The organism is Bradyrhizobium iriomotense, from assembly GCF_018129405.1.
In the GTDB taxonomy this organism is placed as follows: Bacteria; Pseudomonadota; Alphaproteobacteria; order Rhizobiales; family Xanthobacteraceae; genus Bradyrhizobium; species Bradyrhizobium iriomotense_B.
The window spans coordinates 171,503-283,473 of sequence record NZ_JAFCLP010000007.1; the positions used below are offsets into that span (position 1 = coordinate 171,503).

Annotated in this window: 108 protein-coding genes and 2 pseudogenes (2 of these 110 running past the window's edge); 54 read left to right on the forward strand and 56 right to left on the reverse strand. The window is 63.8% G+C overall.

Features of this window, described 5'->3' with window-relative positions; all coding sequences use genetic code 11:
* Both JQ592_RS17580 and JQ592_RS17585 read left to right on the forward strand, forming a co-directional pair.
* Positions 1 to 1,058, forward strand: partial view of an FAD-binding and (Fe-S)-binding domain-containing protein gene (locus JQ592_RS17580; protein WP_211404069.1) — the 3' portion only. Its footprint begins 1,918 nt before the window's first position; the window shows 1,058 of its 2,976 coding nt (coding positions 1,919–2,976); its start codon lies off the left edge, out of view; its stop codon occupies positions 1,056 to 1,058.
* Complete coding sequence (locus JQ592_RS17585) at positions 1,051 to 1,479, forward strand: GlcG/HbpS family heme-binding protein (protein WP_211404070.1); 429 nt, start codon at positions 1,051 to 1,053, stop codon at positions 1,477 to 1,479. Before JQ592_RS17580 ends, JQ592_RS17585 begins: the two co-directional genes overlap by 8 nt.
* Positions 1,480 to 1,593: 114 nt before the next feature.
* Here the strand turns inward: JQ592_RS17585 and JQ592_RS17590 are convergent, their stop codons facing one another.
* Together JQ592_RS17590 and JQ592_RS17595 are read right to left on the reverse strand one after the other, a co-directional pair.
* The gene (locus JQ592_RS17590; protein ID WP_211404071.1) at positions 1,594 to 2,376 is read right to left on the reverse strand and encodes an enoyl-CoA hydratase/isomerase family protein; all 783 of its coding nucleotides are present in this window, start codon (positions 2,374 to 2,376) and stop codon (positions 1,594 to 1,596) included.
* A gap of 129 nt (positions 2,377 to 2,505) precedes the next feature.
* Entirely contained in the window at positions 2,506 to 4,593 is a 2,088-nt protein-coding gene (locus JQ592_RS17595; protein ID WP_211404072.1) for a molybdopterin oxidoreductase family protein, read from the reverse strand.
* 235 nt (positions 4,594 to 4,828) lie between these two features.
* Between JQ592_RS17595 and JQ592_RS17600 the strand changes: the two genes are divergently transcribed.
* From JQ592_RS17600 to JQ592_RS17615, 4 genes are read left to right on the forward strand one after another with little or no spacing between them, the layout of a single operon-like run.
* On the forward strand, positions 4,829 to 5,803 hold the full coding sequence (locus tag JQ592_RS17600) for a Bug family tripartite tricarboxylate transporter substrate binding protein (protein WP_211404073.1): 975 nt from the start codon (positions 4,829 to 4,831) through the stop codon (positions 5,801 to 5,803).
* A gap of 13 nt (positions 5,804 to 5,816) precedes the next feature.
* Entirely contained in the window at positions 5,817 to 6,287 is a 471-nt protein-coding gene (locus tag JQ592_RS17605; protein WP_211404074.1) for a (2Fe-2S)-binding protein, read from the forward strand.
* Positions 6,284 to 8,407 carry a xanthine dehydrogenase family protein molybdopterin-binding subunit gene (locus tag JQ592_RS17610; protein ID WP_211404075.1) on the forward strand — a complete coding sequence of 708 codons (2,124 nt, stop codon included), beginning with the start codon at positions 6,284 to 6,286 and terminating at the stop codon, positions 8,405 to 8,407. Before JQ592_RS17605 ends, JQ592_RS17610 begins: the two co-directional genes overlap by 4 nt.
* Positions 8,404 to 9,102 (forward strand): molybdate ABC transporter substrate-binding protein, encoded by a 699-nt coding sequence (locus tag JQ592_RS17615; protein WP_211404076.1) that lies wholly within the window; start codon positions 8,404 to 8,406, stop codon positions 9,100 to 9,102. The genes JQ592_RS17610 and JQ592_RS17615 overlap by 4 nt, the downstream gene beginning before the upstream one ends.
* Positions 9,103 to 9,111: 9 nt before the next feature.
* Here JQ592_RS17615 and JQ592_RS17620 read toward each other — a convergent pair whose 3' ends face one another.
* The 4 genes from JQ592_RS17620 to JQ592_RS17635 all read right to left on the reverse strand — a co-directional run bounded on the left by JQ592_RS17620 (position 9,112) and on the right by JQ592_RS17635 (position 12,869).
* Complete coding sequence (locus JQ592_RS17620) at positions 9,112 to 9,918, reverse strand: SDR family NAD(P)-dependent oxidoreductase (protein WP_211404077.1); 807 nt, start codon at positions 9,916 to 9,918, stop codon at positions 9,112 to 9,114.
* Between the two features lie 78 nt (positions 9,919 to 9,996).
* Positions 9,997 to 11,289: a TRAP transporter large permease gene (locus tag JQ592_RS17625; RefSeq protein WP_080136263.1), complete on the reverse strand. Its 1,293-nt coding sequence runs from the start codon at positions 11,287 to 11,289 to the stop codon at positions 9,997 to 9,999.
* Positions 11,280 to 11,831: a TRAP transporter small permease gene (locus JQ592_RS17630; protein WP_211404078.1), complete on the reverse strand. Its 552-nt coding sequence runs from the start codon at positions 11,829 to 11,831 to the stop codon at positions 11,280 to 11,282. Before JQ592_RS17630 ends, JQ592_RS17625 begins: the two co-directional genes overlap by 10 nt.
* Before the next feature lie 66 nt (positions 11,832 to 11,897).
* Positions 11,898 to 12,869 (reverse strand): TRAP transporter substrate-binding protein, encoded by a 972-nt coding sequence (locus JQ592_RS17635; protein WP_211404079.1) that lies wholly within the window; start codon positions 12,867 to 12,869, stop codon positions 11,898 to 11,900.
* A gap of 294 nt (positions 12,870 to 13,163) precedes the next feature.
* Between JQ592_RS17635 and JQ592_RS17640 the strand changes: the two genes are divergently transcribed.
* Positions 13,164 to 13,940, forward strand: a complete 777-nt coding sequence (locus tag JQ592_RS17640) for a cyclase family protein (RefSeq protein WP_211404080.1) — start codon at positions 13,164 to 13,166, stop codon at positions 13,938 to 13,940.
* Between the two features lie 10 nt (positions 13,941 to 13,950).
* Here the strand turns inward: JQ592_RS17640 and JQ592_RS17645 are convergent, their stop codons facing one another.
* From JQ592_RS17645 to JQ592_RS17650, 3 genes are all read right to left on the reverse strand, one after another.
* The gene (locus JQ592_RS17645; RefSeq protein WP_183239786.1) at positions 13,951 to 14,679 is read right to left on the reverse strand and encodes a Crp/Fnr family transcriptional regulator; all 729 of its coding nucleotides are present in this window, start codon (positions 14,677 to 14,679) and stop codon (positions 13,951 to 13,953) included.
* Between the two features lie 280 nt (positions 14,680 to 14,959).
* On the reverse strand, positions 14,960 to 15,085 hold the full coding sequence (locus JQ592_RS38585; RefSeq protein ID WP_283816133.1) for a hypothetical protein: 126 nt from the start codon (positions 15,083 to 15,085) through the stop codon (positions 14,960 to 14,962).
* A 97-nt stretch (positions 15,086 to 15,182) separates the two neighbouring features.
* Positions 15,183 to 15,896: a Crp/Fnr family transcriptional regulator gene (locus tag JQ592_RS17650; protein ID WP_211404081.1), complete on the reverse strand. Its 714-nt coding sequence runs from the start codon at positions 15,894 to 15,896 to the stop codon at positions 15,183 to 15,185.
* A 158-nt stretch (positions 15,897 to 16,054) separates the two neighbouring features.
* Between JQ592_RS17650 and JQ592_RS17655 the strand changes: the two genes are divergently transcribed.
* On the forward strand, positions 16,055 to 16,372 hold the full coding sequence (locus tag JQ592_RS17655) for a c-type cytochrome (RefSeq protein ID WP_211404188.1): 318 nt from the start codon (positions 16,055 to 16,057) through the stop codon (positions 16,370 to 16,372).
* Positions 16,373 to 16,378: 6 nt separating this feature from the next.
* Here the strand turns inward: JQ592_RS17655 and JQ592_RS17660 are convergent, their stop codons facing one another.
* The 3 genes from JQ592_RS17660 to JQ592_RS17670 are packed head-to-tail and all read right to left on the reverse strand — an operon-like array spanning position 16,379 to position 19,391.
* Positions 16,379 to 17,482 (reverse strand): ABC-type transport auxiliary lipoprotein family protein, encoded by a 1,104-nt coding sequence (locus tag JQ592_RS17660; protein ID WP_211404082.1) that lies wholly within the window; start codon positions 17,480 to 17,482, stop codon positions 16,379 to 16,381.
* 2 nt (positions 17,483 to 17,484) lie between these two features.
* Positions 17,485 to 18,252, reverse strand: a complete 768-nt coding sequence (locus JQ592_RS17665; protein ID WP_211404083.1) for an ABC transporter ATP-binding protein — start codon at positions 18,250 to 18,252, stop codon at positions 17,485 to 17,487.
* A gap of 2 nt (positions 18,253 to 18,254) precedes the next feature.
* Positions 18,255 to 19,391, reverse strand: coding sequence for an ABC transporter permease (locus JQ592_RS17670; protein ID WP_211404084.1), 1,137 nt, complete (start codon positions 19,389 to 19,391; stop codon positions 18,255 to 18,257).
* 174 nt (positions 19,392 to 19,565) lie between these two features.
* On the opposite strand from JQ592_RS17670, the gene JQ592_RS17675 reads away from it, so the two are divergent.
* Both JQ592_RS17675 and JQ592_RS17680 read left to right on the forward strand, forming a co-directional pair.
* Positions 19,566 to 19,841 (forward strand): hypothetical protein, encoded by a 276-nt coding sequence (locus tag JQ592_RS17675; protein WP_211404085.1) that lies wholly within the window; start codon positions 19,566 to 19,568, stop codon positions 19,839 to 19,841.
* Positions 19,842 to 20,354 (forward strand): phage holin family protein, encoded by a 513-nt coding sequence (locus JQ592_RS17680; protein WP_211404086.1) that lies wholly within the window; start codon positions 19,842 to 19,844, stop codon positions 20,352 to 20,354.
* Positions 20,355 to 20,363: 9 nt separating this feature from the next.
* Here JQ592_RS17680 and JQ592_RS17685 read toward each other — a convergent pair whose 3' ends face one another.
* Both JQ592_RS17685 and JQ592_RS17690 read right to left on the reverse strand, forming a co-directional pair.
* Complete coding sequence (locus JQ592_RS17685; RefSeq protein WP_211404087.1) at positions 20,364 to 23,057, reverse strand: bifunctional acetate--CoA ligase family protein/GNAT family N-acetyltransferase; 2,694 nt, start codon at positions 23,055 to 23,057, stop codon at positions 20,364 to 20,366.
* A 66-nt stretch (positions 23,058 to 23,123) separates the two neighbouring features.
* Entirely contained in the window at positions 23,124 to 23,963 is an 840-nt protein-coding gene (locus JQ592_RS17690) for a universal stress protein (protein ID WP_211404088.1), read from the reverse strand.
* 174 nt (positions 23,964 to 24,137) lie between these two features.
* Here JQ592_RS17690 and JQ592_RS17695 point away from each other — a divergent pair, with 174 nt between their 5' ends.
* Genes JQ592_RS17695 through JQ592_RS17705 form a run of 3 tightly spaced genes read left to right on the forward strand, consistent with a single transcriptional unit; the run spans position 24,138 to position 27,666 of the window.
* Entirely contained in the window at positions 24,138 to 25,121 is a 984-nt protein-coding gene (locus tag JQ592_RS17695) for a zinc-dependent alcohol dehydrogenase family protein (protein ID WP_211404089.1), read from the forward strand.
* 23 nt (positions 25,122 to 25,144) lie between these two features.
* Positions 25,145 to 26,680 (forward strand): AAA family ATPase, encoded by a 1,536-nt coding sequence (locus JQ592_RS17700; RefSeq protein WP_211404090.1) that lies wholly within the window; start codon positions 25,145 to 25,147, stop codon positions 26,678 to 26,680.
* 11 nt (positions 26,681 to 26,691) lie between these two features.
* A complete protein-coding gene (locus JQ592_RS17705) occupies positions 26,692 to 27,666 on the forward strand; it encodes a CHAD domain-containing protein (protein ID WP_211404091.1) in 975 nt (324 codons plus the stop codon).
* Here JQ592_RS17705 and JQ592_RS17710 read toward each other — a convergent pair.
* Positions 27,663 to 29,501, reverse strand: a complete 1,839-nt coding sequence (locus tag JQ592_RS17710) for a PHA/PHB synthase family protein (protein WP_211404092.1) — start codon at positions 29,499 to 29,501, stop codon at positions 27,663 to 27,665. The genes JQ592_RS17705 and JQ592_RS17710 overlap by 4 nt on opposite strands.
* A gap of 209 nt (positions 29,502 to 29,710) precedes the next feature.
* Between JQ592_RS17710 and JQ592_RS17715 the strand changes: the two genes are divergently transcribed.
* Positions 29,711 to 30,439: a CBS domain-containing protein gene (locus JQ592_RS17715; RefSeq protein WP_211404093.1), complete on the forward strand. Its 729-nt coding sequence runs from the start codon at positions 29,711 to 29,713 to the stop codon at positions 30,437 to 30,439.
* A 16-nt stretch (positions 30,440 to 30,455) separates the two neighbouring features.
* On the opposite strand, the gene JQ592_RS17720 is transcribed toward JQ592_RS17715, so the two are convergent.
* The 3 genes from JQ592_RS17720 to JQ592_RS17730 all read right to left on the reverse strand — a co-directional run bounded on the left by JQ592_RS17720 (position 30,456) and on the right by JQ592_RS17730 (position 33,267).
* Complete coding sequence (locus JQ592_RS17720) at positions 30,456 to 30,914, reverse strand: RidA family protein (protein WP_433996423.1); 459 nt, start codon at positions 30,912 to 30,914, stop codon at positions 30,456 to 30,458.
* A 21-nt stretch (positions 30,915 to 30,935) separates the two neighbouring features.
* Complete coding sequence (locus JQ592_RS17725; RefSeq protein WP_211404095.1) at positions 30,936 to 32,627, reverse strand: benzoate-CoA ligase family protein; 1,692 nt, start codon at positions 32,625 to 32,627, stop codon at positions 30,936 to 30,938.
* A gap of 148 nt (positions 32,628 to 32,775) precedes the next feature.
* Entirely contained in the window at positions 32,776 to 33,267 is a 492-nt protein-coding gene (locus tag JQ592_RS17730; protein WP_211404096.1) for a MarR family winged helix-turn-helix transcriptional regulator, read from the reverse strand.
* Positions 33,268 to 33,545: 278 nt separating this feature from the next.
* Between JQ592_RS17730 and JQ592_RS17735 the strand changes: the two genes are divergently transcribed.
* Entirely contained in the window at positions 33,546 to 34,721 is a 1,176-nt protein-coding gene (locus tag JQ592_RS17735) for an ABC transporter substrate-binding protein (RefSeq protein WP_211404097.1), read from the forward strand.
* A 29-nt stretch (positions 34,722 to 34,750) separates the two neighbouring features.
* Positions 34,751 to 35,206, forward strand: coding sequence for a cupin domain-containing protein (locus tag JQ592_RS17740; RefSeq protein WP_018643141.1), 456 nt, complete (start codon positions 34,751 to 34,753; stop codon positions 35,204 to 35,206).
* Positions 35,207 to 35,215: 9 nt separating this feature from the next.
* Here the strand turns inward: JQ592_RS17740 and JQ592_RS17745 are convergent, their stop codons facing one another.
* From JQ592_RS17745 to JQ592_RS17760, 4 genes are all read right to left on the reverse strand, one after another.
* Positions 35,216 to 36,466, reverse strand: coding sequence for a flavin-dependent oxidoreductase (locus JQ592_RS17745; RefSeq protein ID WP_211404098.1), 1,251 nt, complete (start codon positions 36,464 to 36,466; stop codon positions 35,216 to 35,218).
* Between the two features lie 51 nt (positions 36,467 to 36,517).
* A complete protein-coding gene (locus tag JQ592_RS17750) occupies positions 36,518 to 38,869 on the reverse strand; it encodes a bifunctional salicylyl-CoA 5-hydroxylase/oxidoreductase (RefSeq protein WP_211404099.1) in 2,352 nt (783 codons plus the stop codon).
* A 102-nt stretch (positions 38,870 to 38,971) separates the two neighbouring features.
* A complete protein-coding gene (locus JQ592_RS17755) occupies positions 38,972 to 39,808 on the reverse strand; it encodes an enoyl-CoA hydratase family protein (RefSeq protein WP_211404100.1) in 837 nt (278 codons plus the stop codon).
* Between the two features lie 39 nt (positions 39,809 to 39,847).
* Entirely contained in the window at positions 39,848 to 40,609 is a 762-nt protein-coding gene (locus JQ592_RS17760) for an SDR family NAD(P)-dependent oxidoreductase (protein WP_211404101.1), read from the reverse strand.
* 196 nt (positions 40,610 to 40,805) lie between these two features.
* On the opposite strand from JQ592_RS17760, the gene JQ592_RS17765 reads away from it, so the two are divergent.
* From JQ592_RS17765 to JQ592_RS17785, 5 genes are read left to right on the forward strand one after another with little or no spacing between them, the layout of a single operon-like run.
* Entirely contained in the window at positions 40,806 to 41,621 is an 816-nt protein-coding gene (locus JQ592_RS17765; RefSeq protein WP_211404102.1) for an alpha/beta fold hydrolase, read from the forward strand.
* Between the two features lie 12 nt (positions 41,622 to 41,633).
* The gene (locus JQ592_RS17770) at positions 41,634 to 42,923 is read left to right on the forward strand and encodes an acyl-CoA dehydrogenase family protein (RefSeq protein WP_211404103.1); all 1,290 of its coding nucleotides are present in this window, start codon (positions 41,634 to 41,636) and stop codon (positions 42,921 to 42,923) included.
* A gap of 2 nt (positions 42,924 to 42,925) precedes the next feature.
* Positions 42,926 to 44,461: a class I adenylate-forming enzyme family protein gene (locus tag JQ592_RS17775; protein ID WP_211404104.1), complete on the forward strand. Its 1,536-nt coding sequence runs from the start codon at positions 42,926 to 42,928 to the stop codon at positions 44,459 to 44,461.
* The gene (locus tag JQ592_RS17780; protein ID WP_211404105.1) at positions 44,458 to 45,546 is read left to right on the forward strand and encodes an NAD/NADP-dependent octopine/nopaline dehydrogenase family protein; all 1,089 of its coding nucleotides are present in this window, start codon (positions 44,458 to 44,460) and stop codon (positions 45,544 to 45,546) included. The genes JQ592_RS17775 and JQ592_RS17780 overlap by 4 nt, the downstream gene beginning before the upstream one ends.
* A gap of 3 nt (positions 45,547 to 45,549) precedes the next feature.
* Positions 45,550 to 46,542, forward strand: coding sequence for a 3-hydroxybutyryl-CoA dehydrogenase (locus tag JQ592_RS17785; RefSeq protein ID WP_211404106.1), 993 nt, complete (start codon positions 45,550 to 45,552; stop codon positions 46,540 to 46,542).
* Here JQ592_RS17785 and JQ592_RS17790 read toward each other — a convergent pair.
* The 6 genes from JQ592_RS17790 to JQ592_RS17815 all read right to left on the reverse strand — a co-directional run bounded on the left by JQ592_RS17790 (position 46,539) and on the right by JQ592_RS17815 (position 52,888).
* Positions 46,539 to 47,585: a peptidase M29 gene (locus JQ592_RS17790; protein WP_211404107.1), complete on the reverse strand. Its 1,047-nt coding sequence runs from the start codon at positions 47,583 to 47,585 to the stop codon at positions 46,539 to 46,541. The genes JQ592_RS17785 and JQ592_RS17790 overlap by 4 nt on opposite strands.
* A gap of 33 nt (positions 47,586 to 47,618) precedes the next feature.
* Positions 47,619 to 48,386, reverse strand: a complete 768-nt coding sequence (locus tag JQ592_RS17795) for an ABC transporter permease (protein WP_211404189.1) — start codon at positions 48,384 to 48,386, stop codon at positions 47,619 to 47,621.
* On the reverse strand, positions 48,383 to 49,168 hold the full coding sequence (locus JQ592_RS17800) for an ABC transporter permease (protein WP_211404108.1): 786 nt from the start codon (positions 49,166 to 49,168) through the stop codon (positions 48,383 to 48,385). The genes JQ592_RS17795 and JQ592_RS17800 overlap by 4 nt, the downstream gene beginning before the upstream one ends.
* A complete protein-coding gene (locus tag JQ592_RS17805; RefSeq protein WP_211404109.1) occupies positions 49,165 to 50,010 on the reverse strand; it encodes an ABC transporter ATP-binding protein in 846 nt (281 codons plus the stop codon). Before JQ592_RS17805 ends, JQ592_RS17800 begins: the two co-directional genes overlap by 4 nt.
* A 122-nt stretch (positions 50,011 to 50,132) precedes the next feature.
* Complete coding sequence (gene ilvD, locus JQ592_RS17810) at positions 50,133 to 51,827, reverse strand: dihydroxy-acid dehydratase (protein WP_211404110.1); 1,695 nt, start codon at positions 51,825 to 51,827, stop codon at positions 50,133 to 50,135.
* 77 nt (positions 51,828 to 51,904) lie between these two features.
* Positions 51,905 to 52,888, reverse strand: a complete 984-nt coding sequence (locus JQ592_RS17815) for an ABC transporter substrate-binding protein (protein WP_211404190.1) — start codon at positions 52,886 to 52,888, stop codon at positions 51,905 to 51,907.
* A gap of 178 nt (positions 52,889 to 53,066) precedes the next feature.
* Here JQ592_RS17815 and JQ592_RS17820 point away from each other — a divergent pair, with 178 nt between their 5' ends.
* The gene (locus tag JQ592_RS17820; RefSeq protein WP_211404111.1) at positions 53,067 to 53,975 is read left to right on the forward strand and encodes an NAD(P)-dependent oxidoreductase; all 909 of its coding nucleotides are present in this window, start codon (positions 53,067 to 53,069) and stop codon (positions 53,973 to 53,975) included.
* Positions 53,976 to 54,000: 25 nt separating this feature from the next.
* Here the strand turns inward: JQ592_RS17820 and JQ592_RS17825 are convergent, their stop codons facing one another.
* The 4 genes and pseudogenes from JQ592_RS17825 to JQ592_RS38275 form a co-directional block, all read right to left on the reverse strand.
* The gene (locus tag JQ592_RS17825) at positions 54,001 to 54,564 is read right to left on the reverse strand and encodes a flavin reductase family protein (protein WP_211404112.1); all 564 of its coding nucleotides are present in this window, start codon (positions 54,562 to 54,564) and stop codon (positions 54,001 to 54,003) included.
* A gap of 9 nt (positions 54,565 to 54,573) precedes the next feature.
* Positions 54,574 to 55,803, reverse strand: coding sequence for an acyl-CoA dehydrogenase family protein (locus JQ592_RS17830; RefSeq protein ID WP_211404113.1), 1,230 nt, complete (start codon positions 55,801 to 55,803; stop codon positions 54,574 to 54,576).
* 166 nt (positions 55,804 to 55,969) lie between these two features.
* Complete coding sequence (locus JQ592_RS17835) at positions 55,970 to 57,232, reverse strand: CaiB/BaiF CoA transferase family protein (RefSeq protein WP_211404114.1); 1,263 nt, start codon at positions 57,230 to 57,232, stop codon at positions 55,970 to 55,972.
* 232 nt (positions 57,233 to 57,464) lie between these two features.
* Positions 57,465 to 57,584: pseudogene (locus tag JQ592_RS38275) on the reverse strand (GNAT family N-acetyltransferase); the annotation flags it as partial.
* 124 nt (positions 57,585 to 57,708) lie between these two features.
* On the opposite strand from JQ592_RS38275, the gene JQ592_RS17840 reads away from it, so the two are divergent.
* The gene (locus tag JQ592_RS17840; RefSeq protein WP_211404115.1) at positions 57,709 to 59,226 is read left to right on the forward strand and encodes an FAD-dependent monooxygenase; all 1,518 of its coding nucleotides are present in this window, start codon (positions 57,709 to 57,711) and stop codon (positions 59,224 to 59,226) included.
* A 158-nt stretch (positions 59,227 to 59,384) separates the two neighbouring features.
* On the opposite strand, the gene JQ592_RS17845 is transcribed toward JQ592_RS17840, so the two are convergent.
* The 3 genes from JQ592_RS17845 to JQ592_RS17855 form a co-directional block, all read right to left on the reverse strand.
* Positions 59,385 to 61,028 carry an AHH domain-containing protein gene (locus tag JQ592_RS17845; RefSeq protein ID WP_211404116.1) on the reverse strand — a complete coding sequence of 548 codons (1,644 nt, stop codon included), beginning with the start codon at positions 61,026 to 61,028 and terminating at the stop codon, positions 59,385 to 59,387.
* A gap of 419 nt (positions 61,029 to 61,447) precedes the next feature.
* A complete protein-coding gene (locus tag JQ592_RS17850) occupies positions 61,448 to 62,083 on the reverse strand; it encodes an imm11 family protein (RefSeq protein ID WP_211404117.1) in 636 nt (211 codons plus the stop codon).
* A 311-nt stretch (positions 62,084 to 62,394) separates the two neighbouring features.
* Positions 62,395 to 63,171, reverse strand: coding sequence for a DUF4261 domain-containing protein (locus tag JQ592_RS17855; RefSeq protein ID WP_211404118.1), 777 nt, complete (start codon positions 63,169 to 63,171; stop codon positions 62,395 to 62,397).
* A 442-nt stretch (positions 63,172 to 63,613) separates the two neighbouring features.
* Between JQ592_RS17855 and JQ592_RS17860 the strand changes: the two genes are divergently transcribed.
* Together JQ592_RS17860 and JQ592_RS17865 are read left to right on the forward strand one after the other, a co-directional pair.
* Positions 63,614 to 63,814 carry a hypothetical protein gene (locus tag JQ592_RS17860; RefSeq protein WP_211404119.1) on the forward strand — a complete coding sequence of 67 codons (201 nt, stop codon included), beginning with the start codon at positions 63,614 to 63,616 and terminating at the stop codon, positions 63,812 to 63,814.
* The gene (locus tag JQ592_RS17865; RefSeq protein ID WP_211404120.1) at positions 63,811 to 64,059 is read left to right on the forward strand and encodes a hypothetical protein; all 249 of its coding nucleotides are present in this window, start codon (positions 63,811 to 63,813) and stop codon (positions 64,057 to 64,059) included. The genes JQ592_RS17860 and JQ592_RS17865 overlap by 4 nt, the downstream gene beginning before the upstream one ends.
* On the opposite strand, the gene JQ592_RS17870 is transcribed toward JQ592_RS17865, so the two are convergent.
* Positions 64,029 to 64,277 (reverse strand): hypothetical protein, encoded by a 249-nt coding sequence (locus tag JQ592_RS17870; RefSeq protein ID WP_211404121.1) that lies wholly within the window; start codon positions 64,275 to 64,277, stop codon positions 64,029 to 64,031. The two genes, JQ592_RS17865 and JQ592_RS17870, sit on opposite strands and share 31 nt — an antisense overlap.
* A gap of 515 nt (positions 64,278 to 64,792) precedes the next feature.
* Between JQ592_RS17870 and JQ592_RS17875 the strand changes: the two genes are divergently transcribed.
* Both JQ592_RS17875 and JQ592_RS17880 read left to right on the forward strand, forming a co-directional pair.
* A complete protein-coding gene (locus JQ592_RS17875) occupies positions 64,793 to 65,008 on the forward strand; it encodes a hypothetical protein (RefSeq protein ID WP_211404122.1) in 216 nt (71 codons plus the stop codon).
* 169 nt (positions 65,009 to 65,177) lie between these two features.
* Positions 65,178 to 65,363 carry a hypothetical protein gene (locus JQ592_RS17880; RefSeq protein ID WP_211404123.1) on the forward strand — a complete coding sequence of 62 codons (186 nt, stop codon included), beginning with the start codon at positions 65,178 to 65,180 and terminating at the stop codon, positions 65,361 to 65,363.
* Here the strand turns inward: JQ592_RS17880 and JQ592_RS17885 are convergent.
* Positions 65,356 to 65,565 carry a DUF3606 domain-containing protein gene (locus JQ592_RS17885; RefSeq protein WP_211404124.1) on the reverse strand — a complete coding sequence of 70 codons (210 nt, stop codon included), beginning with the start codon at positions 65,563 to 65,565 and terminating at the stop codon, positions 65,356 to 65,358. The two genes, JQ592_RS17880 and JQ592_RS17885, sit on opposite strands and share 8 nt — an antisense overlap.
* Before the next feature lie 809 nt (positions 65,566 to 66,374).
* On the opposite strand from JQ592_RS17885, the gene JQ592_RS17890 reads away from it, so the two are divergent.
* Together JQ592_RS17890 and JQ592_RS17895 are read left to right on the forward strand one after the other, a co-directional pair.
* Positions 66,375 to 67,661 carry an NRAMP family divalent metal transporter gene (locus tag JQ592_RS17890; RefSeq protein ID WP_211404125.1) on the forward strand — a complete coding sequence of 429 codons (1,287 nt, stop codon included), beginning with the start codon at positions 66,375 to 66,377 and terminating at the stop codon, positions 67,659 to 67,661.
* A gap of 184 nt (positions 67,662 to 67,845) precedes the next feature.
* On the forward strand, positions 67,846 to 69,060 hold the full coding sequence (locus JQ592_RS17895; protein WP_211404126.1) for a mandelate racemase/muconate lactonizing enzyme family protein: 1,215 nt from the start codon (positions 67,846 to 67,848) through the stop codon (positions 69,058 to 69,060).
* A gap of 6 nt (positions 69,061 to 69,066) precedes the next feature.
* On the opposite strand, the gene JQ592_RS17900 is transcribed toward JQ592_RS17895, so the two are convergent.
* The 3 genes and pseudogenes from JQ592_RS17900 to rocF form a co-directional block, all read right to left on the reverse strand.
* Positions 69,067 to 69,351, reverse strand: a complete 285-nt coding sequence (locus tag JQ592_RS17900) for a hypothetical protein (RefSeq protein WP_130364392.1) — start codon at positions 69,349 to 69,351, stop codon at positions 69,067 to 69,069.
* 105 nt (positions 69,352 to 69,456) lie between these two features.
* Positions 69,457 to 69,546 (reverse strand): annotated as a pseudogene (locus JQ592_RS38280) (c-type cytochrome); the annotation flags it as partial.
* Positions 69,547 to 69,556: 10 nt separating this feature from the next.
* Complete coding sequence (gene rocF, locus JQ592_RS17905) at positions 69,557 to 70,534, reverse strand: arginase (RefSeq protein ID WP_211404127.1); 978 nt, start codon at positions 70,532 to 70,534, stop codon at positions 69,557 to 69,559.
* 258 nt (positions 70,535 to 70,792) lie between these two features.
* Here rocF and JQ592_RS17910 point away from each other — a divergent pair, with 258 nt between their 5' ends.
* Complete coding sequence (locus JQ592_RS17910; RefSeq protein WP_211404128.1) at positions 70,793 to 71,053, forward strand: hypothetical protein; 261 nt, start codon at positions 70,793 to 70,795, stop codon at positions 71,051 to 71,053.
* A gap of 24 nt (positions 71,054 to 71,077) precedes the next feature.
* Here the strand turns inward: JQ592_RS17910 and JQ592_RS17915 are convergent, their stop codons facing one another.
* Complete coding sequence (locus JQ592_RS17915; RefSeq protein WP_211404129.1) at positions 71,078 to 73,819, reverse strand: EAL domain-containing protein; 2,742 nt, start codon at positions 73,817 to 73,819, stop codon at positions 71,078 to 71,080.
* A 62-nt stretch (positions 73,820 to 73,881) separates the two neighbouring features.
* A complete protein-coding gene (locus JQ592_RS17920; protein ID WP_211404130.1) occupies positions 73,882 to 75,096 on the reverse strand; it encodes a FecR family protein in 1,215 nt (404 codons plus the stop codon).
* A gap of 130 nt (positions 75,097 to 75,226) precedes the next feature.
* Here JQ592_RS17920 and JQ592_RS17925 point away from each other — a divergent pair, with 130 nt between their 5' ends.
* The 4 genes from JQ592_RS17925 (at position 75,227) to JQ592_RS17940 (ending at position 78,593) form a co-directional block, all read left to right on the forward strand.
* Entirely contained in the window at positions 75,227 to 77,023 is a 1,797-nt protein-coding gene (locus tag JQ592_RS17925; RefSeq protein WP_211404131.1) for a ShlB/FhaC/HecB family hemolysin secretion/activation protein, read from the forward strand.
* A 151-nt stretch (positions 77,024 to 77,174) separates the two neighbouring features.
* Entirely contained in the window at positions 77,175 to 78,005 is an 831-nt protein-coding gene (locus JQ592_RS17930; protein ID WP_211404132.1) for an alpha/beta fold hydrolase, read from the forward strand.
* A 77-nt stretch (positions 78,006 to 78,082) separates the two neighbouring features.
* Positions 78,083 to 78,238, forward strand: coding sequence for a hypothetical protein (locus tag JQ592_RS17935; protein ID WP_211404133.1), 156 nt, complete (start codon positions 78,083 to 78,085; stop codon positions 78,236 to 78,238).
* Between the two features lie 34 nt (positions 78,239 to 78,272).
* Positions 78,273 to 78,593 carry a c-type cytochrome gene (locus tag JQ592_RS17940; RefSeq protein WP_211404134.1) on the forward strand — a complete coding sequence of 107 codons (321 nt, stop codon included), beginning with the start codon at positions 78,273 to 78,275 and terminating at the stop codon, positions 78,591 to 78,593.
* A gap of 192 nt (positions 78,594 to 78,785) precedes the next feature.
* On the opposite strand, the gene JQ592_RS17945 is transcribed toward JQ592_RS17940, so the two are convergent.
* From JQ592_RS17945 to JQ592_RS17955, 3 genes are all read right to left on the reverse strand, one after another.
* Positions 78,786 to 79,127: a phasin gene (locus JQ592_RS17945; protein WP_211404135.1), complete on the reverse strand. Its 342-nt coding sequence runs from the start codon at positions 79,125 to 79,127 to the stop codon at positions 78,786 to 78,788.
* Between the two features lie 139 nt (positions 79,128 to 79,266).
* Positions 79,267 to 79,452: a hypothetical protein gene (locus tag JQ592_RS17950; protein ID WP_007601490.1), complete on the reverse strand. Its 186-nt coding sequence runs from the start codon at positions 79,450 to 79,452 to the stop codon at positions 79,267 to 79,269.
* Between the two features lie 377 nt (positions 79,453 to 79,829).
* Positions 79,830 to 80,294: a hypothetical protein gene (locus JQ592_RS17955; protein ID WP_211404136.1), complete on the reverse strand. Its 465-nt coding sequence runs from the start codon at positions 80,292 to 80,294 to the stop codon at positions 79,830 to 79,832.
* Between the two features lie 195 nt (positions 80,295 to 80,489).
* On the opposite strand from JQ592_RS17955, the gene JQ592_RS17960 reads away from it, so the two are divergent.
* Positions 80,490 to 80,846, forward strand: coding sequence for a hypothetical protein (locus JQ592_RS17960; protein WP_211404191.1), 357 nt, complete (start codon positions 80,490 to 80,492; stop codon positions 80,844 to 80,846).
* Between the two features lie 46 nt (positions 80,847 to 80,892).
* Here the strand turns inward: JQ592_RS17960 and JQ592_RS17965 are convergent, their stop codons facing one another.
* Together JQ592_RS17965 and JQ592_RS17970 are read right to left on the reverse strand one after the other, a co-directional pair.
* A complete protein-coding gene (locus tag JQ592_RS17965; protein ID WP_211404137.1) occupies positions 80,893 to 81,468 on the reverse strand; it encodes a hypothetical protein in 576 nt (191 codons plus the stop codon).
* Between the two features lie 45 nt (positions 81,469 to 81,513).
* Positions 81,514 to 82,047, reverse strand: coding sequence for a GcrA family cell cycle regulator (locus tag JQ592_RS17970; protein WP_211404138.1), 534 nt, complete (start codon positions 82,045 to 82,047; stop codon positions 81,514 to 81,516).
* Positions 82,048 to 82,213: 166 nt separating this feature from the next.
* On the opposite strand from JQ592_RS17970, the gene JQ592_RS17975 reads away from it, so the two are divergent.
* Entirely contained in the window at positions 82,214 to 82,822 is a 609-nt protein-coding gene (locus JQ592_RS17975) for a S24 family peptidase (protein WP_211404139.1), read from the forward strand.
* Positions 82,823 to 82,925: 103 nt separating this feature from the next.
* Positions 82,926 to 83,201 (forward strand): hypothetical protein, encoded by a 276-nt coding sequence (locus tag JQ592_RS17980; protein WP_211404140.1) that lies wholly within the window; start codon positions 82,926 to 82,928, stop codon positions 83,199 to 83,201.
* Between the two features lie 39 nt (positions 83,202 to 83,240).
* Here JQ592_RS17980 and JQ592_RS17985 read toward each other — a convergent pair whose 3' ends face one another.
* Positions 83,241 to 84,215, reverse strand: a complete 975-nt coding sequence (locus tag JQ592_RS17985; protein WP_211404141.1) for a quinone oxidoreductase family protein — start codon at positions 84,213 to 84,215, stop codon at positions 83,241 to 83,243.
* Positions 84,216 to 84,441: 226 nt separating this feature from the next.
* On the opposite strand from JQ592_RS17985, the gene JQ592_RS17990 reads away from it, so the two are divergent.
* The 3 genes from JQ592_RS17990 to JQ592_RS18000 all read left to right on the forward strand — a co-directional run bounded on the left by JQ592_RS17990 (position 84,442) and on the right by JQ592_RS18000 (position 87,118).
* Positions 84,442 to 84,642 carry a hypothetical protein gene (locus JQ592_RS17990; protein WP_045006692.1) on the forward strand — a complete coding sequence of 67 codons (201 nt, stop codon included), beginning with the start codon at positions 84,442 to 84,444 and terminating at the stop codon, positions 84,640 to 84,642.
* Between the two features lie 146 nt (positions 84,643 to 84,788).
* The gene (locus tag JQ592_RS17995) at positions 84,789 to 85,736 is read left to right on the forward strand and encodes an AAA family ATPase (protein WP_211404142.1); all 948 of its coding nucleotides are present in this window, start codon (positions 84,789 to 84,791) and stop codon (positions 85,734 to 85,736) included.
* Positions 85,737 to 85,741: 5 nt separating this feature from the next.
* Positions 85,742 to 87,118 carry a vWA domain-containing protein gene (locus JQ592_RS18000; RefSeq protein ID WP_211404143.1) on the forward strand — a complete coding sequence of 459 codons (1,377 nt, stop codon included), beginning with the start codon at positions 85,742 to 85,744 and terminating at the stop codon, positions 87,116 to 87,118.
* 24 nt (positions 87,119 to 87,142) lie between these two features.
* On the opposite strand, the gene JQ592_RS18005 is transcribed toward JQ592_RS18000, so the two are convergent.
* Positions 87,143 to 87,325 carry a hypothetical protein gene (locus tag JQ592_RS18005; protein WP_211404144.1) on the reverse strand — a complete coding sequence of 61 codons (183 nt, stop codon included), beginning with the start codon at positions 87,323 to 87,325 and terminating at the stop codon, positions 87,143 to 87,145.
* A 352-nt stretch (positions 87,326 to 87,677) separates the two neighbouring features.
* On the opposite strand from JQ592_RS18005, the gene JQ592_RS18010 reads away from it, so the two are divergent.
* Positions 87,678 to 87,899, forward strand: coding sequence for a hypothetical protein (locus JQ592_RS18010; RefSeq protein WP_211404145.1), 222 nt, complete (start codon positions 87,678 to 87,680; stop codon positions 87,897 to 87,899).
* Between the two features lie 9 nt (positions 87,900 to 87,908).
* Here JQ592_RS18010 and JQ592_RS18015 read toward each other — a convergent pair whose 3' ends face one another.
* The 3 genes from JQ592_RS18015 to JQ592_RS18025 are packed head-to-tail and all read right to left on the reverse strand — an operon-like array spanning position 87,909 to position 91,853.
* A complete protein-coding gene (locus JQ592_RS18015) occupies positions 87,909 to 89,300 on the reverse strand; it encodes an NCS2 family permease (RefSeq protein WP_211404146.1) in 1,392 nt (463 codons plus the stop codon).
* Positions 89,301 to 89,311: 11 nt separating this feature from the next.
* A complete protein-coding gene (locus tag JQ592_RS18020) occupies positions 89,312 to 91,177 on the reverse strand; it encodes an adenine deaminase (RefSeq protein WP_211404147.1) in 1,866 nt (621 codons plus the stop codon).
* 7 nt (positions 91,178 to 91,184) lie between these two features.
* Entirely contained in the window at positions 91,185 to 91,853 is a 669-nt protein-coding gene (locus JQ592_RS18025) for a TetR/AcrR family transcriptional regulator (RefSeq protein ID WP_211404148.1), read from the reverse strand.
* Positions 91,854 to 92,074: 221 nt separating this feature from the next.
* Here JQ592_RS18025 and JQ592_RS18030 point away from each other — a divergent pair, with 221 nt between their 5' ends.
* Entirely contained in the window at positions 92,075 to 93,088 is a 1,014-nt protein-coding gene (locus JQ592_RS18030) for a formamidase (protein ID WP_211404149.1), read from the forward strand.
* Between the two features lie 84 nt (positions 93,089 to 93,172).
* Complete coding sequence (locus tag JQ592_RS18035) at positions 93,173 to 94,492, forward strand: dicarboxylate/amino acid:cation symporter (RefSeq protein ID WP_211404150.1); 1,320 nt, start codon at positions 93,173 to 93,175, stop codon at positions 94,490 to 94,492.
* A gap of 11 nt (positions 94,493 to 94,503) precedes the next feature.
* On the opposite strand, the gene JQ592_RS18040 is transcribed toward JQ592_RS18035, so the two are convergent.
* Both JQ592_RS18040 and JQ592_RS18045 read right to left on the reverse strand, forming a co-directional pair.
* Positions 94,504 to 95,877, reverse strand: coding sequence for a hypothetical protein (locus tag JQ592_RS18040; protein ID WP_211404151.1), 1,374 nt, complete (start codon positions 95,875 to 95,877; stop codon positions 94,504 to 94,506).
* Between the two features lie 114 nt (positions 95,878 to 95,991).
* Positions 95,992 to 97,251, reverse strand: a complete 1,260-nt coding sequence (locus JQ592_RS18045; protein WP_211404152.1) for an allantoate amidohydrolase — start codon at positions 97,249 to 97,251, stop codon at positions 95,992 to 95,994.
* A 396-nt stretch (positions 97,252 to 97,647) separates the two neighbouring features.
* On the opposite strand from JQ592_RS18045, the gene JQ592_RS18050 reads away from it, so the two are divergent.
* Genes JQ592_RS18050 through JQ592_RS18075 form a run of 6 tightly spaced genes read left to right on the forward strand, consistent with a single transcriptional unit; the run spans position 97,648 to position 103,524 of the window.
* Positions 97,648 to 98,760 (forward strand): BMP family ABC transporter substrate-binding protein, encoded by a 1,113-nt coding sequence (locus JQ592_RS18050; protein WP_211404153.1) that lies wholly within the window; start codon positions 97,648 to 97,650, stop codon positions 98,758 to 98,760.
* Positions 98,757 to 99,869, forward strand: coding sequence for an ABC transporter permease (locus JQ592_RS18055; protein WP_211404154.1), 1,113 nt, complete (start codon positions 98,757 to 98,759; stop codon positions 99,867 to 99,869). Before JQ592_RS18050 ends, JQ592_RS18055 begins: the two co-directional genes overlap by 4 nt.
* The gene (locus JQ592_RS18060) at positions 99,869 to 100,795 is read left to right on the forward strand and encodes an ABC transporter permease (protein ID WP_025037674.1); all 927 of its coding nucleotides are present in this window, start codon (positions 99,869 to 99,871) and stop codon (positions 100,793 to 100,795) included. Before JQ592_RS18055 ends, JQ592_RS18060 begins: the two co-directional genes overlap by 1 nt.
* Before the next feature lie 17 nt (positions 100,796 to 100,812).
* Positions 100,813 to 101,496, forward strand: coding sequence for a biuret amidohydrolase (gene biuH, locus JQ592_RS18065; RefSeq protein WP_211404155.1), 684 nt, complete (start codon positions 100,813 to 100,815; stop codon positions 101,494 to 101,496).
* Positions 101,493 to 103,025 (forward strand): ABC transporter ATP-binding protein, encoded by a 1,533-nt coding sequence (locus JQ592_RS18070; RefSeq protein ID WP_211404156.1) that lies wholly within the window; start codon positions 101,493 to 101,495, stop codon positions 103,023 to 103,025. The genes biuH and JQ592_RS18070 overlap by 4 nt, the downstream gene beginning before the upstream one ends.
* Positions 103,026 to 103,038: 13 nt before the next feature.
* Complete coding sequence (locus JQ592_RS18075; protein ID WP_211404157.1) at positions 103,039 to 103,524, forward strand: nucleoside deaminase; 486 nt, start codon at positions 103,039 to 103,041, stop codon at positions 103,522 to 103,524.
* A 121-nt stretch (positions 103,525 to 103,645) separates the two neighbouring features.
* Here the strand turns inward: JQ592_RS18075 and JQ592_RS18080 are convergent, their stop codons facing one another.
* A complete protein-coding gene (locus tag JQ592_RS18080) occupies positions 103,646 to 104,755 on the reverse strand; it encodes a hypothetical protein (protein ID WP_211404158.1) in 1,110 nt (369 codons plus the stop codon).
* Between the two features lie 582 nt (positions 104,756 to 105,337).
* Here JQ592_RS18080 and JQ592_RS18085 point away from each other — a divergent pair.
* From JQ592_RS18085 to JQ592_RS18100, 4 genes are all read left to right on the forward strand, one after another.
* Positions 105,338 to 106,909 carry an ABC transporter ATP-binding protein gene (locus tag JQ592_RS18085; RefSeq protein ID WP_211404159.1) on the forward strand — a complete coding sequence of 524 codons (1,572 nt, stop codon included), beginning with the start codon at positions 105,338 to 105,340 and terminating at the stop codon, positions 106,907 to 106,909.
* A complete protein-coding gene (locus tag JQ592_RS18090; RefSeq protein ID WP_211404160.1) occupies positions 106,893 to 107,984 on the forward strand; it encodes an ABC transporter permease in 1,092 nt (363 codons plus the stop codon). Before JQ592_RS18085 ends, JQ592_RS18090 begins: the two co-directional genes overlap by 17 nt.
* Positions 107,971 to 108,888, forward strand: coding sequence for an ABC transporter permease (locus tag JQ592_RS18095; RefSeq protein WP_211404161.1), 918 nt, complete (start codon positions 107,971 to 107,973; stop codon positions 108,886 to 108,888). The genes JQ592_RS18090 and JQ592_RS18095 overlap by 14 nt, the downstream gene beginning before the upstream one ends.
* 77 nt (positions 108,889 to 108,965) lie before the next feature.
* The gene (locus JQ592_RS18100) at positions 108,966 to 110,042 is read left to right on the forward strand and encodes a BMP family ABC transporter substrate-binding protein (protein ID WP_211404162.1); all 1,077 of its coding nucleotides are present in this window, start codon (positions 108,966 to 108,968) and stop codon (positions 110,040 to 110,042) included.
* Between the two features lie 110 nt (positions 110,043 to 110,152).
* Here JQ592_RS18100 and JQ592_RS18105 read toward each other — a convergent pair whose 3' ends face one another.
* Positions 110,153 to 111,502 carry an 8-oxoguanine deaminase gene (locus JQ592_RS18105; protein ID WP_211404163.1) on the reverse strand — a complete coding sequence of 450 codons (1,350 nt, stop codon included), beginning with the start codon at positions 111,500 to 111,502 and terminating at the stop codon, positions 110,153 to 110,155.
* Between the two features lie 154 nt (positions 111,503 to 111,656).
* On the opposite strand from JQ592_RS18105, the gene JQ592_RS18110 reads away from it, so the two are divergent.
* Positions 111,657 to 111,971 carry the 5' end (the start) of an FAD binding domain-containing protein gene (locus JQ592_RS18110; protein ID WP_211404164.1) on the forward strand. It continues 513 nt past the right edge of the window, so the window shows 315 of its 828 coding nt (coding positions 1–315); its start codon is at positions 111,657 to 111,659; its stop codon lies off the right edge, out of view.

Sequence of the window (111,971 nt, forward strand, 5' to 3'; positions counted from 1 at the left end):
CCGGCGTCGACATGGCCAAGATGAAGATCGAGGTGCTCGCCGCGCGCGCCGCCAGCCACGGCCTGAGCTTGCGCGACCGCCTCGTCGGCTACCTGCCGCGCTATGCCGGCCTTGCGTCGCGCTTCGCGCCGCTCGCGAACTTGCGCAACCGCAGCCCGCTGCTGCGAAAGCTGTTCGAACGCTTTGCCGGCATCAGCGCGCGCCGTGCGCTACCGGCCTTCCGCGGCGATGTGTTCGTGCCGCCCGCCGGCAGCATCGGGCCGGAGAGCGGCCGCGAGGTCGTGCTGTTCGCCGATACCTTCAACCGCATCTATGAGCGCGAGAATCTCGACGCCGCACTCCGCGTGCTCGCGGCCGGCGGCTATCGCGTGCATCTGCCGAAGCCTGTGAGCGGCAGCCGCCCGCTCTGCTGCGGACGCACATTTCTGTCAGCCGGTCTCGTCGACGAAGCCAAAGCCGAGCTCGACCGGCTGGTCTCCGCCTTCGCACCTTTCGCCGCGCGCGGCATGCCGATCGTTGGCCTCGAGCCGAGCTGCCTCCTGACGCTGCGCGACGAGCTCTCTTCGCTGCGCAAGGACAACGACGCCAAGGCCGTCGGCGCCCATGCGCTGACCTTCGAGGAGTTTCTGGTGCGCGAGGCCGAGGCCGGCCGGCTGCAACTGCCGCTCGGCACCGTGGCCGACGAGGCCGTGGTGCACGGCCATTGCCATCAAAAATCCTTCGGCGCCTTCAAGCCGGTCGAGCAGGTGCTGCGCCTCGTCCCCGGCCTTGAGGTCAAGACCATCGAGTCCAGCTGCTGCGGCATGGCCGGCGCCTTCGGCTATGGCGCGGACACGTACGATGCCTCGATCGAGATGGCCGAGCTGTCACTGCTGCCGGCCGTGCGGCGCGCGGATCCAAATACGCTGGTCGTCGCCGACGGCACCTCCTGCCGCCACCAGATCCACGACGGCACGAAGCGCGAGGCGCTTCACGTCGCTCGCGTGCTGGCCATGAGCCTCGATCGCGCCGCCCCTTCAATCGCCACTCCCGTTACAAAGGAACCAAGCCATGGCTGACCTCACGCTCGACACCGCCCGCAAGATCCTCGACGCCGCCTTCGCAAAATCCACCGAGCTGAAGCTCAAGCCTCTCGTCGTCACCATTCTGGATGCACGCGGCGTGCTCAAGATCGCAGCGGCGCAGGACGGCACCAGCCTGATGCGCGCCGAGATCGCCCATGGCAAAGCCTACGGCGCCCTCGCCATGGGCATGGGCTCGCGCGCCTTGTTCCAGCGCGCGCAGGAGCAGGCCTATTTCGTCGACGCCGTGAACACCATTGCCAAGGGCGCGCTGGTGCCGGTCCCCGGCGGCGTGCTGATCATGGACGGCGCGACCCTGCTCGGCGCTGTCGGCGTCTCCGGCGATACGTCGGACAACGACGAGGCCTGTGCGGTGGCGGGCATCCAGGCGGCGGGGTTGAAGGCCAACGCGGGGTAGATACTCTCCCGTAGCCCGGATGGAGCGCAGCGTAATCCGGGACCTTCGCGCCTCCAGCAAGATTCCCGGATTACGCTGCGCTCCATCCGGGCTACAAGATCGTTCGCTGCCTCTTCACCTCCCCGTCCAGACCGGCTTGCGCTTCTCGCTGAACGCCTTCAGCCCTTCCTTGGCGTCCTCGGTCATCGCGAGCAGCGCGATCTGGCTTTCGGTGTAGGCGATGCTCTCGTCGAACGACATCGCGGCGATGGCGCGCATGGCGTATTTGCCGCGGCGGATCGCGGTCGGGGATTTGTCGACAATGCGGCCGATCAGCCAATCGACCTTGGCGTCGAGTTCAGCCGTGGGCACGACGTAGTTGAGCAGGCCCGCATCTTGCGCGGCCTTGGCGTCAAACGGTTCGCCTGTCAGCGCCCATTCGTTGACGAGCCGCGGCGGCGCGATCCTCTGCAGCAGGCTCAGCACCTGCATCGGAAACACGCCGACCTTCACCTCGGGCAGGCCGAAGATGACGTGATCGGCCGCAATCGCCATGTCGGTCATGCAGAGCAGGCCCATGCCGCCGGCCATGCAGACGCCACTGAGGCGCGCGATCGCCGGCTTGGTCGCGTTCTGCGACAAGCGCAGCAGATCGGCATAGTCGACATTTGGCTTGGAATGATCCATCGCGAACGCCGCGCCGGAATTCTGCAGGTCTGCACCCGCGCAGAACGCCTTGTCGCCCGCGCCCGTCAGCACGATGACGCGGACGTCCTTGTCGTCATGCGCATCCCGATAGCCTTTCCTGATGCCGGCGATCACGTCGCCGTTCAGCGCGTTGCGTTTCTCCGGCCGGTTGATGGTGATCCAGAAGGCCTGCCCGCGCTTTTCGGTGATGACGGCTGTGGTGTCGGTCATGGCACGCTCGCTTCCTTGCTCCCGTTTGCCGCCATTTGCGGCAGCTCGGGCGAGAGGTGCAAGCGCAAACTGCGGCGCGGCGCCGCTTTAGCGCCTCGACACAAATCGCGCGGCGATCGCCGTGCGCGCTCAGGCGACCGCTTTCCTGATCCAGACCTTGTTGTCGTGGAACGCGGCTCCGCCGATCGGCGCGATCGTGTCCGCGCCCGTCAGCATGTTGATGCCGTGGCCGCCGATATGGTTCTTGTTCGGGTGAACGGACTCCGCGATCAGCACGCCGCGCCGCACGCCCTCGAACAGCGTTGCGACCAGCGTGGTCTCGCCGCGGCCGTTGCCGAGCGTCACGGCGTCACCGTCAGCGATGTCGAGCGCGGCCGCATCCAGTGGATGGATCATCACGCTCGCTTTGCCCTCGCGCGCCTGCGAGGACGGCGTCTCGTTGAAGGTGGTGTTGAGGAAGCTGCGCGCGGGGCTGGTGGCAAGCCGGAAGGGATGGGCCTGATCGGCGTGCTCGATCACCGCCCAATGGTCCGGCAGATCAGGCATCTTGTCGTAATCGCCCATCGTCACGCCGAACGGCGGGTGCGCCCAATCCGCCCGGAAGTGGAATTTCCCGTCGGCATGAGCGAAGCCGTCGAGGAAGTGCGAGGTGCGGAAATCCGGCTGCAGGTCGCGCCAGAGATCCGCTTCGAGAGCACCGATGTCGCCGTGACTGCTGAGCTTCAGCGTCGTGTCGATCAGTTCGCGCGGCGTCATCTCGAAGCCCCGATGTTTCGCGCCAAGCCGCGGCGCCAGCGCCTGCAACACCTCATGATTGGAGCGGCATTCGCCGGGCGGGTCGATCAGCTTTGGCCCGACCGAGATGTGCTGGTGCCCGCCGCCGTAATAGAGGTCGTCGTGCTCCATGAACATGGTCGCCGGCAGCACGATGTCGGCCATCTGCGCCGTCTCGGTCATGAACTGCTCGTGCACCGCGACGAACAGATCCTCGCGCGCAAAGCCCTCCCGGACCAGCGCCTGCTCGGGCGCCACCGTCATCGGGTTGGTATTCTGGATCAGCATTGCCTTGACCGGGCCCTTGCCGAGCAGGGCCTCGGCATCACCGGTGAGGATGCGGCCGATCTGCGATTGGTCGAGCGCGCGAACCGTCTTGTCGATCGCGTCATGACCTTCGATGACGGATTCGTTGAAGTGCCACAACGCGTAATTGTTGAAGAAGGCGCCGCCGCCTTCGTACTGCCAGGCGCCGGTCACCGCGGGAATGCAGTTCGCGGCATGCATCTGCGTCGCGCCATTGCGCGAACGGGTGAAGCCGTAGCCAAGGCGAAAGAAGGTCCGTTTGGTCTCGCCGACGGCCTTCGCAAAAGCCTCGATCTCCGCCACCGGCACGCCGCAAATCGCCGAGGCCCATTCCGGCGTGCGCGTCTTCAGATGCGCCTCGAGCTCGGTAGGGCAGTCGGTGTATTTGTCCATGTAGGCGCGGTCGGCATAGCCGTCGCGGAACAGGACATGCATGACGCCGCAGGCGAAGGCGCCGTCGGTGCCCGGACGCAGGATGATCTTGATGTCAGCCTGCTTCATCGTCTCGTTGTCGTAGATGTCGACCGCCGCGATTTTCGCGCCGCTCTCCTTGCGGGCACGCGAGGCGTGCGTCATCACGTTGACCTGGGTGTTGACCGGATTGGTGCCCCAGATCACGACGAGATCGGACAGCGCCATCTCGCGCGGATCGACGCCGGCGATCTTGCCGGTGCCGATTGCAAAGCCGATGCGCCCGACATTGGCGCAGATGGTCTGATAGAAACGCGAATACTTTTTCACATGCGTCAGACGGTTGAGCCCGTCGCGCATCACAAGGCCCATCGTGCCGGCGTAGTAATACGGCCAGACCGATTCCGCGCCGAATTCACGCTCCGCCTGGTTGAAGCGCTCCGCGATCTCGTCAAGCGCCTCGTCCCACGAAATCCGCGCAAACTGACCGGAGCCCTTCGGCCCAATGCGCCGTATCGGGAATGTCACCCGCTCAGGGTGATGGATGCGCTCGGCGTAGCGGGCGACCTTGGCGCAGACGACGCCGGCCGTATAGGTCTGCTTTTTCGAACCGCGGACGCGACCGATGCTGCGGCCCTCGACCACCTCGACATCGAGGGCACAGGCCGAGGGGCAATCATGCGGACAGGTCGAGTGGCGGATTTCGATCTTGGCGTGCTGGTTCATGTTCCAGTTCGTAACACCAAAATACCTGTCGGCCGAGGGCATTTATCCGGCAGTGCCCATGCGATTTGCTCAAACCGCGCGCGCCGGCAGTTCCTGCCGCAACCGCGAAATGGGGCGCGATTACACCGAAAAACGCCCGATATTCCCTGATAAGGCCGACTTTGTGAGGCGTCGACAGTCCGCCTTCCCTGCCGCTACAGTGGCCGCCAACAAGAACGATATCAGGGAGGTGGGCATGACAGCCCGAAGCTTCATGCTTGCGCTGGCCGCCGGCTTGCTCGCCGCATTCGCCGCAGCCCCCTCATCGGCACAGGATTATCCCACGCACGCGGTCCGGATCGTCGTCCCCTTCGGGGCGGGCGGGCCGGCCGATGTCGCGGCCCGGCTGATCGGCAACGTATTCCAGGAGAGCTTTGGTCAGCCCTTCGTGATCGAGAACCGCACCGGCGCGGGCGGCGTCATCGGCACCGTGGAAGCTGCGAAGTCGCCGGCCGACGGCTACACGCTGCTGATGATGTCCAACACCCAGACCGCGAATGAATCGTTGCTGACGCCGGACAAGCGCAAATACGAGCTGATGCGCGACCTCGCGCCGATCGCGCCGGTCAATTATTCCGATCTCGTCATCGTGGTGAACCCGCAAGTCCCAGTGAAGACGCTTGCCGAATTCATCGCGCTCGCCAAATCGCAGCCCGGAAAGCTGAACTACGCCTCCTCCGGTCAGGGCACGCCGTATCACATGGCCGGCGAGCTGTTCAAAGCCATGGCCGGTATCGACATTGTCCATGTCCCCTACCGCAATAGCGGCGAGGCGCGCAGCGGCGTGATCGGCGGACAGGTGCAGATGATGATCGACGCGGTGCCGGCGATGGCGCCGAACATTGCCGAAAACCAGGTTCGCGCGCTCGCCACCACAGGCAAGCAGCGCTCCGCGGTGCTGCCGAACGTGCCGACGGCGATCGGCGCCGGTGTTCCCGGCTATGAGGCCACGATCTGGCTCGGCCTGATGGCGCCCGCGGGCACACCCAAGCCCGTCATCGACAAGCTCAATGCTGCCGTGAACGCAATGGTGAAGCGGCCCGACATCGTCAAGCTCTGGACCGAGCAGGGTGCCGTCCCCATGTCCATGACGCCGGAGCAATTCGAAAAATTCCTGCGCGGCGACATCGAGAAATGGGCCGACGTCGTCAAGAAGTTCGACAAGTCCTGAGGCCGTCCTGCTCATGCCCACCCTTCAATTCCGGCTCAATGGCGCAGCAATCGCCGTGGACGCCGATCCGGACCAGATGCTGCTTGATGTGCTGCGCAGCCGGCTCGGCATCGCCGGTGCGCATTTCGGCTGTGGAGCCGGTGAGTGCGGCGCCTGTCATGTCATGGTCGACGGCCGCGCGATGGCCTCCTGCGACATGCCGATGTGGTCGGTCGCGGACAAAGACGTCGTCACGCTGGAGGGCCTTGGCACGGCGGCGCAGCCGCATCCACTGCAACGCGCCTTCATCTCCGAGCAGGCGATGCAATGCGGCTATTGCGTCTCGGGGATCCTGATCAGCGCGGCGGCGCTGCTGAAACGCAATCCGTCGCCGACGGAGGCTGAGGTGAGAGCGGCGCTCGATCGCAATCTGTGCCGTTGCGGATCGCATAACCGCATGGTCCGCGCCGTGTTGCGCGCGGCTTCGGAGATGGCTGCGTCATGAGCTCCCCTGCCCCGAAATTGCCGGTCAGCTTGGTGGCCAATCCAAGGCTGTCATCGTGGGTGAAGTTCTCCGGCGAAGGCCGTGTGGCGATCTCGCCCGGCAAGGTCGAGATCGGCCAAGGCATCGTCACGGCGCTGGCGCAGATCGCGGCGGACGAGCTCGACGTCGATATCTCCAGGATCGAGATGATCCGCGCTTCGACGGCGACGAGCCCGAACGAGGGCGTCACCTCGGGCAGCCTGTCGATCCAGCAGTCCGGCCGCGCACTGCGCCAGGTCTGTGCCGAGGTGCGCCAGCGCTTCCTGTTTGCGGCGTCCGAGCGTCTCGGTGTCGACGCAGCGTTGCTCGATGTCGATGACGGCACGATCTCGGGTCCCGGCAATGTCAGCACCAGCTATTGGGAGCTCGCGGGCGATGTCTCGCTCGACCACGATGCCACCGCGGGCGCGGCGGCGAAAAGCGCCGCCAGGCGCGCCGTCGCCGGACATTCCGTGCAGCGCGTGGACATTCCTGACAAGGTGTTCGCCCAGCCGCGCTTCATTCATGATCAGGCGCTGCCCGGACTGCTGCACGGACGCGTGCTGCGGCCGGACATCTCGGGCGCCAAGCTGATTGCGCTGGACGAAGCAGCCGCACGCGCCGTCCCGGGCCTTGTCGCGATCGCCCGCGACGGCGGCTTTGCCGGCGTGGTCGCCGACAGTGAGACAGCGGCGGAAGCTGCGCTGAAAGCTTTGCGCAAGGGCGCGACATGGTCGGCGGGCGAGCCGCTGCCCGACGAAGATGATCTGGCGGGCTTCCTGAAAAGCCAGCCAGTCGAGAGCACCGTTATCGACACCAGGACGGCGACGACGCGCGTGCACGCCCGTACCCTCCGCCGGCAATACACCCGTCCCTACATCGCACATGCGTCGATCGCACCCTCCTGCGCCATGGCGCAATGGGACGGTGATCGTGTCCACGTCTGGACGCACAGCCAGGGCGTCTACCTGCTGCGCGCCGATCTCGCCACCGTGCTCAAGCTGCCCGCCGAAAACATTGTCGTCGAGCACATGGAGGGCGCCGGCTGCTACGGGCACAATGCCGCGGACGACGTCGCGCTCGATGCCGTGTTGCTGGCGAAAGCGGCCGGCGGCCGTCCGGTCCGGGTGCAGTGGTCGCGCCACGACGAGATGAGCCACGCGCCGTTCGGCGCGGCGATGGCCATCGAGATCGAGGCCGATCTGGATGCGGACAATGAGATTGTTGGCTGGCGCCACGCGATCTGGAGCAACGGCCACGCCGCAAGGCCGGGACGCGCGGTGCAACCCGCGCTGCTCGCGGCAACCGAGATCGCGAACCCCTACCCGCGCATGATCTCGACCAATCCGCCCGCCGCCAATGGCGGTGGCGGCGATCGCAACTCCGTTCCGCTCTATGATTTCCCGACCTGGACGATCACGAGCCACCGGCTGCTGACAATGCCGGTCCGGACCTCGGCACTGCGGACGCTGGGCGGGCAAGGCAATGTGTTCGCCATCGAGTCACTGCTCGACGAGATCGCCGCGCTACGCGGCGAAGATCCGGTCGGGTTTCGCCTGCGCCATCTCCGCGACGAGCGGGCGCGCGATGTCATCCGCGCCGCGGCGCGACGTGCGCAATGGAAACCGCAGAAGCAGGCCGGCATCGGCCACGGCGTCGGCTTTGCCCGCTACAAGAACACGGGCGCCTATTGCGCCGCGATTGCTGAGATCGAAGGTGCCGACGACATCCGCGTGAAGCGGCTGACGCTTGCGGTCGATGTTGGCGAAGCCATCAATCCGGACGGCGTCATCAACCAGATCGAGGGCGGCGCCATCCAGGCGACGAGCTGGGTCTTGAAGGAGCGTGTCCGGTTCGACCGCACCCGCATCACCACGACCTCCTGGACCGACTATCCGATCCTGACCTTCAGCGAGGTGCCGGCGGTCGATGTCGCGATCATCCAGCGGCCGGAGATTGAGCCGGTCGGCGCCGGCGAAGCCGCCCACGGCCCGGTGACGGCGGCGATCGCGAATGCGGTGTTCGATTGCCTCGGCGTGCGCGTACGCGACCTGCCGATCACACGCGACAAGATCATCGCAGCCATGGAGCTTGCATCGTGACGACAGTAACCATTTTGAGCGGCGGCGCGGCGCAAGGCCTGGTGCGCGGCCTCATCGAGGCCTTCAAGGCGCAGACCGGCCTCGGTATCGATGGCGAATTCGGTGCCGTTGGTATCATGGCCGACAAGCTGCGCGCGGGAACGTCGGCCGATCTCGTCATCCTGACGCAGGCCCTCCTTGCGAAGCTTGCCACGGAGAAGCTCGTCGATCCCTCCTCGATCGCGGATGTCGGCCGGGTCGAGACCGCGCTGGCGGTCCGCAGCCGCGATCCCAGGGTGACGGTGAAGACCGAAGCCGATTTGCGCGATGTGCTGCGTTCCGCAGACGCCATCTACGTCCCGGACACGAAGGCGTCGACCGCGGGACAGCACGTCGCAAAGGTGCTGGATCAACTCGGCATCGCCTACGAGGCCGCTTCGCGCCTCAAGATATTTCCGAACGGCGCGACCGCGATGCGGGAGCTTGCAGCCTCCACTGCACAAAGGCCGATCGGCTGCACCCAGGCCACCGAGATCATCGCCACCGACGGCATCGCGCTGTCGGGGGCGCTACCGCCGGGCTGCGAGCTCGTGACGATGTACACGACGGGCGTCACCGCGCGGGCTGCACATCCGAATGAAGCGGCCGCGCTGGTCGCGTTGCTGACCGGCACAGACCGGAAGGAGCTGCGCCAGCGCGTGGGTTTTGCCGGCTAGACGGCCGCCCTATTTATTCAACTGGGTGAGACCGGTCGGCGGACCGTCGACCGCGGTCCAGCCGCCATCGACGAACAGCGTGCTGCCACTGACATAACTCGCGGCGTCCGAGGCGAGATAAGCCACCGCGGTGGCGACCTCGTCGGCACTGCTCCAACGATTGAACACCGTGTGGCCGGCATAGAGATTGTAGATATCGGGCCGCTGCTTGAACGGGCCGGTCAGTGCGGTCTCGGCAATGCTCGGCGCGATCGCGTTGACGCGCACGCCGGCATGGCCGACCTCGGAGGCAAATCCCTTCACCAGCAGACCGATCGCCGCCTTGGTCGATCCGTAGACGCCAAGGCCCGGCTCAATGGTCACCGCACGCACCGAGGAGCAGGCGATGATGCTGCCGCCCTTTTGTTCGACCATGATGCGTCCGAAGGCCTGGAAGAACCAGACCGTGCCCTTGACGTTGAGGTTGAGGACGCGGTCGAGGTCCTCCTCGGTGTAGTCGAGGATGGTCTTGCGGATGTTGAGCCCGGGGGTCGTCACCGCGATGTCGAGCCGCGGAAATTCCTGCATCACGGTTTTGGCGAGCGCGTTGACGTCCGCAGCACTCGCGGCGTCACACGCAGCCGCCTCGGCCCAGCCGCCCTTGCCGCGGATGCCGGCTGCGGTCGCCTCCGCTGCGTCAAGCGCACGATCCGCGCAGACGATACGGGCGCCGAGCCCGGCCAGCGCCTCGGCCGACGATTTGCCGATCCCCGAGGCGGCACCGAGCACCACGGCCGTCTTGCCGGTGAGATCGAAGAGCTTGCGATAGTCGGTCACGGACAGATTCTCCCTGTTGTCGTGGCGCAAACTACGCAAGGCGAGCGCGCCGGCCAAGGGCCGGCGCACGCACGGCAGCTATCCCTTGTATCCCATCAAGAGGCGCGGCAGCCACAGCGAGAAGGCGGGAACGTAGGTCACGAACATCAGTGCTGCGATCAGCGCGGCATAGAACGGCAGGATGGTGCGCATCACCGCGCCGACCGAAATGCCGCCGATGGCACAGCCCACGAATTGCGTCGTTCCGACCGGCGGGGTGTTCAGCCCCAGCGCGCAGTTGATCAGCATCAGCATGCCGAACTGCACCGGATCCATGCCGGCCTTCATCGCGATCGGCAGAAAGATCGGGGTACAGATCAGGATGGTCGCCGCCATGTCCATGAACGTGCCGAGCACGAACAGGATCACGTTGATGAGCAGGAAGATCATCCAGGGCTGCGTCGAGACCTTGCTCATCAGGTCACCGGCGAAGTCGGCCACCTCGTAGAGACCCATCAGGTACTGGAACATGGTGGAGACGCCGATCAGCAGCAGCACCACGCCTGTCGTCTTCACCGCCTTGGCCGCGGCCCGCAGGAAGTTCTGCAAGGTCATGGTGCGGTAGATGAAGAAGGTCAGCAGGATCGTGTAGGTGACCGCAACGGCTGCGGATTCGGTGGCCGTGAAGACGCCGGAGAGGATGCCGGCCAGGATAATGCCGACGATCAGCAGGCCGGGCAGCGCGGCGGCGAGCGAACGGAACACTTCGGCCCAGCCCGGGAACTTGCCGGCGGGATAACCGCGCTTCACCGCGACTGCGTAAGCAGCGACCAGCATGCACACCATCAGCACCAGCGCCGGCAGCAGACCGGCGGCGATCAGCGCGCCGATCGAGACCTTGCCGCCGGCGGCCAGCGCATAGATGATCATGTTGTGGCTGGTCGGCATCAGCGCGCCCACCAGCGAGGCATGGGTGGTGACGTTGACGGCGTAGTCGGTGTCGAACCCTTCCTTTTTCATCATCGGGATCATCACCGCACCCATCGCCGACACGTCGGCAACCGGCGAGCCGGAGACGCCGCCGAACAGCGTGCAGGCGACCACGTTCGACATGCCGAGGCCGCCGCGGATGTGCCCGACGAGATTCTTGGCGAGCTTCACGATCTTGTCGGCGACGCCGCCATGCAGCATCAGCTCACCGCTGAAGACGAAGAACGGGATAGCCAGGAAGGAGAAGATGTTCATCCCCGACATCATCTGCTGGAAGATGACGGCGACCGGCAGGCCTTCATAGAGGATGGTGCAGATCGCCGAGAGGCCGATCGCGAAGGCGACCGGGACGCCGAGGATCAGGAAGCCGAAGAAGGTGGCGCCGAGGATGATCAGTTCCATGACGGGACGACCTCTTCGCCGCGCAGGAGAGCGATGATGTGCTCGATGGAAAAGGAGACGATCAGGATGCCCGAGGCGATCAGCGGCACGTAGCGGATGACCTCGGGCAGGCCGAGATTGGGGATTTTCACGGTGCCGACCGACGCCCCGAGGATCCAGCCGTTATAGGCCATCGCGATGCCGAACACAGCCACCAGAACGTGGATCACGATCTCGATCTTCTCTCGCGCATGATCCGGAAGCATGACCAGCAGACTGTCCATGCCGATGTGGCCGGCATCGCGCACGCCGACGGCGGCACCAATCAGTGTGACGTACAGAATGAGGACCAGCGCGAGATTCTCGGTCCAGGTCGGGCTGGAATTGAGCACGTAACGTCCGAACACCTGGTAGAACACGATGGTGACGATGACGAGCAGTCCCATCACCGACAGATACATGCCGAGGCGCGCGATAGGTGCATTGATCCGCGAGAGCAGGCCGGTGGACGGGCGTCCGGTGACCGCTTCCTGCTCGTGATCTGCGACGTGTGGGTCTGTCATCCCGCGCCTCCCCCGCGAGGGCCCGGTGTCACCTTGCGGCGACGCCGGACCCAATCCGCCGTGCTCTTACTTCGTGTCCTGGATGCGCTTGACGAGGCTCTGGAGCTTCTCGTCACCGGCGAACTTCTGGTACACCGGCTTCATCGCGTCGACGAACTCCTGCTTGTTGCCGACGGTCACGACCTGAACGCCGGCCGCCTCGACGGTCTTGCGGGAGGCCTGCTCGCGCTCGTCCCAGAGCTTGCGCATGACCGGGACCGATTCCTTCGCCGCCTTGCGGACCATCGCCTGATCCTCCTTGCTCAGCGTGTCCCAGACCTTTTTCGACATCACGAGAACTTCGGGCGCCAGCGAGTGCTCGGTGATATTATAGAACTTGGCTGCCTCGAAATGGCGCGAGGACTCGTAGGAAGGCCAGTTGTTCTCGGCCGCGTCGACGAGGCCGGTCTTGAGGGCGGTGTAGACCTCGCCATAGGGCATCGGCGTCGGATTGGCACCGAGGCTCTGGATCATGCCGACCCAGAGGTCGGATTGCTGGACGCGGATCTTCAGGCCCTTGAGATCTGCGAGCGACTTGACCGGTGCCTTGACGGTGTAGATGGAGCGGGCGCCGCTGTCGTAATAGGCGAGGCCGACCAGGCCCGCGGGCTCCATGGCTGCCAGGATCTCGTCGCCGACCGGCCCGTCGAGCACGGTGCGCATGTGCTGCGTGTCCCGGAAGACGAAGGGCAGGCACAGGGCAACGGTCTCGGGCACGAAGTTGTTCAGCGGCGATGCGTTGATCCGCATCATGTCGAGCGCGCCGATCTTGAGTTGCTCGATCGTGTCCTTCTCGGAGCCCAAGGCACCGTTCGGAAACACCTTCACGCCGAGCTTGCCGCCGCTCGCCGCCGCGAGCTGCTTGCCCATGAACTTGACGGCCTCGACGGTCGGATAGTCGGCGGGATGGACGTCGGCGGAGCGGAAATCGCGTGCAGTCGCCAGCGGCGCTGACACCGCCAGCACGGCGGCTGCAATGATACCGGTGAGTGTCTTCATCTGGGCTTCCTCCTGAGGTGATTATGTCGTTGTCGGGCAGGCTGCAGGCCGTCTTGGGTCGCTCCACTTCAGGCGTGAAGTCAAGCGCCAATGTCGTCCCTAGGGCGGGCGGCATTCTCTGTCCAAGCCAAATCCAGCATCGATCAATGCAAGAGTTGCATCGATCAATTTCTGGCGCAATTCGCACTATGGTGGGTATGGCGGCTGGCTCGACGTCGCCGGAGCGTGACTTGACGCCTCCAATGGAGGCCCCTCAAGATATCCCAAACGCTGGACTGCCTCGAGGGAATGCCCATGCCGCGGAAGCTGATCGATATTTCCGTGCCACTCCGAAACGACGTGACGTCAGATCCGCCAGGCAACCATCCGACGATCCAATACATCGACCACCAGCAGGGCCTGCCGCGCATGCTGCAGTTCTTCGACGGCCTCAAGGCGGAGGACCTGCCGGATGGCCAGGGCTGGGCCGTGGAGCAGGTGTCGCTGTCGACACATAACGGCACGCATCTCGACGCGCCCTGGCACTTCCATCCGACCATGAACCGCGGCGAGCGGTCATGGACCATCGATGAGGTGCCGCTGGAGTGGTGCTTTCAGCCCGGCGTGAAGCTCGACTTCCGGCATCTGCCTGATGGCTATGTCGTGACCGCCGGCGACGTCGAGGCGGAGCTCAAGCGCATCGGGCACACGCTATCGCCGCTCGAGATCGTGGTCGTCAACACCAGCGCCGGCGCCAAATTCGGCGAGGCCAGTTACGTCAACTCCGGTTGCGGCATGGGCTATGAGGCGACCATGTATCTGCTCGAACGCGGCGTGCGACTGACTGGCACCGATGGCTGGAGCTGGGACGCGCCGTTCGTCTACACCGCGAAGAAGTATGCCGAAACCAAGGACGCCGGCCTGATCTGGGAAGGCCACAAGGCGGGCCGGCACATCGGCTATTGCCATCTCGAGAAGCTGCACAATCTCGATCAATTGCCTTCGACCGGATTCACGGTCTCGTGCTTTCCGGTGAAGATCGAACGCGCTTCCGCCGGCTGGACCCGCGCCGTCGCCATCATCGACAATTAGGTGCGACGCATCACTCGCCGTCGAGACCGCTCTCGGCGAGTTCGCGCAATGCATCGGTGTCGAGCACCACGATGGCACCATGCTCGAGACGAACCCAACCGCGACCGGCCCAGGCGCGCAATTGCTTGTTGATGCTCTCGCGTGTCATCCCCACCATCTCGCTGATCTCCTGCTGGGTGATGGCGAGCGTACCGCTGCCGGAGTCGAGCTTGCGCTCCTCGGTGAGGCCGAGCAGCGCGCTTGCCAGCCGCCCAGGGAGATTTTGCAGGATCACCTGCTCGACCTGCTGGCTGGTCCAGCGCAGGCGCGCGCAGAGCAGTTCGATGAACTTCATCGCCAGCGCCGGCTGGCTCTTCACGAACGGCAGGAAGTCGCGGCGGTCGATGATGTAGAGCTCGCAATTGGTGTTGGCGGTCGCGTCCGCCGACCGCGGCGCACCATCGAGAACCGCGATCTCGCCAAAGATTTCTCCGGGCCCGATGAGATTGAGAATGGCGTTCCGCCCGTCGGGCGACGAGGAGGATATCTTCACTGTTCCGGTGATCACCGCGAACAGGTTGTTGCCGGGATCGCCCTTGGCGGCGATCGTCGCGCCGCGCTTCACGGTGGTGTGCTTGGCGTAGCGGCAAAGCTGATCGAGCGCCTCCGGCTCCAGATCCGCGAAGATCGGGTGCTTGCGCAGGACCGATAATTTGTTGCCCGCCGATTGTCGGGGGTCGCCGGTCTTGTCCTGAGGCACGCCGCTGGGCTCCTAAGGCTGCGAGGCACTGGAGTTCCTGCGTAGTCAGTGTTGCCCGGCTTTTCAACCGGAAAGCATGCGCGCGGTTTTAGGCAAATGCGGCGAAATTGGCTAGGCCCGGCTCGAAGTCGGCATCCGAAGGATGCGCCAACGCGCCCCGGTCGACGCAGAGTTGCAGAGACCGCAAGTCGCGATTGCGTCAAGGCGCTGCCGAAAGCCCCGACGCCGGCTGGCGGGAGCCGACAGCTGGCGCATCAGACGGAAGCTATGATCCGGAGCATCAACGCTTGGAATCGGGATCGATCCGGCCTGCGCTGGTTTGCCGGTCCGCCCACGCCAGAGCTCCCCCAAAAGCAACGAAGATCGCCACGACGACAATGGTCATCAGCAACGCGTCAGCAGGCATCATGCTCCTCCCGGATTTGTTTGAGGGCATTATTTGCGGCAGCTGCCTGGCGTCATTGATCGGGATCAAAGAGGCCGAGAGCACTGTGGGAAGCCCGTCAGGCTGCGGCGAGGGCCTCGACGCGCGCCGGGTCGAGCAGGCTGATTCCGCCGTGGATGATCTCGATCGCACCATGGCGTTCGAGCTTGGTGAAGGTGCGACTGACGGTTTCGATGGTCAGGCCGAGATAGTCGGCGATGTCCTGGCGGCTCATCGGAAGCGGAACCGTGTCGGACGGTCCTTTGTGCGCCAATTGCCGTTCGCGCCAACCAAGCAGGAAAGCCGCGACCTTCTCGTCGGCCGAGCGGCGGCCGAGCAGAACCATATGGTCGCGTGCCTGGCTCAACTCCCGAATGGCCAGCTCGTTGATCCGCCTGAGCAGCTGCGGACGGTCCTCGATGAAGCGGCCGAAAGGTGCCTTTGCGAACTGGCAGACGGTCACCGCCCCGATTGCATCGGCCGAAAAATTGTGACGGCCGGAAAGATTCATGCCCAGGAAATCGCCGGGCAAGGCAAATCCGACGATCTGCCGCCGGCCGTCGGGCAGCAGCTTGTACAGCCGCATGACGCCGTCAAGGACGTTGTAGAACGAGGTCGTGATGTCCTCCTCGGAGAACACGGTCTCGCCCGAGGAAAAGTGAACGCGGCGTCCGAGATGCTCGAACTCCCTGAGTTCGGCCGGCTCCAACGACGAACAGACCGCTGATCCACGTACGCCGCAATCGCTGCAGAAATGCCCGTTCGGCTCAATCGTGACCACGGAAGGCTTCATCCACCGCTCCTAGCGTCGGTCCAGCTCCGCCCCCCGGCCGAGTCCGCCACGCACGGCTGCATTCTACTGCGCTGCCGCAAACGCGATTGACCCAGATCAATTTTGGCCTCCCTCCCCCCTCTATTCTGCGTCGAGAGTTCGACGGGATCTCGCTTTCCATGTTTCAGCACGCGCTCCGCCAGGGCCTGATTGGCCTGCTTCTGATCACGCCTGCGCTCGCAGCCCCTACCGCCGAACAACGCGGCAAAGCCTTTGCACGAGCCAATTGCGCGCGCTGCCACGCGATCGACCGCGTCTCCGAGAGCCCGCTCAAGATCGCACCCCCGCTACGCACCTTGCACCGGCGCTATCCGATCGAGACCCTTGGCGAGGCGCTGGCGGAAGGCATCTACACCGGCCACGCCGACATGCCCGCCTTCGAGCTCAATCCGGACCAGATCCACGATCTGCTGTCCTACCTGAAAACGCTCGAATAGCCGGCCTCAGACCGCCTGCACCGTCCAGCCGATCAGCTCCTTGGCGATGCGGGCGAAAGCCGCATCGAACGCCGCAACGGCGGCCGCCGGCTCGACCTTGTCGAGCTTCTCGCTGGCCTCGACCAGGCGGGACGCGACCACCTTGCCGTTCTTGTCGACGATGCGCGCCGACAGGGCGATCTCGACCCTGGTCTCGCCCTCCGTGGCAATCCGGAAGCGTCTGATGTCGATCAGAAGCTGGTAGTCCGCCTGTCCGAGATCGCTCGTGCGCAGCGGCGCATGAGCGATGTCGTAGTTTTCGAAACTGTCGATCAGCCGCGCCTGCACCAGTTTCGGGATGCTGTCGGCCCACAGGAAATCGGCAAAGCCCGGGTTGTCACCCACGGGAGAGAACAGCATGCGCTGGGTCTGGAGCATCGCGACCGCGGTCGGCTCGGGAATAGCCAGTGATGCAGAGAACGTCTTGCCGGCGGGGCCAACGTTCTGCGGCGCGCGCAGGTCGTAGGTGATCTTCTGCGCGGGCGTCCCGCCACCGGTCACCTTCTCGAGGCCCGCCAAAATGCCGTCGATCTTGCCGGTGTTGCGCGCGAGCCCGTCGGAGAATGTCTTGAGATTGGCGATGGTGTCCTTCAGCGGACCGGAATTATCCTCCAGCACGGTGTCGACCCGCCGCAGCGCGTCGCGCGCGGCCTGCGTCATGCTCTGACCTGCGCCGGCGTCGGCGATCAAGGTCAGGGGCTCGCCGGATTTGGCGACGATCATGCCACCCTCCAGCGTCACCACGGGCACGCCGGTCAAGCCCTGGAAATCGAGCCCGACCCTGGTGTCGGCGCGCACCGGCGTTGCCGAAGCAACCGAGATCGTCGCGTTGACGAAGCGCGGATTATCCGGCGCTAACCCGAGCTGCGTCACCTCGCCGACGCGGATGCCGTTGAACAGCACGCCGGCGCCGACCAAGAGACCCGGCACCGGTCCCTGGAACTGCACGTGATAGTTCGTACGTGGCCCGATGCCGCCGGTGTTGTTCAGCCAATAGACGAAGCCGAACACAGCGACAATCGCGGCCAGCACGAAGCTGCCGATCAGCACGTAGGGAGCGCGGGTTTCCATGTCTATCTCATCTCGTGTTGCAGCATCTGCGAGCGCTTGCCGTGGAAATAGGCGCGCACCCAGGGATGCTCGGATTGCAGCAGTTCGCGCATCGGCCCGATTGCGACGATCTTGCCGTCGGCGAGCGCGGCGACCCGGTCGCAGACCGTGGTGAGGCTGGCAAGATCGTGGGTGACCATGAACACGGTCAGCCCCAGGGTCCCTTGCAGGGTCCTGATCAGCGCGTCGAAATCGCCGGCGGCGATCGGATCGAGGCCGGACGTCGGCTCGTCCAGGAACAGGATCGGCGGATCGAGCGCGAGCGCGCGCGCCAGCGCCACGCGCTTGGTCATGCCGCCCGACAGCTCCGCCGGATATTTGTCGGCATCCTGCGCCCGCAATCCCACCATCTCGAGCTTGGCGATCGCGATCTCGTCCATCAGCTCCTGCGACAGGACGAGATTTTCGCGCAGCGGAAACTGGACGTTTTGGCGGACCGTCAGCGAGGAGAACAGCGCGCCCTGCTGGAACAGAATGCCCCAAGCCGTGGCCGCGCCTTGCGTGCGGCCGCCGATCGGCTGTCCCATGACCTCGATGGTCCCGCCCCGGCGCGGGATGAGGCCGATGATGGTCCGCATCAGCACCGACTTGCCGCCACCGGACGCGCCCACCAGTCCGAGGATCTCGCCCCGGCGCACATCGAGCGACAGATGGTCGAGCACGGTCTGGCGGCCGAAACCGACCACGAGGTCGCGAACCCGGATCGCAAACTCTTCCTGCTGTTCGCCCATCGTCACATTCCGATCGAGGCAAAGAAGATCGCGAACAGGCCGTCAAGCACGATCACCAGGAAGATCGACTTCACCACCGACGTCGTCGTCTGCCGTCCGAGCGACTCGGCGCTGCCCTTGACGCGCAGGCCCTCGCTGCAGGCGACGATCCCGATCACCAGCGCCATGAACGGCGCCTTCAGGATGCCGACCTCGAAATGGGTGACGGAAATAGCCTCATGCAGCCGTGCGATGTAGATCGCCGGCCCCATGTCGCCATAGAACTGCGCGACGAGACCGCCGCCGTAGAGCGCGGCAATCGATCCGATGAAGGCCAGGATCGGCAGCGCGATCACCAAAGCCGCAACGCGGGGCAGGATCAGGACGTCGACGGGATCGAGCCCCATGGTCGAGAGCGCATCGATCTCCTCCCGCATCTTCATCGAGCCAAGCTCGGCGGTGTAGGCGCTTCCCGAGCGTCCCGCGACCATGATGGCGACGATCAGAACGCCGAGCTCGCGCAGCACCAGGATGCCGACCATGTCGACGGTGTAGGATTCAGCGCCGAACCTGCGGAAATGAAAGAAACCCTGCTGGGCGATGATGGCGCCGATCAGGAACGTGATCAGAACGACGATGGGGATCGCCTGCCATCCGATTCGGTAGAGCTGGTAGACCAGCGACGTCAGCCGCAGCGTTCGCGGCCGGCGCAGCACGCCGACGACGGCCATGAACAAGGCGCCGAGCATTTGAAGAAAGATCGTGATGTCTTCGCGCGCGCCGACGGTGGACTTGCCGAGATCGCCGAGCCTGAGCAGAACCGGGTTTGGCGCAGCTGCAGGCGGCGGCGTGTGGCGGTTGACCTGACGCACCTCGTCCATCAGACCGCTGAAATGGTCGGCGACACCGACGAATTCCGCCGGTCTGCCGGATGAGGCGGCTCTACGCGACAGCTTCTCGAGGACCCAGGCGCCGAGCGTATCCAGCGCGCTGACCCCCGACATGTCGAGCGTCACGACTCTCGACCGATCGACCTCGGCTCCAACCGACCGGGACAGAGTTTCGAGCGTCGCCACATTCGCTGCGGTCCAGGGCCCTTCCGGGCGCAATTTCAGCGCATCGCCAGACGGCGTCGCCAGCAACAGCGGTTGGGAGTTCACGCTTCCACCTCATCGGGACAATTGGTCCCCATTCAGCCGCCACTTCTAGGCCAGCGTGTGGCGGGCGGTTTGACCTGTCTCAAGAGCATGATCTGCCCACGTCTTGACGCAGGTCAAGCGCGCTCGTGCCGGCGGGCCCTAGGGTTCGCTTCATTCAATGGAGACATCAAATCCATGTTCGACAGCGACAGGATGAGCGAAGAACTGCGGACGTTGAAAGTGGACGTCACGCGCCTCTTGAGGACGGCCGGCGAGCAGATGTTCGACAGTTCGAAGGACCGCGCCGAGGCTCTGGCCGATCAGATCAAGGCCGCGCTTGCCGAACTCGGCGAAACCGTCAGCGACGAGCAGGAGCAGCTTCAAGGCCTCCTTGCGGAGCGCCCAATGACATCGCTCGCCTCGGCCTTCGCGCTCGGCGTGGTCGTCGGATTCATGCTGAGGAGACACTAGGTGAATAGCGAGAATGTCGTCAAACATCTGCGCCTGCTGTGGCGCACCGACAGGATCATCGCGGACATCAGGCTGCGCCACCTCTTGATGGGCCTCGGCTTGCGCGCCTTTGCGGCGCTGATCGCGGCGTTCGGGCTGCTGATGCTGGAGCTGTCGGCCTATTTCGCGCTGGTCCAGATCTGGAGCGCCATTGCCGCGGCCGCCATTCTCGGCGCCGTCAATTTTGCCATCGCGGCGGTCCTCTTCGTCATTGCCGGCCGCGCTCCCTCTGGCCGCGACATCGAGCTCGCCAATGAAATTCACGGCGCGTCCATCGAGGCCCTTCAGCTCGAGGCGCGCGCGCTCCAGGCTCAGGTGTCGGGCGCGGTGCATCATCCGCTGAGCACGATCGTGCCGGTGCTGGTGCCCCTGATCGCGATTATCGTCAAGTCTTTGCGAACCACTGCCAAGACCGCTGCCAAGACATCTGCAAAGACATCCGCCGCCGCAAATTCGGCTGAAGCGTCCTCCTAGCGAGGGCGCTCAAAGCTTCAGTCGGACATCGCAGATATCAGGCTCGGTCGGATCCGGCTTGACCTCGAAACCGAGCTGTCGGCACATTTCGAGCATCACGGTGTTCTCCTGGAGCACATCGCCCGAGATCGCCTTAAGCCCTTCCGACCTCGCGTAGTTGATGATCAGCTGCATCAGGGCCCATCCGAGCCCCCTGCCCTTGAGATCGGACCGCAGCAGGATCGCATATTCGCCGCTCTCGTAGATCGAGTCCGAATGGAGCCGGACGACGCCGACCATCTCGCCGGTCGCCGCGTCGAACGCGATGAAGGCCATCGCGCGCGCATAGTCGAGCTGGGTCAGCCGCGCGATGAATTCGTGGGTGAACTCCTTCATCGGCGCGAAGAAGCGCAGGCGAAGGTCGTGAGGCGTCACGTGACGCAGGAACTCGTGGATCGTCGGCTCGTCCTCGGGACGCAACGGCCGCACGAAGATCCGCCAGCCGTCCTTCAGCTCGAGCCGGCGCTCCCACTGCGACGGATAGGCGCGAACGGCGAAATTGGCGGGGCCAGAGCCTGCGAATTTTCGCTGCGACGGCCCCACCGCGACACGGGCGTCGACCGCCGTCACGCCGGTCTCGTCCGCAAGCAGCGGGTTGATGTCGAACTCGCGAATCTCCGGAATATCGGCCGCCATCTGCGCAAGCTTGACCAGCACCATGGCGACGGCGTCCTGCTTAACGGCAGGCACGTCCCGATAGGCGCGCAGCAGCCGCGAGACCCGGGTGCGATCGATCAAATCACGGGCGAGTTGCAGATCGAGCGGCGGCAGCGCCAGCGCCTTGTCGTTGATGATCTCCACCGCCGTCCCGCCCCGGCCGAACACCACGACGGTGCCGAAGGTGGGATCGTCGGCCAGACCGAGGATCAGTTCGCGCGCCTTCGCCTTGACGACCATCGCCTGGACGATGACGCCGCCGATGCGGGCCTCGGGCCGCAGCTTCCTCGCCCGGGCGAGAATATCGGTAGCGGCCGCGCGCACCGCCTCCGGCGTCGTCAGATTGAGCACGACACCGCCGACATCCGATTTGTGCACGATGTCGCGCGACATGATCTTCAGCACGACGGTCCCGCCTTGTGCAAATATCTCGTTCGCGCAGACCACCGCCTGCTCGACGTCACCAGCGGCATAGGTCGGCACCATCGCGATGTCGTAGGCTTCGAGCAGGTGCTTGATCTCGACAGGCTCGAGCCATTTGCGGCCATCGGCGATGGCTGCGGCGACGATCTGGCGGGCAGCGCGAGCATCAGGCACAAACGTGTCGGGCATCGCTGGAGGAACCTGGCTCAGCTCCTCGACCACTTCGCGATGCCGGACCAGATGCATGAATCCGCGCACTGCATCGTCCTCGGTCGGGTAGTTCGGAATGCCCGCGCCGGAGAGCGTCTGAATGATCGACTGGTCGGCCCCGACCCATGCGGCAAGCACGGGCTTTGCCCAACTGCGGTGCCGCTCGCGATATTTGGCGACGAGATCCGTTACGGTCGTCGCAATGTCGGCAGCCGAGGCGATTGCCGTCTGCACATTGAGGACGAGAACTGCGTCATTGTCGGAATCGGCCAGCAGCGCCTCGAGTGCAGCCGCATAGCGCGATGCATCGGCATCGCCCACGATGTCGACGGGATTTGCGCCGGACCAGGTCGACGGTAGTACGCCGTCGAGCTTCTTGCCGGCGTCCGCCGAGATCGACGCCGGAATTCCGCCAAGCTCGACCAATCGATCGACGGCGAGGACGCCGATGCCGCCGCCATTGGTGAGGATGGCGAGGCGCTTTCCGGTCGGCGATTCGACGCGGCCGAGCGTCTCGGCGCAATCGAACAGCTCGCGCAGATCGGAGACCCGCAGCACACCCGCACGGCGGAACGCCGCGTCATAGACGGCGTCGGCGCCCGCGAGTGCGCCCGTATGGGTCGCGGCCGCCGTCGCTCCTTGCGCCATGCGGCCGGACTTCACCACGACGACCGGCTTGACGCGCGCCGCGGTGCGGGCCGCCGACATGAACTTGCGCGCGTCCTTGATGGACTCGATATAGAGTAGGATCGCGCGGGTCTTGTGATCCATCGCGAAATAGTCGAGCAGATCGGCAATGTCGACGTCGATCTGGTCTCCGATCGAGACGATGCCGGAGAAGCCGACGCCGCGCTGCGCGGCCCAATCGACCATGCCGGCGGCAATCGCGCCGGATTGCGAAATCAGCGCAAGATTTCCCGCTCCCGGCATGTGCGCAGCAAAACTGGCATTGAGGCTTACGCCAGGCATCATGATGCCAAGGCAGTTCGGCCCGATCAGCCGCATGCCGTATTTGCGAGCCGCCGCGATTGCGGCCTCCTGCAGCGATCCCGGCCCATGGCCCAATCCGGCCGAGACGATCAACGCACCTGCCGAGCCGCGCTGCCCGGCCTGGTCGATGATGCCCGGAACCTCTCGCGCCGGCGCGGTGATGACCACGAGCTCGGGCACGAATTCCAGCCTGTCCAGGCTCTTGACCGAGGCAACGCCGGCGATCTCCGCATGGCGCGGATTCACCAGGCCGAACTGCCCTTTGAATTCGGCCTTGCGGATGTTCTCCAGGACGGCGCGCCCCACGGAGACCGAACGGGCGCTCGCCCCGACGAGTGCGACCGAACGCGGCGACAGCAGGTTCTTCAGGCGATAGGTTGACATGAAAGCAAATGCGCCCGGTCGGCGGCGCTTCCGATGGTTGGCGATCAGGCGGAAATGGCGGCAGGCCTAGTGCGAGATCATAACCCAGCACGGTGGCTGGCCAATGACAGTCTTTGTCACACCGCCCCAAACGATCTCATTCAGGCGTGAATGATGGTAGGCTCCCATCACGATCGCATCAATGGCATTGGAATTCGCCCAGCTTCCGAGCACCTTGCCGATCGAGCTGCCGCCGCCCTTCGTCGTTTCGAACGAAGCGTAGACACCGTGTTCCCTCAGATGCTCGACGAGCGAGGTTCCGGATTGCACGATCTCGTCGGTCTTGTCGTCGGCCACAGTCACGACGCGGACCGAGGCCGCAGCCTGAAGAATAGGCATCGCGTCGCCGACTGCGCGCGCCGCGCGTGCGGAGTGATCCCAGGCGATCATGACGTTCTCGAATTCCGGTCGCAGCACCTCCACATGCTCTTCCGGGCACAGCAATAGTGGCCGCCCGGATTCGAACAGAAACGTCTCGATGATGTGCTCCGTTCGGCTGTCATGCGGCTTCACAGGGACCAGGGTGAGATCGCTGAAGCGCGCATGTTCGGCCAGGATCGGCGCGATCTGGTCCGCCGGCACCTTGCCGGACCGGCTTTGGGCCCGAATGTTGGCGCGAGACGCCGCACCGGTGAAGGCATCCAGCAGGCGTTGCATATCGCCCGCCCCAGCAGCCCCCTTTGCCTCGGCGGCATCGGGATCGTCGGGGAGCAGCACCTTCGGTCGCACAAAGAGCTCTTCCTCGAGCGCAAGTGCGGTGATCCTGGCACCGAGATCGGCGGCGACAGAAACGCATTTCTCGATCGCTGCGAGGGCCGGTCCACGCGGCTGGCCGACAAGCGGCAGAAAGACGTCCTTGATGGGCATCGGAATTCTCCTTAGCTGCCAGAATAGGCCGGCTTTCGTCAGGAGGCTTGATCCTCGTCAAGCTTCGGGAACTGCCCGCCCCGGCAAGAACGGGCATTGACGGAAGTCAAGGACTGGCCGCGCGCTGCCATTCTATGGATAGTTCGGTCGGTGCGGTCCGCCCCGGAGAGACTGATGCGTGCGATGGTGTTGGCGGCCCCGCGAGCGCGGCTCCAGATGGAGGAGCGCGCCGATCCAATCCCCGGCGAAGGCCAGATCAGGGTCAGGGTCAGCGCATGCGGCGTCTGCCGGACCGATCTCCATGTGGTCGATGCCGAACTGCCCGACATCCGCTATCCCATCGTGCCCGGCCATGAAATCGTCGGCCGCGTCGATCTCATCGGCCCCAATGTCGCAATGCATGCGCTGGGCGATCGGGTCGGCATTCCCTGGCTCGGATTCACCTGCGGAAACTGCCGGTTTTGCCGGGAGGGCATGGAGAACCTCTGCGACCGCCCGCTCTTCACCGGCTATACAAGGGACGGTGGCTATGCAACGCACGTCGTCGCCGACGCGCGCTACGCCTTTCCGCTCGGCGAGGCCGGCGACGACGTTGCCCTCGCCCCTCTGCTGTGTGCGGGCCTGATCGGCTGGCGTTCTCTGGTCCTGGCCGGCGAGGCCGAGCGGCTCGGCATCTACGGCTTCGGCGCCGCGGGCCACATCGTCGCACAAGTCGCGGTCTGGCAGGGACGATCGGTCCATGCGTTTACCCGGCGCGGAGATGCGGCCGCACAGGACCTCGCGCGCCGGCTCGGCGCCGTCTGGGCCGGCGCTTCGGACGAGATCCCGGACACGCCGCTCGACGCGGCCATCATCTACGCCCCGGCCGGCGAGCTCGTGCCGGCCGCATTGCGCGCCGTTCGCAAGGGCGGCCGCGTCGTGTGCGCCGGCATCCATATGAGCGACATTCCGAGCTTCCCGTATCAACTGCTCTGGCAGGAACGCCAGTTGATCTCCGTTGCCAATCTCACCAGACAGGACGGTCTCGATTTTCTAAGCATCGCCCCGCAAGCCGGCGTACACACGGAGACGACCGCATTTCCCCTCGATCGGGCCAATGAAGTCCTGGACATGCTGCGGAATGGACAAATTCTTGGCGCGGCCGTGCTGAAGCCCTGACGCATCTTGGGACACCAGCTTCGATGACAGACGAAACGGCTGCCCAGGAACGAATCTTCGCGGCGCTCTGCGCCCATCCCGGCGTAAGGCGGATCGATACGCACGCCGCGTCGGTCTTTCTCGACGGGCCGCGGGCGCTCAAGATCAAGCGGGCCGTGCGGTTTCCATTCCTCGACTATTCGACGCTCGAGAAGCGCAAGACGGCCTGTGAGGAAGAGATCCGGATCAACCGACCGCTGGCGCCGCAGATCTATCATCGCGTCGTGGCGATCACCGAGGAGACCGATGGATCGCTGAAGGTCGACGGCAGCGGCCGGCCGGTCGAGTATGCGGTCGACATGTCCCGCTTCGACGAAAGCCGGACGCTGGATCATCTGGCGAAGGCCGGCCCGCTCGATGCAAACCTCGCCTCGGCAACCGCTGACGCCATCGCGGCTTCGCATGCGGCGGCGTCCCGCGCCGACGGCAAGACATGGGTCGCCTCCATCCCCGGCCTCATCGATGCAAACAGCAACGGCCTGCGGAAGGGCAACCATCTCGAAGCCGAGGCGATCGAGCAGCTCGGCAAGGCCTCGCACGCGATGTTCCTGCGCCTGCGGCCGCAGCTTGAAGAACGCGGCCGACAGGGCTTCGTGCGCCGTTGCCACGGCGACCTGCATCTTGCGAACATCGTCTTGATCGGCGAACAGCCCGTCCTGTTCGATGCCATCGAGTTCGATGCGCAGATAGCAACCGTCGACGTGCTCTACGATCTCGCATTCGCTCTGATGGACCTGCTAAGCCATGACCAGGCTGCCGCAGCCAACATCGTGCTGAACCAGTATCTGACCACGTCGCCCGTCGAAACTCTCGACGCGCTGGCCGCCCTGCCACTGTTCATGTCCATTCGCGCGGCGATCCGTGCGCAGGTGGCACTGGCGCGGCTGACGCGGCTCGATGCCGACCGGAGCGGAATTCTCGGCGAAGCACGCCGTTATTTCGACCTCGCCCGGGCGCTGATCGCTCCCCCCGCCCCGCGCCTGATTGCGGTCGGCGGATTATCCGGCACCGGCAAGTCCGTCCTCGCCCGCGCGCTGGCGCCCCACGTCGCGCCGCAGCCGGGAGCCGTCGTGCTGCGCAGCGACGTCATTCGCAAGCAGCTGTTTCAGGTGGGACACACCGACCGACTGCCACCGTCCACGTACCGGCCCGACGTCACGGCACGTGTCTACGAGGTACTGGCGCAGCGTGCCCGACAGGCGGTGGTACAAGGCCATTCCGTCATCGTCGATGCCGTCTTTGCGCGCGAATCCGAACGGGACGAATTGGCCGCTCTAGCTAGCGAATGCAACGTGCCGTTGAGCGGACTATTCCTCGTCGCCGACCTTGCGACCCGTCAGGCGCGCATCGGCGGCCGCCACGGCGATGCCTCCGACGCCACGCAGGAGGTTGCTGCGCAGCAGGAGCACTATAATATCGGTCACGTCGGTTGGGCGACCATCGATGCATCCGGCACACGGGAGCAGACGCTCCAGAGCTGCCGGGACGCGATCGTAAGGCAAGCAAGGCAATCTGATTGACGCGGGCAAGGATGTCGCGACCCACCACGAGTTCGACGGCAGCCGCGCCCGCCAAGCCGGCGACGCGGCGCAATGTCCTGCCCGGCCGCCTCAGCCCCGGCATGGCCTGCGACACGGCATTCCGGATCATCGCCCGCCGCCATTTCGATGCCGTGCTCGCGCAGCATGACGGCACGTGCCGTGGCGACCCGGAGGCACTGCATCAGATCCGGATCGCGCTGACGCATCTGCGCACCGCCATCCGCTTCTTTTCGCCCATGGTCGACGACGGGTTGCGGCCAAACGTCTGGGCCGAGCTGAAATGGCTGAATAGCCAGCTGGGCATGGTGCGCGACCTCGACGTCGCGATCGACCGGGTCATAGCCGAGAGCGGCGGCGAGCTTGACGTGATTGCCGAACTCCAGCACTGGGACGAGAAACGCGCCGAAAGCCACCGCCTGCTGGCGCGCGCGCTGCAATCCGCGCGCTTTCGGCGCTTGGTCGAGCAGACCTCGGGCTGGATCGAGAGCGGCCCCTGGTCGACCCGGCGCAGCAAGGAGGCGGTCAGGTTGCGCCGATGCCCGCTGGCCGACCACGCGACGGCCCGCCTGACCGAGTGGGAAGAGACGTTGCTCAGGAAGGCCCGTAAGCTGCGCAAGCTCGACGTCGAGAAGCGTCACAAGCTGCGGCTTCTCAACAAGCGGATGACCTATTCGGTTGAGTCGCTCGCGGACCTGTTCGCCGACGAATCCTTGACCAAGCAGAAATCGATCCTCAAGCAATTGAGGAAGGCGCAGAGATCGCTTGGACAATTGAACGACGATGCGCGTGGGCAGGCGCTGGCCGCCTCGTTGAACGGCGCCGGCCCCGAGGCCGGCATTCGCTTCCTCGACCGCAAGCGGGAAAAGAAGCTATTGCGGACTGCCTCGAAAGCGTACCGGAAACTCGACAAGGCCAAGCCGTTCCGCTCGTCGGACCTTGCGCCGAACGCGCAGCCTGAAGACTAGGTGTGGACGTAATCGCCCGGCGCGTCGGGCAGGCCGTCAATGTCTCCGCTCCCGATCGACGGCGGATCGCAGGGCGCGCTTGAGCGCGCCGCCAGCCATTGGGTCCATTCAGGCCACCACGAGCCCTCGACGTGAGGCGCCAGCTTCAGCCACTCCTCCGGACCGACATAAGGCGCGTCCGCGGGCTTGGTCTTGATCTGGTAGTTGTGCCAGGACTCGTCAGGAGGCGCGACAACGCCGGCGTTATGACCGCCGCTAGTCAACACGAACGTCACGTCGGCGTCGACCTGATAGTGAATCTTGTAGACGGATCGCCACGGCGCGACATGGTCGGCAAGCGTGCCGACCACGAACATCGGCGTGTGAATGTCGGACAGCGAGACGCTCCTGCATTCGACGCGATAGCGACCTTCGGCCAGATCGTTGTCGAGGAACAGCTTGCGCAGATACTCCGAGTGCATGCGATAGGGCAGCCGTGTCGCGTCGGCATTCCACGCCATCAGGTCGCTCAGCGGCGAGCCCTCGCCCATCAGATAGTCACGCGACAGCCGCGACCAGATCAGCTCATTGGAGCGCAGCAGCTGGAACGCGCCGGCCATCTGTGTCGTGTCGAGATAGCCGCGCTGCCACATCATGTCTTCGAGGAAGGCGACCTGGCTCTCGTTGATGAAAAGCGTCAGTTCGCCGGCCTCCGTGAAATCGGTTTGGGCAGCGAGAAGCGTGATGGTGCCGAGACGGCTATCGCCGTCGCGTCCCATGGCGGCAGCGGCGATCGACAGCAAAGTGCCTCCCAGACAGTAGCCGAGCGCATGGATCTTCCGGCCCGGCACGATCCGACCGATCATGTCCAATGCGGCCATCACGCCCAGCTTGCGATAGTCGTCGAAGGCCACATCCCGGTCGTTCGCATCCGGATTGCGCCAGGAGATCGCGAAGACGGTGAAGCCCTGACCGGTCAGATACTTGACCAGGGAATTCTGCGGCGACAGATCGAGGATGTAGTACTTCATGATCCAGGCCGGCACGATCAGGATCGGCTCCGGCCGCACCTGCGCGGTCGTCGGATGGTACTGGATCAGCTCGATCAGGCCGTTGCGGTAGACGACCTTGCCGGGCGAGGCAGCCACCGTCTTGCCGACGACAAACTGATCGTCGGCCGCCGGCTTCGAGCCGGAGAGCAGGCGCATAACGTCGCTGCACCAGTTTTGCCAGCCGAACACGAAATTTTCTCCGCCGCTCTGGAACGTTTTTTCCAGAACCTGCGGATTGGTGGCCGCGAAGTTGGACGGCGCCAGCATGTCGAGCATCTGACGCATCGAGAACTCGACGATGGCTTCATTTGCGTGGGATACGCCGCGTATGCCGGTCGTGGCATCGTGCCACCAGCGCTCGGTGAGCAGAAACGCCTGCGCAAGCAGGTTGAACGGCGCGGCTTCCCATTGCCGGTCCTTGAAGCGGCGATCCCGTTCCTGCGGTCGAATGACGGACCACGGCTCCTGCGATGTCGCGTGCGCGGCAGCTTCCAGCAATCGCCCGGTATCGCGAAAAATATTGCGGGAAAGCTCCATCTGGTGCTGCGGCGCCGCCGCAAGATGCGCGCCCCAATCGAGCCAGGCGAGCGACAAGGCCACGGGCGAAATCCCGCCCGTGAACCGCGCCAGCACGGCATGAAACGCGCGGTCGAGCGGATACGAATCTGGTTCGGGCGGGCAATTGCAGGCAACCGGTGTCGCTGCGGCCCTTTCGGGAATCGTGGCAGAGACCTCGGCAACCGGCTTGGCGGAGGGAGCCTGCAGCGGCGCTTCGGCCCGTGGCAATATCTTCACGACGCTCATGGCTGATTGTTCCTGCGGGCTTCAGTTCTACGCCTGCAGCAGGATATGGCGACGCTTCCGCTGCGCGTTGAGCTGCATCAAATCCCGGAAGGGATCACGATTGCTCAATCAGGAAAAACGGCCTGGTCCGCTTGACCTGGGTCAAACCGCACCCCGACGCTCGGGCTAGGTTTTGCGCATTGAAATTCGACATGCCAGCGGAGTCTTCCATGCGCGCCCATCAGATCATGACCCGGTCGGTCATTTCGGTCACCCCCGACACCAGCATCGTGGAGGCGGCGAACATCATGCTGAAACGGCACGTCAGCGGTCTCACGGTGGTCGACGAGGCCGGCAAGCTCGTCGGCGTCGTCTCGGAAGGCGATTTCATCCGCCGCAGCGAAATCGGCACCGGGCGCAAGCGGGGTCGCTGGTTGCGGTTCATCCTGGGTCCGGGACAGTCGGCCAGCGACTTCGTCCAGGAACACGGCCGCAAGGTCTCGGAGGTGATGACCGCCTCGCCCGTGACCATCACCGAAGATACCGCACTTGCGGAGATCGTCGATCTCATGGAGCGGAACAACGTGAAGCGCCTGCCGGTGGTGCGCGGCGACATAGTCGTCGGCATCGTGTCCCGCGCCAATTTGCTGCAGGCGGTTGCGGGGCTCGCCCGGGACGTGCCGGATCCGACGGCGGATGACGATCACATTCGCAGCCGCATCATCGATGCCATGGAGAAGAACGACTGGTGTCCGTTCGGCCTCAACGTCATCGTCCGTGACGGCATCGTTCACCTCAGCGGCGTCATCACCGAAGAACGCGCGCGGCAGGCCGCGGTCGTCGCGGCGGAGAACGTCGAAGGCGTGAAGAAGGTGCACGACCATTTGTGCTGGGTCGACACCATGTCCGGCGTCTATCTGAACTCACCCGAAGACGACGATCTCGCCAAGGCAAGCTGACAAGGCGGACTGAAGCTCAGCGCGGAATGACGGCGGTCGCCTCGATCTCGACGCGAGCCGCCTTCTCGACCAGCCGCACGACCTGGACCAGCGCCATCGCCGGATAGTGCGCACCAAAGACGGCGCGATAGACCCTGCCGAGTTCCTTCAGGTTCGCCAGATATTCGTCCATGTCGACGACGTACCAGGTCAGGCGCACGAGATGTTCGGGGCGTGCGCCGGCCTCACTCAGGATCGCGGCGATGTTGCTCAGCGTCTGGTGGACCTGCGCGACGAATCCGTCGGCGAGCCGCTCGTCGGCATCCCAGCCGATCACGCCACCGGTGACGACGATCCGCCCTTCGGCAGCCATGCCGTTGGCATAGCCTTTGGGCACCGGCCAACCGGACGGCTGGAGGACCTGCGCCACCGAACCCGTGTCACTCTCATCGGCGGTTGGCAGCACCGCAAGCTGCGGGCCTTTCGGCGTCGTCACGGACAATTCTTTATCCTTCTCTCATTCTGCCGCGACGCCCGAGGACGTCGCTGCGGCCTGCGCGAGCTGTCGCAGGGCAAAGCGCTTCAACTTGCCGGTCTCGGTCTTCGGAAGTTGCGTCACAAACTCGATCGCGCGCGGATATTTGTAAGGCGCGATCTCGCGTTTGACATGCTCCTGCAATTCGGCCGCGAGCTGAGCGTCCTGCGTCACACCAGGTGCGGCGATGACATAGGCCTTGACGATCATCCCGCGTGCCTCGTCCGGCGCACCGACCACTCCACACTCGACGACGGCCGGATGCGTGAGCAGCGCCGCCTCGACGTCGGTGCCCGCGATGTTGTAGCCGGCCGACACGATCATGTCGTCGGAGCGCGACTGGTACCAGAAGTAACCGTCGCTATCCATCAGATAGGTGTCGCCGGTGATGTTCCAGCCGTTCTGGACATATTTGCGCTGCCGCTCGTCGGCAAGATAGCGGCAACCGGTCGGCCCGCGCACAGCGAGCTTCCCCATCGTGCCCGGCGGCACGTCATTGCCAGCATCATCGACGATCTTGGCTTCATAGCCCGGAACCGGCTTGCCTGTCGCGCCCGGACGGATCTCATCCTCGGTCGCGCTGATGAAGATGTGCAGCATCTCGGTCGAGCCGATGCCGTCCATCAACTTGATGCCGGTTGCCTTGAGCCAGGCATCGAATGTCGGCTTTGGCAGTGTCTCACCGGCCGAGACGCACTTCCGAAGCGAGGAAATGTCGCGTCCCGCAAGCTTGCCGATCATGGCGCGATAAGCGGTGGGCGCGGTGAAGCAGACTGTGGTCTTGTACTGCTCGATCGCCGTCAGCATGTCGTCCGGCGTCGTCTTCTCCAGCACCACGAAAGAGGCGCCGATATGCATCGGAAACAACACGCCGCCGAAGCCGAAGGTGAAGGCGAGCGGCGCCGAGCCGACGAAGCGATCCTTCTGCTCGGCCCGCAGGATGTTGCGCGCGTAGCCATCACAGACGGCCAGCATGTCGCGGTGGAAGTGCATGGTGCCCTTGGGATCGCCGGTCGTGCCCGACGTGAAGGCGATCAGGCAGATATCGTCGGACGCGGTGTCGACGGCCGTGAACTCGGGACTGGCATCGGCGATCAGCGCCTCGAGCGAGTCGGGCGCGCCATTGCCCCAATAGACGACCCGCTTGAGACCGGGCGCAGCTAGCTTCGCCTTCTCCATCTCGTCGGCGAGCTTTCCGTCGCAGAGCGCCAGCGTGATCTCCGCCTTCTGGATCGGATAGGATAGCTCCTTGGCGCGCAACAGCGGCATCGTCGCCACGCAAATTCCGCCGGCCTTGATCACAGCGAGATAGGTTGCGACCATCATCGGATTGTTGGCCGAGCGCAACAGCACGCGCCCGCCGGTGACGAGACCGAGCTTGCCGACCAGCACATTGGCGATGCGGTTCACGAGCGCCTGCAGCTCGCGATAGGTGTAGCTCACGGCGGGACTGATGACGCAAGGCGCATCGCCATGGCCCTGCTCGACCCAGCGATCGAGAAAATAGCTGACGCAGTTCAATCGCGGCGGATAGTGCAGCTCCGGCCGCGTGAAGATGAATTCGGGCCAGCACTCGCGCGGCGGCAGATGCTGTCGCGCGAATGTATCGACATGGGCCGTCGCGGCGTTGCCGTCACACGAGCCCGACGCTTGAACCTTGGCGGCGTTGGCCATCGCACGCTCCTTTGCGCATGGAAAGCACCCGGCAGCACTATCTGGGAAACATTTTAGGCTTAAAACAATTTGGCGCAATAGCGGATTTTGGGCATCCCGTGCATTTTGCTGCGGCAAAGTGGGATTGGCAGACCGGTCGACAGTGGTCCTAAGGCCGCCTGCGCGCGGCCGATTTCTGCGCCGACGCCTTGGTCTTGGCGAGGAGGCGCATCAGCTCGCGCACGTCCTTCGGCGTCAGGTCGGCGAAGAGATCGGCGATCCAGGTCTCGTGTTCCGCTGCCATCCTGCGAAACTCGGCGCGGCCGAGCTTTGTGAGGCGGATCACCTGGACGCGGCGGTCGGTCTCCGAGGTGCGTCGGTCGAGATGGCCTGATTCCACCAGACGCTCGACGAGACCAGTGACGTTGCCGTTGGAGACCATCATGCGCTTGGAGACGTCGGACAGCGTCATGCCGTCGGCCGCCTTGTCGAGCTGCGCCATCAGGTCGAACCGGGGCAGCGTGACGTCGAAGCGCTGCCGCAGCCGGCCGCGCACCTCACCCTCGATCAGGGTGGTGCAGGTCAACAAGCGCAGCCACAGCCGGAGCTCCTCGGCATGGTCCTCCGGTGTCTCGACGGCCTTGGTCTCGGAATCAAGCATCTGATGCAGTCATTGACGGCAGGCATTGGCGCCGGCACGGATTCCCCAACGTTTTGAGCTTCAAATAAATTGAAGCCGGCCGCAAGTCCAAAGCTGCAGCAATCGACCGCACGTCGATTTCTTTAGGCTTCAAATAATTGGCGCGCCGCTTGCATGCGCGCTGTGCCGCGGGATGGCGACGTCTTGAGCCTTGCTTGCCGCGGCAGCCATCATCGGCATAAGCTTGGATTGAAGTGCACGGCTTGCTGCGCAGGCCCTGATGTCACGAGGGACAGACAATGAAAATGCAATTGACCTTGGCCGCAGCCACCGTGCTGCTCGGCACCGCAATGAGCCCCGCCCTCGCCCAGGAGAAGATCAAGCTCGGTGTGATCGTGACCCTGTCGGGGCCCGCCGCCGCGCTCGGCCAGCAGGTTCGCGACGGCTTTGCGCTCGCGGTGAAGGACCTCGGCAGCAAGATGGGCGGCCGCGATGTCGAGGTCGTGGTGGTCGACGACGAGCTCAAGCCCGACGCGGCGGTGACCAAGGTCAAGGGCCTGCTGGAGCGCGAGAAGGTCGATTTCGTGGTCGGCCCGATCTTTTCCAACATCCTCCAGGCGATCCACCGGCCCGTGACGGAATCGAAAGTGTTCCTGATCAGCCCCAATGCCGGGCCGTCGACCTTTGCCGGCAAGGACTGCAACCCGTTCTTCTACGTGACGTCGTATCAGAACGACCAGGTCCACGAGATCCTCGGCAAGGTCGCGCAGGATCGCGGCTACAAGCGCATGTACCTGATGGTGCCGAACTATCAGGCCGGCAAGGACTCGGTCGCCGGCTTCAAGCTCGACTACAAGGGCGAGATCGTCGAAGAATCCTACATGCCTCTGAACACGCTGGATTTCCAGCCGGAGCTGTCCAAGATCTCCTCGCAGAAGCCCGACGCACTGTTCACGTTCATGCCGGGCGGCCTCGGCGTCAATCTCGTCAAGCAGTACCGCCAGGCGGGCCTCGCCGACAACATTCCGGTGCTCTCGGCGTTCACGGTCGACGAGTCGACGCTGCCGGCGCAGCAGGACGCGGCCGTCGGCATGTTCGGTGGCGCGAACTGGGCGCCCAATCTCGACAATCCCCAGAACAAGAAGTTCGTCGCGGCCTATGAAGCGGCCTACAACGTCGTGCCCGGCACTTACGCCTTCCAGGCCTATGACGCCGCGATGCTGATCGACAGCGCCATCAAGGGCGTGAAAGGCGACCTCTCGAACAAGGACGCTGTCGGAGCCGCGCTGAAGAAGGCGGATTTCACCTCGCTGCGTGGCGCTTTCAAGTTCAACACCAACGGCTATCCGATCCAGGATTTCTACCTGACCAAGGTCACCAAGCGTCCGGACGGCAAGTTCCAGACCGAGATCGCCCAAAAGGTCTTTGAAAATTACGGCGACCGCTATGCCAAGGACTGCAAGGCGGCAAACTGAGGCCGCACGTCGCGTTAAGGAGGACTGCAATGAAGAGCGAAATCACCGGCATCACGCGGGCCAATGAGGGAATTCAGGGCATTTCCTGGAACATCCTCGGCCAGACCTACGTGCCGAAGAGCTATGCCGAGAACAGCTTCTCCTGGCATGCGACGCTGCCGCCGGGCACGTTCGTGCCGCCGCACATTCATCCCGACCAGGATGAGTATCTCTACATGCTGGAGGGCAAGCTCGACTTCGTGCTCGGCAATTCGGAGGCGCAGGCGACTGCGGGCGATCTGATCCGTCTCGGCATGGGCGTGCCGCACGGCATCTTCAACAAATCGGAGCAGACCGCAAAGGTGCTGTTCTGGGTCTCGCCGAGCCGCAAGCTATTCGACCTGTTCTGGGGCCTTCACAACATGAAGGAGCAGAAGCCGGAGGACGTGGTGGCGATGGCAGCCGAGTTCAACATCCACTTCCTGCCGCCGCCTCCCGGCGGCTAGCGGCGTGCGTCAGGCGCGCACCGCCGCAAGTCCTGGCACTGCGGCGAAGCCTGCCTTTGTGGCATAGCCGCGCACGATCGCCTCGCGCTGGGAATAGCTCAGCACGTTGTCGACATTGTCGAAGCCGTCGGGCGCGAGCTGCTCGACGGCATCGATGACGCCCTCGGGGCCGCCGCGGCGGTTGGAGCGGACGATGTCGGCGGTCATCGGCAGGCGCTTCTTCTCATATTCGACCAGCGCCTGGCGCGGATGCTCGGCGCGCACGAGCGCATCCGCGAGGCAGCGCGCATCGAGAATCGCCTGTGAGGCCCCATTAGAGCCGACCGGGTACATGGGATGCGCGGCGTCGCCGAGCAGCGTGACGCGCCCGGTCGACCAGTAAGGCAAGGGATCGCGGTCGCAGGTCGGATATTCGTAGAATTCCGGCGTTGCCGAGATCAGGCTCTTCACGTCGATATAGGGCACCGAGAAGCGCGCCACGTGCGGCATCAGCTCCTCGCGGCGGCCTGGCCGCGACCAGTCCTCCTTGCGTGGCGGCGGGGCATTGCCCTCGCCGACCTTCACCAGCACCGCCCAATTGGTCAGTCGGCTTGCAGGGCTCGATCCCTCCGCGATCGGATAGATCACCACCTTGGCATTGAGGCCGCCGGCCACGATCATCGATTTGCCGGTGAGGAACAACGGCCAGTCGCGCGCACCGCGCCACAACATCAGGCCGTTCCAGCACGGCGGCCCCTCGTTCGGGAACAATGTCTCGCGGACGCGGGAATGAATGCCGTCGGCGCCGATCAGGATATCGCCACGCGCAGTGTAGATGTGCGCGCCGGCACGATCGAAGAAATAGGCGGTGACGCCGCCTTCGTCCTGCGTGAAGGCACCGAGCCGACATCCGGTGTGGATCGCGTTCGCACCGAGCCGCTCCTCGACGGCACGATGAATGACGCCCTGAAGGCGACCGCGATGGATCGAGAATTGCGGTACGTCGTGGCCGGCGTCGATGCCGCGCGCCTCGCGCCACACCTCCTGGCCGTGCCGGTTGAGGTAGTAGAGCTGATCGGTGCGGATCGCGACGTCGTCGAGCTTCTGGAGCAGGCCGAGGCCGGCGAGCTCTCGCATGGCGTGTGGCAGCGTGTTGATGCCGACACCGAGCTCGCGAATGGTCTCGGCCTGTTCGAAGACCTCGCAATCCAGGCCGCGCGAGCGGAACATCAATGCCGTCGTGAGACCACCGATACCGCCACCGACGATAATCGCCTTCATCGCCCAAACTCCACTCGAAACACAGGCAATGGGTTAACGTCGCACGGGCGGTCACTCCGCCGCAAGCGGCTTTGTCGCCTCCGCCTTCAGCTCGGCCCGGGTCTTGGGCTTAGCCTTAATTCTCAGCTCCTCGAGATCCTGCCGGTCGCGCACGCTGTTGCGGAAAATCTGATCTTTTCCGGGCAGATATTGCGGGGGACAGAAGGCGTCGTTTGCCCCGTACCAGGCCGCCGCCTTCATGGTGAAGAAGGGGTCGACCAGATGGGGGCGCCCGAGCGCGACGAGATCCGCCCGGCCGGCCGCCAGGATGGTGTTGGCTTGATCTGCGGTCGTAATATTGCCGACGCACATGGTGGCGACCCGCGCCTCGTTGCGGACCTGGTCGGAGAACGGCGTCTGGAACATGCGCCCATAGACCGGCTGCGCGTCACGTACCGTCTGGCCGGTCGAGACGTCGACGAGATCAACGCCGGCCTCGGCGAAGGCGCGCGCAACCGCAACCGCATCGTCGCCGTTTATCCCGCCGTCCGCCCAATCGGTTGCGGAAATGCGCACCGACATCGGCTTGTGCGACGGCCAGACCGCCCGTAGGGCCTCGAAGATCTCAAGCGGGAAACGGAGGCGATTTTCGAGCGAGCCGCCATACTCGTCCGTCCGGGTGTTCGTCAGCGGCGAGATGAAACTCGCGAGCAGATAGCCGTGGGCGCAGTGCAGCTCCAGCATGTCGAAGCCGCAGCGTTCGCCCCGTTCGGCCGCTGCAACGAAAGAATCCCTCACCGCATTCATGCCGGCGCGATCAAGCTCGCGCGGCACCTGGCTATCCGGGAAATAAGGTAGCGGCGATGCCGAGAACACCTCCCAGCCGCCCTGCTCCAGGGGGCGGTCCATGCCGTCCCACATCAGCTTGGTCGCGCCCTTTCGGCCGGCATGGCCGAGTTGCAGGCAGAACTTTGCGGCCGAGTTGCCGTGGACGAAATCCACGATACGGCGCCACGCCGCCTCCTGCTCGTCATTCCACAGGCCGGCGCAGCCGGGCGTGATCCGGGCATCGCGACTGACACAGGCCATCTCGGTGAAGATCAACCCGGCGCCGCCGATCGCGCGCGAGCCGTAATGCACGAGGTGGAAGTCGGTCGGCACACCTTCCTTCGCCGAATACATGCACATCGGCGACATCACCGCGCGGTTGGCGATCTCCATCTCGCGCAAGCGGAACGGCTGGAACAGCGGCACCATCGGTTTATTGGTGTCGACGTCAAATCCGCCGTCGCGAACGCGCCTGGCAAACGATTTATCAACCTCCGCGACGAAGTCCGGGGCGCGCAGTTTCAAATTGTCATAAGTAATCGCCTTCGAGCGCGTCATCACGCCGAAGGCGAACTGCACGGGGTCGAAATCCCAGAAGCGATCGACGTGTTCGAACCAGACCAGCGAGACGTCGGCGGCATGCTGCGTCTTTTCGACCTCCTCACGGCGGCCGTGCTCGTAAACCTCCAGCGCAGCCTTGATGCTGGGCGCCCTCTCCATCGCTTCTGCCAGTGCGATCGCATCTTCCATCGCGAGCTTGGTGCCCGAGCCGATCGAGAAATGCGCGCTCGCCTTGGCGTCGCCGAGCAGCACCATGTTGTCCTTGACCCAGCGCTTGCTGCGGATCATCGGGAAATTGCGCCACATCGAGCGGTTGGTAAGCAGCTTGTGGCCATCGAGGAACCAGCCGAAGATGTCGGCCATCCGCGCGGCGGACTCTTGCTCGTTCAGCCCGGTCAGCCCTGCCCGCTCGAAGGTCTGCGGATCGGTCTCAAAGATCCAGGTCGAGTGCCCGGCTTCATACTGATAAGCGTGGGCGATGAACGGCCCCCACTCCGTTTCCTGGAAGATGAAGGTGAAGGCATCAAGCGGCCTGGTCGAGCCCATCCAGGCGAACTTGTTGGCACGGACGTCGACCTCCGGCTGGAAATAGTCGACGTATTTTTCGCGGAAGCGACTGTTGATGCCATCGGCGAGCAGGATGAGATCGGCATCGGCGAAGCGGGATTCGTCGTCGATATCCACCTCGAACTGCAGCGCGACGCCAAGCTCGCGCGCGCGCTCCTGGAGGATCAGGAGCAGCTTCTGCCGCGAGCAGCCGCAAAAGCCGTTGCCGCCGACCCGATGCACCGTACCGCGGAAATGCACGGCGATGTCATCCCAATAGGCGAATTCCTGGGTGATGCGGCGGTAGCTCGGAAGGTCGTGCTTCTCGAAATTGTCGAGCGTGGCATCGGAGAACACCACACCGAAGCCGAAGGTGTCGTCGGGCCGATTACGCTCGTACACGGTGATGTCGGCCCCCGGACGCTGCTTCTTGAGCAGGATCGCAGCGTAGAGACCTGCAGGTCCGCCACCGATGATCGCGACTTTCATGGGAGCCTCGCCAATTCAACCGGCCATGAAAACTATTTTAAGCCTAAAATAATTTCACGCAAGTCCCCTTCGCCGGCTTGGCTGCGGATAATAGCAGCCGGCTCAGTCGCCCCTGAAGACCGGCTTGACCTTGTTGGCAAATGCCTCGAACGCGCGCTCGAAATCCGCCGTCGTCATGCACAGCGCTTGGGCAACGGCTTCCGCCTCGATCGCCTCCTCCACCGACATCGCCCATTCCATCGCCAGCATCCGCTTGGTCATGGTGTTAGCGAAGGTCGGCCCTTCCGCGACCTGCTTGGCAAGGATTTGCGCCTGCGGCAGCACTTGTTCCGGGGTGACGATGCGGCTGAAGAAGCCCCAGCGCTCGCCTTCCTCCGCGGTCATAAACCGGCCGGTATAGAGCAGCTCGGAGGCGCGGGACTGCCCGATGATGCGCGGCAGGATCGCGCAGGCGCCCATGTCACAGCCGGCAAGGCCTACCTTGTTGAACAGGAAGGCGACCTTGGTACCGCTGGCCGCGAGGCGCATGTCCGAGGCCATGGCGACGATCGCGCCGGCGCCGGCGCAGATGCCTTCGACCGCAGCCACGATCGGCTGCGGACAGGCTCGCATCGCCTTGACGAGGTCGCCGGTCATCCGCGTGAAGGCGGTAAGCCCCTTGGTGTCCATCTTCACGAGCGGGCCGATGATCTCGAAGACATCGCCGCCGGACGAGAAATTGCCGCCGGCGCCGGTGACGACGATGGATTTGACTGCATCGTCAAACGCGCAGGCGCGGAAGAAATCCGTCAGCTCCCGGTAGCTTTCGAACGTCAGGGGATTCTTTCGCTCGGGACGGTTGAGCGTCACCATCGCGACGCCATCGACCACGGCTAGCAGGAAGTGCTGCGGCGAATAATCCGCGAGCGGTACGGTCACGGGATTGGCTGGTCTGCTCATATGTTCTCCTTGGCCGTCCTGTTCTGAACCCACGTCACGCTAGATCTCACCACCGGCAATCGCGATCGCCTGCCCGGTGACCGCTCCGGCGCCCTCGCCGCACAACCAGAGCACGGCGTCAGCCACCTCCTGCGGTGTGATCAGCCGCCCTTGCGGATTGTGCCTAGCGAGGTTCGCAATCGCCTGCTCCCGACTCCGGCCCGTCTTCTTCATGATATTTTCGATGCTGCCGGCGACGAGATCCGTGTCGGTGAAGCCGGGGCACACGGCATTCACCGTCACATTGCTGCCGGCCATCTCGAGGGCGAGCGAACGCACGAGCCCGACCACAGCGTGCTTGGCCGCAGTGTACGCGCTGACATAGGCATAACCCTTGAGGCCGGCTGTCGACGCGACCGCCACGATGCGTCCATAGGAGCGATCCTTCATCCCGGGCAATACCGCGCGGATAGCATGGACCACGCCCATGAAATTGACGTCCATCATGCGCGAAAACAGGGCACTGTCCGATTTCACGAACGGCGCGGATTCGGCGCTGCCCGCGTTGGCGATCAGGATATCGATCGGCTGCCGCACACTCGCCTCCATGATGGCAGCGTTCAGCGCCACCTCGTCCGAAACATCAGCGACGACCGCGAAATGCGCGGCTCCCGCCTTGATCGCCTCTTCGAGAGTTGCGGCGTTCCGACCGAGCACCGTTACCGTTGCGCCGGCCTCAACGAGAGCGGCTGCGATCGCGCGGCCGATGCCGCGGCCGCCACCGGTCACCAGCGCGTGCGGCGATTGCGGCAATGCGGACATGCGCGGGCTCCTCGGGATCTGCTGATCGCTCTTTCGGATATATTTTAAACTTCAAATTTTTGCAACGAAAGCGCCGATTGGCGCCGTGAACAGCTGCGCGCCACGGACGGCCCGGAAATTGCTTTAAGTATAAAATTATCTCTTTCCATCCCCCACAGGCCTGTTAGCATCACGGGGCCAAGCAAAAGGATGTCGCGTGTCGCAGCCTGCGCCAATGATAACAAAGGACGAACGCTTCGCCTATGAAGCTGCGGGCGCTTCCGATGCGATACCCTTGATCTTTCTGCATGGCATCGGCGGCGCGGCGCGCGCCTGGCGGCACCAGCTAGCTACATTCGGCAACCGCTTCCGCGCGATCGCCTGGGACATGCCCGGGTATGGCGGCTCGGCGCCGCTTGCCAGCGTCAGTATCGCCGCCCTGGCAGATGCGCTCCAGCAATTCATCGAGCAGCTTGGTGCGACCAAGCCTATTCTGGTCGGCCATTCCATCGGCGGCATGATCGTTCAGAAATGGCTGGTGCAAGCGCCGAAACTGGCGCGTGCAGTCGTCCTGGCGCAGACCAGCCCGGCGTTCGGTAAGGCCGATGGCGACTGGCAGAGATCGTTCATCGCGGCACGGCTCGGGCCGCTCGACCGCGGCGAGACGATGAAGTCGCTGGCGCCTTCACTGGTGAAGGAACTTGTCGGCGACGATCCTGATCCCAAGGGAATGGAGCTTGCGCGCGAGTGCATGGCAAGCGTGCCGGAGGCAAGCTATCGCGCCATGATGCTGGCCCTGATCGGATTCGATCAGCGCAGCACGCTCAAGGATATTTCCGTTCCGACGCTGCTGCTGTCCGGCTCCAAGGACAATAATGCGCCGGCGCCAATGATGGCGAAGACGGCGACCTATATCCCTTCCGCCGAATATATCGAACTCGCCGGCGTGGGCCATCTCGCCAACCTCGAGCGGCCTGGCGCCTTTGATGAGGCGCTCGGCCGGTTCCTGAATTCCGTCGCGACCAAAGCGTAAGGTGACTACGCAATGACCATGCAAGTCAGCAAGACTATCGGCGCGAGCGACAAGGTCGCGCTGGATGCGCCGATCTTCGACCCCGTCGCATTCCGCCTGAGCGACGAACAAGCTGGTATCATCACGCGCGCGCGAGAGATCGGTCAGAGCGTGTTCGCCGGCCGCGCGGCGACCTACGATCGCGAGGCGATCTTCCCGACGGAGAATTATCGCGATCTGCACCGCGTCGGCCTGCTCGGTATCGCCGTCCCCAAGAAGCATGGCGGGCTTGGTGCGAACTACCAGACCTATGCGCTCGCAGCCGCCGAGATCGGCCGCTATTGCGGCGCGACGGCACTGACCTGGAACATGCATGTCTGCTCGACCCTGTGGTCGGGGCCCCTCGCCGACGATCTCGACATGGATACGGAAACCCGCGCCGAGCACGAGCGGCGGCGCGCGGTCCATTACAAGCGCATCGTCGAGGACGGCGCGATCTATTCGCAGCCCTTCTCCGAGGGCGGCGCGGCGGCCGCAGGCGGCGTTGCCTTCGGCACGGAGGCCAGGCCGGTGGAGGGCGGCTGGATCGTCAATGGCAAGAAGATCTTTGCATCGCTCTCCGGCCACGCCGACTACTACGGCGTGCTTTGCACCGAGATTGAGGAAGGCGAGAAGGCCTCGCGCCGCAATACGCTTTACCTCGCGATCTCCGCAAAATCGGAAGGCGTTTCCGTTGTCGGCGACTGGGATCCGCTCGGCATGCGCGGCACCGTCTCGCGCACGCTGCTGTTCAAGGACGTATTCGTCCCGGAGGACGCGGCGCTGATGCCGCGCGGCGTCTATTTCCAGGCTGCGATGCGCTGGCCGCACATGTTCCTGACGCTGTCGCCGACCTATATGGGCCTTGCGCAAGCAGCCTATGATTTTACGTTGCGCTATCTGCGCGGCGAGGTGCCGGGCATGCCGCCGGTCAAGCGCCGGATGTACCCGACCAAGCAGATCGCGGTCGCGCAGATGCAGATCAAGCTCGAGCAGATCAAGTCGGTCTGGTTCCAGGCAGTCACCGAAGCACGCGCCAATCCGAGCAAGGAGCAGGTGTTGCGGGCTTATGCCGCGCAATATTCGGTGATGGAAGGCGCCAATGAGCTCGCGGCGCTTGCGATCCGCACTTGCGGCGGCCAGGCCATGCTCCGGTCACTGCCGCTGGAGCGCATTTACCGCGATAGCCGGTGCGGCTCCCTGATGCTGCCCTGGACGGCCGAGCTTTGCCTCGACCGGATCGGGCGCGAGGCGCTGTACGAGGCCGGCGAGACGGACGACTGACGGTGGACCTCTGTAGTCTGATCGACCGCAACGCGGCGTTCGCGCCAGACAAGACGGCGATTGCCTTCGAAGGCGAACGGCTGAGCTATGCGGCATTCGCCGCGCGCATCGAGCAGACGGCTACGGCCTTGAAGCAGGAGCTCGGCGTCGGTCGCGGCGACCGCGTCGCGATCCTCAGCCTGAACCGGCCGGACTATCTGGTCCTGCTTTATGCCTGCGCGCGGCTCGGCGCGATGCTGGTGCCCTTGAACTGGCGGCTGGCGGTCGCCGAGCAGCTCTTCATCCTCAACGATGCGGGTGCCAAGGTGCTGGTGCTCGAGCAGGCATTCGAGGGAGTTCTGCCGGAGCTTGCGCAGACTGCGCCGGGCGCCGCAGTCATCGGCTTCGATTTCACGCCTCCTCGCGGCACGACGTTCGAAAGCCTGCTGGCCCATGGCGAAGGCAACGGCCGCAACCCGCACACCGATCTCTCCTGCCCGCTCCTGATCGTCTACACGTCGGGAACGACCGGACGGCCGAAAGGCGCCGTGCTGCGCCAGGAGGCGCTGTTCTGGAATGGCGTCATGAGCCAGCACATGCACAACATGACGTCTGACGATCATGTGCTGACGGTGCTGCCATTCTTCCACGTCGGCGGCCTCAACATCCAGACCACGCCGGCGCTCCAGCTGGGCGCAACCGTCACGATCCATACGCGATTTACGCCGGATACGGCGCTCGCCGCTATCGAAAACGAGCGGCCGACACTGACCGTGATGGTGCCGGCGATCATCCAGGCCGTGAGCGAGCATCCGGATTGGCCTACGACCGATCTGTCTTCACTCAAGGCCGTCGCCACCGGGTCGACCATCGCGCCACCGCACCTGATCGAGCGTTTCGTCGCTCGCGGCGTCCCGGTGCTTCAGGTCTACGGCTCGACGGAAACTTGCCCCATCGCGGTCTACACGCGGCTTGGCGGCGATCTCTCGCGTGCAGGATCGACTGGACTTGCCGGCTTGTGCTGCGAAGCGAAGGTGATCGACCAAGCCGGCACTGAAGTGCCGGCGGGCACGCCGGGCGAAATCGCGGTGCGCGGCCCCAATGTGTTTTTCGAGTATTGGGGCAACGCGGAGGCCACACGCGATGCGCTGCACGACGGCTGGTATCGCACCGGCGATATCGGCCTGTGCGACGCCGACGGCTATTTCTGGGTGCGCGACCGCAAGAAGAACATGATCATTTCCGGCGGCGAGAACGTCTATCCGGCCGAGATCGAACGCGTTCTGCTCGAACATCCCGATGTCAGCGAATGCGCCGTGATCGGCCGACCCGACCCGCGCTGGGACGAGGTGCCGATCGCCTATGTCATCCGGCGGTCAGGCTGCCGGCTCGAAGCGGACGAACTGAGAGTGCATCTTCAGGCCCAGCTCGCGCGTTACAAGGTTCCGCGTGAGATCGTCTTCGTCACTGACCTGCCGCGTACGGCGCTGGGTAAGGTCCAGCATTTCCTGCTGAAACAGCTTGATGCGCGCTCGCGCGCGCAAGGAGAAGCATCTTGAAGATTGCGGTTTTGGGTGGGGGAAACGGCTCTTTCGCGGCCGCTGGCGATTTTGCGCTGTCAGGGCACGAGGTCCGGCTCTGGCGCCGGAACGCAGATCAAGTCGCGGCACATCGCGCCGCCGGCTCGCGCGTCCTGGTGAAGGATCACAACGGCCGCCACGACGTAGAGCTGGCATTGGTCACGACCGACATCGCCGAAGCCGTCAACGGCGCCGAACTGATCCTGTGCCCTGCCCCGGCTTTTGCTCAGCCGGATATTGCCCGGCTCCTCGGGCCGCATCTGCGGGACGGACAAGTCGTGTTCCTGCCGCCGGCGACATTCGGCTCGATGGTCTTCGCACAGGCCGCACGCGAGGCCGGCAACCACGCCCAGGTGAGCTTTGCCGAGACCGGCACGCTGCCTTGGCTCACCCGCAAGCATGGGTCGTTCGAAGTCGCGATCACCATCCGCGCCAAGCGGCTTCCGGTCGGGGTGTTCCCGCTGGACCAGGCTCCACATGCGCTCGAACTGATCGGACGCGCCTTCCCCGATGCGATCGAACCATGCGGCGATGCGCTGTCTGGCGCGCTGATGAATGCGGGTCCCATCATCCATCCACCACTGATCGTGATGAACGCCGGCCCGATCGAGCATTTCGAGCGATGGGACATCCACAAGGAAGGAACGCAAGCCGCGATCCGCCAGGTAACCGACGCACTCGACGCGGAGCGGATCGCGGTGCGCGAGGCGCTCGGCTACGGCGCACCGCATTTTCCCCTCGCGCATCACTACGCGAAGGAAGGCGAGATCTGGATGTACGGCCGCGGCTCGCATGACCGGCTGACCGATTCCGGCGACTGGCGCGAACGCATCGTGCTGACCGAGCACCGCTACATGCGTGAGGATTTGCGGCTTGGGCTATCGCTGCTGGTTTCCGTCGCCGGCCTGGCGGGCGTGGCCACGCCGCTGGCCAAGGCTTTCCTGGCGATCGGTGGCGCGATCTGCGGCGAGGATTTCGCGCAAGGCGGCCGAACGCTCGACACGCTTGGCCTTGGCAACCTGAGCAAGTCCGAATTGCAGACGCTGCTTCGCAACGGATTCTGATCGATGACCCGTCGCGCCAATATCGCCTGTCTCGGAGCCGGCCGCATGGGGCGCGGTATCGCCGTCGCGTTCGCCTATGCGGGGCATACGGTTACGATGGTCGACGTCAAGGCCCGTTCAGCGGAAGATTTTGCCAAGTTGGAGGCGGACGCGCTCGGCGAAGTCAGGAAGACTTTTTCAAGCCTATCAAGCTTGGGGCTGCTCACCGAGGCAGATGTCGATCCCCTCATCGCTCGTGTGTCGGTGGTGCCGACCAGCCAAGGCGGCGCAGCGCTCGCCGAAGCCGGAATGGTTTTCGAAGGTGTTCCAGAAGTCGTTGAGCTCAAGCGAGAGGTGCTGGGCGCAGCCTCGAGGCAGGTCGGTCCGGACACGATCATCGCCTCGACGACGTCGACGATTCTCGTCGACGATCTCTCCGGCGCGATCATGAACCCTCGTCGCTTTCTCAACGTGCACTGGCTCAATCCGGCCTATCTGATCCCGCTGGTCGAGATTTCGCCCGGCGAAGCCACCGATCCCGCCATCGTCGACGAGGTCAAGGCACTGCTTGAAGGCATTGGGAAGGTACCGGTGGTCTGCGCGGCGACGCCCGGCTTCATTGTCCCGCGCATCCAGGCGTTGGCGATGAACGAGGCCGCGCGCATGGTCGAGGAAGGCGTCGCCAGCGCCGAGGAGATCGACAAGGCGATCCGCTACGGCTTCGGCTTTCGCTACGCTGTGCTCGGGCTGCTCGAATTCATCGACTGGGGCGGCGGCGACATTTTGTACTACGCCAGCCGCTATCTCGAGGGCGCACTGGGCAGCGACCGCTATCGGGCGCCCGAGGTGATTTCGAAGAACATGCACGAGGGCCGGATCGGTCTCCGCACGGGCGCCGGCTTCCTCGATTATTCAGGCATGGACGTCGATGCCTATCGCGTCAAACGTCTTCAGGCCATGGTGGACCTGCTCCGGCACTTCGACCTGGCCCGCCCGCCCGTGATCGACCGCGGCTAGCCGAAGACGTCCTGCAGGACGCCCTCCCGGACCACCGCGACGCCATCGAGCTCGATGGTCGTTCCCATCATCGGCAGATCGAAATGCCCTGCCGTGTAGCGGCCGGCAAATTCGTTCGCTCCTGTCGAGAACAGGAAATTGCCGGAGACGGCGCGGATCTCCGTGCCGTTGGTATCGCGCTGGTCATACATCGACAGCGCCTCGTAACGCGCGCCCGGATTCATGCCGAAGCCGACATGCGACACGGCGTAGGCCTCGCGATCGCCCCAAGCGGCGAGATAGGCGCGCATCATCGCGGCATCGGTGCCCTCGCCTTCCAGCTCAACGACATAGTCATCCTTCAAGGTCATCCTCACAGGCGAGGTCAGGTAACGCTTGAAGGTCAGATTGATGTCACCGGGTGCCATCACCAGCGTGCCGTTGATCGTCCCGCTCTTGGGGAAGCTGACGACGATGCCACCCGGCCAATGCGCCAGCGTGCCGGGCTTGTCGGTCCAGCCCCACACACCGACCGTTGAAGCACCGACCATATCAACGTCGAGCGCCGTGCCGGCCTTCGAGGTTACCCGCATGCGCTTGGTTCCGCGCAGCATCTTCGCCGCGGCGCGGACGCGCTTCTCCAACGCCGGATCCGGCACCATGCGTTCCAGCGCCTCGGGATGCTCGTTCGAGATCACCAGGATCCGCGCGCCGGCTTTGAGGATTTCAGGCGTCTCCACCGCGTGCATCAGGCCCTCGATGGTGCAATCCACGACAAAGCCGGCCTGTTGAAGTGCGGTAATGACCGGACCAAGCTTTTGGATCGCCTCACTCGCCCCGGTCGAGCGAACCGGAACGATGTTCCGATTACGGGGCGTCGGCATCACCACGTGGAACGGCCGTGCGCCCATGCGCAGCAGCGCGAGTTCTGCCAGATGAACATTCAATGCGCGCGATTGGGTCTCCGAGAGGATCGCCGCGGTGTCACCTGCCTTGACGGCGCATCGCTCAAAAATCTCGCAAAATGCGTCGATCCATTTTGCCTCGATGCGATCGGCCAGCATGATTCACTCCCGGTGGTTTCTTGTTAAGTCAGATCACGCTTCGGGGAAGCCCCGCAAGAGGTATGACCGCACGGCGCCCAACAGGCCGTTCAAGATCAACCCCAGCAGCGAGATCGTGATCAGCGGTACGAACATGTCGACGGCCTGGAACGTCCGGGCCGCCGTGACCAGGGCGTGGCCCAGCCCGTCCGTCGACGTGATCATCTCGGCCAGAAACACCACGATGCAGGAAATGACAAGGCCGATCCGGCAGCCGGTCAGGATTGAAGGCATCGCCGCAGGCAATACCACCTTGAACAGGATTTCGTAGCGCCGCGTTCCCGCCGCCATAGCCGACCAGATCAACTTCTGCTCGACAGTCGATGCGCCGTAATAGGTCGACAAAAGAATAGGGAAAAGTGCGTCCGCAGTCACCAATGTGATCTTCGATCCGTGACCGAAACCGAGCAGCAGGAGGAGTGCAGGATAGAGCGCAACCTTGGGCAACGGCGCCAATACCCGTACGATCGGCCGGACCACAGCGTTGATTGGCGGACTGGCGGCAGCGGCGATGCCGATACTGACACCGAGCACGACCGCGATCGCAAAACCGGCAAACAGCCGGATCAGGGTCGCCGCGATCTCCTGCTGAAACGTCCATGTCACGAGCTGTCGCAGGAGGCGGCCAAAGACGTAGCCCGGAGGCGGCAGCAAGGCCGCGGGTGCAAAGCCGAGCGAGACGAGGCCCTGCCAAACGGCGATCACCAGCGCGATCGGCGCGAGCCCAAGGAGGAGGTTTGCTGAGACAGGGCGCGATGTCATGAGAAGCTCAGCGGCATGTCGAACTGAGGCTCGGACCAACGCACCAGCCTGGCGCGGATCCGCTCGAAGATCGCATCGAGGCAGATGCCCATCGCTCCCACGATGATGATCATCGCGAAGACTGTGTCGTATTGCCCCATGTCGAGCGCATTGAACAGGATGTTCCCGGCGCCAGATTGGCGGGCGATCATCTCGCTGGTGATCATCGTAATCAGTGCCAGCACCAATCCCGTGCGGCATCCGGTCAGGATCTCCGGCAGCGCGGCAGGCAGCACGATCCGGACCAGGCGTTGCAGGGAAGAGAGTCCCATCGCAGCGCCTGACCACAACATCTTCTCTTCGACGGCCTTGGCGCCTTCGAAGCTGTGATAGATCACAGGCAGACTGACGCCAAGGAAGATCACCAGCGTCTTTGTGATGTCGCCGACGCCCAGCCACAGCATGATGATGGGCATCAAAGCGGCCTTCGGGACCGGATAGATCACCATCAGAAGCGGATTGAAGAAGGCTGCGACGGCCCGGCTGCGCCCCATCAACAGGCCAAGAGGAATCGAAAAGAGCACGGCTACACCGAACCCCATCGCCATGCGACGAAGCGAGGCCAGGATGTTGATCAGCGCCTCCTTGTCGCCAAGGATATCCGGGATCGCGCGGATCGCCTCGACCGCCGTTGGAAAGCTGTCGTTCTTCAGCACCAGCGCAGCGGCCTGCCACACTGCCAATAGCCCGATGCAGGCAAGCACCGGGGCGGCACGCTTGAGCACAGCGGCCGGCGACATCATGAGGATGTTCCGACTTCGTCGCTTTCATCGAACATGCGCTCGATGTCCACAACGTATTTCTGGTAGCGCGGGTCGAGCAGCAGCTCGTTGCGGCGGCGCGGTCGCGGCAGATCGATATCGATGACCTGCCGGATACGGCCGGGAGATTTCGACATCATCACGACCTTGTCCGAGAGAAAGACGGCTTCGTCGACCGAATGGGTGACGAACAACACCGTCTTGCGATCACGTTCCCAGATGTTCAGGAGATCGTTCTGCAGACGCGTCCGGGTATGCGCATCGAGCGCGCCGAACGGCTCGTCCATCAACAGGACTTCGGGATGGTAGGCGAGAGTCCGGGCGAGCGCGACGCGCTGCTTCATGCCGCCAGACAGCTCCTTGGGATAGAAGTTCTCGTAACCCTTCAGCCCGACCATCTCGACCAGCGCCCGGCTCTGCGCTTCGGCCTCGCTCGCTCGCACACCCTGCTGGCGCGGCCCGTACATCACATTGCCCAGCACCGTCTTCCAGGGAAACAGCGCAAACTCCTGGAAGACCGGTCCGCGATCCGGACCGGGTCCTGTGATCGCTTGCCCCTTGATCTTCGCCACGCCACTGGTTGGGCTTACGAAGCCTCCGACGATATAGAGCAGTGTCGATTTGCCACAGCCTGACGGCCCGAGAATGGAGACGAAAGCTCCTTCGTCGATCGTCAGCGAGATGTTCGACAGCGCCAAATGGTCCTTCCGCGCCGAGGTCTGGAAAACCTGCGAGACGCGATCGATCTCGATGATCGCAGAAGCCGGCTTTTGTGACGTCACCGGACTCACCCATTCGCTCGATCTCGAAGGCACTACCTTCATCCCGCTCTCACTTCACGCATTCGCGAACGTCACGCAATCGACCTGCTGAATGTCCTCCATCAGCAGCACGAGCTTAGCAAGAAGCCTGCCAGACGGACGATTGCCTTCAACGCCGTGGCTCGTCACTCGAACCAGGGCCATTCCGCCGGGCCCTCGTGCGTGACCGCTCCACCCGGCGCTTGGCCAACCAATCGCGCATATTTCGCCAGCGCCCCGGCTCGATGCCGTGGCGGTCGCGGCCTCCAGTCGCGTCGGCGCGCGGCGAATTCCTGCTCGTCGATCAGCACATCCATGCGACGGCCAGCCGCATCAATCCGGATCTTGTCGCCATCCCGCACGAGCGCAAGCGGGCCGCCAACAAATGCTTCGGGGGAGACATAGCCGATGCACATGCCGCGCGTGGCGCCGGAGAACCTCCCGTCGGTGATCAGGGCCACTTTTTCACCCATGCCCTGCCCGTAGATCAGCGCGGTGACGCCAAGCATCTCGCGCATGCCAGGGCCGCCGACCGGCCCTTCATTACGGATCACAAGGACCTCGCCGGCCTTGTAGCTGCGGTCACGCACAGCCGCGACACAGCCTTCCTCGTCTTCGAAAACGCGTGCGATTCCCTCGAAAAACTGGCTCTTCAGACCTGCGACCTTGATGACTGCGCCGTCCGGACAAAGATTGCCCTTCAGCACCGCTACACCGCCATCCGGCATGATCGGCGCGCGCGCGGCGTAAACGATCTCCCCATCGGGCGCGTTGGCCGTGCCGTATTCTTCGGCAAGCGTGCGGCCCGTGATGGTGATGCAGCTGCCATCCATGTGGCCGCTCTGGATCAGTTCGCGGATGACGACGGCCGCACCGCCGATGTCATAGACATCTTTCGCCGTGTACTTACCCCCTGGGCGCAGATTTCCGATCAGCGGTGTCCTGGCGAAGACCTCACCAACATCATCGATCGTGAATGCGATGCCAGCTTCATTCGCAATCGCGGGCAGATGCAGCGCGGCGTTGGTCGAGCCACCTGTCGCGGCCACGATGGCCGCGCCATTCTCGAGGGATTTCCGCGTCACGATGTCGCGCGGGAGCGGCCCGCCGCGTTCCAGCATCTCCATGATCAGGCGTCCGGCACGGCGTGAGATCTGCGCACGCTCGGCGTAGATACCAGGCACCATCGACACGTTGGGGATAGTAAGACCCATTGCCTCCGACACCATCCCCATGGTGTTCGCCGTGAACTGGCCGGCGCACGCACCGATAGTGGGCAGGCAGGCACGCTCGATTCGCTCGAGCGTCTCTCCGTCGATGTCGCCCGTCATGAAACTACCGACAGCCTCATAGGAGTCGAGCACTGTGAGAGTCCGCCCGTCGACGCGCCCCGGCAGCGAACTGCCGCCATAGATGAAAATGGACGGCACGTTGCAACGAACCATCCCCATCATCACGCCGGGCAGCGTCTTGTCGCATCCGCCGTATCCGATCAGCGCATCGTAGGCGAGGCCATGGACGACCGCTTCGATCGAGTCGGCAATCAGCTCGCGCGAGAACAGGGAAAACTTCATTCCCTCATGATTCATGCTGATGCCGTCGGAGACCGACACGGTCGAGAATTCGCGCGGCGTCCCGCCCGCCTCCTCGATTCCCGTCTTGGCGGCGGCCACCTGGAAATCATGGGTCATGTTGCAGGGCGTCTGCTCGCCCTTCATGCTGACGACGCCGACCATCGGCCTGGCAATCGCGGTGTCGTCGAGGCCCATCGCGCGCATGAAAGCGCGGTGCGGAGCCCGGTCGAGCCCGCCCGTCGTCACCCGTGATCGCAACTTCTTCATGCGTGCATCTTCTTCATGCAACGTCCTGGCTGGCCGGGACGTTGCGATCGCGTCGTCCGGATAGTTCGTTCTACCACCTATTGCAGCGGTGCAACGATCGTCGGATGCTTGAACTGAGCGACGTCGAGCTTTGGCAACATTCCCGTCTCTGCGTAGATATCGAGCATCTTCTGAATGGCGGGGAAGTTCGGCGCAGCTCCCGGGTCACGGCCGAAGTCGTTCTCCTTGAGCAGGTACGTCTCGAGCACCGGAACGGGAGCCTTCAGCACCTCGGACACGACCTTCAAGGTCTCTTCGCGGTTCGCCAGAGCCTTCTTCATGCCCGACGTGATGTCACGGACATATGCTTTGACCAGTTCCGGGTTCTTGTCGACGAAATCGGCACGGCAGGCTTCCAGAATGTGCACGATGTTCGGCATGGCCTGCGACAGCGAGAACAGTTTGCGGGTGCCACCCTTTGCTTCCGCGCGCGCAGCAAACGGCTGGTTCATGTTGACTGCATCGACGCGGCCCTGGCGCAACGCATCTTCCGAGACCGCAAAGCCGACCTCGACCAGCTTGATATCCTTGGCCGGATCGACACCATTCTGCTTCAGGAGCAGGTTGAACGGTCCCTGCGTGCCGCCGCCGATCACGGAAATGCCGACAGTCTTGCCCTTGAGGTCGGCAATGGTCTTGATCGGCGAGTCATCCATCACCGCCCAATAGACTGAAAAGCCGCCGGGCTTCTCGAAGACATGCTGCGCGACGATATAGGCCTTGAGATTGCCGCCAACGACGCCGTTGGAGAGCGACAGCGGGGCCTGGGTCGCGCAATCCAGAGCGCCCGCCGCCAATGCCTGCGTCATCGGCGCGGTGCCCTGAAACTGGGTCCATTCGATGTTGTAGGACTTGCCGATATTGGGGAATTCAGCCGGGCGACGCATCATCCAGTACTTGGACTCCTCGGCCGGGATCGTCCAACCGACGCGGATCGTCTGTTGCGCCTGTGAGGGACCTGCGGCCGCAATCACCGCCGCCGCCGCCCCCATTGCCAGCATCAACCTCGAAACCGTTCGCATCGCGCCCACTCCGTTGCTCCGGCGCCGACCGGCGCCACCCAACCCGACCAGCCCAAATGTTTCATGGTTCAAACAATCAGGCAAGCCATGCAAGCCGGCCCGGTTTCGCCGGAGCGCGCGCAATGTATGGTATGGCGGCGGTCATGCGCCATTGCGCTGCGACAGGAGGAGGCAACCTATGGCTGATACGAGCAAGACAAACCCGCAGGGCGCCGAGCGGCTCGGCTATGTCGGGCTCGGACTGATGGGAACACCCATGACCCGCCGCCTGCTCAAGGCTGGCTATCAGGTCACCGTCTGGAACCGTTCGGAGGGCAAGGTCGCTCCCCTCGTCGAAGCTGGTGCACGGCGCGCAATGACCCCCCGCGACGTTATGACGGACGCGGATATCGTCTTCATGTGCGTGACGGACGCCGCAGCGGTTGAAGAGGTGTTATTCGGAGCTGAAGGTCTTTCGGCCGCGACCGGCGCGGGCAAGCTCGTCGTCGACTTCTCGTCGATCCATCCTGACGCTGCGCGCGACCTCGCGAGCCGATTGAATGATACCAATGGCGCAGGCTGGATCGATGCACCCGTGTCCGGCGGCACCAAGGGCGCCGAGGAAGGCACGCTTGCGATCATGGCCGGCGGAGACATTGCCGACGTCGAGAGGGTGCGCACCTACGTCCTCGCCATGGCACGCAGGTTCACCCATATGGGGCCTACCGGCGCAGGTCAGACGACAAAGCTGTGCAATCAGGTGATCGTCGGATGCGCGATGGCCGTCCTCGCCGAAGCAACTCGCCTTGCCGTGAACGCAGGAATTGATGCCAATCGATTGCCCGAAGCGCTCGCCGGTGGCTTTGCGGACTCCATTCCGCTTCAGCTTTTCGTGCCGCGGATGGTCCAGGGCATCCACTCCCCGCCGCTCGGTCATATTTCTACGATGCTCAAGGATCTCGATACTGTCGCCGATGTCGCGCAGACGACGTCGACGCCGGTGCCGATGGCATCGCTTGCCAGACAACTTTTCAGGCTGGCCAAGGCCGCGCGCGGCGCAGATGCGGACGCGCTGGAGATCTACAAGCTTTCGGCCGCAGAGCATTGAGCTGCCGAATACGACCAGAAGCGCCTTACGGCGACTTCTTGCGCTCATCGTCGGCCAGGAACCGGCCATATGCTCCCCGCGCAAACAGCAGAGGTTCCTTGGCGTTGTAGGCATAGGCCTCGACTGCTCCGAGAAAGATCACGTGATCGCCGCCATAATAGCGGTTGACGGAGCGGCATTGAAAACTGGCCACGCTCTCGGCGAGCACCGGAGCGTTGCCGAGACCTGGCGCCCAATCGACACCAGCGAACTTGTCATCGGACGATTTCGCGAACTTGTTGGCAAGCACCTGCTGCGACGTGCCGAGGATATGGACGGCGAAGTGGCTGGCGTTCTGAAACACAGGCAGGCTTGAGGAATAGACCCCGAGGCTCCAGAGGACCAGAGGAGGATTCAAGGAGACCGATGCAAATGAATTGCAGGTGATGCCATAAGGCTTTCCGTCCGCCGCCGTGGCGGTGATGATCGTTACGCCCGTTCCGTATGTGCCGAGTGCGTTTCGAAAATCGCGAGGATCGATCGGCGAGCTGTCGCTCGCAAGTTCGTTGGCTGGATCTGGAACGGCCGGCTGCTTCGGCAGATCATTCATCGGCCGGCCTCACAGCGTAAGATTCTCGGACGGCAGGCCCAGCGCCACGCGTCCATAATTGGTTCCGGCCGCATCGAAGTTGAACGCGAGATGCGAGTTGATCGCGTGTGCATCGCGGAATTGCCGCTGCAAAACCCCCGTCGTGAACAAGCCGCGCGCTCCGCTCGCCGCAAACAGCATCGAGACCGCATCCGTACACAAGTTCACTGAAAAGGCCCCGTCACGCCGATATCGGGTCTTGGCTGACATATCGGGAATATGACCACGCCTTGCATTCTCCATGGCATCGATACAAGCCGAACGCATGATCAGACGCGCAGCGTCGATCTTGGCGGAGGCCTCCGCAATCTTGATCTGAGTGCTCTGAAAGTCGCTCAGCTTGGCACGGTTGTAGGTGGAAATGCGATGACGCACGACCTCGATATAATCGTTCAGGCACGCCTGGGCATTTCCTAGCGCGACACCGGACAAGACGTAAGGAAATAGCGAGAACACAGGTAACGTATACAATGGATTGGGATTGACTTTGCTTCCTGGCGGCCGGCCGCCGGTGAGCTCGCCAACGGCCACCGTCATATCATCGGCCACAAAGGCGTCCCGGACTTCCACGTCGCAAGAACCGGTGCCGCGCAGCCCGGCGACATTCCAGGTGTCGAGGACTTTATAGTCGCCCTTCGGAAGCAGAAATATCCGGTACTCGATGCCATCTGCCTCGTCTTCAGAGGAGACCACGCTTGCAAGCATGTTCCATTCGCACGACGCGACGCCGGAAGAAAATGGCCAACTTCCGCGCAGCTGGTATCCGCCCTTGACCCTCGTGGCGCGGCCCGCAGGAAAGATGAACGAGGAGGCAATCAGCGTATCCGGATCATGGCCCCAGACCAGATCCTGCGCCCGTTGCTCGAACATGCCGAGCATCCAGTGATGGCTCGCCAGATTGGCGAGATTCCAGGCCACTGACGCGTCCGCCTGTCCCAGCAGATCGGCGCAGTCAATCAGGGCGACATAATCGAGCTCAGCACCGCCAAAGCGCTTGGGCTGGAGCATCCGGAACAGGCCGGCGTCGTGCAGATCCCGTTCGGTCTCGGCCGGAAGGTATCGCAGCTCCTCGGTTCGGGCAGCTCGCTCCCGCAGTCGTGGCAGGAGCGCCCGAGCGTTCGCGATCATTGCTGCGTAAGCGCGCTCGCCGGATCCCGGCCCCTCAGGCTGGCCCACGCTCGGCTCTTGACCAGGCGCCATTCCGCATCCCTCGCTTTCCTATACTTATGCGGCGGGAAGATCGGCAAATCAAGCCGATCGCTCTGAACCCTGCTGTTCGGAAAGGAGGCAACATCGCGAACCGGCATCGTGGAGCAGCGATCCGAAAGCCGCGCGATGCCAGCCCACCAGGTCAACGGCTCGGGGCTCAAACCGGGGGCTTACCTGATCCGAAGACTCCCCTTTGGACGAATTCCGCGATCCGGCGCTGGTCATAACCAAGCGTGTCACGCAAGACGTCCACGGTATGTTCGCCCAACAGAGGTGCGGCGACGGGATTAATTGCGCCGGTTAGACTCATGGTAATCGGCGTCTCGATGTTGGGGACCCAGTCTGCGGTAGGATGCGGAATCCGGCTCAAGCGATGGCGCTCGCGGGCTTCAGGTGCGTTAAAGCCCTCTTCGACGGTGCGGAGATAGCCGACCGGGATATTGGCCAGCTTCATCTTCGCCATCCAGTTCTCGAGGGTATCGCTTGCAAAGACTTCCGCGATGGCTGCCCGCAACAGTTCCTTGTTCTCAGAACGCGCTTTGCGCGTCGCGAATTGCGGATCGGTGATGAGATCTGGCCGGTTCAACACCTCGACGACCAACCGGCGATAGAGCCGGTCGTTGGCGCAGGCCATATAGAGCGGTCCATCGGAAGCTTCATAGACGCCGACGGTGGGAGACCCGCTCGGTGAATTTCCAAACCGGCCGGGATTTTGGCCATTGATCAGATAGGCCATGCCGTAGAAGCCCGTCATCGCCATTGCAATGTCGAACAAGGCAACCTCGACGTGCTGGCCGCGGCCGAGCCGATCCCGCGCCAGCAGAGCGAGAAGAATGGCGTTACAGGCCGTCATTCCCGTCGCAATGTCCACGATGGGTGGGCCGGTGCGAACTGGGGGACCATCGGCAAATCCGTTGAGCGACATGAAGCCGCTTTCCGCCTGGGTGATGGGATCGAAGCCGGGACGCGAGGCGAACGGCCCGGAGCGCCCATAGGCCGAGATCGAACAATAGACCAACCGCGGATTGAGCGGCGCGACGGCATCGTAGTCGAGGCCGAATTTCTTCATGACCCCGCTCGAAAAATTCTCGACGACCACGTCGGCCTTGCGGATCAGATCCAGCGCGATCTCGCGGGCTTCAGGCACGGCGAGGTCGAGTACGATGCCACGCTTGTTGCGGTTTAGGCTGAGATAAGCAGCACTCTCGCCGCCGATCTCGGCGTGTTCATACGCGCGTGTATCGTCGCCGCCGTCCGGGTTCTCGATCTTGATGACGCGCGCACCGAAATCGGCCAGCGTCTGCGTGCAGGCCGGGCCGGCAACCACGCGCGTAAAATCGACGACCAGCAGACCATCGAGCGCCGCAGGCCCCTTCGTTGCTCGCGAGGGACGTTCCGGCAATTGAGGCTTGGTGGACATCGATGATGCTCCCTTACATCGGCTTGTGATCGCCGAATTTCCTGCAAGTGCAAACTTAAAGCCCGCCGCAGCCGACTTCGCAAGTGCTTCAACGACATTCCTGAAAACGCAAAAAGGCCCGGCAGCCGTCAAGCTGCCGGGCCTCTCGACACATTGGGCATACAAGGCTGCGTCGCACTTTGTGCAAGTCGTTCTTCGAAGGCCACGTTCCGTATCACGGGAAACCCCGCCCTTAGCGCAGCCGCTTTCGCCAGTACAGCGTATGCGACCAGGCCCAGGGCACCTCGGGCACGTAGAGCCGATAGCCAGCCTGGATGAAATTGTTGGCGGAGACCGGATTGCCCGACGTGTCAATCGAAGCGCAAAAAAGGAAGCCTCTCCTCCCAGCTCAATATGTGGTGCGCAAGGGGCTTGCTTCAAGCCCCCGATGATCGTGTAGAAGCCGCGACCCAACCAACGAGTCGAGGGGTCACGACATGCCTGTACTGCTTCCGACATCCCACTCACGGACGAGCGCAACGCGCGCGGCGGCGAGCGACCATGCGGTCGTCATCGCCGGCGGCGGCCCGACCGGGCTGATGCTCGCGGCGGAGCTCGCGCTCGCACAGGTCGACGTCGCAATCGTCGAGCGGCGCGCGGGCCAGGATCTCGTCGGCACGCGCGCCGGCGGATTGCACGCACGCAGCATCGAGATCCTCGATCAGCGCGGCGTCGCGGACCGCTTCCTGCGCGAAGGACAGATTGTCCAGCTCGCCGGCTTCGCCTGGACCAGGCTCGACATCAGCGACCTCCCGACCCGCCACGCTTACGGGCTCGCACTGCGCCAGAGCCACATCGAGCGCATCCTGGCCGACTGGGTCAGGGAGTTCGCGGTGCCGGTCTATCGGAGCTGCGAGGTCACGGGCTTCGCGCAGGACGAGGCGGGCATCGATGTCCTGCTGTCCGGAGGCAGGACGCTGCGGGCAAATTATCTCGTTGGCTGCGACGGCGGCCGCAGCCTGGTGCGGAAGACCGCCGGCATCGACTTTGCCGGCTCCGATCCGACGCTGAGCAACCTCATGGCCGAGGTCGAGATGCGCGAGGAGCCCGCGTGGGGCCTGCGTCACGACGCGCTCGGCTTCCACGGCCTCAGCAAGGTGGAAAGCGGACGCGTGCTGGTCGTCGTGACCGAAGCGACACGTGAGCGCAGCGGCGAGCCCGGCTTGCGCGATCTCCGCGACGCGCTCGTCGCCGTGTACGGCACTGACTTCGGCGTGCACAGTCCCGCCTGGATCTCCCGCTTCACCGATGCGGCGCGGCAAGCCGCCTCCTATCGCAACGGACGCGTGCTGCTCGCCGGCGATGCTGCGCATATCCACCACTCCGTTGGCGGCCAAGGCCTCAACACCGGCCTGCAGGACGCGGTCAATCTCGGCTGGAAGCTGGCGCAGGTGGCCAAGGGCATCTCGCCCCAAAACCTGCTCGACACCTACCACACTGAGCGTCATCCCGTGGCCACGCGCGTGCTGCGCAACACCAGGGCGCAGATCGCCCTGCTCCGCCGCGCCGACGACGGCCTCATCGCCGCGCGCGAGGTCATGTCCGACCTGCTCGCCATGGACGAGCCGCGCAGGCGTTTCGGCGCCATGATGAGCGGGCTCGACATCCGCTACGATCTCGGCGAAGGCCACGCACTGCTCGGACGCCGCATGTCCGATCTCGACCTGACGATCGAAGGCCGGCCGCTGAGATTGTTCACGCTGCTGCACAGTGCGCGCGGCCTGCTGCTCAATCTCGGCAAGCCGGATACCATCGACATCACGCCGTGGGCGGATCGCACCGATGTCGTCGACGCCGATTACGGCGATGGATGGGAGCTTCCAGCTATCGGACATGTCCACGCTCCCAAAGCCGTACTGGTGCGGCCCGACGGGCACGTTGCCTGGGTCGGAGACGAGAGCCAATTCGGACTTGCGGAGGCGTTGACGAGGTGGTTCGGACCAGCTGCGGCGTAGCGTACGCGTGTCTCACTCACCGTCGAAACAAGCAAGCCCGCGGCATCCCGCGGGCTTGTTCTGAATTCTTTTCGATGGTGCCATTCTGCCAGTGTTTTGCCCGACGTGTCGAACGATCGACCTTGCGCGGCATACGAAGAACTCCATGAATCCCAACTTCACTCCGGCCGAAGCATCGGCCGTATCCAGCGCGAGAACCACTCCTCAGCTTCATTGCGCGGATTGCCTGGACCATCTACTCCGAAGATCGGTGGCGGAATAAGATAGCTCGGCTCATCCGCGAACACACCGTTCGGCCTGCTGGTCTGCGCCGGCCGGCCGTCCGCGGTCGGTACGGTCCAGCTTCCAAACCGATCGATGAATTCAGTGGAAGGCAGATACGGGACCGGTGCGCTGCCCGATGTGAACACGCTGCCCGCGTTCGCCTCGTTCACACGGGTGAGACGCCGGACATCTTCGGGCGCGACTGATCGTGCGGCAGGCGTGGGCGCGGCTTCTGGCAGATCTTTCGCAGGCATGGTGCCGGCTGGCGTGGTGGCCCACTCGCCGAATCGACCCGCAAAGGTGCCGGCGGTCGCGTCCGAGTCAAGCGAGGAAGCTCCGCCTAGCTGCGGCGCGAACGCCGATGAAGCCGAAGAGCCGCTGCGATTGGCCGTGTTGTCTACGTTAAGCCCAACGCCGTTGGTGTTGTGCGCAGGCGCTCCTGTCGAGAACACTCCTCCGCCGGAAGTGGAAGGACCCAGCATCGCACCGTCTGGGCTAACCTGCGCGCTGGCAGCGCGCGTAAACGCTAAGATGCCTCCAATGCCAAGCAGCCAGGCGGGAATGAAGGGAGCCGCTGCACCGACCGCAGCCGCTCCTGCCAACCAAGGGAGAAGAGCACTATCCGCCGGAGATGTCCCGCCGGCCAACGAATTGTCGTAGAATGGGAGCGGCGTTCCGGTCGTCGGATCGGATCGGAGGACAAGCGGGTCTGTCGGGGCGGCCGTAGTGGGCGGCAATTGTCCCAGCCGCTGCTCATTCGGACTTGGAGCTGGAAAGACTGGTAGCGCGCTCGTGAGACGCGGATCAGTTCGCGTGAGCTTTTCCTGTTCGTTCAGACCGGCAAGCGAAGGTGGGCTGTAGCCCGGCAGTGGCGGAAAGTCGCTCGGGTTAGCCGGTGCCGAGCCGGGTGTGCGAAAAATGTTCGCTGAGGGATCGAACACTTCGAACTTGGACCAATGCGTTCCGCCCAGGTTGCGATTGCCGGCGGTCAGGTAGACGTCAGGATTGCGGGCAATCTCCTCATCCAACACTCTTCGCCTCTCTGGGTTATCCAGGTAGAGCAACCATTTGATCAGGTGGTCCAGACCGGCACTCGCTCCTCTTTGCTCGAGATCTCTGATGGCCCTGAGTTGATCCGGGTACTGAGCGAGGTAGGCTTTATGATCTCCGAGAACCTTCGCATTTGAGAGGTTGACCTCCTCTTGGGTTTTCCCGATGGGCACATTTGTATAGAGATGACCGTTGATGAAGCCGACGCGCATTGCATCGATGAGAGTCCTTATCTCCGCCGCTCGTTCGCTTGGACTTTCGATCTCGGCAATCTTATCGAGTTTTTTACCGACGGTGCGAGCGTACGAATTAACATGATCACTCGGATGAGGGGATACTTTGAGTTTCGCGGCAATCTTCGGATCAGCCGGCAAATAGATGCGGTTTGCCGGCGAGTCTATATCGAAGGTTTTCTTGTCAATATCGCGAAACGCGTAGTGGCCTCTAAAGCGCTTGAGAATAATGTGGTGGTCAAATAGAATAGACATGCACCCTCTCAGATGGCTCTCTCTAGAGCGTGGGCCGACGAAGTATGTGGATGAGGCGTGCGAGCACGGGCGCAGCAACAAGTGCCGCCCGCCTGTCAAACGGATCGCAATGCTTCTGAAATGCTAGGACGTACTGGGGAGCGCTCGATCAGATCGCCATGGATGCGACACATGAAGCGCGAAACTATCCGCCGGCCCAAAAGGCACGGCCTTGTCAGTTCTTTTTCTAATCGTTCGGAGAGATGCCGGCGTGCCAAGCGCCATCTATCTTGCGCGCCGACCCGTCCTGTCTGCTAACAGAAATCACTCCGTCTCAACTCTTATTGCTAAAGCGAAGCGGTGCGGACCTCTTTGCCTGCCGATGGAATGCAACGTTGTACGCGAGCGAACCGACTTAATTCTCGAAGGAGCAAGTCCGGTCAGCCTCTTGAGCAGTCTTTAAACCAAATTCTCTTGAGGCCCGCGGACTTGCATGCATCCTTGAGTTCCTGATCGCATATGACAGTCGCTTCCATGTAAGCCATGCGGAAAATGCGCGCGTTGCCGATCGCGGCTTCCCTGAAGACCAGTTTGCCAAAGGGAACGTGCTCATAGTACTTCTTGCCGTGGTCGATATAGCGGACATCGTCCCGGATTCCGATGATCAAGCGTGATTGCGATTCATCCAGCGCGTCGAGGACGCGGACGACATCGCAGAGCCAATAGTTTGGCCCATCAAAGCGACCACCATGCGGTAATCGCACGTCGCACGGCACAAATACAAAAGCCTCCGGGTCGAGCCTCTCGAACACAGCCTTGGTTTGGTCCGAAATCAGCCACCAATTGTAACAGAGCTCCAGGTCATATGGCCGACTGCCGCGTGATTTATCAAACACGTAAGGCACACACGGGGTAGAAGCCGGCAGACGAGATACGGCGTATGGAGGCAGAATGCTCTCGTCCTTCACCCAAAAGCCGGGCCCGCCTCCTATTCTGAAATCGGGGCCCATGTCATAGAAGCGGCGCTTTCGTGCTCTGGGGCGCCTCGCAGCAGAGACCGCCTTCTCATCATTCATGACTGAGCCTCGTTGAACATCATTCCCATGATGACACCAGGTGGAGAATCAAGATCACCGCAAAACAAAGAAACGCCCGCGGCATGGCGCGGGCGTCAACTCTCGATGGTGCCATTCTGCCAGTGTTTTGCCCGACGTGTCAAACGAGCGATCTCGAGCGGCTTCCACCCGGCTCCGCAATCAGTCTCCACTCCCATCCTCTATCAACGATAAGGGTTCAAGATCGACAGCAGCGGCGCATCAGCTCAGTACTTGGTCGCATCGGCAGCTCCTGGCGCGCGTCATCACGTCATCACACTCTATCATGCCGCCTAATGCACCGAACCGTCGCTGCAGAAGAACACGGGCAAGCCACCGAACTGATCGGAGTTCTTGTATCTGACCGCGAAGCGCTCGCGCTCATCGCGGCCAAACGTATCGCCGTCTTTGACCACGGGCCCGTGCTCAACCAGATAGACGGCTAGACCGTCCACCTTGGACATCAAGGTTGCAAGCGTCAGCTTGTGGGTCTCGAACTGAATCTCACGCTCGGCAAATGCCGACAGACCCATTGTCACGGCGCCGATGCCGGTCTTTGACCGGAACGGCAGTATGTCGATCCACAGCGAGGACGGATAGTCGGGGTAAGGCGCGAACGATTGCATGGATATATCCAGCCATAGATCGGCCGATCGTGCGACCTTACCGTTCCAGACCACGCCACAGCATTGCGGCATGATCGCAATCAACGCGCCGATGACGGCGGTCGTCAGACGAGCAGCGGACAATGGTTGCTGGTTCTGGCCGAGTACCGAAACGATCACATGGCCTCGGTGCCGCGCCGCAACTGCCTTGCCCTCCGGCCATGCTGTGGCAGCGCGCGACCACAGGCCTGAATCGTCTGGAATGGGCGCGGGCATCGACATAACTGCAACGAATTCGTTGCCACAGCGTAGCAGCGGAGAGTCCTGGCGCATGCCGCTCTCACCGCCTCCGTCTACCTCCATCGGCAGTTCGGGATGTCGCGCACGGACAGCTTCAGCAAGCGCAATCATGTCCGGCGTCGCAGGTGTTTCCAGCATGACCAGGGCAAGAAAAGACTTACTCATCGGCCGCCTCACGGAAGCTTTGCGGCGTGAGGTGGTACCATCACGGCTCGCTTACAGGTTGAATTTTCACTCAATAGAACAAAACAGGAACAATGTCAACCTGTACGGTGCTGCATAGCACTCAGCGGTTTGCAGGATCTGCGCAAGTCCCACACCGCCAAACCCCCGAACCACACCATATTCGAAAGCCCCCTCCACCAACCGACGCGCCACGTCCCAGCTCAGCGACGGCAGCGGCGAGGCGCAGAATGAGTAATCGGCTCAAACAGCGCAAACCACGCCTCGAGAGACGCTCAAATTCGACTTCGCAGCACTTATCAAATGATGGCGACGCCTCGTCGAAAGGGGCCTAGCCTCACCCCATCATCGCAAGGCCCGTGGCAACGATCGGTGATGAGAACGCCAATTGCGCTCCCGCCCCACTCCAGCAAGGGAGCAGAGCATGCTGACGCGGCGGCGTTTCAAGCAGACCAGAACTCTCGACCAGCGGCTTGCCGAAGAGGCGATACGCCTGCGCGACGAGGCGCGCGCGCTGCCGCCCGGACGCCAGCGCGAGATGCTGCTGCGCAGGGCGCGGCAGGACGAGACGGCGATGCAGATCGAAGCCTGGCTTCGTTCGCCCGGCCTGCGGGCACCGACATGACGCAGCAATACCGTGCCTATCTCGTCGGGGAGAACGGGATATTTCAGTCCGCCGAGGCTTTCGAGGCGGCGTCCGATGCGTCCGCGCTTGAGTTCGCGCAGCGTTTCACGCGCCGGGGCGACGTCGAGGTCTGGCAGCTCGGCCGCAGGATCGGCCTGCTGAAAAAGCTCCCCGCGGCCTCGCCCGAAGACGCGGGCCCAGGCAACCGGCCGCCTCACTCCTCCGCGAGCTTCCGCTCGATGTAGACGTCCACTGTTTCGGCAAAGGAGCGCTGCACGCCGACCGCGCCAACATGCAGGTCGAGCGCGTCGCGCTGCAGCACGCGCAGGCCGCGCCCGCGGGCGCTGACCGGCGCCGTGTTCAGATATTCGTCGATGGCGCCCTTGGCTTGCGGGATCGCCTTCGGATCGCCCCTTGCGATCAGAAGACGCAAGAGGCTCTGGCACTCGGCCAAGCCCGGCATGGGTGCGCCCTCAGCCTTGCCGCGACTTCGGCTTCGGCCGCTTGACCGGCTGGGTGTGGGTGCCGAACAGCATCAGCAGAAACGCGACTTCTTCCTTCGTACCGACCTGGATCATGATGATCTCCTTTTCGCTTGGTTGGTCGGGGCGAGCGGAAAAGGCGTTCAGGACAATCGGGTTTCAGGATTGTTTCGGGCGTGTTTCGTCGGGCGCTATGAGCCAGCAGCAGACGAAAAATCTGCTCTGTGACGGCTCACTGTCAGTCAAGGATCACACTCCAATCGCCTGCTTGATCAGCGACAAATCGAGCCGACCGATTGTTCGGCTGCATTTGCTTATGTGAATCCAATCGGGAAAAATAGGCAGCATCTCTGTTCAAAAGTGAACATAAAAAGAATCCGGGAATACTCTAAGCTTGATCCGCCTGGTGCATTTCGCCGGGCAACCTCCAACGGCCCCAGCATTTAGGGTTGTGCTGGGGCCGTTTCGAACTGTGCTACCGCGCGGCGTTTGATCGATGTTCAACGATGCCATCTTGGACCAGTTGAGGCAGCTGGAACGTGAGGTGATTGAAGGGGAGCGGCGGCTGGCCCAGCAGGAGGCGATGATCGTTGACCTGAAACGGCAACATCAAGATCCGAGCAACGCCGAGGCCGAGCTTGAAATCATGCGCGAGAACCAGCGACAGCGTCAGCAAGATCGGCAACGGCTTCTCTCATTGATGCAGCGCTAGAACAATCAATCCAGCCAGTTGCACGTGTATACTGTCCCTGTTTTGCCGGACCGGCGCAAATTTACTCAAATCCGGCAAATCAGATTCGGCGAAACAAAATCTCTTCGCGCCAAGCTGAGACATGTCGCCCGCGAGGGGCGAGGATCGAAGCGCTTCGGAGAGACCGTCGATGTACTACGTCGCCGCCGCATTGCTGGGGCTGTCGGGACTGTTCTACTCCGCGGGCCACCACGAGCTCGGCCAGTTCGGCGCGAACGTGTGCAGCTATGGCCGCCCGTTCTGCGACAACCCCGTGGTCGTCTTCACCGGCGCGGCGCTGGCCGCCGCCTGGGGCATGTTCGTCAGCGTCAAGTAAAGGGCCGCGTCTCGGCGTCGCGCCCGTTGGTCACCCCCAGCTCCTTGCGAACGGCGGCGGCGGAATTGCCGACCTTGTCGACGGCCCTTTGCAGCTCCTCCTTCGACACGCCGAGCGCGTGGGTCCAGTACTTGACCTCGAAGGCCTCGTGCATGTTGATCTTGCTGCGGTCCGGCTGCGCGCGCTTCGTCAGGCTGTCCATGCGCTGATCCTCCTTGCCGCGGGAAAACGCGGCAACGGAGCTGCTGTTCCTGAGCGGGGCTGTCCGGCAGCCGTCGCCCTGCAGCAGCCGCTCCTTACACGCTCAGCCAGAGCATGGAGGCAAGCACCGCAGAGAACAGAAACAGCGAGATGATGGCGACTCTAAAAATCAGGTCGGCTGCCAAGTGCGTCCCCTTTTCACGTCCAACGTCCACGCCCGCACGGGCGCATGGTCGTGATCCCTGTCTTGACTCCCGGAAAGCCGGACTGAGGCATGACATCCTCGCAGCACGGCGTTGGGAGCGGGCCGCGAAGTGGCAGCGCAACGGGGCAGCCGTCGTTTGGTTCCTATTTCGGAAATGCAACCCGGGTAGGTTAACGGCGCAATGCGCGGCTCCGCGCCAGCCAACTTAACATTTGTTGTGAATTTGGACGCAGCCATCTCCCGGGAATGGATCGTCAACGTCGGCCAGCGCTCGACCGGTTAGGCCATCTGATCGTCGAACTGCGCGAGCGGCTTCGCCTAGTCGGCCGCGTCATCGACAACACCTTTGCCATACGGCTACCGATCGCTCAGGGCGCGAACCTTAAAGGGAGAGCGTGGCAAAGAGCGGTGGCCGGCGCCGCCTGACTGCTCTTGCGATGATGCACTTATACAGCTGTTTTGCCCGACGGGTCAAATCCGACTTCGCTTAATCGGAATCGTCCCGCCGACCGCTTTCTCCTGGTCCAGGAACCATTGTTCCGCCGCGGCATTTCTTCCGGACTTCCCCTTCGCAAGCCGCACGCCGGAAAGACCGAGACCCCTTCATGAACGACAGCGCCCTCGCCCCGACGAAATCCACGTCGACGCTGCTGAAAAGGCTGGGGCCGGGTCTCATCACCGGGGCGGCCGACGACGATCCTTCCGGCATCGCCACCTATTCGCAGGCCGGCGCGCAATTCGGTTACGGGCTGTTGTGGACGGTGTTTTTGACCACGCCGTTCATGATCGCCATTCAGCTCGTCAGCGCGCGGATCGGCCGGGTCACCGGCAAGGGGCTGGCCGCCAACGTGATGCGGGTCGCGCCGCGCTGGGCGGTGCTGGCGCTCGTCTTCATGCTCGTCGCCGCGAACACCTTCAACATCGCCGCCGACATCGCCGCGATGGCCGAGGCGCTCTCCCTCGTCATCGGCGGCCTCAACCACGAGCACGCCCTGATCTTCGCGGCCGGTTCGACCCTGCTCCAGGTGTTCGTGCCCTATCGCCGCTATTCACCGGTGCTGAAGTTTCTCACTTTGGCGCTGTTTGCCTATGTCGCCACCGCCTTCACCGTGAAGATCCCCTGGAGCACGGCGCTGCTCGCCGCGGTGTGGCCGGAGCCGAACGTCAGTGCCGGCTATTTCATGATGGTGGTGGCCGTGCTCGGCACCACCATCAGCCCCTATCTGTTCTTCTGGCAGGCCTCGCAGGAGGTCGAGGAGATGAACCAGGGCAAGCGCGACAGACCGCTTCGCGAACTGAAGCACGGCGGCAGTCCGGAGCTCGCGCGCATCAGGGCCGACACCATCGCCGGGATGCTGCTCTCCAATGGCATCGCCTTCTTCATCATCCTCACCACGGCGTCGGTGCTGCACGCCAACGGCGTCACCAACGTCAATTCGGCGACCGACGCCGCCGAGGCGCTGCGGCCGCTCGCCGGCGATTTCACCTTTGCCCTGTTCGCGCTCGGCATCATCGGCACGGGCCTGCTCGCGATCCCGGTGCTGGCGGGCTCGGCTGCTTACGGCGTTGCGGAGATTTTCCGCTGGCACGCCACGCTCGAGGCGAAGCCCGACGAGGCCATCGGCTTCTACACCATCATCGCGGCCGCGACTGCGATCGGCTTCGGGCTGGGATTCACCGGCATCGATTCCATACACATGCTGGTCTGGAGCGCCGTGCTCAACGGCATCGTCGCCGTGCCGATCATGGCGATGATGATGCTCATCGTCTCGAGCCGCACGATCATGGGCCGTTTCAGGGCCCGGTCGTGGCTGATCGCGCTGGGCTGGCTCGGCACCGCGCTGATGGCGCTGGCCGTTCTCGCGCTGCTCGCCTCGTCAGCGATCGGCTGACTAACCTTGCGACAGCGCCGCCATCTAGAGGCCTCCCCGCCGAGGTGGGGGCGTAAGGCGCCTCCCGGCGCGTTGCAGCGGGCTTCACGCCGGTCCGTTGTTGGCCTAACAGTTGCAACCAGGGCGCGGCCCTTTCGACCTCGCCACCACAAAAATAAAGCCCGACCGGGCAGCAGGGAGCAACATGACCAGATCGTCAAAAGCAACGAGCCTCGAAATCCTCGCCTGCGATGCCGGCTGGAGAAATTACCATTTCGTGAAGCTGACGACCGAGGATGGCATCGTTGGCTGGAGCGAGTTCGACGAGGGCTTTGGCTCGCCCGGGGTCGGCGCCGCGATCCAGCGCCTGTCCGCCCGCGTCATCGGGCAGAACGTCTTCCAGCACGAGCGCATTTACGCCGAGCTGTTTGCAGCCACCCGTCCTGCCGCGGGCGGCGTGGTGGCGCAGGCGCTCGGGGCGATCGAGAACGCGCTGCTCGATGCCAAGGCGAAGTGTCTCGGCGTGCCCTGCTACGAGCTGCTCGGCGGCAAGATCCGCGATCGTGTCCGGGTGTACTGGTCGCATTGCGCGACGTGGCGGATCAATCATCCCTCCTGGTACAAGCCGCCGATTGAGAGCCTCGATGGCGTCAAGGCGATGGGCCGCGAGGTGCGCGAGAAGAAGTTCACCGCGCTCAAGACCAACATCTTCTCCTACGATGATGGCAAGCCGACCGGATGGCGTCCCGGCTTCGGCTCACCCTTCGCACCCGAGATCAATGTCGACAGGAAAATCCTGCGCGACCTGCGCATGCACCTCGAAGCCATCCGCGAAGGCGCCGGCCCCGACGTCGACATCCTGCTCGATTGCAACTTCAACGCCAAGACCGAGGGCTACCTGAAGATCCTGCGTGCCATCGCGGACCTCGACATGTTCTGGATCGAGATTGACAGCTTCAATCCGCAAGCGCTCGGCTATATCCGCAGGCAAAGTCCGCATCCGATCTCGTCGTGCGAGACGCTGCTGGGTTTGCGTGAATTCCTGCCCTATTTGCACGAGCAGGCGATGGATGTCGCGATCATCGACACGCCCTGGAACGGCGTGTGGCAATCGATGAAGATCGCGACGGCGGCCGAAGCATTCGAAGTCAACGTCGCCCCGCACAATTTCTACGGCCATCTCTGCTCGATGATGAACGCGCATTTCTGCGCCGCCGTTCCGAACCTGCGCATCATGGAGATCGACATCGATCGTCTCTCCTGGGACCGCGAGCTCTTCACGCACGAGCCCGAGATCCAGAACGGCCATCTTCTCGTCCCGGACCGGCCCGGCTGGGGCACCGAGCCGAACGAGGAAGCATTGCGTGCCCATCCGCCCAGGACGAGCGGCGGGCTCCTCAACTACGGTCGCAAGAGCTGACGGGGATTACGGCGTCACCGGATTGACGGTCGGGGATGTCTTCGGCCCCGGCCGTGCCGGCTCGATCGGCGACTTTGGTTCGGTCGGAAGCACTGCAGCGCCTGCGGCGCGTGCAGCTTCCCCCGTCGTCGCGTACATCGCGACATGGGCCGGCTGAGTCTTGGCGCGGCTCCACGGTCCATGGTCGACGATCAGCATGGCTGCAATCGTCAAACCAGCCACGATCAGCGCGATCACGCCGGGATGACGGAGCGCCGTGGAGATGGAGTTCGCGAAACGATCAGTCGTCATCGAGGGATCCGCTATTTTCCTATCGCAGGTTAATTCGCTTGCGCCCCTCAGAGTTCCCCGCCCGACTAATGCAAGTTCCGCGCCAAACTTCGGAACTTGATCCGCTCACCGTTTCACATCCGGGCGAGCATCACCGACAAATCTGTCGCGGTTCGGCATCTTCACGACGGCCAGGGATTTCGCGTCGAGCGTCGCCGGCAGCAATTCACTCGCCCGGAGCGATCGCGTTGCTCGGCGTGGGCCGATCCGTGATCTGCTGACCGAACAGGCTGCCGATCAGCTCGACCGCAGTGCGCGCGGTCCGGCCACGTTCGTCGAGGAAGGGATTGAGCTCGACGATATCGACCGATACCACCACGCCGGAATCGTGCAGCAACTCCATGATCAGATGCGCCTCACGATAGGTCGCCCCGCCCGGCACTGTCGTGCCGACGCCCGGCGCTACGCAGGGGTCGAGGAAGTCGACGTCGAAGCTGACATGCAGCACGCCGTTGCACGCCTTGACGCGTTCGATGACGCGCCGGATCAGCACGGCGACACCGAATTCATCGATCTGACGCATGTCGACGACCCTGATCCGACGCGAACGCATCAGCTCCTTTTCGAGCTTGTCGATCGAGCGCGCGCCGAACAGGTCGAGTCTGTCAGGGTCGATCGACGCACGTGGGTCATCGCCGAGCAGGCCGTCGAGGCCCGGTTCGCCACACAGAAACGCCGCCGACATGCCGTGCATGTTCGCCGTGATCGTCGTCTCCGGCGTATTGTAGTCGGCATGCGCGTCCAGCCAGAGCACGAACAACTCCCGTCCGCGCTCCTGCCAGTGGCGCGCCATGGCATTGACCGAACCCATCGACAGCGTGTGATCTCCGCCGAGGAAGATCGGCAGCGCACCGGTTTTCGCGATATCATAGCCTCTGCGGCTCAGCAGGCGCGTCCAGCGCTGGATTTCGCGGTAGTGGTTGGCCTTTTCAGGCGGTTTATCGCTGAGATCCCCGACCTCGGCCACGGAGAGATCGCCGTAGTCGACGACTTCAAGATCCAGGCTCTCGAGCACTGTCGCAAGGCCCGCGGTGCGCAGCGCAGCGGGGCCCATCAGGGTGCCGCGCTGCGAAGCTCCCATGTCGATGGGAGCACCGAGCAAGGCGATGTGCCGGGCTCGATCCGTCATGGTCCGATCGGTCACGGCGATCTCCTGTGATCAGCAAGGCTGCCGTCAGCCTAACAGAGATTCGCATCCGTCGTTTCACGGGGATCGTCCGTCTCCCGGCCGGAACAAAACCCCGCGCGCCGAATTGCCAATCCAAGGCCGGTGCCCGCCGTCAATTACGGCGCCTGTCGCGGATAGCCAAAGGTCGTGAGACCCGCTGTTCAGAACGAGCGCTCGCGCGGATAGCCAAAGGTACCGGCCTCCATCGCTTCGTCGGGTTTGGAGGACGCAAGCTTGAGCACGGAGATACCGCAGCCCAATCCCCAGCCCGGCGTGGCTGAGCGCGCCATCGATGCCGCGACCGACGTATCCCGTACGATCGGCGAAGTCGCCGGAGGCCTGCATGCGGCCGTCGACCGCCTCACCCTGGCGATCGAAGAGGCGCGCAAGCCCGGCCGGCCGCTCGCGACCGTCGCCGCCATCACACGTGAAGCGCCTTTGGCCAGTCTCTTTGTGGCTTTCCTGTTCGGCGTGGCGGTGGCGCGCCGGCGTTAGCGAGCTTAACCGGATATGCGCCGACTAGGCGGCGCTGATCGCAACCTGTTCGGTCGCCAGGAACTGCCGATCAAATGCTTCCGCCGGCATTGGGCGGCCGAAGAAATACCCCTGTCCTTCCGCGCACCCCATGCTGACGAGGAAATCGGCCGTGGCCCGGTTCTCGATGCCTTCGGCAACGACCGTGAGCCCGAGTTGCTTGCTGAGGCCGATGGTCGAGCCGACGATCGCGGCGTCGTCGGAATCGCTGAGCAGATCGAGCACAAATGAGCGGTCGATCTTGAGCCCGTCGAGCGGAAACTTCTTCAGATAGCTCAGGCTCGCGTAACCGGTGCCGAAATCGTCGAACAGGACGCGGACGCCGAGCTCCTGGATCCGCTTGAACATGTCGAGCACGCGGCCTTCGTCATGCAGCAGGATATCTTCGGTGACCTCGAGCTCGAGCAGCGACGGCGTCAATCCCGTCGTCTCGAGCAGTGCCGCAACCGAATGCGCGAGATCGCCGGAGTCGAGCTGAGAGGGCGAAAGATTGATCGCAACGCGTACGCTGTTGCCGGACAATTCCCACGCACGCGCCTGCCGACAGGCGGTTTCCATCACCCAGTTCGCGATGCGCTCGGACAGCGCCGATGTATTGACCACCGGCATGAACTCGCCGGGCGAGACGTAGCCGCGCACGGGATGGCGCCAACGGATGAGAGCTTCGGCTCCGATCAGGCTGCCGTCGATCAGGCGGACCTGAGGCTGGTAGAACAGTTCGAACTCGCCGCGATCCGCGGCAAGCGCCAACTCGCTCTCCAGCGTCAGCCGGTTCTCCAACTCCTGCCTGATCGCACTCTCGAAGATCACATGGCTGCCGCGCCGCGTCGCCTTCGCGCGGCTCAGCGCCAGATGTCCGTTGCTCAGGAGGTCGTCCGCGGTGTGTCCACCGTCGGGATAGACGGCAACGCCGATGCTGATCCGAACGCGATGCTGTCGTGTGCCTGTTGCAAGCGGCGCTTCGAACGCGCGTGCGATCCGGCCGGCGAATTCTGCAATCGGCTCGCCGGCTTCCGCACAGTCGAGCGCGAGGGCGAATTCGTCACCACTGAGCCGGGCAATGATGACCTTGCCATCGACTTTGGTACGAAGTCGCTCGGCAACAGCCCGCAGCACGAGGTCGCCGGCCGAATGTCCGAGCATGTCGTTGATCTGCTGGAAGCCGTCGAGCCCGAGCACGAGCAGTGCGACGTCGGTAGACCGCCGTTCCGCCGCGGTGATCAGACCGGTGAGGCCCGCGTGCAGCATGTTGCGGTTGGCAAGACCCGTCAGCGCATCATGTTCGGCCAGATACCTGACCCGTTCGGCCTCGCGCTTGCGGACCGAGATGTCGCGCAGGATCGCGCCGTACTGGAAGCCGTCCGTTCCCTGCCAGCCGGAGAAGCTCGCCTCGACCGGGAAGGTCTCACCATTCTTGCGCCGGCCTTCGAACTCGACGACAACGGCCCCGCCGGGGACCAGCAGCGCCTGGCGGGCGGCATCGCTCATGGACGGCCTCGCGCCGCCGTCCGCCGGTACAGCACAAAGCGTTTCGAACGGGCGGCCGATAATCTCGGCCGGCATGTAGCCGAAGATCGCGCTCGCGCCGGGATTCCAGACCGTGATGCGGTGGTCCGCATCGGTGCAGACGAGACCGTCGCCGAGCGACATCGCAATGCGATGGAAGCGGCTCTCGGCGATGCGTCCCAGGAGACTACGGAAGTCGATCTCGTCCAGTGCGATCGCCGTCAGGTAAGCGATAATCGCGATGTGGAACAGCGACGTGTCGATGACGAGGGGCCATCTTGCCTGCACGAAGACTGCGGTGAGCTCGACAGCCGCCCCGGCTGCGATGAGGACTGCGACGCGCAATCCCGGCGCGAAGCGGCGCCATGAATACATCATCAGCAGGCCGATCGCACTCAGCCCCAGGATCATGCCGACGTCCGACGTCCAGCGCAGCATCCGGTTCTGGAGGATCGATTCCGTCGCCAGCGCCTGGAGGACCGGCCCCGAGACGATGCCGCCATTCGGAACGCTGAACCGGTCGCCGAGCTCGAGCGCCGTGGCGCCGATGATGATCTTCTTGTCTCTCAGCTTGTCGAGAGTTGCAGCATCGCCGCGGATCACGTCGACATAGGAGACGCGCGGAATGGAGGCCGCCTGAATACTGAAGTCGATCAGGAAAGGCGGCCGCCGGTTGGCGTCCTGCCCTGCCAGCACGACGGCCATGGACGGCATCAAGGCGTCGCCGAATTTCTCACCAAACGGATAACGACGAACCAGTCCGTCGGATTCGACCGCGACATTGACGAGGGCCGGCCACGACTGGTTGCTGAACGGCTTGAGTGGGCGATTGAGGTGAACCGCGCCACCATTTGCCGTCGGTTGCCTGAAGGACGGCAGGATCGTCGAGCCGCCGACGTCCCGGAGCGCCTTGACGAAGGCCTCGTCGGAGACCGGATCCGACGGCGTGCTGAAATCGACGTCGAAGGCGACGTCCTGCGCACCCGCCGCCTCGAGCCTGTGCAACAGTTCGGCGTGGAGCCGGCGCGGCCAGGGCCACACCCCGATCTGGTCGATCGAGGGCGTGTCGATGGCGACCACGACGACATTGCCGCTGGCCGCACGCGATTGCCAGGCGAACCGTACATCGGTGAGCGCATTACGAAGCGCACCGTGCCACCCCGTGGACAGCACAACCGCCAGCGCGATCACGACAAGGATATGCGGCCGATAACGTTTCACTTTGCTCCCCTGCACCGGCGGTGCTTGCCGCCGAGTGCTCCCCCTATGCCGACTGTACGGTTCTAATGATGGCCTCTGCCCCAGTACCAGCCGTAATGGTGGCCGTTGTGGCCATTTCCGTTGTTGCCATTGTTGCCGGTGCCGCCGCTTCCGTTGCCGGTCGCACCGGTCCCACTGCTTCCGGTTCCGGAAGTTCCGGTGGACACATCGCTGCTCGACCCGGCGGTGGTCGCAACAGTCGTCGTCGCACCCGACGACGTCGAGGCGGCGCTGGCCGTTGATGCGCTGCTGCTCGCGACGACCGCTGTCACGGTGGAGCTGTTGGAGGCTGTGGTGGTGGTGTTCGTCGAGCTTTCGCTCCACACCGTAGCTGTGCTGATACCGGTGCTGGCGTTCGCATTGCGCACGCGCCCCGTTGCCACCGCGCCATGGGCGAGGCCATTCGTGACCTTGTGGACATTCAGCTTGACCTCGCCGAGCGAGCTCGAGATGCGCACGACGCCGGTCTTCGGTGCCTGACCTCCGCCCGCCTGATGCGATTGCATCGACGTGCCGGCTGCCTTGGTCCCCTTGTCGATCGGACCGAGCGCATGGATGGCATGACCATTCGCCGCGTTGCGCAGCGCCGACAATCCCGATTTTGGGACTGGAATTCGCTCGATCGTCGAGGCGCGCGGCTTGCCATGCTCGATCGGATTGAAGGTGCCGGTGCCGCTCAGGCTGAGGCCGGGCTTACCATGCTCGAAGGCGGTGGCCGCTTGTCCCGGCATGACTTGCGCGATCTGTCCGGTCTTGAAGTCGGAAACCTCGACCTGGCCGCGCAGCACGCCGACCTTGGTGCTGCCCGCCCCGACCGTGACGCTGAACTGCGTTCCCTTGACCACGGCGGCGAGATAGGGCGTCTCGACCTCGAAATGCTTGACGTTGCGCTTCTCGACTTCGAGCAGGATCGAACCCGCCTGCTGGATGATGGTGGTCGAAAGCCCGTCCTTCTTCTCGGCAGGCAAGCCGACAACGGAATTGGGCGAGATCAGGATCGTCTCCTCACCGCGGACGAGCAGCACCCGGCCATTGCGTCCGGTGCGAATGGTATTGCCGGGCTTGAGGGTCTCTTCCTGGTTCAGTGAGACCTGTTGCGCACCATCGGTCGCGACCCAGACCTCGCCGGTGGCCTTGCTGACCGACCAGACGCCATCGTCCGCGGCGAACGCGCCGGAAGCCGTTGCCAGGGTCAGTGCCGCCATGATGGCGCACCGCATTCCAATTCTGCCGAGCATGACGATCCTCAGTCCCCGTGACAGCCGGACCTGAGGCGTATCCGAAATCACTCAAGAGAGGATTAGCAGGAAGAGGTCAGTGGAGTTGCCGCATTAACCAATCATTGACCATAAAAACCTATGAAAAATCATGCGGCTAACGATCCCTTACCGCCCCGTGGCAACCGCTCCGTTAAACTACGGAGACAGGTTTGTTGCGTGCGCTGAGAAGCGGCATCTCATTGCCGCATTGGCGTTGCTGGTACCGATTTTTGCGGGAGTGCCGCAAGGATTCGCACAACAGGCGAACCAGCCGGGTTTTGATCCTCGCCAGCCCGAGAAATACTTTGAAAACCAAACCGAGCGGGAAACTCTGAACCGTCCCCCGGTCAAGCTCCCGACCATCGGCCAAACCAACACCGGCGGCGACACCAAGCCCCAATTCGTCCTGCGCGACATCAGCGTCACCGGTGCTCATGCCGTCCCTCGCGATCGTATCATCGCGGTCTATCGACCCTATCTCGGCAAGAAGGTCTCACAGGCGGATCTCGCCGCGATCGCCGGCGCGATCGGCGACCTCTACCGCGCCGATGGTTTCCATCTGAGCAGGGCCATCGTGCCGCCGCAAGACATTGCCGATGGGCGCGTCCGGATTCAGGTGATCGAAGGCGCCATCGTGCAGGCCGAGCTGAAGGGCGACGGCGCCGGGCAGTTCGGCGTGAGGCCGATGCTCGAACCGGTTCTGGCCGAGCAACCGTCGCGGCTGGCAACGCTCGAACGCCAGCTCTTCCTCATCAACGGCAGACCGGGCGTCCGGATCACCGATACCGCGCTGGAGGAGGTCGGTGGCGCGACCGGCCGCTTCCGCCTCACCGTCCATCTGAAGACCTGGCACGTCTTCACATCGTTCGGTCTGGACAATCTGGGCTCGTCCTCCGTCGGTCCGTGGCAGACCTACGCGACGGGCGCATTCAACTCCTACCTCACGCCCGGCGATACGCTGGCGGTCAACCTGTCGACCATCGCCAACGACCCGCGCGAGCTCGGCTTCGCCCGGCTGTCCTATGACGCGCCCGTTGGCGTCGACGGTGTGCGGCTCGGCGCGTCCGTCCTGTACAGTGCGGTCCGGCCGGGCGACGCCCGCCGCCTCGACAGCGACATCACCACGACCGAAGCTTTCGAGGTGCGGGCAAGCACGGTGCCCTTCATGTCGCAATCCTCAGCACTGACGCTCACCCTGGCCGGGACCTTCAGCAACGTGTCGGAGCATGACCTGTACGGCCCCTGGTACAACGACCACATCAGGACCGCGAGCCTGACCGCCGACTACCGGCTCCAGGATCGCTTCGGCGGCACCAACTTCGCGACGCTGACCTACCGCCAGGGCCTCGACGTCTTCGGTGCCTCACATTTCGACGACGATTTGTTGTCGCGAGACGGCGCCTCGTCGAACTTCTCGGTGCTGAACCTCTGGTTCACGCGCTACCAGACGCTCAACGACGCCTGGTCGCTCAAGCTCTCGGCGGCAAGCCAGACGGCATCGCGGCCACTGTTCACCTCGCAGCAATTCTACCTCGGCGGCGCGGCCTTCGGCCGGGGCTATGGCGCAGCCGAGATCAGCGGCGACAACGGTCTTGCCGGCTCGCTCGAGCTGCGCTTCGACCAGAAGCTCAATTTCCGCTACTGGAGCGGCTATCAGCTCTACGCCTTCGGCGACGCCGGCGCAGTCTGGAACGACGGTTACCGGCTGAGCGATGGCCTGTCGCTGACGTCAGCCGGAGCCGGCGTGCGCTTCTTCCTGTGGGACGACGTCCAGGCCGATTTCGGCGTGGCCGTCCCCTTGAGCTACCGGGCGCCGGACAATGAACGCCGCAGCCCGCGCTTTCTATTCACGCTGTCGAGCGCGTTTCGGCTCTGCCCCGAACGTAACAGGGGCGGCTGCCTGTAGCTCGTTTGCTTCGCGTAGCGGACCCGGCATGCGGCCGTTTTGCGGTCTTGCGCACAGACTTGCCTAAATTTAATCCCTTAACCTGCTCACGATCGCTCGATCGGGGGGCTTCCAATGACCATTTTCGGCCGAAAGTGATTGAGACGGAATCATGAAGAGGGTGTTTGCCATCCTGGCGTTTTTTTGCCTCCTCGGGGTCGGCGAATATTTCATCGTCAGCCGGTTCGCGATCCGCCACGAGACTTTGACCCTGTTCGACGCCTCGCGCCAGCGGCCGATCTCGGTCGAGATCGCGGTGCGACGCGATTACGAGACCAAGGCCAATCTCGGTCTCTGGAAGTTGCCGCTTGCCATCATCAGCAACGGCAATACCGTCATGGCCACCGAGTATTCCTTCCTCGCCAACGTGCTCGCGGCGCGCGGCTATCTCGTTGCCAGCATCCAGCAGGACCTGCCGAGCGACCCGCCGCTGATGACCCATGTCGGTCAGCAATATGTCGGCCGGCGTGAAGTCTACATCCGCTGCGAGGCGAATATCCTCTTCACCCTGGGCGAACTGAAGCGGCGGCAGGAGAACGCGGACTACGACCACATCACCCTCGTTGGACATTCCAACGGCGGCGACGTCTCGATGTATGTCGCCCATCAGCACCCGGAGCTGGTGTCGAAAGTCATCACGCTCGATAATCTGCGAGTGCCTTTCGTCCTCAGCGACAACATGAAGATCCTGTCGTTCCGCTCGAAGGATCCGCATTTCCTGGCCGATCCGGGCGTGCTGCCGACACCGGAGGAGGCCAAGGCGCGCGGCATCGACATCGTCCACACCGGTGCACAGCACACCGAGATGAGCGACCGCGGCCCCGACGCGGTCAAGGAGAAGATCCAGGCGACGCTCGACCGCTTCCTGCGCGACAGCGCCAGCAGCGCACTCGCCCCGGCCGATACGAAAAGCCCGATGATCATGAACCCCGGCGACTATTAGCCGGAAGCGCCCTTGCGGCAGATCAAGGCAACTCCGGGCCGGCAGGCTAGAAAGGCCATGTAGCGTCGGAGAGACACGTGTCGCACTATACCGAAAGTCTTGAAGGCCTCGGCCTGCCCGCGACGAGAACGCCGTCATTCGCGCGGCATCTCTATCGAGCGACCCGCAGGCTGCTGCGGTCGATCATCGCCCGCATCGATCTCTCGCAATTTCCGGGATCGTGCTGCGGATGAGCACGGCCGCAGGCGAACGCATGAAGGTTGCCCTATGCACCAGCATTTGAGACGAATTTGCCTGCTGCTCGTCGTGACCTCGAGCTTAGGCACGTCCTCTGCTCTGGCCGCCGATGCCGGTCACGGTGCCGACCTCGCCAAGCGCTGGTGCGCAAGCTGCCATGTCGTGGCCAATGGCCAGGCGGCAGCCAGCGCCGACGTCCCCTCCTTTGCATCCGTTGCGCGGCGGCCGGAGTTCAGTTCGGAGAAGCTCGCTTTCTTCCTGCTCGACCCGCATCCGAAGATGCCGAACTTTCCCTTGAGCCGCAGCGAAGCTGGCGACATCGCGGCATACATCGGATCACTACGTCCTTAGAGGCAGGCCGACCGCGACACCTGCCATAAATGCAAATCCCTGCCGGAGGACCGACAGGGATCAGCAGAAAGGATGATGGACGGCGAATGAAAGATCATTCGGTGGCCCATCATGGACCTGCGCCAACATCGAAATGCGGATCTTCATGCGGCGCAAGATCAATTTGTAGGCAGCTGGCACACAGACCAGGTATCAGGATTTGCCCTTGCCCGACTGCATGAGACTGCCGGTCATCTGGCGCATGTGATCTCCGGCGCTGGTGAACTGGCTGCGCAGGAAATCCGACTGGATCCGCATCGCTTCCTGCAGGTCGGTGGCATGCACGAGCTTGCGTGCATGCTCGAATGCCGATTTCATATTCTGCTCGGTGAAAGCGAGCGCCTGCTTCGACACCTCCGTCCCGGCTCCCGGAACGGACGTCATCGATTTCGTGGCGGCATCGAAAAACATTCCGAATGCTTTTTCCGCCTGGTCAATTGTCTTCTCGGCCAGGTCGCGCAGTTCGGCCGGAACTTCGAGCTTCGGTTCGATCATGGTCGCACTCCTCCCTTTTTCTTGACTGTTACCACACTTGCCTGACCACCTTCCAGCAGCGAACGCCGGGGCAAACACCCCCGAGAGGCCGGCTTGGGCAGGAAAGGGAGGGAAAAAGGCGCGAGACGCGCGGTCCGGCTCACGACAGGGGGTGTTCGGGAAGGGCTTCTTCGGTGGCGAGGTCTTCAACGAGTTTGATCACCTCGAAACGCTGTCGAGGCGCGAGCTTCAGGAAAGCGCGGAGCAGGCGCAGGCTTTCGACTGTGCCGCTCGCAGGCGCGCCGAGCTTGAGGTGCAATTCAGCCGCGAAGTTGAGGTTCTTCATCTCGCACCTATGACAAGCATCGGCCTTCCTGAACTGAGATCGGGTCCACGCGAGAGCCGAACACCACGACCGGACGCCATGGAGGGCACAACTCTCGGCCGGAGCCCCCGGCAGGTTAGCACGCCCGACGACACATCCGGACTCAACCGAGAAGGTTGCAATTATGCCAAGGAACAACCCGTCCGGCAAGCGCAACCACCGACTTGGCGATGCTTCGTCTGCATCGCTCCACCGCAATTCCGGATAACAGGAATATGAGCCGTCGTCACCCACCTGCGTCAAGAAGCTGCATTAATCAGGCACGCAGCACCGATCGCTGTCAACTCGCACTGCATTTCGCCTTGTTTCAGGTGTGAATGGGCATTGGCGGAGGCGGTCTAGCGCTTCTTCAGCGTATACACGTAATTGTTGAGTCCCACCTCGGCGGTTGTATCGTCGACGAAATGAACGTCGATCTCACAGCCGGTTTCCAGGGTCTTGATTGACGTGCCGGCAAAGCCGAGCGAGACGGCAAGCGCCTTCGGATCGGCCTTCTTGTCGACGCGCTGCATCTCGTCGAATGCGCCCTGGAAGATCATGTCGGGGCCATAATCGGCCACCTTGTACTGCGGCTTGGCACAGACAAAGGGCCGCGGCCCCGAGATCTCCTTCGCCTTCAGGACGACTGCCTTGCCCATCAGCCGCTCCCGCTCGGCGCCGTCGGGCTTGCGCAGCGAATCGGCCCACGGCGCGACCGCGGCGGCCGTGAATGTCCAGGTGCCGATGTAAAAGGGATCTGCGGCCGCAGCAGTGCCCGCGGCGCCGACACAGACGAGAAGGCAAACAGTTCCGGCGAGTTTCATCCAACCTATCCCCTTGAGCCTTCGGCTTCGACTCCCCTCTTCGCATCAAGGTTCATCACGCCCGGCGAGATCTCCGCCCGTGAACCGTTGTTCAAGATCGAGCGACCAAGCGTTTGCGAAACGGCCACGCAGATCACGGGCGCCATGGCTGATGAACTGATCGATTCGGGCGCGCCTCAGCACAAGGACGACGGCATGCTTTCTCGCTGCGATCTCATCAAGGGCGCCGCGGTCGCGCTTCTCACCCTCTCGATACAAGGCGCATGGGCGCAGGAGGCCAGGATGAACCTGTTCAAGATCGTCACCATCAAGGACGAAATCGTCGTCGGATTGTCGACGGAGGAGCTGCAGGCGCTCGGCGGCAATGATGCGAGCGCCGTTGCACATGCGCTGGCACAGAAGGGCGACCTCACTGTCTGGCAATACAACGTGCATCGCGGCCCGAACGGTGAATTGCAGCAGGCGCCGACCGCCATGATCGGACTGCTCGCCAACGCCTCGCTCCGCGTCGAGCCCTACACCACGCCCTACCCGATTGTACCTCATCCGTAAGCGGCAGGCCGGCACGCCGGCGGCCGAGACCGCCGGCGTGCCGCAATCATCGGGGCCGGTCCGCACGCCGTGTCCCCGTCTCCGTTGCAAAGCCGTAGATCAGCGCCAGCCGATCCAGGCATTCGCGAAACCGCCGCGCAAAATAATCGTTCCAGCGCTGCGTACGGACGGCACGACGCTGCCCGATCTGATCCATGGTCAGACCCAGCACCAGCACGTCGTGCACCAGCGCGGCGCCGTCGGTGCCAAGTTCGTGCTCAACCCGGTTCAACCGCAGCACCGCCTGACGCTGGCTCTCGGTGACAGGCTCGCGCGTGCCGGCCCCATCGACATATTCGCGGGTCGTATCCACCGCCTGAGGGCCTCGCTCCGCCCGCTCCCAGTCGTTCTGGAAGGCGCGCCCACCGCGATATTGCGCTTCGTCGATCTGGTGGTGCGCGTGCAGCCGGCCGAGCGGATCGCTGCGGACCGACCGGATGGCCAGGATCTTCTCGCCGGAATCGAGCGCGAGCGGATTGTCGACCTCCACCTCCGCCACCTCGGCATTGAACGGCACCTCCCGCGACCGCCGGTCGTAGATCTGCGCCAATTTGTAGGATTTGTTGCGTCGGGCACGTGCCACTCGGATGCTCCTTGCAAGACTGACGATTGAACGGACGGCGCAGCTTCAGGCGGGGGAGACCAGCCTCAGCGCGACAGGAGCTGTGATGCGGGCGGACGCAGCTCCGCAACGGCGCGTCAGGCGCGCATGCGGTGCGCAATAGCTGGAGTCCGGCTGGCGCGGATGGCCGCAGAAGGTGATTTCCTCCCCGTCCTTGTCGCCGCCGTAGGGATAGCGGCAGTCGGCCGTCTCGAGTTCGACCAGCTCGATCAGGCGCGGCTGGACGCCGACGCAGCGGAGCTTGACCCGCGCAGCTGGCTTCATTGCGGACTTCGGCGGCAGGTTCAGGTTCGGCAATGCCGCCCGGCGCGGCGAAAGCAGACCAGTCTCGCCCGGCAAAACCGGCGCGATCGACGGGCTCGTCATCCATTCCGGTACGACAAGCCCGAGCCGCTTGGCGCGGCCGACCACCGCGTTGCGCGTGTAAGCCGTTCCAAACCTTGCGTTAATCTGCCTTCCGATCTCCGCATAAGACATTCCCTTGAGAAAATAGTCGCGAAGCGCGTCGGAGTGTTCCGACGGCCAATGGCCCGGTTCCATGATGCTGTCCTGTAATGCGCCTCCTCCGACCGCATGATCCGGAGGCGGGACGCACATTCCGGTATTCCGAAACGAGTGTCAAGCGAAAATTCTGATATTCATAATTGCATCAATTCCGAATTTCGGATTACAAGAGACGACACGATGGGCAATCGAGGGAATCACCATGTTGGACGTTGCAATGATCGAGCGGGGCCTGGAGAAGACGGGCAAGAGCAAGGGCGGCCTGGCAGCTGCCATGGGCGTGCGGCCCGGCGCGGTGTCGGAGATCCTCGGCGGCGAGCGCCTGGTGAAGGCGTCGGAAATCATTCCGATCATGGAATATCTCGAGCTCAATCTCGCGCCGATCATGGGCCGCGTCGGGGCTGGCGCCGTGATCGAGCCGGACTATGAGCAGGTTCCCCCGGAAGGTCTCGGTGACATCGCGCTGCCGTTCCCGATCATGGAAGAGACCGTTGCCTTCGAGATCGTAGGCGATTCGATGCTGCCCAAGTACGAGAGCGGCGACGTGATCGTGGTCTACAAGGACCAGCGCCACCCGCTGTCGAGTTTCTACGGCGAAGAGGCGGTGGTCCGGCTCAAGACCGGCGAACGCTATCTGAAGACCATCGAGCGGGGCAAATCCCCCTCCGTCGTCAATCTCACCAGCTTCAACGCCAAGCCGATTGTCGGCGTCAAGCTCGACTGGGTCGGGGAAATTTGCCTCTCCATGCCCAAGGGGCAACTCGAACGGCTGCGCGCCAAGTCGGCTCGCCCCCGCAAGAAGAGCAAGTAGGCACCCGATGATTTCCGATTTTTGGAAATCTATCTTGACTTGATTCCGTTTTTCAGAAATACTCTGCCGCGCACCCGACCATGGGGCGCGGCAGGATTGCGTGATGCAGTATTTCGTCGTGATGATCGACTACGGGCGGCGCGGCCGCGAGGCCGTCGTCGATCCTGAAGTCACCAGACGCGAGATCATCTCCCGCCTCGCCTCGGGTGAGTATCGGAACGTCTCGTTCATCCACGAGATCGTGGAGAACTCGGTCGAGGATGTCACCGAGGCCATCCTGGCCGAGGCAGCCCTCCCACAGATCGAGCCCGAGGACGTCGATCTCCAGGCGATCCGCCTCGATCACGTCCGTGACCTGCGCAAGCACGAACGAACGTGATGCAGGCCGCGGCGGCCTGCATCAGCGTCCGGACGAATATTACACCAGGAGAACGGTCGATCCCGTCGTCTTGCGCGCGGCGAGATCGGCATGTGCCTTGGCCGCGTCCTTCAGCGGATAGGTCTGGTGCACCTCGATCTTCACCGCACCGGACTTGACGACGTCGAACAGCTCGCCCGCCATCGCGACCAGGTTCTCGCGCCTGGCGGCATAGGTGAACAGCGTCGGCCGGGTGACGTAGAGCGAGCCCTTCTGGGCGAGCAGGCCGAGATTGAGTGGCTCGACTGCGCCTGAAGACTGGCCGAACAGCGCAGCGACGCCGAGCGGCGCGAGGCAATCCAGCGATTTCAGGAACGTGTCCTTGCCGACGGAATCGTACACCACCGGCACCTTCTTGCCGCCGGTGATCTCGTCGACCCGCTTCACGAAATCCTCGCGCGTGTAGATGATCACATGGTCGCAGCCATGCGCCTTGGCGAGCTTCGCCTTCTCGTCGCTGCTGACCGTGCCGATCACGGTCGCGCCGAGATGCTTGGCCCACTGGCCGAGGATGAGGCCGACGCCGCCGGCCGCGGCATGGAGCAGGATGGTGTCACCGGCCTTCACCCGATAGGTCTGCCGGATCAGGTATTGCGTCGTCAGTCCCTTCAGCATCATCGCCGCCGCAGTCTTGTCATCGACGCCATCGGGCAGCTTCAAGAGACGGTCGGCGGGGATCAGCCGCGCCTCGGAATAGGCACCGAGGGGCGAAGCGCCATAAGCGACGCGATCGCCCGGCTTCAGATCGGTGACACCTGGACCGACCTCCTCGACGACGCCGGCGGCCTCGCTGCCGAGCCCGCTCGGCAATTGCGCGGGATAGAGACCGGAGCGGTTGTAGATGTCGACGAAGTTGAGGCCAACGGCGGTGTGGCGAATACGCGCCTCGCCAGGTCCGGGCTTGCCGACACTGACCTCTTCCCAGACCAGGACTTCCGGTCCGCCGGTCTTGTGAAAACGAATGGCGTGCGTCATGGGCGTTGCTCCCTTATCGTTGCACTGAGGGTCCGAGAAATGCGGCTCGGCCGGAGAAATAGGCATTTGGTCCGCCCGTTACAGTACAGAGGCGTAACAAGAATGTCACAGCGAACGACAAACGCCCGCCGTTCCGTCTCTGTTCGAAAGAGTTGATGACGGCTCTGCAGCAACCGGCAGTACCTTTTGCGCGGGGATTGGTGGTCGTCTGCGAAGGAGAGCCGAGATGCCAGCTTATGTACAGCATCATCAGGACATCGAAATCGCGCCTGTAATTTGCCCGACGTGCATGGGGTTCCTGCCAATGTATGTGCGCGAGGTCGAGCCGCATTGGAGCCTTGCCAAGATCGACTTCGTCTACGAATGCGTCGATTGCGGCGCCGAAGTCCGGCAGACGATCCGCAAGCCGGAGCTGTTGCAGCACTGAGCGCGACCGAAGAACCGCTCAACTATTTGCGCTGAACGGAAAAAACGCCGCTCACGCGGATCTGATGTCTCCCAAACGAGGCTTGTTCTTTGCCGGGAACGCAGGCAGAACAAGCCTCAAAGCAGTATCTTTGGGAGCGCCATTTCGTGGCAGAACAGAAGGCCTCGACGTCGATCGAGGCGGTGGAGAGCGGCCTCGCCGCGCAGGGTTATATCGCGAGCCGGCAGATCGCGACCGCCGTCTATTTGTCGCGACAGATCGAGAAGCCGATCCTGGTCGAGGGCCCGGCGGGCGTCGGCAAGACCGAGCTCGCCAAGGCGATCGCCGCCTGGCGCGGCATGAAGATGATCCGCCTGCAATGCTATGAGGGTCTCGACGAGGCCAAGGCGCTCTATGAGTGGAAATACGCCAAGCAGCTTCTCTACACGCAGATCCTCAAGGACAAGCTCGGCGAAGTGCTCGGCGGGGCGCAGACGCTGCACGCTGCACTCGACCAGCTCCATGATTTCGGCGACGTGTTCTTCTCCAAGGAGTTCGTCGAGCCGCGACCGCTGCTCCAGGCATTGGAGCAGCCGGGTGGCTGCGTGCTGCTGATCGACGAGATCGACAAATCGGACGCTGAATTCGAGTCGCTGCTGCTCGAGATCCTGTCCGACTTCCAGGTCACGATCCCCGAGCTCGGCACCGTCTCGGCGATCACCCCGCCGACGGTGATCCTCACCTCGAACAGCGAGCGCGACCTGGGCGATGCCCTGAAGCGACGCTGCCTGCATTTGCATATCGGCTTCCCCGAGCAGCGGCTGGAGGAGCGCATCGTCGAAAGCCGCGTGCCCGGCATCTCGCAGACGCTGCGCCGGCAGATGGTCGGGTTCATCCACGAAATCCGCTCGCTGGACCTGAAGAAGCTGCCCTCCGTGAGCGAGACCATCGACTGGGCGCGCGTACTGGTGCTGCTGCAGGCTACGGAGCTCGACACCGATACCGTCAAGGACACCCTTAACGTGCTCCTGAAATACGAAGCTGACATCGAGGCCGCAGCGCCGCAGGTGACGACCTTCATTGCCAAGGCGGCCCGGTCCAACGTCTTCGGTTGACGCCGATGCGCGAGAACCTCCATCGTTTCTTTCGGGCGGCGCGCGGCGTCGGCGTCCATGTCTCGCCCGCCGAGAGCATCGATGCGATGCGCGCGGTGTCGCAGGTCGGCTTTTCCGACCGGACCATCCTTCGCGACGCGCTGCTGCTGACGCTCGCCAAATCGCAGGACGAGAAGCTCGCGCTCGGCGATTGCTTTGACCTGTTCTTCAGTCGGCCCGAGCCGCGACAGGACCAGCCCGAGGGTGCCGATCAAGATGGCTCGCAGGACGCGGATCAAGCGCCCTCTTCCGGCGTGGCCAGCGATGCTGAAGGCGGTTCGCCCCAACAGGAACTCGGGCCGCTCGCGCAGATGCTGCTGTCGCAGGATCGCAATGCCATCGCGGCCGCGATCGCCGGCGCAGCCGGCGCCGCATCCCTGTCCGACATCCGCTACTCCACCCAGCGCGGCATCTTCTCCAGCCGCATCCTCGACGCCATGGGCCTCCAGCGCCTGCGCGACGAGCTCGACAAGCTGACCGCAAGCAACCCGGCACTGGCCGAGCGTCTGCGCGCCGCGCTCGATGCCTTGCGCGAGGCGGTGCGCGACACGGTCTCGCAGGGGCTTGCGCTCTATGCCCGCGAGGAAGCCGAAAACCTCCGCAACGAGATCCTGCGCAACGCGCCGCTAGCCCGTATCGAGCGGCGCCAGGTCGCCGAAATGCGCGCACTGATCCGCCAGATCGCGCGGCGCTTGCGCGAGCGCTATTCCAAGCCGCGCAAGCGCCAGCGCCGCGGCCATCTCGACGTCCGCCGCACGCTGCGCCGCAACGCCGCCTGGGGCGGCGTCCCCTTCCTTACGGCGTGGAAGCGCAAGCACCGTGACCGGCCGAAGATCGTGGCGCTCTGCGACGTCTCGGGCTCGGTCGCGCAGGTGTCCGATTTCTTCCTGCTGCTGATCCACTCCCTGCACGAGGTCGTCGACGACGTCCGCTCCTTCGCCTTCTCCTCGCACCTGATCGAGGTGAGCGAAATCCTGGAGAAGAACTCGCCGGAAGAAGCGATGGCCGAGATCATGTCCAAGGTCGGCTTCGGTTCGTCCGACTACGGCTCTTCGCTGGTCGATTTCGAGAAGGACTTCATGAGCACGCTGACACCGCAGACCACGGTGATCGTGCTCGGCGACGCCCGCAGCAACAATCTCGACCCGCGCGCCGATATCTTGCGCCGCATCTCCGAGCGCTCGAAGCGGCTGGTCTGGCTCAATCCCGAGGGGCGGCTCGCCTGGGGCTTTGGCGATTCCGAGATGCCGCGCTACGCGACCTTTTGCAGCGTCGTGCGCCAATGCGCCACCGCACAACAGCTCGAGCGCGCGGTGTCCGATATCGTGGCGACGTATCAGTAGGCGGCGACGACGCCCTCTGTGGCGTCAGGCGGCGGTCAACTCGGCCGGAACGAGGTTGCACTCGCGAAAGTGATACGCAATTTCGTCGAGCGCGCGCTGCTCCCACTCCTGGGCCTGCGCGAGCCAGAACACCCGGCGCTCTGCATCCAGAGCAGCGCGCTCGCGACACAGGGATTCCTGACTGCGAATTTCCACCAGCCTGTTCATGCACTCCACTCCGGCCATGTGAAGCCATTCCCCGCGAACCAACGTAACAGAGTCCTGAGCCCCTCGCCTCATGATTTCTGTGCATATCGCGACGCAGAATGGGACAGCGATACTTCCCGTGCACCGCGATAGTTCGCAGCGCAACATCAAGTGCGGATCATCAATTAGTGATCGAAGATCGGAACGATATTCGTGCGCGAGCGATCTTAACTTTTGTGATGCAACGAAGTGCGGCAATTTGTGAAGAGACGTTCTAAACAGCTGACCGAATTCCCGACTCATTGTCGTCGCACGGTCTTCATGCAGCGCCGCTAACAGGGGCTACGCGAACTGGACGATCGCCTGAGGCAGCATGAGCAACGATTTCGACTTCGATCTTTCATTCGACCAATGGGAAGCGCTGAAGGCACTTCGCAATCCGGTGTCGAATGGTCGCCTCGCGAAGGCCTACGTCGTCAAAAGCCTGGTCGAGCTCGGCCTTGTCGTAGTCAATGACGGTGTTCCGGCGATGACGCCGGCCGGGCGCAAGGCGCTGGTGCGCGGATCATGCAGATTGCTGGACCTCGCCGCCTAAACGCAGGCGTCAAAAGATCTGCGCAATCACGATCGCGTAAGCAACGAACACCACCCCAAGTCCCCACACCATCGCCGGAATTTGCGACCGCCTGCCGACGGCCACTTCAAGGGCGATGTAGCTCAGCGTGCCCAGGGCCATTCCGTTGATGAGGTTATTGGTCAGCACGGTGACCAGCAGCGTCAGCACGATCGGAACCGCATTGACGAGATCGGTCATGTCGATGCGGGCGAGCCCCTGCATCATCAGCACGCCGACGAGCACCAGCGCGGGCGCGGTCGCTTGCGGCGGGATGATGACGAAGATCGGCCAGAAGAACAATGCGAGAAAGAAGAATCCCGCAACGGTCAGCGAGGTCAGGCCGGTGCGGCCGCCGGCCTGCACACCCGTGATCGATTCGATGTAGGCCGTGACGACCGACGTCCCGAGCAGCGGTCCGACCACCGAAGCCGTCGCGTCGGTCGCAAACGCGGCAGTGGCGTTCGGGATCGAGCCATCGGGCTTGCGCAAATTGGCGGCCCCCGTCACGCCGATCAGCGTGCCCAGCGTCGAAAAGAATTCGGCGCACAGGAAATAGAACAGCAGTGGCAGCGCCACGACGAAATGGCTGAAGAGATAACCGATGTCGAGCGCCATGAAGGTGCTGGTCGGCCAGCGCGGCCACGCCATGATGGCCGATGGCACCGACGTCACCATCTTGCCGTTGGCACCCGGAACGAAGAAGCCGATCAGGGTCAGCACTGCGATCGACAGGATCAGCGCTGCCGGCACCCGGCGCGCCACCAGCACCGGCGTGAGCAGGAGGCCGAACAACGTCAGCAGCACCGGCGGGCTGCGCAGGGATCCCATGGCAATGTAGGTCGACGGGTTCTGGACGACGAACCCGGCGCCGCGCAGCGCTATGAAGACGATGAGGGTGCCGACCGCTGCCTGGATGCCGATCTTCAGCGCTTCCGGCACGTCCTTCGCGACTTTCTCGCGCAGCTTCGACAGGCTGAGGATCAGGAACAGAACGCCGGTGAAAGCGACCATCGCGAGCGCGCCCTGCCAGGGCATGCCCATCTGCTTGACGATGACATAGGTGAAGATGACGTTCGATCCCATCGCGGGCGCAACCGCGAGCGGCAGGTTGGCCCACAGCCCCATCATGACGGAGCCGAAGATCGCGGCGAGCGCCGTGGCGCTGACGAGATCGGCGCGATCCATCCCGGCGTTGGACATGATCGCGGGGTTGACGGCGATGATATAGGCCATGGCTGCGAACGTCGTCGCTCCGGCCATCACCTCGCGACCAATGCTCGTGCCACGTTCGGTGAGGCCAAAGGTGCGATCAAGCAGGCCCGGGGCTGCCTGCGGTGCCGGGTCGGCGGAGGCGGCTTGCGGCTTCGTCATCTCGTTCATCCCAGTTCCCCCTACCAGACCACCGGGTGCGCTTCGCCGGTCTGCACGTTGATGAAGCCGAGCGGCGCCTGCTCGCACGGCGCCACCAGCACCCAGCTCCAGGGTGCACAGGTCAGCGTTGCAAACATGAGTCGCTCGGGGAATCCCGGATACCAGCGCGGACGGAACGTCGGCTCATACATCCAGTCGACCTTGCTGCCTTCCGCATAGAGCGCCTGCATCTCGGCATCGAGCGCTTGTGCGGAGCGACAGCTCATCAAGCCACCGACCTCGAAGCGTACGGTGGCAACGAGCTCGCCCTCGCGCACCAGCGCCCATCCGCCCTGAAGCTCGATCAGCGCGTTGACTGCCTTTGCCATCGCCGCGTCGGACGAGCCGACCACCCAGATATTGTGCTTGTCGTGCGCCACCGAACAGGCAACTGCCGTCTCGGGCGTGCGCGGTCCGCAGCCGCGCCAGAACATCTTGGCCACGCGCCCGTCGCCGGAGAAGCGATCGACGATGGCAAATTTGGTGATGGCCTCGCTCTCGTCGCGCTGCACGGCACCGTCACGCACCGGCAGTTCGAGCGTGTAGAACTCGGGATGCCAATGGAAGGGACGGATCACCGCCGCTTTCATCGTGGTGCGGCCAGGCGCAGCCGGAAGCTCGAAATCTTGAGGGTTGATCGTGCGCTTGATATTGACGGTCTTCGTAGCCCATTCCGGCCATTCGATCGCCGGTACCTTGCCGAGATAGCGCTTACCGTCGGAGACCTGCGCGCCATCGGCCCACACTTCGGCGATCGTGAGCCTGGCGACGTCCGAGAGCAGTACGACGTCGCCGAAGCGCCCCGGAGCCAGGCTGCCGACGAACGGGGTGAGGCGCATGTGCCGCGCCGGATTGATGGTGAGGCACTGGATTGCAATTTCGGGGGCAAGGCCGGCCTCGATCGCGACGCGCGCATTGTGATCACTGGCGCCGAGCTCGAGCGTATGGCTGGCGCTGCGGTCATCGGTCGTGAACGCGATCTGCGACCAGTCCTGCAAACCCTTAGCAAGCAGCCATTTGACGATCTCGTTCATGGCATAGACGCGCAGCTCGACGAACAAGCCGCGGGTGAGCTTGTCCCAGGTTTCCTCCGGAGTCTGCACTTCATGGTCGGACGCAAGCCCCGCCGCTGCAAAGGCGTTGATGGACGGCAGATCCCGCAAGCCCGACGCGTGGCCTTCGACGACGCCGCGCGCGGCGAATGTCGCCTCGATCATGCCCCAGAGCCGCTTGTAGGAGGGATTGTCGGGATTCCACACCGCCGGCCAATCCATGACTTCGTCCAGCCCGGTGACCATCAGGCTCTCGCCCATGAAGCGGGCCTGCTCATCGCGGCCATACCAGCCGCCGCCCCATTCGTAAGCCGTCGGCGGCACAGCCGAACCGGGTTGCGGAAATATCTTCAGCGGCGAACCGCGACGACGTGCCTCGAACCAGAATTCGAGATTGCGCGCGCCGTTCACGTTGGAGAATTCGTGGCTCGCCTCGCAGGTCCAGGTATTGCCATGCGGCAGCACCAGCGCCGCCTCCCATTCCGGCGTCAGATGCGAGCTCTCGATATGCTTGTGCACCTCGCCGAAGCCGGGCACGGCCGCAAGATCCGGCCGGTGCACGCGCTCGCGCACCTCGCCGGGATAGCTGCCGGCCGGTCCAACCCAGGCAATGCGGCGACCCCTAAAGACGATCTCCTGATCCTCGCTCCAGGTGCGGCTGTGCACATCGAGAAATTTGCCGACCCGCAAGGCGCGGTCGGCAGGGCGCCGGCCGAGCGCCGTCAGCACCAGATCCTGGCGGATGCGAACCTCGTCGGGCGCGTTGATCAGGAGATCGTCGGGGATCGCATTCATGCTTGCCTCACTCAACGCCGGTGCTTTCGCGCGCCGCGGTTCGCTTGCGCGGGGACTTGCCGGCCTTGCCACTGCGCGCAGCGACGGCGTCGCGCTGACGGACGTCCTTCAAAAGCGTCGTGAGCGCCCATTCGATGGCGTCGGCGATCTCGGCGCTGGACATGCCAAAGTCCTCGCGCATCGCATTCCAGGCCAGCACGTTGTTGAGATAAGACGCGAGTGCCTCCGCCTGGCGGACTTCCCTGGCGGGAAGATGCCGCACCAGCGGCGCCATTGCCTTGCGATGCTGGTCGATCAGGTGCCGCCGGAAACCGGCGCGCACCCTTCGGCCCGCCCGCGTCATCGCAATGGCGCGCGCCAGATGCGGATGACGATCGAACCGCTTGCACAGCTTGCGGAAGATCTCAGGCAGCTCGTCGGGCGAAGTGAAGGGAATGTAGCTGAAGACGTTGTCCTCGATCCACTCTCCGGCCGCCGCAAACAGCTCCGCCCGGGTCTTGAAGTGCCGATAGATCGTGCGCTCGGCCACCTTCGCGCGCTTGGCCACCGCAGCCATGGAAACGTCGTCGGCCGCCTCATCCTCCAGCGTCTCGACAAAGGCCGCAACGATGCGCTGCCGCGTCATCTCGGCATATTCGTCGCGAAGGCTGGCGATATGTCGCTTTGCTGTACTCATGTCATAACTCTGACATCAGGCAAATTGGAGGGTCAAGCCGAGAGTTGAGGCAGGCCGCGCCGCAACAATGGGCGTCGGCCTGCGCTTGGGGCCGGCGCCCCACGCGAGCACGACGATCGCCTGCCGCCTGAAAAATGGACTTTTGCACATTGCCAAAATCGGATTTGCTCTGCCGAGAACTGGCCGCGCGCAAGGTGCCGTGCAGACCCAGGGAGGTGACGATGAACGGGCTTGGCGGGTTAAACAAATCGCCTGAGGGCGTAGTCATCGGGCTCGTGCAGCTGCAGCTGCCGAACGTCGTGACCCCGGCCGATCTGGCCAGGCAGACCGAGCGCATCGTCTGGATGGTCGGCAAGGCGCGCCGCAATCTCTCGACCATGGATCTGGTGGTGTTCCCTGAATACTCGCTGCACGGCCTCTCGATGGACACCAATCCCGAGATCATGTGCCGGCTTGATGGACCGGAGGTCGCAGCCTTCAAGAAGGCCTGTGTCGACAACAAGATCTGGGGCTGCTTCTCCATCATGGAGTTCAACCCGCACGGTAACCCCTACAATTCCGGCCTGATCATCGACGACCACGGCGAGATCAAGCTCTACTACCGAAAACTTCATCCCTGGATTCCGGTCGAGCCATGGGAGCCCGGCGATATCGGCATTCCCGTGATCGAGGGGCCGAAGGGTGCGAAGATCGCGCTGATCATCTGCCATGACGGCATGTTCCCGGAGATGGCGCGGGAATGCGCCTACAAGGGCGCCGAGATCATGATCCGCACTGCCGGCTACACCGCGCCGATCCGCGAGGCCTGGCGCTTCACCAACCAGGCCAATTCGTTCCAGAACCTGATGGTCACGGCGAACGTCTGCATGTGCGGCTCGGACGGCTCGTTCGATTCCATGGGCGAAGGCATGATCGTCAATTTCGACGGCACCGTGCTGGCGCACGGCACCACCGGCCGCGCCGACGAGATCATCACCGCCGAGGTCCGGCCAGACCTCGTGCGCGAGGCCCGTATCAACTGGGGCGTGGAGAACAACATCTACCAGCTCTGGCACCGCGGCTATGTCGCGGTGAAGGGTGGCGCGATGGATTGCCCCTACACCTTCATGCAGGACATGGTCGCCGGTACGTTCCGCCTGCCATGGGAAGGCCAGGTGAAAGTCATCGACGGCACCTCCTGCGGCTTCCCGCCCCCGACGCGGATGTTCGGCAAGACGGCCAAGGCGGCGGAATAGCCCGTTTCTCGGACGTAGCCGCGACATTCTGGCACGGTTGTTGCTCCTTTGTGACGTCCAAGACGCACAAAAGGGGAGTCCATTATGTCGACCATCGCCGCGGCACCCGCCGTCGAGCCGAAGCCGCTCTACACCTCGCTGTTCGTCCAGGTCCTGGCCGCGCTGGTGCTTGGAGTCATCCTGGGGATGGCCGTCCCGGACTTCGCCATCGGGCTCAAGATTCTCAGCGACGCCTTCCTGAAGCTGATCTCGATGATCGTGGCGCCGATCGTGTTCTGCGTCGTGGTCCACGGCATTGCCGGTGCGGGCGACCTCAAGAAGGTCGGCCGCGTCGGCGTCAAGGCGCTGGTCTATTTCGAGGTCATGACGACGGTGGCTCTCGTGGTCGGCCTCTTTCTCGCTTATCTCTTCGGCCCCGGCCACGGCATGAACATTGATCCCTCGACGCTGGATGCCAAGGCGCTCAACACCTATGCCGACAACGCCCACAAGCTGTCCGGCGGCGGCATCGGCGCCTTCCTGATGAACGTGATCCCGACCACCTCCTTCGATGCGCTGTCGCGCAACGACGTGCTCCAGGTGCTGTTCTTCGCCGTGCTGTTCGGCGTCGGCCTCGCGCTCGTCGGCGGCGAGAAGGGCGCGCTCGTCACCTCCATCATCGATGCGGCCTCGACCGTACTGTTCCGCGTCATGGGACTGATCGTGCGTGTCGCTCCGCTCGGCGTGCTCGGCGCGGTCGCCTACACCGTCGGCAAATACGGCGTGGGCTCCTTGAAGCAGCTCGTGTCGCTGGTGATGCTGTTCTACGTCTCGGTCGGCATCTTCGTGCTGGGCGTGCTCGGCGGAGTCATGGCACTCGCCGGAATCAACATCCTCAAATTCCTCGCCTACCTGCGCGAGGAGCTCACCATCGTGCTCGCCACTGCGTCCTCGGACGCGGTGCTGCCGCAGATCATGAAGAAGCTGGAGCGCATGGGCGTGAAGGATTCCGTCGTCGGCCTCGTCATCCCGACCGGCTATTCCTTCAACCTCGACGCCTTCTCGATCTACCTGACGCTCGCCGTCGTCTTCATCGCGCAGGCGACCAACACGCCCCTATCGTTCGGCGATCTCCTGCTGGTGCTCGGCGTCTCGCTCATCACATCGAAGGGGGCGCATGGCGTGCCGGGCTCGGCCATCGTGATCCTGGCCGCGACGCTGAACGCGGTGCCGAGCATTCCCGCGATCGGCCTCGTGCTCGTGCTGTCGGTCGACTGGTTCATCGGCATGGCCCGCGCGCTTGGTAACCTCGTCGGCAATTGCGTGGCGACGGTCGTGGTCGCAGCCTGGGAAGGCGATCTCGACCGCGCCAAGGCGGCCAAGGTGCTCGAAGGCGGCGAACTCGTGGACGTGACCGCGGGGTAGCGTTCTGTGAGTCAGTCATTCCACTGGAGGAGCGGCGTCCCGTACGCCCTCCTCCAGACCGACAGGAAGCGCGGAAACCAGGAGTGCGCGACGGCGCCCTTGTAGGCCCAGGTGCGATACTTCAGACCCTGTTCCGAGATCAGCTCCTGATAGCCGCCGTGGACTTCGGTCGCGATCCGGATGTCCTTCAAGATTCCTTGCGCGCAGGCCCGGTAGGTATCGCTCCCCGAGGCCTCATCAAAGTCCAGCATACGATCCGCAAACTCGACATTGAACGTCGGCCAGGACGAACGCCCCTGATAGGCAGGCGCCGCGATCTTGTGGATGATCTTGTTGCGCGGATTGTCCGCCGACACCAGGAAGTGGAACGTGCTGGGGATGCGAAACCGCGGCTCGGCGATGATCAGATCCGTCGTGGCCGCAAACAGCGCGCGTTCGCTGGCATCGCTCATATCCCAGAATCCGCGATGCACGCTGACGAAATCCAGCGCGACCAGCGACACCGGCGGGCCCGCCGGACCATCCAGGGAATGCCTGATATAGCCGTCCTTCCCGAACAGGCGGAGCAGATCCCGCTTGTACTGCGCAAGGTCGCGCCCGAGCAGCCGCTTCAGCTCGTTCTCGTCGACTATCCCGAGCTGCACGCCCCACACGAACGTCGTGTAGACGCAGGCATTGGTGACAAAACGCCGGCGCTCGGCGCGGGTATCCGTCGCCGCGGAGCGCGGGCCGCTGGCGTCGCACAGCAAATATCTGGTGCCGTCAGCGTCGAACGGCTCGAGCTCGCTAGCAAGCTTCAGGATCGCACGCTTCAGATCGGCACCGTATTCGGCCAGCAACAGGCGGCCTGCATGCGCGCATTGTGACATCGCCAGATAGGTCGACGCCCTCTCCTCGGCAGAGAGCATCTGCTGGAGGCCTGCGAGAATGCCGAGCAGCGTATCCGAGGGGCGCGAGAAATAGTTCACGCCGAGATACCGGCCGCGTCCCGCCGGAACGATGGTCGTCGTGACGAGGTCGGCACGAACCGCCTCCAGCAACAGGCGAACGCTCTTTTCGAGCAGGCGCGCCCGGCGCACCGCGTCCTGCGCATCCATGATGGTTTCGGGATCGAGAACGTCGGGATAGAACCAGGCGAAGTCGCGCGGGTAATAGGCGGAGGCGTGCGGTGCCCCCGTGACGAGGAAGGCCTCTGTCACAGAAAAGGCGCTGTCCATCGAGTGCCGGTAAAGGTCCCCAATGGCCGACAACGAATGATGCGATTGTCTCAGAAACCGGTCGCCGAGAAAATTGACCGCCTGAAGAGCGTTGGCGACGAAGGTCGCGGCCATGCCCTGGTAAAACCGGTTCTCACGAGGTGATGGATAGGAAATATCGCTGTTCATCTGTGCAGGTCGGCCAATGTCTCGTGATCCCGGTGACGGTCACCATTTTACACATGTCTGATTCGTGTCTCTACCCGGTGACTTGCGGGCTCCGGGCACTCAGCACGCGCGAACCTATCGCTCCCGAGGCCTGAAATTCTCGATCACGCTGAGCAGCACCCGCGCGCCTGCATCGGCATCGGCAAGCTCGACGTGCTCGTCCGGGTGATGGCTGATGCCGCCGCGGCAGCGGACGAAGATCATGCCGACATCGGCGATGTCGATCATGGCCATGCCATCGTGCCCGGCTCCGCTCGGCAACTCGAACACGGAGAGACCTTCCGCAGCGATCGCCTGCGCGATCTGCTCCTTCAGCCAGGGTGCGCAGGGCGCGGTGCGGTTCTCGTGGGTGACATCGAGCTGGAGTGCCAATTGCCTCCGCTTTGCGATCGCCTCGATCTGGCGGACGACGTCGGCAACCGCGCGCTTGCGATGCATATCGGTTGGCGCGCGCATGTCGATGGTGAACGACACTTCGCCCGGAATGACATTGGTCGCGCCGGGCCTCGCCTGGATGTAACCGACGGTGCCGACGAGGCCGCCCTCGTCGGTGCGGCAGAACTGCTCGATCGCGCCGATGCATTCGGCCGCACCGGTGAGCGCGTCACGGCGCAGCGCCATCGGCACGGTGCCGGCGTGACCGGCCATGCCGCTCAGCCGCGCGGCAAGCCGTGTCGCGCCTGCAATTGCGGTAACCACGCCCACGGGCAGGTTCTGAGCTTCCAGCACCGGACCTTGCTCGATGTGCAGTTCGAGATAGGCGAGCAGTTCGCGCCGGGCCCGCGCGGCCGCGCCGATGTGATCGGGATCCAGCCCAAACTGAACGAGCGCATCGCGCATCGACACGCCGTCACGATCGCGCGTGTTCAGGACACTCTCGTCAAAGGTGCCCGCCACCGCGCGGCTGCCGAGCAGGGTCGAGGCAAACCGCACCCCCTCCTCGTCGGCGAAGCCGATGACCTCGATCGCAAACGGCAGACGCTTGCCGCGGCGATTGAGATCGGCGACGCAGGAGATCGCGGTGATGACGCCCAGCGGCCCGTCCCATTTGCCGGCATCGCGCACGGTGTCGTAGTGCGAGCCGAGCATCAGGCAGGGCGCGCCCGGCCGCTCGCCGTCATACCGGCCGCAGACATTGCCGATCGCGTCGAGATGCGCGCTCATGCCGGCCTCGCGCATCCAGCTCAAGATGAGGTCCGCGGCCCTGCGTAACTCCTTGCTGAGGAAGATGCGGGTGAGCTTGTCGGACTCTTCCGAGATCGCGCCGAGCTCGTTGATACGGCGAACGATCTCCTTGCCGAGCGACGCATCGTGAACGGTGATACCAGCGCCCATCTCGGCGAGCTTTCCATCTTCTGAGGACACAGCGGTCCTGACCACAATCGATACAAGTTCGGTGCCAGCGAACATCCGCCGGCGCCGCTCCAGTCAGCGCGTGGTTAGCATGAATGCGCCTTGTCGGCCGACCATCCGACTCCGGTCATGCACATGCGGGAGCTGGTCAAGGCTGCTCAACTCCACTGCATACAATAGTAGAATATTGCTCACAAATTAATCTGCCGCTTTCCTCGCCAAGTTTTCTACTCTTGATATATATTATATTTTTCAGATACTTACATCGAATTGCACTCTTCATAATCTCTGGCACGAAGCTTGCGACATCTGTGCCGGCTCCGCCAGGCCGGCGTAGCCGCGAGATCAAGGCGGGGCATCCGCCAAGGGGAGCGAGCAATGGATTCTGGCAGGATTTCACGACGTCATTTGTTGCAGGGCGGCGCGGCCCTCACCCTCGGCGCGGCAGCGGGCCCCCGCCCGGCCTTCGCGGCCGAGACCACCATCGGCTTCATCTATGTCGGCTCGCGCGACGACTACGGCTACAACCAGGCGCATGCGCAGGGCGCGGCGGCACTGAAGAAGATTCCCGGCCTCAAGGTGGTCGAGGAGGAGAAGGTGCCGGAGACCGACGCGGTCGAGAAGACGATCGAGTCCATGATCAATCTCGACGGCGCCACCCTGCTCTTCCCGACCTCGTTCGGTTACTACAATCCGCACATGATCAAGATGGCCACCAAGTACCCGAAGCTGCGCTTCGAGCACTGCGGCGGCCTGTGGAGCGACAAGGACCCCAAGAACGCCGGCAGCTATTTCGGCTACATCGACGAGGCCCAGTACATCTCAGGCATCGTCGCCGGCCTGACCTCGAAGAGCAGCAAGCTCGGCTTCGTCGCGGCCAAGCCGATCCCTCAAGTGCTGCGCAACATCAACGCCTTCACGCTTGGCGCCAAGTCCGTCAATCCAAAGGCCACCACGCAGGTGATCTTCACCGGCGACTGGTCGATGCCGGTCAAGGAGGCCGAAGCCACCAACAGCCTGATCGATCAGGGCGTGGACGTGCTCACCTGTCACGTCGACGGCCCCAAGACCATGGTCGAGAACGCCGCGCGGCGCGGCGCCTTCGTCTGCGGCTATCACACCAACCAGTCGGCGCTGGCACCCAAGGCCTATCTCACCGGCGCCGAGTGGAATTGGGAAGCGCTCTATCCGAAGTTCGTCAAGATGATCGCCGCCGGCGAAGGCATCCCGAATTTCTACCGCGGCGGCCTGAAGGAAGAGATCGTGAAGGTCTCGCCCTATGGCGAAGCGGTCTCGGCCGAAGCGCGCAAGGCGGCCGACGAGGCCAAGGCAAAATTCCTGTCGGCGGAAGGCTACGCCATCTTCAAGGGCGGACTGCTCGACAACAAGGGCAAGACGGTGATCCCGGCCGGCACCGACCGAGGCCAGAAGGATCCTGAACTGGAGAAGATGGACTATCTGGTCGAGGGCGTGATCGGAGCCACTTCGTGACCGCGGAAGCGGCGGATTCCACGGACGCGGTCGGGACAGTTGCCCCGGCCGCCGATCCCGGCTTCCTCCAGCGTCACGGCGGCACGATCGAATACGTCCTGATCCCGGGAGCGGCGCTCGTCGGCGCGCTCGCGGTGTTCGGCATCTTCGTCGCGATGTTCGGCAAGAACCCGTTCGATCTCTATTTCTACATGTACTACGGCGCGTTCGGCACCTGGTTCTCCTGGCAGAACACGCTGACGCGCGCAGCGCCCCTGATCCTCACCGCGCTCTGCACGGCGCTGCCGGCGCAGCTCGGCATGGTCATCATCGGCGGCGAAGGCGCGCTGCTGATCGGCGCACTGTCGGCAACCAGCGCCGCGCTCGCACTTCAGGGCCTGCCGCCGTTCGTCGTCCAGGTCGCCATGGTCTGCGCCGGCGTGATCGGCGGCGGCCTGTGGATCATGCTGTCAGGCGGCTTGCGGCAGTATCGCGGCGTCAACGAGACCATCTCGAGCCTGCTGCTCGTCTACATCGCGCTCGCGATCCTCAATCATCTCGTCGAGGGGCTGATGCGCGACCCCGCCAGCCTCAACAAGCCGTCGACCCGCGAGATCGGCGCCGCCAACATGATCGGCTCCATCCCCGGCACCGACGTGCATTGGGGTCTCGTCTTCGGCCTGATCGCCGCAATCGCCTCTTACATCCTGATCTATCACACCGTGTTCGGCTTCGCCGCGCGTGTGGCCGGCGGCAACATCCGTGCTGCGAAGATCGTTGGCCTCGGCGTCAGCAAGCTGATCCTGACCGTCTGCTTCCTCGCCGGCGGCGCGGCGGGCCTTGCCGGCATGGTCGAGGTCGCCGCCGTGCAGGGGCGCACCAACGCCAATCTCGCGGCCGGCTACGGCTTCACCGGCATCCTGGTCGCCTTCCTGGCACGTCAAAATCCGCTCGCCATCATTCCCGTCGCGATCCTGCTCGGCGGCATCAGCGCCAGCGGCGGCCTGCTGCAACGCCGCCTGGGACTACCCGATGCGTCCGTGCTGGTGCTTCAGGGCATCATCTTCGTCTTCGTGCTGGCCAGCGATGCACTCTACGGCCGCATCGGATTCCTAAAAGGCAAGTCCTGATGGCAGACGGATCGATCGGACTCTGGACCGTCCCGCTCGCCGTGCTCGGCGGCGCCATTCGCGTCTCCACGCCGTTCCTGTTCGTGAGCCTGGGCGAATGCATCACCGAGCGCTCGGGCCGGATCAATCTCGGCCTCGAAGGCACGCTGGTGATGGGCGCGATGAGCGCCTATGGCATCTCCTACCTCACGGGCTCGCCATGGCTCGGCGTACTCGCCGCCGGCATCACCGGTGCGCTGCTCGGCGCGCTGCATGCCGGCATCTGCTCGCTGCCTCGCGTCAACGACGTTGCGGTCGGGATCGCGCTCATGCTGTTCGGCACCGGCCTTGCCTTCTATCTCGGCAAGCCTCTGATCGAGCCCACCGCGCCGCGGCTGCCCGCCATCGATTTCGGCTGGTGGAGCGACATCCCGCAGGTCCGCGCCGCGCTGCGCATCAACGTTCTGTTCCTGATCGGCGTGGTGCTGGCGCCGATCCTGTATTGGGCCTTCCGCACCACGCGCTGGGGCCTTCTCATCCGCACCGCCGGCGAGAGCTCGGATGCAGCGCGCGCCATGGGCCATTCCGTGCTGCTGATCCGCCTGCGCGCCACCATGGTCGGCGGCTTTCTCGCCGGCATCGGCGGCTCGTTCCTGTCGTTGTTCTATCCCGGCAGCTGGAACGAGGGCCTGTCCTCGGGCCAGGGCATCACCGCCGTAGCACTCGTGATCTTCGCACGCTGGGATCCCCTGCTCTGCCTGTGGGCCTCGCTCGCCTTTGGTGGCGCCGCGGCGCTGGGTCCGGCGCTGCAGTCGGTCGGCGTCACCTCCGGCTACCACCTCTTCAACGCCGCGCCCTACATCCTGACGCTCGCGATCATGATCATCACCTGCTCGCCGAAGCGAACCCTGACCGGCGCGCCCGCCGAACTCTCGATCACACGGTAACACGCACGAGGTCATCCATGCCCGAGCGCTACATCAAGTCCGAGCCCTATGCCTGGCCCTACAATGGTGATCTTCGCCCCGAGAACACGGCGCTGATCATCATCGACATGCAGACCGATTTCTGCGGCGTCGGCGGCTATGTCGACAAGATGGGCTATGACCTCTCCCTGACGCGGGCGCCGATCGAGCCGATCAAGAAGCTGCTCGCCGCGATGCGGAGCCAAGGCTTTCACATCATCCATACCCGCGAAGGCCACCGCCCCGATCTCTCCGACCTTCCCGCCAACAAGCGCTGGCGCTCGCGCCAGATCGGCGCCGGCATCGGCGATCCCGGTCCGTGCGGACGCATCCTGGTGCGCGGTGAACCCGGCTGGGACATCATCGAGGAACTGGCGCCGCTGCCGGGCGAGCCGATCATCGACAAGCCAGGCAAAGGCTCGTTCTGCGCCACCGACCTGGAGCTGATCCTGCGCGTCCGCGGCATCGAGAACATCGTGCTGACCGGCATCACCACCGACGTCTGCGTCCACACCACCATGCGCGAGGCCAACGACCGCGGCTTCGAATGCGTGCTGCTGCACGATTGCTGCGGCGCCACCGACAAGAGCAACCACGACCACGCGCTGAAGATGATCAAGATGCAGGGCGGCGTGTTCGGCGCAGTCTCGAGCTCCGATGCCTTCATCGGAGCGATTTCGTGATCATCGGCGAAACGCCTCCGCCGTCGGGCGCCTTCGGCGTCGATGCCATCGCCATGACCATGCGCTTCGGTGACTTCCTGGCGCTCGATAATGTCGAGCTGAAAGTGCGGCCGGGCTCGTTCCACGCATTGCTCGGCGAGAACGGCGCCGGCAAGTCGACCCTCGTCAAATGCATCATGGGCTACTACCACGCGACCGAAGGCGACATCATCGTCGGCGGCCGCGAGCAGGCGATCGCCAATCCGAAGGACGCCCACGCGCTCGGCCTCGGCATGGTCTACCAGCATTTCACGCTGGTGCCGGCGATGACGGTTGCCGAAAATCTCGTGCTGGCGCGCGACAATGTGCCAGCCATGGTGAACTGGCCAAAGGAGATGAAGGAGCTCGAGGCGTTCCTCGCCCGCATGCCCTTCAAGGTGCCGCTCTCCGCAAAAGTCTCCGACATCTCCGCCGGCGAGCGCCAAAAATGCGAGATCCTCAAGCAGCTCTATCTGAAGCGGCGCTTCCTGATCCTGGACGAGCCGACCTCGGTGCTGACGCCGGCGGAAGCGGACGAAGTGCTCGGCATGCTCCGCGACATGGTGGTCAGGGGCGAGCTGACGATCCTGATGATCACGCACAAGTTTCGCGAGGTCATGGCCTTCGCTGACGAGGTCACGATCCTTCGCCGCGGCAAGCTCGCCGGAGCCGGCAAGGTCGCCGAGCTGACGCCGGATGCGATGGCGCGCACCATGATCGGCGCTGAGGAGCTGACGGTGCAGCCGCCGCGCACAGGCGAAGCCGGTCAGGCCCGGCTGGAACTCGAGAAGGTTCGGGCGCTCGACGACGCCGGCGCAATCGCCGTGCACGATGTTTCCCTGACCGTGCGTGCCGGGGAGATCGTCGGCATCGCCGGCGTGTCCGGCAACGGCCAGCGCCAGCTCGTCGAAGTACTGGCTGGCCAGCGCGAGGCCGAGAGCGGCGAGGTGCGCGTCGCGGGCGATCCCTATCACGCCAGCCGCGAGGAGATGCGGCGCCACAGGATGTCGCTGCTGCCCGAGGAGCCGCTGAAGAACGCCTGCGTCGGCGGAATGAGCGTCGCCGACAACATCGCCTTCCGCGAGTTCGACCGCGCGCCTTTCGCCAGCGGCGGCTGGTGGCTCAATCGCAGCGCCTTCCGCAACGACGCCAGGAAGAAGATCGCGCAGTACAAGATCAAGACCCGCACGCCGGATACGCCGATCTCGGCACTCTCGGGCGGTAACGTCCAGCGCGCCGTGCTCGCCCGGGAACTTGCGGGTGACGTCGAGGTGCTGATCGCTGCCAATCCCTGCTTCGGCCTCGACTTCGCGGCAGTCGCGCAGATCCACGCCGAGATCATGGCCGCGCGCAACCGCGGCGCCGCGGTGCTGCTCGTCAGCGAGGACCTCGACGAACTGCTCGAACTGTCCGATAGGCTGGTGGTGATGTTCCACGGCGAATTCGTGTATGAAGCACGGACCAGCGAGGCCGATCTCACCGTGGTCGGCCGGCACATGGCGGGTCATTGATCGCGGAGGAGCGATGAGCGAGGCAACCGAACGCGACGAACACTTCTTACGTTTGTCCTTCGCGGTCGCCCGGCGCTCGCTCACCCATGGCAACCACCCCTTCGGCTGCATCGTCGTCGATGCCGACGGCAAGGTGCTGATCGAGAGCGAGAACGGCTATATGCCGGATCACGACGGCACCGCGCATGCCGAGCGCCTCGCGGCCACGCAGGCCTGCCGCACGCTCAGCCGCGACGTGCTGGCGAGGGCCACCCTCTACTCCTCCGCCGAACCCTGCGCGATGTGCGCCGGCGCGATCTACTGGGCCGGCATCGGCCGCGTCGTCTACGGCCTCAGCGAGCACCGCCTGCGCAGCGTCACCGGCAACCACCCGGAGAACCCGACGCTCGATTTGCCCTGCCGTGAGGTGTTTGCCAGCGGCCAGCGACCGACGGAGATCGTGGGACCGCTGCTCGAAGACGAAGCCGAAGCGCTGCACGATGGCGTGTGGACGAAGTAGCAAACAAGAACTCGACTTCGTAGGGTGGGTTACGCCTTCGGCTAACCCATCCACAAACGAAGATGGCGCCGCGGAGGTTTGACGCGGCGCCATCGTCTTTCACCTGAAATACCTCAGGTGGCTAGAACTTCACGGTGATACCGGAGTAGAGCGAGGACTCGGTGCAGGACCCGGTGCTCACCCTCGCCCCGCCGACCAAGGTGGTGCAGGCAACTGCGTTGTTGTGATCGAGGCCGAACTTGTTCTGCCAGTAGCGATAGGCCACCCAGACATCGACGAAGTGCGAGTACTTCTCACCCCAGATCGCCTTCGAGGCATCCATCGTCAGGCGGATCGGCTCCGAGTTGAACTCGACCTTGGTGGGATAGACGCCGTTGGCAACGCTGGCCGGAAGCGGCTCGGTGTCCGTTCCTTTCTTGCCATACCAGCCGGCGCGGCCGCTGATCGAGAAATACTGCATGTTCGGCGGCAGGAAGCCGAGGTCCATGTAGTAGTTGGTCTCGATCGCCCAGGTCGGCTTGAACGAGGTGTTGCCGTCGGTGAGACACGGGGCCATCCAGCCGGCGCCGCACTGCGAGAAGGAGTTGTGGTTCGCGAACTCCCAATACACCAGCGGCGCTACGTTGAAGTAGCCCTTGTAGGGAAGGTCGAAAGCGAACTGCAGACCGGCGACGACGTCACGCTTGGCAGCGCCGAAATAGCGGTTCTCGGTGTTGGCATCCATGCCAACCTCGAACGAGATGTTGTGCAGCGGGCCTTGCGTGAAAGCCTTGGTGTTGAAGAGCTCGTTCCAGCCGAAGGTCGAGCGGAACAGGCCGTAGATTTCAGTCGCCCCGGCGCAGCTCGCCGGTGTGAAGGCGAAGCCCGCCGCCGGCGAAACGATACCGCCGGTCTGCGTGCACGGACCTGCCGGATCGTTGTGATCCGACTTGAACATCGAGATGGTGAAGAAGTTGGTGCCGTAAGCCCAGGCGTCGAAGTGGGTGAAGGAGTAGACTTGCTTCGTCGTCTTGGCGTTGATCACACCGTTGGTGTTGGTGAACGCACCGGGCTGCGAGGCGTTGAAGATGTAGGAGAAGGTGACGCGGTCGTCGATCACCAGGAAGAACGGAAGGTCCGGCGCCTTCTTGGCAGCCTTGACCGGCAAATCCGCCGCCTGAGCCAGGCCACCGATGGCGAGCGTAGCAAGTGACAGCGCCGCCGCTGCAATTGCCTTGAAACGAAACGACATCCTGATACCCCCAAGTTTGGACACGTAAAAATGAACGTCCCTTGGGTGCGACACTTGCGCCGATCTCCCGGAGTGAGAAGCCTCAACTTTTTTCAAGGCATGCCGTTTGTTTCGGCAGTGGCCGACGTCTCCTTTCGGGATTTTGAGTGCATTTGCGTGCCATGCGCATTGTTACGCGGCGATACGCGGCTGGCGATTGCCAGACATTCCCGTTTGATTTTGTTCGCATTTCGTGTCGAACGAGCAAGGCGGGCCAAATTGCCGACGGCGCATGATGCGGCGATCCGACTTTGCATACGCGTTCTGGCGCGATTTTGCTCAGCGTCAGATCAAGGCTGCACAGGGGGTTCCGATTTGGTTTGTACCGTCACAAATTTGCAACAGGCGTCACGCGCGAGCACGACCCTCACCGGACGGTCCGAAGGGTGCGCGAGGCGATCCGCGCTCGGCGAGAGCCACGACTCGCCGACACCACGCGCCTGCCGAAGCGTTGAGCAAGGGATGACGCTTTTTCACACCTTACGCGGCGGTTCAAACTAGCCCACTATTGAGGCACTTCACCCCATGCAAGCGCATCAGCGAATGTTAGATCCGACGCCTAACGGCCTGCATTCCGGCGAGTCCCCGTTGCTTCAGACGCTCGGGCTCACCAAGCGCTATGGCGATTTCCTCGCCAACGACTCCATCGACATCGACATCTGGCCGAAGGAGATTCACGCCCTGCTCGGCGAGAACGGCGCCGGCAAGTCGACGCTGGTCAAGGCGATCTACGGGCTGATCCAGCCCAGCGCCGGCGAGATTCGCTGGCAGGGCGAGCGAATCGTCCTGTCTGGTCCATCCGAAGCGCGCAGCCGCGGCATCGGTATGGTGTTCCAGCACTTCTCGCTGTTCGACAATCTCACCGTCGCCGAGAACGTCGCACTCGGCCTCGATGGGAAAGAATCCTTCAAGGACATGTCGGCGCGGCTGGAGCAGGTGTCGAAGACCTATGGCCTGCCGCTCGATCCCAGGCGCGAGGTCTGGCAATTGTCGGTCGGCGAGCGCCAGCGTATCGAGATCGTCCGCGCCCTGATGCAGGACCCGAAATTCCTGATCCTGGACGAGCCAACCGCGGTGCTGACGCCGCAGGAGGCCGACCAGCTCTTCATCGTGCTCGAGCGCCTCAAAGCCGAAGGCCGCGCCATCCTCTATATCAGCCACAAGCTGGAGGAGGTAAAGCGCCTCTGCGACACCGCAACGATCCTGCGCGGCGGCAAGAAGGTCGAGACCTGCAATCCCAGGCTGGAGACCGCAGCTTCGCTAGCCCGCATGATGGTCGGCGGTGAGATCAAGGAAGTGAAGGCCCCCGCCGGCCGGCAGACGACGGTGCCGCGCCTGGTGGTCAACGATCTCTCGCTCGCTCCGAGCGAGGCGCACGGCGTGCGGCTCGAGCACATCTCGTTCGAGCTGAAGGGCGGCGAGATCCTCGGCATCGCCGGCGTCGCCGGCAACGGCCAGGACGAACTCTTTGCCGCGCTATCCGGGGAGCGGCTGTCCAGGGATCCCGGCACCGTGGTGATCGAAGGCATCGCCGCCGGCCACCTCTCGATCACGCAGCGCCGCAAGCTGGGCGCGGCTTTCGTTCCGGAGGAGCGGCTCGGCCACGGCACCGCGCCGCGGATGAGACTGTCGGAGAACGCGTTGCTGACCGGGCACGCCGCCAGCGGCATGGTCCGTCGCGGCTTCATCGACACCGCGGCGACGCTGAAGACGGTTGATCGCGCGACCGAAACTTTTGATGTGCGCAAGGCCAAGCGCGATCCCGAGGCCGCGAGCTTGTCCGGCGGCAATCTGCAGAAGTTCATCGTGGGACGCGAGATCCTGCGCAACCCGGCGGTGCTGGTGGTGAGCCAGCCGACCTGGGGCGTCGACGCTGGCGCCGCCGCGGTGATCCGCCAGGCGCTGCTCGATCTCGCAACCGCCGGCGCCGCCGTGCTGGTGACCAGCCAGGATCTCGACGAGCTCGCCGAGATCGCCGACCGCATCGCCGTGATGTTCCACGGCCGGCTCTCGGCCCCGCTCGCAACAAGCGAAGCGACCCGCGAAAAGCTCGGCCTTCTCATGGGCGGCAGCAGCCTGGAGCCGAAGGAGGCCGCGCATGCAGTTGGTGCTTGAGAAGCGCGCCGAGCGTTCCAATACGATCGCGCTGGTCTCGCCGCTGATCGCGATCGGTCTCACGATCGTCACCATGATCATCCTGTTCGCGATTCTCGGCAAGAATCCGCTGCTCGCGCTGCATGCCTACTTCGTCGCGCCTCTCACCGACGGCTACTCGCTGCAGGAGATCGCGGTGAAGGCAACGCCGCTGGTGATGATCGCGATCGGCCTGTCGCTCTGTTATCTCGCCAATGCCTGGAACATCGGCGCCGAAGGGCAATTCCTGATCGGCGCCGTCGCCGGAAGCTGGATCGCGGTGAAGACCCAGGGCACCGATGCCGGCGCCTGGGTGCTGCCGGCGATGCTCGTGCTGGCAGCCGCCGCCGGCGCGCTCTACGCGCTGATCCCTGCGATCTGCAAGGTGAAGTTCGGCGCCAGCGAGATCCTGACCAGCCTGATGCTGGTCTATGTCGCCGATCTTTTTCTCGATTATCTCGTGCGCGGCCCCTGGCGCGATCCGCACGGCTTCAATTTCCCCACCACCGCGGAGTTCGATCCGGTCGCAACCGTTCCGCTGCTGATCGAAGGCGGGCGGCTGCACCTCGGCTCCATCATCGCGCTGCTCGTCGTCGCGGCAGCCGCCATCCTGCTCGGGCGCACCATCAAGGGTTTTGAGATCCGCGTGGTCGGCGCCGCGCCGCGCGCAGCGCGGTTCGGCGGCTTCAATGCCAATCAGCTGATCATCCTGACCTTCGCCGTCTCCGGAGCACTGGCCGGCCTTGCCGGCATCATCGAGGTCGCCGGTCCCGTCGGGCATCTCCAGCCCGGCATCTCGCCGGGCTACGGCTTTACCGCGATCATCGTCGCGTTCCTCGGCCGGCTGAACCCGCTTGGAATATTAATTGCAGGCCTTTTCCTCGCACTGACCTTTATCGGCGGCGAGCAGGCGCAGATCGCGATGAAGATCCCGTTGGATGTCACCAAGGTGTTTCAGGGCATTCTGCTGTTCTACGTGCTCGCCTGCGACTCCCTCATCCTCTATCGCTTCAAGCTGGTGTTCCCGAACCGACAGGTGGCCCGTGGAACTGGTTGAAGCCATCATCCTGGCGGTGCTCGCTGCATCCACACCGCTCCTGATCGCGGCGACCGGCGAGCTCGTGACCGAGCGCTCCGGCGTGCTCAATCTCGGTGTCGAGGGCATGATGATCGTCGGCGCGGCCTGCGGCTTTGCCGGTGCGTGGCTCACCGGCTCGATTCTGATCGGCGCATTGTTCGGCATCGTCGCGGGCACGCTGATGTCGCTGGTGTTCGCACTGATGGCGCTCGGGCTCGCCGTCAACCAGGTCGCGACGGGTCTCGCGCTGACCATTCTCGGCATCGGGCTGTCAGGCCTGATCGGCGCCGGCTTCGTCGGCGAACGGATCACGCCGGCGGTCCACCTCTACATTCCCGGCCTTACCGACATGCCGCTGATCGGCCGCGTGTTGTTCGGCGAGGACGGCTTCGTCTATTTCTCCATCGCTCTCATCATCGGCGTCTGGTGGTTCCTGTACCGCACGCGGGCGGGATTGATCCTGCGCGCCTGCGGTGACAATCACGTCTCCGCGCATGCGCTGGGCTATCCCGTGCTGCGCATCCGCACATTCTCCGTGATGTTCGGCGGCGCCTGCGCCGGACTTGCCGGAGCTTACCTGCCGCTCGCCTATACGCCGTTCTTCATTCCCGGCATGACCGCGGGCCGCGGCTGGATCGCACTGGCGCTGGTGGTGTTCGCGTCCTGGCGCCCGGGCCGCCTCGTGGTCGGCGCGTATCTGTTCGGTGCGGTGACGATCCTGCAACTGCACGCGCAGGGCTGGGGCGTCGGCATTCCCTCGCAATTCATGTCTGCGCTGCCTTACCTCGCGACCGTCATCGTGCTGGTCCTGCTCTCCCGCGCGCGCACCGGCGGCTCGACCGCACCGGCCGCGCTCGGCACCGTATTCGTGCCTGACCGCTGAGTTTCATTTCCGCGGCGTGCGCGATGGGGCGCGCACGTTGCGGATCGTGGCTTTCCCCTGATGTTTGGAGATTGATGATGAGGAAATCACTTCTTGCGCTGGCTGCCGGGCTCTTGCTTGCCGGGAGCGTCAGCGCAGCCTCCGCCGCCGACAAGCTCAAGGTCGGCTTCATTTACCTGGGCCCGATCGGAGACCTCGGCTGGACCTACCAGCATGACGTCGGCCGGCAGGCGCTGGTGAAGGAATTGGGCGACAAGATCGAGACCACCTATCTCGAGAATGTGCCCGAAGGTCCCGACGCCGAGCGCGCCATCGAGCAGCTCGTCCGCGCCGGCAACAAGCTGATCTTCACCACCTCGTTCGGCTACATGGATCCGACGCTGAAGGTCGCCAAGAAGTATCCGAACGTGCATTTCGAGCACGCCACCGGCTACAAGCGCGACAAGAACATGTCGACCTATTCGGCCAAATGGTACCAGGGCCGCTACATCCAGGGCCTGATCGCGGCCAAGATGTCGAAGTCCGGCGTGCTCGGCTATATCGGCTCGTTCCCGATCCCCGAGGTCGTCTCCGGCATCAACGCGACGATCCTGGCGGCGCAGACCATCAACCCGAACATCAAGGTCAAGATCATCTGGGCCAACACGTGGTTCGACCCGGGCAAGGAAGCCGACGCCGCCAAGGCGCTGATCGACCAGGGCGCCGACGTCATCATGCAGCACACGGATTCGCCGGCGGCGATGCAGATCGCCAGCGAGCGCGGCAAGCTCGCCTTCGGCCAGGATTCCGAGATGATCAAGTTCGGGCCCAAGACCCAGCTGACCTCGATCCTCGACACCTGGGGCCCCTACTACATCGATCGCGTCAAGGCCGAGCTCGCCGGAACCTGGAAGTCCGAGGACACCTGGGGCGGCCTCGACAGCCACATGTTCGCGATGGCGCCCTACACCAACATGCCTGACGACGTGAAGAAGATGGCCGAGGATGCCCAGGCCGCGATCACCGCGGGCAAACTGCACCCGTTCAAGTGCCCGATTGTTGCGCAGGACGGCAAGACGGTCGAGTGCAAGGGCGGCGCCAATCTCGACGACGGCCAGATCCTCGGCATGAATTTCTACGTGAAAGGCATCGACGACAAGCTGCCGGGCAAGTAGCACGCTTCTTGCATTGCCTAAATCACCTGCTCCTCCCGGAGGAGGTTCGGAGGGGGTGGCCAGAAGCACCCGGCACTTGTGGTCGCCCCCTCTTTCAATTTTCGGATTGATTATCCCGCCTGCATGGCCCGCGCCGCCGAACTGTGGCGGCGGATGAGATCGGCCACATCCAGGCCCGGGATCGCGCCATCGGTCACGGCCCAGTTCCCCGCCACCATCACCCGGTCGGCCCGATGCGCCCCGCACAGCACCAGCGCCGCCAGGGGATCGCCATGGCCGGAGAAGCGCAGCTCGTCGAGCTTGAATAGCGCCAGGTCCGCCGCCTTGCCGACCGCGATCTCACCGAGCTCGGGACGGCCGACGCAGGCTGCCGAGCCCCTGGTGGCCCAGCGCAGCGCATCCTTATGGCTGACCTTCGTCACGCCGTAACGCGCCCGCTGCAGCAGGAAGGCCGCGCGCACCTCCTGCATCAGGTTCGATCCGTCGTTCGAGGCAGAGCCGTCGACCCCGATGCCGATCCCGACGCCGGCCTCCTCCATCTCGCAGACCGGGCAACAGCCGGACGCCAGCAGCTGGTTGCTGCAGGCGCAATGGCTGACGGTCGTCCCGGCCTTGCCAAGCCGCCTCATCTCGTCCGGATTGAAGAAGATTCCGTGGGCGAGCCAGGTCCGCGCATTGAGCCAGCCGCATTGCTCGAGATAATCGAGCGGACGGCAGCCATACATCTGCTGGCAGAATCTGTTCTCGTCTTCGGTCTCGGCGAGATGGGTGTGCAGGCGTACATCGAGCTTGTCGGCGAGATCGGCGGTGGCGCGCATCAGCGACGTCGTCACCGAGAACGGCGAGCATGGCGCCAGCGCGATCTGCACCATCGCATCCGCCCCGCGCTGATGATGCTTGGCCACAACGCGCGCACTGTCGGCGAGGATGGTGTCCTCGTCCTGCACGACACTGTCGGGCGGCAGCCCGCCGTCGCGCTGTGACAGGTTCATCGAGCCGCGCGTGAGCAGCACACGCACGCCGAGCCGCTTGGCGACACCGACCTCGATATCGACGGATTCCTCGAGCCCCGCCGGGAAGACGTAGTGATGATCCGTCGTGGTGGTGCAGCCCGACAGCAGCAGCTCGGACATCGCCACGGTGACGCCGAGTTCCAGCCGCTCGGGCGTCAGCTTTGCCCACACCGGATAGAGCGCTTGGAGCCAGGGAAACAGCTCGCGGTCCATTGCCGCCGGCAGCGCCCGCGTCAGAGTCTGGTAGAAGTGATGATGCGTGTTGATGAGGCCGGGCAGGACGACGTGGTTACCTGCGTCGAACACCGCGACATCCGCGGTTGCAGGCGTGCCGCCGGCCGGCACGAGCTCGACGATCCGGCCATCCCTGACCACGATCCCGCGCGCAGCACCGTCGGCGAGGATGGCCAGGGGATCCCTGATCCAGATCGGCTTTGCATCGCTCATGGCCCTGCTTCTCCTCACATCTGCTGACGACAGGCCTGCAAGGCGGACGCCAGTCCGAACGCGTTCATGCTACGACTTTGCTTGTTGCGACTTGGCTCCGGTCTTGCAAGACTCTATCGCACGATTCACCGGGCGGAAGCTTGTTGGCGCAGCTATGGATTTGAATACCATCACAGCGGTTGCTCATCCGCAAACGCGCGCGCAGCTGCCCGTTTGGACGCCAGGTGATGCTTGGCTCGCAGGCGGCACCTGGCTGTTCTCGGAGCCGCAAGCGCACCTGAAACGGCTGATCGACCTCACCGATCTGAAATGGCCTGCGCTAACGATCACGGATAGCCATCTCGGCATTGCCGCCACTTGCACCGTCGCGCAGATCGATGGTTTTGCCTGTCCGCCCGACTGGCTCGCAGCGCCTCTGATCAACCAGTGCTGCCGCGCCTTCCTTGCGTCATTCAAGATCTGGAAGACC

Coding starts and splice junctions, on each gene's coding strand:
- JQ592_RS17585 (WP_211404070.1), top strand. CDS start 1,051: ATGGCTGACCTCACGCTCGACACCGCCCGCAAGATCCTCGACGCCGCC.
- JQ592_RS17590 (WP_211404071.1), bottom strand. CDS start 2,376: ATGACCGACACCACAGCCGTCATCACCGAAAAGCGCGGGCAGGCCTTC.
- JQ592_RS17595 (WP_211404072.1), bottom strand. CDS start 4,593: ATGAACCAGCACGCCAAGATCGAAATCCGCCACTCGACCTGTCCGCAT.
- JQ592_RS17600 (WP_211404073.1), top strand. CDS start 4,829: ATGACAGCCCGAAGCTTCATGCTTGCGCTGGCCGCCGGCTTGCTCGCC.
- JQ592_RS17605 (WP_211404074.1), top strand. CDS start 5,817: ATGCCCACCCTTCAATTCCGGCTCAATGGCGCAGCAATCGCCGTGGAC.
- JQ592_RS17610 (WP_211404075.1), top strand. CDS start 6,284: ATGAGCTCCCCTGCCCCGAAATTGCCGGTCAGCTTGGTGGCCAATCCA.
- JQ592_RS17625 (WP_080136263.1), bottom strand. CDS start 11,289: ATGGAACTGATCATCCTCGGCGCCACCTTCTTCGGCTTCCTGATCCTC.
- JQ592_RS17630 (WP_211404078.1), bottom strand. CDS start 11,831: ATGACAGACCCACACGTCGCAGATCACGAGCAGGAAGCGGTCACCGGA.
- JQ592_RS17635 (WP_211404079.1), bottom strand. CDS start 12,869: ATGAAGACACTCACCGGTATCATTGCAGCCGCCGTGCTGGCGGTGTCA.
- JQ592_RS17640 (WP_211404080.1), top strand. CDS start 13,164: ATGCCGCGGAAGCTGATCGATATTTCCGTGCCACTCCGAAACGACGTG.
- JQ592_RS38585 (WP_283816133.1), bottom strand. CDS start 15,085: ATGCCTGCTGACGCGTTGCTGATGACCATTGTCGTCGTGGCGATCTTC.
- JQ592_RS17650 (WP_211404081.1), bottom strand. CDS start 15,896: ATGAAGCCTTCCGTGGTCACGATTGAGCCGAACGGGCATTTCTGCAGC.
- JQ592_RS17655 (WP_211404188.1), top strand. CDS start 16,055: ATGTTTCAGCACGCGCTCCGCCAGGGCCTGATTGGCCTGCTTCTGATC.
- JQ592_RS17660 (WP_211404082.1), bottom strand. CDS start 17,482: ATGGAAACCCGCGCTCCCTACGTGCTGATCGGCAGCTTCGTGCTGGCC.
- JQ592_RS17665 (WP_211404083.1), bottom strand. CDS start 18,252: ATGGGCGAACAGCAGGAAGAGTTTGCGATCCGGGTTCGCGACCTCGTG.
- JQ592_RS17675 (WP_211404085.1), top strand. CDS start 19,566: ATGTTCGACAGCGACAGGATGAGCGAAGAACTGCGGACGTTGAAAGTG.
- JQ592_RS17685 (WP_211404087.1), bottom strand. CDS start 23,057: ATGTCAACCTATCGCCTGAAGAACCTGCTGTCGCCGCGTTCGGTCGCA.
- JQ592_RS17690 (WP_211404088.1), bottom strand. CDS start 23,963: ATGCCCATCAAGGACGTCTTTCTGCCGCTTGTCGGCCAGCCGCGTGGA.
- JQ592_RS17695 (WP_211404089.1), top strand. CDS start 24,138: ATGCGTGCGATGGTGTTGGCGGCCCCGCGAGCGCGGCTCCAGATGGAG.
- JQ592_RS17700 (WP_211404090.1), top strand. CDS start 25,145: ATGACAGACGAAACGGCTGCCCAGGAACGAATCTTCGCGGCGCTCTGC.
- JQ592_RS17705 (WP_211404091.1), top strand. CDS start 26,692: ATGTCGCGACCCACCACGAGTTCGACGGCAGCCGCGCCCGCCAAGCCG.
- JQ592_RS17710 (WP_211404092.1), bottom strand. CDS start 29,501: ATGAGCGTCGTGAAGATATTGCCACGGGCCGAAGCGCCGCTGCAGGCT.
- JQ592_RS17715 (WP_211404093.1), top strand. CDS start 29,711: ATGCGCGCCCATCAGATCATGACCCGGTCGGTCATTTCGGTCACCCCC.
- JQ592_RS17725 (WP_211404095.1), bottom strand. CDS start 32,627: ATGGCCAACGCCGCCAAGGTTCAAGCGTCGGGCTCGTGTGACGGCAAC.
- JQ592_RS17730 (WP_211404096.1), bottom strand. CDS start 33,267: ATGCTTGATTCCGAGACCAAGGCCGTCGAGACACCGGAGGACCATGCC.
- JQ592_RS17735 (WP_211404097.1), top strand. CDS start 33,546: ATGAAAATGCAATTGACCTTGGCCGCAGCCACCGTGCTGCTCGGCACC.
- JQ592_RS17740 (WP_018643141.1), top strand. CDS start 34,751: ATGAAGAGCGAAATCACCGGCATCACGCGGGCCAATGAGGGAATTCAG.
- JQ592_RS17745 (WP_211404098.1), bottom strand. CDS start 36,466: ATGAAGGCGATTATCGTCGGTGGCGGTATCGGTGGTCTCACGACGGCA.
- JQ592_RS17750 (WP_211404099.1), bottom strand. CDS start 38,869: ATGAAAGTCGCGATCATCGGTGGCGGACCTGCAGGTCTCTACGCTGCG.
- JQ592_RS17755 (WP_211404100.1), bottom strand. CDS start 39,808: ATGAGCAGACCAGCCAATCCCGTGACCGTACCGCTCGCGGATTATTCG.
- JQ592_RS17760 (WP_211404101.1), bottom strand. CDS start 40,609: ATGTCCGCATTGCCGCAATCGCCGCACGCGCTGGTGACCGGTGGCGGC.
- JQ592_RS17770 (WP_211404103.1), top strand. CDS start 41,634: ATGACCATGCAAGTCAGCAAGACTATCGGCGCGAGCGACAAGGTCGCG.
- JQ592_RS17785 (WP_211404106.1), top strand. CDS start 45,550: ATGACCCGTCGCGCCAATATCGCCTGTCTCGGAGCCGGCCGCATGGGG.
- JQ592_RS17790 (WP_211404107.1), bottom strand. CDS start 47,585: ATGCTGGCCGATCGCATCGAGGCAAAATGGATCGACGCATTTTGCGAG.
- JQ592_RS17795 (WP_211404189.1), bottom strand. CDS start 48,386: ATGACATCGCGCCCTGTCTCAGCAAACCTCCTCCTTGGGCTCGCGCCG.
- JQ592_RS17800 (WP_211404108.1), bottom strand. CDS start 49,168: ATGATGTCGCCGGCCGCTGTGCTCAAGCGTGCCGCCCCGGTGCTTGCC.
- JQ592_RS17805 (WP_211404109.1), bottom strand. CDS start 50,010: ATGAAGGTAGTGCCTTCGAGATCGAGCGAATGGGTGAGTCCGGTGACG.
- ilvD (WP_211404110.1), bottom strand. CDS start 51,827: ATGAAGAAGTTGCGATCACGGGTGACGACGGGCGGGCTCGACCGGGCT.
- JQ592_RS17815 (WP_211404190.1), bottom strand. CDS start 52,888: ATGCGAACGGTTTCGAGGTTGATGCTGGCAATGGGGGCGGCGGCGGCG.
- JQ592_RS17820 (WP_211404111.1), top strand. CDS start 53,067: ATGGCTGATACGAGCAAGACAAACCCGCAGGGCGCCGAGCGGCTCGGC.
- JQ592_RS17825 (WP_211404112.1), bottom strand. CDS start 54,564: ATGAATGATCTGCCGAAGCAGCCGGCCGTTCCAGATCCAGCCAACGAA.
- JQ592_RS17830 (WP_211404113.1), bottom strand. CDS start 55,803: ATGGCGCCTGGTCAAGAGCCGAGCGTGGGCCAGCCTGAGGGGCCGGGA.
- JQ592_RS17835 (WP_211404114.1), bottom strand. CDS start 57,232: ATGTCCACCAAGCCTCAATTGCCGGAACGTCCCTCGCGAGCAACGAAG.
- JQ592_RS17840 (WP_211404115.1), top strand. CDS start 57,709: ATGCCTGTACTGCTTCCGACATCCCACTCACGGACGAGCGCAACGCGC.
- JQ592_RS17845 (WP_211404116.1), bottom strand. CDS start 61,028: ATGTCTATTCTATTTGACCACCACATTATTCTCAAGCGCTTTAGAGGC.
- JQ592_RS17850 (WP_211404117.1), bottom strand. CDS start 62,083: ATGAATGATGAGAAGGCGGTCTCTGCTGCGAGGCGCCCCAGAGCACGA.
- JQ592_RS17855 (WP_211404118.1), bottom strand. CDS start 63,171: ATGAGTAAGTCTTTTCTTGCCCTGGTCATGCTGGAAACACCTGCGACG.
- JQ592_RS17860 (WP_211404119.1), top strand. CDS start 63,614: ATGCTGACGCGGCGGCGTTTCAAGCAGACCAGAACTCTCGACCAGCGG.
- JQ592_RS17865 (WP_211404120.1), top strand. CDS start 63,811: ATGACGCAGCAATACCGTGCCTATCTCGTCGGGGAGAACGGGATATTT.
- JQ592_RS17870 (WP_211404121.1), bottom strand. CDS start 64,277: ATGCCGGGCTTGGCCGAGTGCCAGAGCCTCTTGCGTCTTCTGATCGCA.
- JQ592_RS17875 (WP_211404122.1), top strand. CDS start 64,793: ATGTTCAACGATGCCATCTTGGACCAGTTGAGGCAGCTGGAACGTGAG.
- JQ592_RS17880 (WP_211404123.1), top strand. CDS start 65,178: ATGTACTACGTCGCCGCCGCATTGCTGGGGCTGTCGGGACTGTTCTAC.
- JQ592_RS17885 (WP_211404124.1), bottom strand. CDS start 65,565: ATGGACAGCCTGACGAAGCGCGCGCAGCCGGACCGCAGCAAGATCAAC.
- JQ592_RS17890 (WP_211404125.1), top strand. CDS start 66,375: ATGAACGACAGCGCCCTCGCCCCGACGAAATCCACGTCGACGCTGCTG.
- JQ592_RS17895 (WP_211404126.1), top strand. CDS start 67,846: ATGACCAGATCGTCAAAAGCAACGAGCCTCGAAATCCTCGCCTGCGAT.
- JQ592_RS17900 (WP_130364392.1), bottom strand. CDS start 69,351: ATGACGACTGATCGTTTCGCGAACTCCATCTCCACGGCGCTCCGTCAT.
- JQ592_RS17920 (WP_211404130.1), bottom strand. CDS start 75,096: ATGCTCGGCAGAATTGGAATGCGGTGCGCCATCATGGCGGCACTGACC.
- JQ592_RS17925 (WP_211404131.1), top strand. CDS start 75,227: ATGCGGCTAACGATCCCTTACCGCCCCGTGGCAACCGCTCCGTTAAAC.
- JQ592_RS17930 (WP_211404132.1), top strand. CDS start 77,175: ATGAAGAGGGTGTTTGCCATCCTGGCGTTTTTTTGCCTCCTCGGGGTC.
- JQ592_RS17940 (WP_211404134.1), top strand. CDS start 78,273: ATGCACCAGCATTTGAGACGAATTTGCCTGCTGCTCGTCGTGACCTCG.
- JQ592_RS17945 (WP_211404135.1), bottom strand. CDS start 79,127: ATGATCGAACCGAAGCTCGAAGTTCCGGCCGAACTGCGCGACCTGGCC.
- JQ592_RS17950 (WP_007601490.1), bottom strand. CDS start 79,452: ATGAAGAACCTCAACTTCGCGGCTGAATTGCACCTCAAGCTCGGCGCG.
- JQ592_RS17955 (WP_211404136.1), bottom strand. CDS start 80,294: ATGAAACTCGCCGGAACTGTTTGCCTTCTCGTCTGTGTCGGCGCCGCG.
- JQ592_RS17960 (WP_211404191.1), top strand. CDS start 80,490: ATGCTTTCTCGCTGCGATCTCATCAAGGGCGCCGCGGTCGCGCTTCTC.
- JQ592_RS17970 (WP_211404138.1), bottom strand. CDS start 82,047: ATGGAACCGGGCCATTGGCCGTCGGAACACTCCGACGCGCTTCGCGAC.
- JQ592_RS17975 (WP_211404139.1), top strand. CDS start 82,214: ATGTTGGACGTTGCAATGATCGAGCGGGGCCTGGAGAAGACGGGCAAG.
- JQ592_RS17980 (WP_211404140.1), top strand. CDS start 82,926: ATGCAGTATTTCGTCGTGATGATCGACTACGGGCGGCGCGGCCGCGAG.
- JQ592_RS17985 (WP_211404141.1), bottom strand. CDS start 84,215: ATGACGCACGCCATTCGTTTTCACAAGACCGGCGGACCGGAAGTCCTG.
- JQ592_RS17990 (WP_045006692.1), top strand. CDS start 84,442: ATGCCAGCTTATGTACAGCATCATCAGGACATCGAAATCGCGCCTGTA.
- JQ592_RS18000 (WP_211404143.1), top strand. CDS start 85,742: ATGCGCGAGAACCTCCATCGTTTCTTTCGGGCGGCGCGCGGCGTCGGC.
- JQ592_RS18005 (WP_211404144.1), bottom strand. CDS start 87,325: ATGAACAGGCTGGTGGAAATTCGCAGTCAGGAATCCCTGTGTCGCGAG.
- JQ592_RS18010 (WP_211404145.1), top strand. CDS start 87,678: ATGAGCAACGATTTCGACTTCGATCTTTCATTCGACCAATGGGAAGCG.
- JQ592_RS18015 (WP_211404146.1), bottom strand. CDS start 89,300: ATGAACGAGATGACGAAGCCGCAAGCCGCCTCCGCCGACCCGGCACCG.
- JQ592_RS18020 (WP_211404147.1), bottom strand. CDS start 91,177: ATGAATGCGATCCCCGACGATCTCCTGATCAACGCGCCCGACGAGGTT.
- JQ592_RS18025 (WP_211404148.1), bottom strand. CDS start 91,853: ATGAGTACAGCAAAGCGACATATCGCCAGCCTTCGCGACGAATATGCC.
- JQ592_RS18030 (WP_211404149.1), top strand. CDS start 92,075: ATGAACGGGCTTGGCGGGTTAAACAAATCGCCTGAGGGCGTAGTCATC.
- JQ592_RS18035 (WP_211404150.1), top strand. CDS start 93,173: ATGTCGACCATCGCCGCGGCACCCGCCGTCGAGCCGAAGCCGCTCTAC.
- JQ592_RS18040 (WP_211404151.1), bottom strand. CDS start 95,877: ATGAACAGCGATATTTCCTATCCATCACCTCGTGAGAACCGGTTTTAC.
- JQ592_RS18045 (WP_211404152.1), bottom strand. CDS start 97,251: ATGGGCGCTGGTATCACCGTTCACGATGCGTCGCTCGGCAAGGAGATC.
- JQ592_RS18050 (WP_211404153.1), top strand. CDS start 97,648: ATGGATTCTGGCAGGATTTCACGACGTCATTTGTTGCAGGGCGGCGCG.
- JQ592_RS18060 (WP_025037674.1), top strand. CDS start 99,869: ATGGCAGACGGATCGATCGGACTCTGGACCGTCCCGCTCGCCGTGCTC.
- biuH (WP_211404155.1), top strand. CDS start 100,813: ATGCCCGAGCGCTACATCAAGTCCGAGCCCTATGCCTGGCCCTACAAT.
- JQ592_RS18075 (WP_211404157.1), top strand. CDS start 103,039: ATGAGCGAGGCAACCGAACGCGACGAACACTTCTTACGTTTGTCCTTC.
- JQ592_RS18080 (WP_211404158.1), bottom strand. CDS start 104,755: ATGTCGTTTCGTTTCAAGGCAATTGCAGCGGCGGCGCTGTCACTTGCT.
- JQ592_RS18085 (WP_211404159.1), top strand. CDS start 105,338: ATGTTAGATCCGACGCCTAACGGCCTGCATTCCGGCGAGTCCCCGTTG.
- JQ592_RS18090 (WP_211404160.1), top strand. CDS start 106,893: ATGCAGTTGGTGCTTGAGAAGCGCGCCGAGCGTTCCAATACGATCGCG.
- JQ592_RS18100 (WP_211404162.1), top strand. CDS start 108,966: ATGAGGAAATCACTTCTTGCGCTGGCTGCCGGGCTCTTGCTTGCCGGG.
- JQ592_RS18105 (WP_211404163.1), bottom strand. CDS start 111,502: ATGAGCGATGCAAAGCCGATCTGGATCAGGGATCCCCTGGCCATCCTC.